The sequence below is a fragment of the Gordonia alkaliphila genome (assembly GCF_039542465.1).
In the GTDB taxonomy this organism is placed as follows: Bacteria; Actinomycetota; Actinomycetes; order Mycobacteriales; family Mycobacteriaceae; genus Gordonia; species Gordonia alkaliphila.
In genome coordinates, this window is the sequence record NZ_BAABIE010000010.1 from 1 (window position 1) to 114,068 (window position 114,068).

Sequence of the window (114,068 nt, forward strand, 5' to 3'; positions counted from 1 at the left end):
AAAAACACACACCCAACAACACCACACGACTAAATACATCGTGCGAACTTCATTGAGCAGAGTCTGTCACCCTGGCCGGCTCCCTCTCGGGCGCCCTGCTCGCTGGCAACTCCGATAAAGTTACACAGGCCGTTCGTGGAACACAAATCAGCTGGTCAGGACCACTTCGGCGGCCTGCTGGGCGATCGCCAATTCTTCGTTGGTCGGCACCACCAGGACGGCGATCGGCGAATCGTCGGTCGAGATGCGGCGGCTGACCCGAGAACGTTCGACATTGCGCTCCGAATCCAGCACGATGCCGAAGTTCTCCAGGCCGGCCAGGGCGTCGGCGCGCACCGCGGCGGCGTTCTCCCCCACCCCGGCGGTGAACACGACGGCGTCCACCCGGCCGAGGTCGATCATGTAGGCACCGAGGTAGTGGCGCAGGCGGTGCACGTAGACGTCGTACGCCAGCTTCGCGGCCGCGTCGCCAGCGTCGATGCGTTCCAAGATCGCGCGGAAGTCGTTCTCCCCGCACAGCCCTTTGAGCCCGCCGTGCTTGTTGTAGATCCGGTCGACGTCGTCCACCGACATCCCGCCCACCCGCGCGAGGTGGAAGGCGATGCCCGGGTCGATGTCGCCGACGCGGGTGCCCATCACCAGGCCCTCGAGCGGGGTGAGGCCCATGGAGGTGTCGACCGGTCGGCCGCCGCGGATCGCCGACGCCGACGCGCCGTTGCCCAGGTGGAGAACGATCTGGTTGACCTCGTCGTTGCGCCGACCCAGGAAACGCGCAGCGCAGCGCGACACGTACTGGTGGCTGGTGCCGTGGAAGCCGTACCGGCGGATGCCGTATTCGGCGGCGACCTCGGTGTCTATCGCGTAAGTGGCGGCGGCCGCGGGGAGGTCGTAGAAGAACGCGGTGTCGAAGATGCCGACGGCGGGCACGTCCGGCAGCAGTTCGCTGACCGCCTCGACTCCGCGCAGGGTGGGCGGATTGTGCAGCGGCGCCAGCGGGGAGAGTCGCTCGATGGTGGCGATCACCGCGTCGTCGATCACGATCGGCGAATGGAACTCTGTGCCGCCGTGCACCAGGCGATGGCCGACCGCGGTGAGACCGGCGTCGGCCAGATGGATCCCGTCCGCACGGAACAGCTCGACCACTTCGGCGATGGCCGTCCGGTGGTCGGGCAGCGCCACCTCGAGGATCCGCTCCCGGTTGCCGACCATGTGCGTGATGGAGGAGCCGACGGGTTCCCCGATCCGCTCGGCCAGGCCGTTCGCGTACACCTGCGCGGATGCCGGATCCACCAGCTGGTATTTCAGCGACGACGAGCCGGCGTTGATCACCAGCACCGCGCCCGGCGTGATGGTGTCGGCGATCGACTCGGTCATGTCAGCCCTTCTTCAGGTTCTGTGCCTGGATCGCGGTGATGGCGACCGTGTTGACGATGTCGGAGACGAGAGCGCCCCGCGACAAGTCGTTCATCGGCTTGTTCAGACCCTGCAGCACCGGACCGATCGCGATGGCGCCGGCACTGCGCTGCACGGCCTTGTAGGTGTTGTTACCCGTGTTGAGGTCCGGGAAGATCAGGACCGTGGCCTGACCGGCGACCGGCGAGTCGGGCATCTTGGTGACGGCGACGGACCGGTCGATGGCGGCGTCGTACTGGATCGGCCCCTCCACCAGGATCTCCGGTGCGCGCTCCCGCACCAGTTCGGTGGCCGCGCGGACCTTGTCCACGTCGGCGCCGGTCCCGGAGCCGCCCGTCGAGTAGCTGAGCATGGCCACCCGCGGATCGATGCCGAACGCCGCGGCGGTGGCCGCCGACGAGATCGCGATGTCGGCGAGCTCGGTGGACGTCGGATCCGGCACGATGGCGCAGTCACCGTAGGCGAGGACCTTGTCGGCCAGGCACATGAAGAAGACGCTCGACACGGTCGAGACCCCGGGCTGGGTCTTGATGATCTCGAAGGCCGGGCGGATGGTCTGCGCGGTGGTGTGCACCGCGCCGGAGACCATGCCGTCGACCATGCCGGTGTGCAGCATCATGGTGCCGAAGTACGACTCGTCGCGCACCACCTCTTGGGCGCGATCGAGGGTCATGCCCTTGTGCTTTCGCAGCTCGGTGTAGATCGCGGCGAACTCGTCGACCAGCTCGCTGGTGCGCGGATCCAGAATGTCGACGTCGGTCAGATCGATGCCGAGCTCCTCCGCGCGACGACGCACCGCGTCCTCCTGCCCGAGCAGGGTCAGGCGCGCCACGCCGCGACGCAGCAGCCGACCGGCCGCCCGCAGGATCCGGTCGTCGTCGCCCTCCGGAAGCACGATGTGCTGCCGGTCAGACTTCGCCTGCGACAGCAGCATGTACTCGAACATCTGCGGCGTCATCACCTCGGACGCGTGCAACTGCAGATCCGCGAACAGGCCGTCGGCCGGCATGTGCCGCTCCATCAACCCGAGCGCGGCGTCGATCTTGCGCACCGAACCCACCCCGATGCGGCCGCGCGTGGTGGAGCAGATCCGCGCGGTCTCGTAGGTGCCGTGCTCACACTGCAGGATCGGCAGCGTGGGCCGCAGGCCGCGGACCAATGCGTCGATCATCGGGTGCGGCTTGAGGCCGCCGTTCAAGATGATGCCGGCCAGGCGCGGGAAACCCTGCGCCGCATTCGCGTTCACCAACGACAGCAACACGTCCGAACGGTCGGCCGGCGCGATGACGGCCATCGACTCGCTGAGCCGCTCCAGAATGTGCTCGACGGTCATGCCGCCGACCATCACGTCGATCGCCTCGCGGTCGAGCAGTTCCTCGTCGCCGCTGAACAGTTCCGCGTCCAGCGCCGTGGCCAGCTCGGCCATGGTCGGCGCGAACAGCAGCGGCTCTTCCGGCAGCGCCCACGCACGGTATCCGCCCTCGGCGATGGCGTCGACGATCTCCGGGAGCCGGTGCCGATCGCACCGGTTGGCCACCACGCCGGCCACGGCCGCGTGGGCCTGCCGGATGTCCCCGACCAGCAGCTCCACCAGGCCGCGGACCTCGGCGGGCTCGCGATCGAGCGCCTTCACCACCAGCAGGATCGGGGCGGCCAGGTTGGCCGCGATCCGCGCGTTGTAACTGAGCTCGGACGGCGAGGCGACGTCGGTGTAGTCCGACCCCAGGATCAACACGTTGTCGCACTGCGCGGCGACCGCGTGGTAACGCGTCACGATCTCGGCGATCGCGGCGTCCGGGTCCGCGTGCACGTCGTCGTAGGTCACGCCGAGGCAGTCCTCGTACGGCACGTCGACCGACGTGTACTCGATGAGCAGATCGACGATCTCGTCGCGCTCGCCCGCCGCGGAACGCGCGATGGGCCGGAAGAGTCCGACGCGACCGCCGGTCGCCGCCAGTTGGACCAGCACGCCCAGCGCGACCGTCGATTTGCCGGTGTCCCCTTCGGCCGAGGCGACGTAGATGCCGCTCGCGGACTCGATCCCGTTACCAGTCATGGATGTCAGCGTATCGTCGCCGCGTCGGGATTCTGCACGACAGCCCGAGCCGTGAGATCGGCGATCTGATCGTCGGTCAGATGTCCGTCCGGAACCAGCATGCAGGAGTAGGCGACCCGGATCATGAGTTCCACGGCACCCCGCGGATCCGGGTAGAGAAGTGCGGCTTCGTCGTCGCGGATCTCCGGCAGCGTGGCGTCCACGATCAGGTCGATCAACGTGGGCTCGTTGGAGCCGCGGGTCGGGATCAGGGCACGGACGATCTCCTCCGGTTCCCGGGTCAGCACGTACTGGAGCGCGGCGTGCTCGCGGATGTATCGCAGCGACTCCACCGCCCGCAGGTGCACGCGTTTGGCGATATCGGGCTCGTCGGCACCCCACTCGCCCATCTTGTCGGCGATAAGACCCAACTCATGCTGCAGGATGGCCGAGACCAGCGCGTCCCGCCCACCGAACATGCGGTAGGCCGTGGCCCGCGCGACACCGGCATGCCGAGCCACCGAGGTCAGGCTCAGCGCTTTGGCGCCGAAGCTGGAGATCAGGCCGACGCCGACTTCGACGAGACGATCGCGATCCATGACCTAACGTTCGTCGTCGATCACGTGCATGGCGGCCTCTTCGGCCGACGCACCCGCCCCGTCGATACCCGCGTCGCTGGCCAGCAGCTGGGCGTCCACGTCGGCCTCGGTGCCCAGATCGGGCGCCACCAGGCGACCCGCGCGATGGCGACCGACCTCGGCGTTCGACGGGAAGTCCGGGTCGCGACCGGAATCAGCGTCGACGAAGACGTCCGGCTCCTCGTCGGAGAGGCGCTCATCCAGCGTCTCGTGCTCGGGGTGTTCGGCGGGCCGACGATCCGGCGGCGAGTAGCCGCGGTCCAGCACGTCCTCGAGTTCCTTGTTCTCCAAGGTCTCCTCGGGCTGCAGCTGGTCGCTCTGATAGTCCTCGTTCGCGTCGACCAAGTCGTCGGGATCACTCATGCCTCGAGCCTATCGCCCGATCACTCCCGGCGCGCGCTCACCGCCGCCACGATTCGTAGGCCCGCGGATCTTCGATCGGTTCCAGATGCACCGTCACCACGAGCTCGTCCAGGGCCGCACGCAAGGCCGTCTCCACTTCTTCGATCGCGTCGTGCCCGCGCTGGACCGACCACCCGCCGGGGACCAGCATGTGCAGCTGTAGGAACCGGAGGTGGCCGGATTCACGCGTGCGGATGTCGTGGAAGTCGACGGTCTCGGGACCCACCTCGGCGCGGTAGCGCTCGAGCACGTCCTCGATCACCGCGAGATCCTCGTCGTCGAGCGCGGAATCCATCAGACCGGCCGTCGACCGTTTGATCAGGAGGTAACCGACCACCAGGATGTTGATCGCGACCCCGATGGCGATGATCGGGTCCAGCGGCAGCCAGCCGGTGAGCGCCACCAGTGCCACGCCGATCACGACGCCGGCCGTGGTCCAGACGTCGGTGAGCAGGTGTCGGCCGTCGGCCTCCAGCGTGATGGATCGGTGCCGTCGGCCGGCGCGGATCAGCAGCCACGCGACCACCCCGTTGACCACCGAGGCGATCACCGAGACAGCCAGACCGATGCCGACCGATTCGAGCTCGCGAGGATTGAGCAGACGGTCGACGGCGGTGTAGATGATGACGCCCGCGGCCACCACGATCATGACGCCCTCGATGACCGCCGAGAAGTACTCGCTCTTGGAGTGTCCGAAGTTGTGGTCGTCGTCGGCCGGGCGCGCGGCCACCCGCAGGGCGATGAATGCGACGACCGCCGCGACCAGGTTCACCACCGACTCGGCGGCGTCGGACAGCAGGCCCACCGAGCCGGTGATCAGCCAGGCCGAGGACTTCAGCGCGATGGTGACGAGCGCCGCCGCGATGCTCAGCAGCGCCCAGCGGCTGAGATCTCTGTTGTGCGTGGCGTCCATGCCGCTCATCCTTCCATCCCCGCCCGCCCGGGAACCCGACCGTTCTCGGAATCCCGCATTCTTCGGACACCCCGCCCCGAAATCCCCCCAATCCCCGAAACCTTTGCCCGGGTTCGTCTCAGATTCGGCCGACCCGGCCCACCGCCGCGTCCGGCCGGGCATGGTGGAGTCATGCTCGACGAGCTGGAAGCCGAAGCCCGATCACGGTTCGAGGCCGGTGAGTACGACCACGCGCTCGCGGAGTTCTCCGTCCTCCGCGAAGTCCGCGCGCGCCGCGAAGGCCCGTACTCGGTGCCGTATCTGCGTGCGCTGCACGCGAGCGTCCGGTGCATGCGCTTCCTGCAGCTCTGGCAGGACACCGACCTGCTGTGCCAGGAACTGCACGGCAAGTACGTGCGCACGCACGGCCGAGGCGAAGCCGACACCGTGGACGTCGCCAAGCACTGGGCGTGGGCGCTGCTGCACCTCGACGCGGTGAACGCGGCCGTGGCCCTCTACGTCCGCACCGCGGATGCGCTCTGGGACTGCGACCGACCCACCGCCCGTCGTCTGCTCGGCGCCGCCGCCGTGCACGCCGGGAGCACCGTCGATCCGCTGGACGGCCTCACCCTGGTGCACACCACCGAACTCGCGGCGTCGTTCACCAACCTGCGCCGGTTGCTGCCGAACGACTCCGGCGCCGCTCCGTCGAGTGATTTCGACGGTGCGACGCCGGGTCGGTATCCGGATCGGGGCGCGGTCAGTCGATGACCTGTCCCGGCGCAGGAGCGACGGGGACCTTGCGCGGCAGGGAGACCAACGTGACGATGCTGACCACGATCAGCATCAGGCCGAGCAGCCACGCCAGCGTGGTCAGGGTGGCGCCGGGCGCCAGGAAGAGCATGGCGATACCGGCGATCACCGAGATCACGCCGCCGACGATGACCAGCCAGCGCGGTGCCACCGCGACGTCGGCGCGGGCGCCGAACATGTCCTGGAAGCCGCCGAAGATCCAGCCGATGCCGATGAATACCGCCAGCATCCACCAGGCGTCCGCCGGGCTGATGATCGCGATGACGCCGCAGAACACCATGGCCAAGCCCAGGATCAGCATCAGAATGCGCAACCCGAAGGTGAGACCCACCGAGGCGAACGAGTAGAACAGGCGGAACAGTCCGGCCACCACCAGCGAGATGCCGAACAGCAAGCCGGCGACGAAGACGGTGATGCCCGGCCACACCATCATCAGCACACCGAGGACGATGCCGACCACGGCCGAGAACAGCAGGCCCGAGCGGATGGCGTTGACAGCCTCGGGAGGCACGGCGGGCGCAGCGGGGTGGACTTCAGGAGTGACCATAGGCACAGCGTAACCTCTCGGTATGGCTGAACCCGCTTTTTTCACTCGCGACAACACGGGTCGCTTTGTTCCCACGTCTATGGCCTACAGCCTGTGGGGGCCCGATGCGCTCAACGGTCCGGCCGTCTGCGCGATCGCCGCCTACGCGGTGGAGACCGAACATCGTCGCGAGGGCTGGCGCCCGGCCCGCTTCACCATCGAACTGTTCAAGAGCGCCCGTCGCCTGCCGACCGTCGTCCGCACGTCGGTGGAGCGCTCCGGCGGCCGCATCCTGGTGGCCGGCTTCGAGGTGATCCAGCACGACGACGCCGCCGAGGCCAAGATCCTCGTCGCCAAGGGCGTGACCGTGTTCCTCGTCGAGAGCGTCGACCCGCCGGGCGGTCGCTGGACGCGCCCGGAGGCCGAGCGCACCTTCTTCCCTCCGGACGTTTCGGACGACGACGCCGATCCCCGGTTCGGCGTCGGGCCGGACGGCTGGACCACGAGCATGGCCGGCCAGCAGGAGGCGCACCGCCATCGCCTGTGGTCCAAGGCCCTGCCGCTGGTGGACGGCGTCGAACTCACCCCGTTCCAGCGCGCCGTGATCACCGCGGAATCGACCAGCCTGATGACCAACTGGGGCGAAGGCGGCATCGGTTTCATCAACTGCGACCTCACCGTGGCCCTGGCCCGACTGCCCGAGGGCGTGCGCGTCGGAGTGGAAGCCGACACCCATCTCTCGTCCGACGGCATCTCCGTCGGCACCGCGACGCTGTTCGACCGGCACGGCGCGATCGGCACCGGCACGGTGACGGCCGTGGAGAACGCCCGCGCGATGATCGACTTCGCGAAGACGCCCCGCGCGCACCTCTGGTCGTCGTAGGCCGCCCCGCACCCGAGGACCCCGCACCTGGGGGATCCCGCATCTGGGGATCCCGGCAGGCGGTTACGCCGTCGGCGCGGGGCTCACCGGTCCGGTCGGGCTGGGCGGCGCGGCGGAGTCCGGCGGCGACACCGGGTCCGTCGAGGCCCCGGCCTCCGGCAGCGAGACCAGGTCCGGCACCCGTTCCGGATGCGGCATCGGCGCGGGACCGTCGAGTACGGCCTGCTCCACCGCTTCGACGCGCTCGGCCTCTTCCCGGGCGGCCCGTCGGCGGTTGCGCGGCTGAATCCACTTGTTGTCGATCAACGCCACCGTGCCGACCACGAGTGCGGCCAGCAGCCAGCCGAGCAGGATGTCGAAGAAGTAGTGCTCGGCCGTGTACATCAGCGCGAACGCCATGACCAGCGCGTACCCCATGAACATCGTTCGACCGAGCGCCTTGGTCCGCGGCCACATGAACAGCGCCAGCATCATGGTCAGGCCGGCGTGCAGCGACGGGATCGCGGCCACCAGGTTCGACTGTCCCTGACCGCCCTTGATCAGCTTGCTCGCCGCTTCCACGCGAATCACGTGCCAACCGCGCGTGGAGATCCGCTCGACATACGGCGCGGCACCCTCGTGCACCGGTTCCACCTGCCCCAGCAGGTTGTCCGCGACCGGGCCCTCGGGCAGGTACATGCAGTCCGGATCGTGCGGGTAGTCGGCCACGTCGGCCGCGGTGCACTTGGCCGCCGCCCACGGCGGTGCCGCCGGCACCAGCGTGTAGCCGATCAGGCCGACGAAACTCGTCGCGATGAAACAGGCGGCGAAGCGACGCCACGTCGCCCGATTGCGCACCCACAGCACCGCCGCGGTCGCGTACGGGACGATGAAGTACGACATGTAGACGACGCTGACGATCACCTCCCACCAGGGCGGTTCGGCGAACTTGATGTGCGACTGCAGCCACACGGTGGGGTTGACGCCGAAGAGCCAGTTGTCGGCGTCGACCGCCAGCTTCCAATGCGTCGGCATGTCCAGCCAGACGGCGATGTTGCGCGTCCAGTCGTACAGCATCAGGATCAGCACGAAGGGCAGCCAGTCGATGATCACCGTGATGGCGCGCCGTCGTCCGACGGTGGCCGCCGCCATGCCGAAGGCCAAGTAGAGGATTAGTCGGGTGCGGTCGAAGGCGATGCCGTTGATGGCGATCTCGAAACCGAGGGCCACGGCCCACACCAGTAGCAGGGAACGACGCACCCACTTGAGGTCGCGTCCCGACTCGACGACCACCTCCACGGGCGCCTCGGCGGGCGCCTCCGGGTCAGTCTGACGGTGATCGTCAGGTTCGGTCTCACCGGTCGGCGACGCCGAACTGTTCACACTCACGTCAACTGCTCCTACGCATACGGCAACCGGGTCAGACTACAGCCCCTCCGGAAACCGGCAGCCCCGCCGACGGCGCGGCGGGCTCGCCTATCGTGGTGTTCATGCGACTCGGAGCCCACCTGCGCCAGGACGAGAACCCGATCACCACCGCCGAGGAACTCGGCATCGATGTCTTCCAGATGTTCGTCACCGATCCACAGAAGTGGAACCAGCCACAACCGCATCCGCACGCGGCCCAGATCCGGGATTCACCGATCGACGTCGTGGTGCATTCCAGCTACCAGATCAACGTCGCCAGCCTGAACAACCGCCTCCGCATGCCGTCCCGCAAGGCCGTCGAGCAGCAGGCCGCGGCGGCGGCCGAGCTGGGCGCCATCGGACTGGTGGTGCACGGCGGACATCTGCGCGACGGCGAGGACGCCGCCGAAGGCTTCGACAACTGGCGCAAGCTCTTCGAACGCCAGCAGGACAAGGGCGGCTTCGGGGTGCCGATCCTGATCGAGAACACCGCGGGCGGCGATCACGCGATGGCCCGCACGCTCGAGTCGATCGAACGACTCTGGGATGCGGTCGGCGACTTCGACCAGGCCGGTTTCTGCCTGGACACCTGCCACGCCTGGGCCGGCGGCGAAGAGCTCGTCGGCCTCGTGGAGCGGATCAAGGCGATCACCGGCCGCATCGACCTGGTGCACCTGAACAACTCCCGCGACGAGTTCGACTCCGGGCGCGACCGGCACGCGAACCTGGAGTCGGGCCACATCGCTCCGGACGTGCTGGCCGAACTGATGGCGCAAGCGAACGCCCCGACGATCCTGGAGACGCCCGCCGAGGGCATTCCGGCCGATCTAGCGTATTTGCGGGAGCTCTAAGCCCCCCACCTTCCGCTTGCAATTGTAAGCACGCCCACAGCTGTTTCCGGTTGTCCACCACTGGAACGTTGGGTAGTCTGTCAAGAGTTACCGGCAAGTAACTTGTCCGGTCAGCCCTCCTTGACGTACTTGAGATTGGAAGACCATGGGCCACTACAAGTCCAACCTTCGCGACCTGCACTTCAACCTCTTCGAGATGTACCAGCTCGACCAGGTGCTGGAGTCCGGCGAGTTCGGCGACCTCGACCACGAGACCGCCGTCGACATGCTGCGCGAGGTCCGCACCCTCGCCGAAGGCCCGATCGCCGATTCCTTCGCCGACGCGGACCGCAACCCGCCCGTGTTCGACCCGGCCGACCACTCGGTGACCATCCCGGAGAGCTTCAAGAAGTCGTACAACGCCTTCATCGAGGCCGGCTGGGACAAGGTCGGCGTCGACGAGGAGCTCGGCGGCCTGCCCGCTCCGCGTTCGCTGTACTGGGCCCTCGGCGAGATGATCCTGGGCGCCAATCCGCCCGTGTTCATGTACGCGGCCGGCGCCGGGTTCTCGAACATCTTCTACGACAACGGCACCGATGAGCAGAAGAAGTGGGCTGCCATCTGCTCCGAGCGCGGCTGGGGCGCCACCATGGTCCTCACCGAGCCGGATGCCGGCTCCGACGTGGGCGCAGGCACCACCAAGGCCATCAAACAGGAAGACGGCACCTGGCACATCGAGGGCGTGAAGCGCTTCATCACCTCGGCCGACCAGGACATGACCGAGAACATCTTCCACCTCGTGCTCGCTCGCCCCGAGGGCGCGGGCCCGGGCACCAAGGGCCTGTCGCTGTTCTTCGTTCCGAAGTTCCACTTCGACCACGAGACCGGCGAACTCGGCGACCGCAACGGCGCCTTCGTCACCAACGTCGAGCACAAGATGGGCATCAAGGCCTCCAGCACCTGCGAGGTCACCTTCGGCCAGCACGGCGTCCCGGCCAAGGGCTGGCTCGTCGGCGAGACCCACTCGGGCATTGCCCAGATGTTCGACGTCATCGAGCACGCTCGCATGATGGTCGGCACCAAGGCCATCGCCACCCTGTCGACCGGCTACCTCAACGCGCTCGACTACGCCAAGCAGCGCGTCCAGGGCGCCGACCTGACGCAGATGACCGACAAGGCCGCGCCGCGCGTCACCATCACCCACCACCCGGACGTACGTCGCGCCCTGCTGACCCAGAAGGCGTACGCCGAGGGCCTGCGCGCCGTGTACCTGTACACCGCATCGCACCAGGACGCCGTCGCCGCGAACATCGTCTCCGGCGCCGACGCCGAGATGGCGCACAAGGTCAACGACCTGCTGCTCCCGATCGTCAAGGGTGTCGGCTCCGAGCGCGCCTACGAGAAGCTCACCGAGTCGCTGCAGACCCTGGGCGGTTCCGGCTTCCTGCAGGACTACCCGATCGAGCAGTACATCCGCGACTCGAAGATCGACTCGCTGTACGAGGGCACCACCGCCATCCAGGCGCAGGACTTCTTCTTCCGCAAGATCATCCGCGACAAGGGCCAGGCACTGGGCCACGTCGCCGGTCAGGTCAACGCGACCATCGAGGCCGCGGCCGACGAGCGCCTGGCCGCCGAGTACGCGCTGCTGAAGACCGCTCTGGAAGACGTGCAGGGCATGGCCGCCGCGCTCACCGGCTTCCTGATGTCCGCGCAGGAGGACCCGAAGCAGCTGTACAAGGTCGGCACCGGTTCGGTCCGCTTCCTGATGGCTGTCGGCGACCTGGTTGTCGGCTGGCTACTGCTGCGTCAGGCCGAGGTGGCCCTGAAGGCCCTCGACGCCGGCGCCGAGGGCGACAACAAGCCGTTCTACGAGGGCAAGGTCGCCACCGCCACCTTCTTCGCCAAGAACATGCTGCCGCTGCTGACCGCCATCCGCGGCACCGTGGAAAACGTCGACAATGATCTGATGGAACTCGACGAAGCCGCCTTCTAAGAAATTCAGGCAACTGACGAGGAAGACAGCTCACCGAGGGATCTGATGGAACTCGACGAAGCCGCCTTCTAAGAAATTCAGGCAACTGACGAGGAAGACAGCTCGCCGAGGGATCTGATGGAACTCGACGAAGCCGCCTTCTAAGAAATTCAGGCAACTGACGAGGAAGACAGCTCGCCGAGGGATCTGATGGAACTCGACGAAGCCGCCTTCTGACCTGCTCCTCGTCCTTCGACGAGCTCAGGATCGGCACACGATGAACCCCGCCGGACAACCGGCGGGGTTCATCGCATCTCCCACCGCGCGTCGGCGGGGTTCGCTGGCACCGGCGGGCCCACCGTGGTCATATTGACCACGGTGACCGCCTATATGGCAGCGAACTCTCCAGTAGGCCGTCGAGCCCGGGTGAGACGGCGGTTCGAGGCCGAACGCACGGCCTGAACGAGCGCTCAGCCGGTGGTCTACCCTCGCATCCATGACAGGAAATGAGGGCACCCGGGGACCCCGCCACATTCACCCGCAGCCCTGGTCGTTCCTCCTGCTCCTGGCCCTGCTGGCGCTGGCACTGGGCACGTCCGCGCTGCCGTCGCCGCTCTACCCGGTCTACGCCGAGCAGTGGGGCTTCGGACCGCTCACCACCACGTTGATCTTCGCCGTGTACGCCGTCGGCGCACTGACCGCCGCCATGACCGTGGGGCCGATCTCCGATGCAGTCGGCCGCAAACCGGTTCTGGTGACCTCGCTGGTGACGATCCTCGTGGGCCTGATGATCTTCCTGTTCGCCACGCAGCTGTGGGAACTCCTGCTGGCCCGACTGTTGCACGGCGCCGCGATCGGCGCCGTCATCGTGGTCTCCGGTGCCGCACTGCTCGACGTCCGCCCGTACGACGGCGCCCGCAACGGCGCGGTCAGCGGCGCGGCCCTCAACGCAGGCATCGCACTGACCGTGCTCGGCGCCGCCGCGGCCGCTCAGTGGTCGTCGATCCCACTGCGCCTGCCGTACGCGATCATGCTGGTGGTGGTGCTCGGGCTGCTCGCGGCGACCATCGCGCTGGTGGAGCCGCACACGGGCCGCACCGGCGCCAAGATCCGACTCAGCGCCCCGTCGGTGCCCGCGGAGATCCGCTCCGACTTCTGGTTCTCCGGAATCGGCATCCTGACCGCATGGTCGGTCCTCGGCGTCTTCCTCAGCCTGTACCCGGCACTCGCCCAACAGACCACCGGCCAGACATCGCTGATCTTCGTCGGCAGCGTCATCGCGGTGATGGCCGCGGCCGCCGCCGCGTCGCAGTTCGTCGGCGGCCGTTTCCCGCCGCGCGCCACCGCCATCGCCGGCGACATCGGCATGATCATCGCGCTCATCGGCGCGATCTTCGCCGTGCGCAGCGGCTCGATGACCGCCATCATCGTCGACTCGCTGTTCCTCGGCGCCGTGTTCGGGCTGGCCTTCGGCGGTTCACTGCGACACCTCAGCGAGGTGACCCCGGCCGATTCACGCGGCCGCGTGATGAGCGCGTACTACCTGCTCGGCTATCTCGCGATGGGCATCCCGACGGTCGTCGCCGGCACCGTGGCCTCCCGCTACGGGACGGCTGCGATCTTCCCCTGGTTCGCAGGCGCTGTCGCCGTCGCCTGCCTGGGCGCGGCCGTCCTCGGCGTGCTCGGCACCCGCAACGCTCCGCACGTCGAGAGCGAAGTGGAGCTGTAGCTCCCGGGATCCGCGAGGTGACCGACACCACACGACAAGTTAGCAGTCAACATGCTAACTTGTTAAGTGTCAGAGCGGATCACGGTCCGCCCTTCCAACACAGAGGAGCACCACCATGGCTGCACAGACCGCCGCGACCAAGACCGCCGCCACCCAGATCACCGACGCGATCGACGCTTCGACCAAGAAGGTCGAGGACGTCCAGGACGCGCTGCTGAACACCGCCAAGCAGGGCGCCCTCGCCTCGATCGACATCTACGAGAAGTCGGTCGGCACCGTCCTGGACCTCCAGAAGAAGCTCATCGTCACCACCGGCGTCGCGGCCATCGACGACGCCGTCGCTGCCCAGACCAAGCTGGTCGAGGACATCAACGCAGCCGGCGTCTCCGCGGCCCGCTCGGTCTTCGCGTAACAGCACCGAAACGCCGACAGCGCGAACCCGATCATCGGGTTCGCGCCGTCGGCGTTTCTGCGCGCTGGGGTCAGCCTTCTTCCTTCGGCGACCGCCGACGCCGGTTCGCGACGGTGACCTCGGTGAAGCTCTCGTACATCTCCTCCAGGGCGTCGCGCTGCGCGCGGGTCAGATCCGGGTCCCGACGGATCGCCGTGACCACCTCCGACTGCCCTTCCGGGTCCGACTTCCGCGTCGACGCCGCGAGCGCGTCGGCCGACAGGTGCAACTGATCGGCGATGGCGTCGAGCACGCGATCGCTGGGTTCGCGAAGGTTCCGCTCGATCTGCGATAGATACGGGTTCGAGATCCCGACCATCTCGGCGAGTTTGCGCATCGGCATCGCGGTCATCTCGCGCTGCGTCCTGATGAGCTCACCGAGCGACAGCGGCTGGAAGTCCCCATCCTTCATGCACTGATCGTAGCCAGGCACACCCGCCGAGACTCGCCCGCACCGAAGACTCCGGGCCGACTACGCGCCGTCGATCCCGAGGTCGACCAGCAATTCATCGGCAATGCGCTCCAGATCCGCACGGATCGTCGCGACGTCGGCGTCCGGCGGCACCAGGACGTCCAACTGCGCCTCGAAGAGCATCCCGCCGGCCATCGGAGCGTCGCGCGTGCCGGTGATCATCTTCTCGATGGTGACCCCGCTCGCGCTGAGCGCGGCGGACAACTCGTGCACGATGCCCGGGCGATCGTTGCCCAGCACTCCGATGGTGAGCGACGACCAGTCGCCTGCGCGCGCCACCGAAGCGCCCGCCGAATGCACGACGACCTCGAGCAGGCCCTCGAGGTTCGTGACGGCGTCGATGAGCTCCCCGGAGCGGTCCTGCGGCACCGCCACCACGACGATGCCCGCGAATTTTCCGGCCAGCTGAGCGAGCTGACTCCGCTCCCAGTTGCCCCCGTTGGCCGACACCGCGTCGGACAACGCCGAGACCAAGCCCGGACGGTCGTCGCCAATCACCGACATCACCAGATTTCGCATGAGCGAAGGGTATCCCGACCGGCCGCAGGTTCGTACGAGTCTGCGAATCCTGGCCTCGCGCAACGCTTTTCATCGTTCGCCATTAATCATCAAGAAAGCGATTAATAACGGACGAGTGCATTTCCCCGCGACAGCGTGCAAAGCTTACTTACGAGTAGTGATAGATCTACTTGCGAGTAGGCGCACTCGTCACGGCAGCTCCCACACGAAGTCGATGAAACCCTTACGTGAGCAGCGCAGACGCCGCCACGTACCCGCTGAGTCAGATTCCTCACAGACGATAGTAATCCGCATTTGAATCACTTAAATTAAATTCACCAGATCGGATATCCGCACCGCCCACCGGATAGTCGAAGCCCTCTTCCGCCGACCTGAGAATCCACTTTATATACGACGAATAGTCGACTCATCTCGGCATTCCACAAGATAGGACGATGTGACCAACTCCCGCGACAACGACGCTCCCGCCGCTGCCCACCGACTGCATGTCACCGAGCTCCCGTCCCTCACCGGCCGGGAACTGGGTACGTCGAAGCGCATCCGCATCACCCAGGAGCAGGTCAATGCGTTCGCCGAAGCCACCGGCGACCACCAGTGGATCCACGTCGACCCCGAGCGCGCCAAGGACGGTCCGTTCGGCACCACCATCGCGCACGGCTACCTCACGCTGTCGCTAACCGTCCCGCTGTTCTGGGACCTGCTGGAAGTCGACGACGCCGCCCAGATCATCAACTACGGCCTCAACAAGGTGCGGTTCCCCGCACCCGTTCCGGTCGGGTCCGAGGTGAGCGCCTCCGCTCGAGTCCTCGCCGTGGACGACGTCGCCGGCGGATGGCAGCTCACCGTCGCACTGACGTTCAACGCAGAGGGCGTCGATCGACCGGTCTGCGTCGCCGAGATGATCATGCGCTACCTCCGCTGACGTCGCCCGACGCCGCCACGCACCCCTCCCTCGTACACAGACCAGCAGTTAGCAGGAAATGAAGAACTCACTCGTCACTCGTCTCAGCGCCGAGATCGATCCCGTCGGCTTCCTGGGTGCGACCGCCCGCGCGGTCGGCGCCTCCGCCAAGAACCCGCTCGGCGTCGCCCGCGCCACCGGTGAATTCGCTTCGCGGATGGGCAAGATCCCCGGCGCCGCCACCCGCGTGACGTTCGGCATCGGCGACGCGCCCCGGTGCCCGGAGTCGACCCGCGACCGCCGGTTCTCCGATGTCGCGTGGAGCGAGAATCCCGGCTACTACACGATCGCCGAGACCTACTTCGCCGCTCGCAGTTACGCCCTCGACCTCATCGAGGTCGGCGGCGACGACTCGACCGACACCGCCAAGGCCCGGGCCTTCGTCGAAATGATGTGGGACGCGATCTCGCCCTACAACTCGCCGTTCACGAACCCCAAGGTCCTCATCAAGGCCATCAACACCGGCGGCAAGTCGCTGGCCCGCGGCGCCCAGCACGCGCTGTCCGACGCCGCCACGCGCAACGGCAAGCCGCTGCGCGTCGACATGGACGCCTTCACCGTCGGTGAGAACATGGCCTGCACCCCCGGCCAGGTGGTGTACCGGAACGAACTGATGGAGCTCATCCAGTACGCCCCGCAGACCGAGGACGTGCACGCGGTGCCGATGCTCGCCAGCCCGCCGTGGATCAACAAGTACTACGTGATGGACCTGGCTCCGGACCGGAGCCTCATCGAGTGGGCCATCCGGCATGGACGCACGGTGTTCGCGATCTCGTACCGCAACCCCGACGCCGACATGAGCTCCGTGACCTTCGACGACTACCTCGAGCTCGGTATCCGATCGGCGCTCGAAGTGGTCCAGGAGATCACCGGCGCTCCGAAGGTCGACCTGACCGCCGTCTGCCTCGGTGGTGCGATGGCGGCGATCGCCGCGGGCACCGGAGACGACCGGATCGGCAACCTGACGTTGATCAACACGCTCCTGGACTACTCGAACACCGGTCAGCTCGGCTTGATGACCGACCCCGAGACCCTCGACAAGCTCGAGATCCTGATGTCCAAGCGCGGTTACCTGCCGGGATCGGCGATGGCCGACACCTTCGACATCCTGCGGGCCAACGACCTGATCTTCGACTACTGGGTGTCGCGCTGGATGCTCGGTGAGGAGCCGCCGGCCTTCGATCTGCTGACCTGGAACGAAGACGCCACCAACATGCCGGCCTCCATGCACATCCAGTACCTGCGCCAGCTGTACGGCGAGAACCTGCTGGCCAAGGGCGAGTTCACGATCTGCGGCGAGACCGTCGACCTGAGCAAGTTCTCCGGCGACGTCTACGTCGTCGGCGCCGTCAACGACCACGTGGTGCCGTGGACGTCGTCGTACACGGGCGCCCGACTGTTCGGCAGCGGGATCCGCTACGTGCAGTCGAACGGCGGCCACATCGCCGGAATCGTGAACCCGCCCAACAAGCGGAGCTGGACGGCGGCCGTCGGCGATCCGGAAGAACTCGAGCAGGCAGCCATGCCGGCCGACCCCGAAGCCTGGCGCGAGGCCGCGACCGTTCAGGAGAACTCCTGGTGGGAGGACTGGGTCCGCTGGAACACCCCGCGCGCCGGCGAGCGGCAGGCGCCGCCGACCATGGGCAGCAAGGCCAACCCGCCGCTGGAGGCCGCCCCCGGCTCGTACGTTCGGAGCTGAGAACCCCACCACACGAAACGGCGCGAGCCTCTCACCGGAGAGACTCGCGCCGTTTCTGGTCTGCAGCGGTTTCGATCCGCCTACTTCGGTGGCATCCGGATGCCGCCGTCGACGCGGATCACTTCAGCGTTCATGTACGAGTTGGTGATCAGCTCCTCCACCATGGAGGCCAGCTCGTCGGGCACGCCGAGACGCTTCGGGAACAGGACGCTCTCGCCCAGCTTGGCCTTGAAGGCCTCCGACTCGGGGCCCTCGCCGTAGATCGGGGTGTCGATGAGGCCCGGGGCGATGGTGTTCAGACGCACACCCACGGCCGACAGGTCGCGAGCGACCGGCAGGGTCATGCCGACGACGCCGCCCTTGGACGACGAGTAGGCGGCCTGGCCGATCTGGCCGTCGAACGCGGCGACCGAAGCGAGGTTCACGATCGCGCCGCGATCGTTGTCCGGGCCCGGCTCGTTCTTGCTCATCGCGGTGGCGGCCAGACGGGTCACGTCGAAGGTGCCGATCAGGTTGATCCCGATGACCTTCTTGTACAGGTCCAGATTGTGCGCCGACGCGAACTCGCCGTCGCGACCGATGGTGCGCTGCGCCCAGCCGACACCGGCCGAGTTGACGACGGCCTTCAGCGGGCCGAGCTCCACGGCCTTCTCGATAGCGGCGATGATCTGGTCGGTGTCGGTCACGTCGACCGTGACGAAGACGCCACCGATCTCCTTGGCCAGGGCTTCGCCCTCTTCGGCCTTGAGGTCGGCGATGACGACCTTGGCGCCCCGCGCGGCGAGACGACGAGCGGCGGCTGCACCGATGCCCGACGAACCGCCCGTGACGATTGCACTTGCTCCATTGATGTCCATGTTGCTGAGCATAACTGTGGGCTCAACCGCAGCGGACGATAGGCTCCGGATCATATTTGACGGTCCGCGTGTGGCGGGACACCTCGGCACCGGAGCGGGCATCGCGCACCACGCGCGTGTTGGACGTGGTGAAACCGGGTGAACCGCCGCTGGGCAGGCAGTTGTCGCCGGCCGGCAGCACCAGGCTCTCCGGACTGGTCGGGTTGGTGCGTTCCCCGGTGAACGACTCCACCTCGAACTGCTTGGTCCCCCACAGTCGCACGGTGATCGACGACGACGACCACGCCGTCTCGATCACGATGCCGTTCTTGGTGTTGTTCTTGAACTGCAGGTCGATCAGGCCCTCGAAGACCGTCGCCTCCCGCGCCTCGGGGTAGCGCGAGATGTAGTAGGCGTGCTCGGTGTGCGTCACGTCTTCCAGCCCCGCGAAATAGGCGGCGTTGTACAGCGTGGTGGCGAACTGCGAGATACCGCCGCCGACCGCCTTCGACGCGTGCCCGTTGTCGATGATCGTGGAGGTCACGTAGCCCTGCGCGGTACCGCGCGGGCCGGTGTGGCCGTTCAGCGAGAAGGTCTCGCCGGGCAGCACCACGGCGCCGTCCACTTCTTGCGCCACGAGACGGATGTTCTCGCCGGACGCGCCGCTGAAGCCGCCGGTGGTGAACTCGGCGACCACCTCGCGGACGCCGAGGCCCCGGGCTTTCGCAGTGGAGATCTTGGGGCGCAGCGTCTTGTAGGCCACCTCGGCGGTGCGGTCGGAGCCGACCGTGGCGGCGGCGAGCGCGGCGGCGGTGGCCGGTGCGTCGACCTTGGCGCCGTTGCGGGCGGGCACCACGCGCGGGGTGCCGCCGGAGATGCGGAACGACGCGCTGACCGGCGCGGACTCGGTCGCCTTGAGCGACGATCCGAGGGTGCCCTGGAGGCGACGTTGCGCGATCGACGGGACGAGCCCGCCCTTGCCGTCGGGAACGAAGGTCACCAGCGCACCGAGTTGGACGGGTGAGACCGTGATCGTCTCGCCCTCGCCGCGCAGCTTGATCGACGACGCCGTGACCTCGCGGGCCGGGCCGTCGAGGGTGGCCTGCACCGTCTCGGCCGACACCGTCGGATCGAACTGCTCCATGGCCAGCGAGATCCGCTCGCCGCTGAGCCACTCGCGCTTGAGCGTCTCCTGCGCCGCGTCGCGATCGATCCGCAGGCCCGCCGACGGCAGGTCCGCGACCGGCGTGGTGCCGTCGAAGTGCACCCCGCCCTCCACGGCGGCGCGTTCGAGGACCTCGCGCTGAGCGTCGAGCTCCTCGTTGAAGGCCGTCTCGTCGATGTGCACCACGGGCGCCACCTGGTGGGAGACGCCGAGCATGGCCAGGAAGCGATCCCACGGATTGCGCGGTTGCTCCAGCAGCCGTTCCAGCGTCGCGGCGGCGTCGAAACTCAGGCCCAGCGCGGCCGGATCGACGGTGGCCTGCCCGGAATCGGTGTGGACGACGATCGGCGCGGCCGCCGACACCGACAGCTTCTCGAGGACGGTACGAGCCTGATCCGGGGACAGGTCCCCCACCGCGAACTCGGCGATCTGCGCTCCGCGCGCAGTCCGGTCCCACGATCGGGCCACGTCGACGGCGAAGACGACGGCCACCAGGAGGACTGCGGCCAGCAGGCCGCGCAGCCACCAGGAGCGCGTCGAAGTATCGCGGCGCCGGTAGCGCCTATCAGGAGAAGAAGTCACAACAGCGTCGATCTTAGGCAAAAAATAAGACTCCGGCCGTACTGCCGGGTCGGGGGTCAGGCAGTACGGCCGGAGCTACCACGTATATAGCCGCGGGTCGGCGGAGCGTTACACGCGCGCGAGAAAGATTTTGAGAATCTTTATCGCCGCAGGTCAGCCCTCGATGATGGCGGTAACGCCCTGGCCGCCTGCCGCGCAGATGGACACCAGCGCACGCCCGCCGCCGTTCTCGGCGATCATCTTCGCGGCCTGCGCGACGATGCGTCCGCCGGTCGCCGCGAACGGGTGGCCGGCCGCGAGCGACGAGCCGCGCACGTTCAGCTTGCTGCGGTCGATGGCCCCCAGCGCCTTGTCCAGGCCCAGACGCTCGGTGCAGTACTCGTCGGACTCCCACGCGCTCAGGGTCGACAGGACCACCGAGGCGAAGGCCTCGTGGATCTCGTAGAAATCGAAGTCCTGCAGGGTGAGTCCGTTGCGCTCGAGCAGACGCGGGACCGCGTAGGTCGGCGCCATCAGGAGGCCGTCGGGGCCGTTGACGTAGTCGACGGCGGCGGTCTCGGTGTCGACCAGGTAGGCCTGCACCGGCAGGCTCTTGCGCTCGGCCCACTCGTCGCTGGCGAGCAGCACCGCGGAGGCGCCGTCGGTCAGCGGGGTGGAGTTGCCCGCGGTCATCGTCGCGTCGCCGAGCGAGACCCCGAAGACCGGCTTGAGCTTGGCGAGCTTCTCCACCGAGCTGTCGGCGCGGAGGTTCTCATCGCGGGTCAGGCCCAGGAACGGAGTGATGAGGTCGTCGAAGAAGCCTTCGTCGTACGCCTTGGCCATGTTCTGGTGGCTGGCGGCGGCGAGCGCATCCTGGTCGGCGCGCGCGATGCCGAACTCCTTGGCGGTGATCGCGGCGTGCTCGCCCATGGACAGGCCGGTGCGCGGCTCGCCGTTCTGCGGGATCTCGATGCCGAGCTTGGTGACCAGCGACAGCGCCGCCTTGAGACGGTCCGGGGTGGTGCGGGCCCGATTCACCTCGAGCATCTGGCGACGCATCTCCTCCGAGACGCCGATCGGAGCATCCGAGGTGGTGTCGGTACCGCCGCCGATGCCCACCTCGTAGCGGCCGCGCGCGATGCCGTCGGCTACCGCGTTGATGGCCTGCAGGCCGGTGCCGCAGGCCTGCTGGATGTCGAAGGCCGGGGTGTACGGCGAGAGCGAGGTGCCGAGCACGCACTCGCGCACCAGGTTGAAATCGCGCGAGTGCTTGAGCACGGCGCCGCCGGCCACCATGCCGAGCTGCTCGCCCTGCAGATTGAACCGGCTGATCAGGCCCTGGAGAGCAGCGGTGAACATCTCCTGGTTGCTAGCCTTGGCGTAGGCACGATCCTGCCGCGCGAACGGGATGCGGTTGCCGCCGAGGATGGCGACCGGGCGGTTCTGCTTGGTCTCCGGCTTGCGAGGGGTGTACGAGGCCACTGGCGTCTCCTGAACTCTACGATTCTGCGGTTACCTGTATTCTTACTATTGAGTAAGTTCGTTGTCGACCCCGGCACCTCACCCATATACGCAGAAGGAGCACTGTTATGGCAGGCAGCACCGATCTCTATTCGTCGTTCGTGAACTCGGGGCCGGGCGCCTTCCTGGCCAGCAAGGTGGGCCTCCCGCAGCCGCCTAAGCTGCGCCGTTACTCTCCCTCGCAGCCGCCGCTCGGCGGCCCGGTGCTGCTCGGCGGCGTCGGACGTCTGGTGGAGCCGGTGCGGGAACTGCTGAGCGCCGGCGACGACTACGACATCGTGGTGAACAACACGTCCGGCCGCAGCGCCGACAAGCTCGGTGCCGCCGTCTTCGACGCGACCGGTATCGCCGACGCCGCGTCGCTGCAGCAGCTCTTCGAGTTCTTCACCCCGGTCATGCGCTCGCTCGGCAACTCCGCGCGCGTCGTCGTGCTGGGCACCACCCCGGAGCTCGCCGCGTCGCCCGACGAGCAGGTCGCCCAGCGCGCGCTGGAGGGCTTCACCCGCTCGGTCGCCAAGGAACTGCGCGACGGCGCCACCGCCCAGCTGGTCTACGTCCACCCGAAGGCCAAGGCCGGCGCCGGCGCGCTGGAGTCCACCCTGCGCTTCCTGCTGTCGGGCAAGTCGGCCTACGTCGACGCCCAGGTGATCCGCGTCGGCGCCGGCACCGCCGCCGAGGTGGCCGACTGGGACAAGCCGCTGGCCGGCAAGGTCGCCCTGGTCACCGGTGCCGCCCGCGGCATCGGCGCCACCATCGCCGAGGTCCTGGCCCGCGACGGCGCCCACGTGATCGCCGCCGACATCCCGGCCGCCGGTGAAGCGCTCAGCGAGACCGCGAACAGGGTCGGCGGCACCGCGCTGCCCCTCGACGTGACCGCCGAGGATGCGGGCGCCAAGATCGCCGAGCACGTCCTGACCCGCCACGACGGCCTGGACATCATCGTCAACAACGCCGGCATCACCCGCGACAAGCTGCTCGCCAACATGGACGAGGGCCGCTGGAACTCGGTGATCGGCGTCAACCTCATCGCACCGCAGACCCTGGTCAACGAGCTGGTGGCCCGCAAGGCCCTGCGTTCGGGCGGCGCCGTGATCGACGTCTCGTCGATCGCCGGTATCGCGGGCAACCGCGGCCAGACCAACTACGGCGCTTCCAAGGCCGGCATCATCGGCGTGGTCAACGCCTACGCCCCGGTCCTGGCCAAGAGCGGCATCACCATCAACGCCGTCGCCCCGGGCTTCATCGAGACCGCGATGACCGCGGCCATCCCGCTGGCCACCCGCGAGGTGGGGCGTCGCATGAACGCCATGCAGCAGGGCGGTCAGACCGTCGACGTGGCCGAGACCGTCGCCTACTTCGCGAACCCGGCGAGCAACGAGGTCACCGGCAACGTCGTGCGCGTCTGCGGCCAGAGCCTGCTGGGTGCGTGATGAGTAGAACCGTCACTCTGTCTGCGATGCCGACGGCGGCGACGCAGTACCCGAAGGCGGTCGGCGCCATGCTGCCCGTCTTCGGCAAGCCCAGCCGCGTCGCCCCCGACGCCTCCGTGCCGGAGACCGTCCTGCGCGTGGAGAACCTGCGGGTGGACCGCGACCGACTGCTGGACTACTGCCACACCACCGGCACCCAGTGCGGCGCGCCCCTGCCGCTGACCTACCTGTTCGTGCTGCAGTTCCCGCTGGCCATGGAGCTGATGGTTGCGGGCGGTTTCCCCTTCGCGGCGGTTGGCTCCGTGCACGCGGAGAACCGGATCGAGCGCCTGCGCCAGATCGGCGTCGACGAGCCGTTGACCATCGAGACGCACGCGGAGAACCTGCGCGAGCATCGCAAGGGTCTGCTCATCGACGTGATCTCGAAGTTCTTCGTGGGCCGCGAACTGGTGGCGGTGCAGACCGGCACGTTCCTCAAGCAGCAGCGCACCAGCCTCTCGGACACCCCGCGGGGCCCGGCGCCCAAGGACACCACTCCGCCGCCGCCGGATCGCGTGGTCGCGGTGGATCTGTCGCTGATCCGCAAGTACGCGGCCGCCTCCGGTGACCGCAATCCGATCCACATGGCCGACCTGTCGGCCAAGCTGTTCGGGTTCCCCAAGGCCATTGCCCACGGCATGTGGAGTGCGGCCGCCGCGATCGCCAACGTCGAGGCGCAGCTCCCCGACGCGGTGGTCTACCAGGTGCGGTTCGGCAAGCCGATCCTGCTGCCGGCCAAGGTGAACCTGTACACCGCGAAGTCCGACGACGGCTACACGGTGTCGATCCTCAACCGACGCAAGGGCTACCCGCACCTCACGGGCACCCTCACCCCGTCGGCGTAGAGCACGACCACACGGACCCGACGTCCGGGCGCCCACGAGCGCCTGGATGTCGGGTCCGTTCTCGTCTGCCGCGGCACCCGCCCCGCCCGCATAGGCGACACTCGGCACCAAAGGCGGCAGCCGCCACCAGAGGAGGCAGCCGGGGCAGCCGCCTGCGGTGCGGACTGCCGCCAACGGGGGGAACTGCCGCCGTTACGCCGGAGGCTCGGTGCCGACGCCCTTCAGGCCGCGCCAGGTGATGCCCAGCAGCAGATCGGTGGCCGCGTCGATGGAGACGTCGCCCTCGGAGACCCGGTCGGCCACCGCCTCGGCCGCACCCACCAGCGCGACCGCGGTGAGCTCGAAGTCGGTGTCCGACGCCCCCTCGACGGTGGTGCCCTGGCGGATCAGCGCGGTGATCATCTCGGTGATCTCCGCGCGCGCCTTGGTGACGACGTCGGAGAAGCCGGCGCTGCCGCTGGCGACCCGGTAGATCACCCGCCACGACTGCGCGTTCTCGTGCACGTACCGCAGGAACTCGCGCACCAGGATGCGCGCCTGGTCCCGCTGGCGCAGGGTCGGATCGAATCCGGCGCTCATCACGTCGATGAAGCGTCCGGACTCGCGCGTGATGCACGCGGAGAACAGTTCGTCCTTGGAGCCGTAGTAGAGGTACAGCATGGGCTTGGAGATCTGCGCCCGCGCGGCGATCGCGTCCATCGACGTGTCGGAGTAGCCGCTCTCGGCGAACTCGGCGATCGCCGCGTCGAGCATCTGCTGCTCTCGCACAGCGCGAGGCAATCGCTTGGTTCCGGCCATGAGCCTCAAATTACCATCGAGTAAGTTCCGCGTGCAGGCGCCTCAGCACCTCAGCACTCCCTTGGCCCGCAGAATCCGCACCACCGAGTCGTCGATCCGACTCCGGTTCAGCTTTCCGTCGGCGACGGCCTGCTCCAACGTGTTGAGCACCTTCGGCACCTGGGCGGTGGTGAGCCACAGCCCGATGTCCGAGCCCGCCTGGAAGGCCCGCAGCACCGCTTGGTCGATCGAGTACTTGTCGGTGATCGCCTTCATCCCGGACAGATCGTCGGAGAAGATCACGCCGTCGAACGCCGGACCGTCGTAGCCCTTGCCGGTCCGGAGCATGCCGATCGCGCGGGGACTGATGCTGGCCGGCGTGTCCGACGCCGTGAGACCCGGCACGATCAAGTGGCCCACCATCACCCCGGCGGTCCCCGGATCGCGCAGCAGCGTGCGATACGGGGCGAGATCGGTGTTCTGCATCTGCGCGAGCGGCGGCGTCCGGACGGCGCCGACGTGCGAATCGCCCGAACCGCTGCCGTGTCCGGGGAAGTGCTTGTAGACCGGCATGATCCCGGCGTCGGCAAGCCCCTGCGCGAAGGCGCCCGCGTACTCGGTCACCACTGCCGGGTCGTTCGAGTACGACCGGTCGCCGATGACGTCGTCGTCGTCTTCGTCGGAGACGTCGAGCACGGGCGCGAAGTCGACGGTGATGCCGAGCTTCGCCATCTTCTGCCCGGCCGCCTTCGACTGGGCGCGCACCTGCGCGGGCGTCGCACCGCTCGCGCGCACCGACCGCGCCGACGGCAGATCGACGCCGACCGACTTGAGCCGCGAGACCCGGCCACCCTCCTGATCGACGGTGACCATCAGCGGAACGTCCTGCGCCTTCGACAGTTTCGCCGCCGCGCCGTCGGTCAGGATCGACATGTCGGTCCAGCTGCCGACGAAGATGCCGCCGATCTGCTCCGCGTCGACCACGGCCTTGGCGTCGGCGGCGCCGGTGACGCCCACGACGAGGCGCTGCGCCAGCTTCTGCCGGAGCGTGAGTTCGGCCAGCTCCGCACTGCCGCACCGCGCGGGTGCGGGCGCCGCCGCGGACGACGACGACACGGCCATCGACGCCGCCGAGGAGCCGGCCGACGAGGCAGCGATCTCCGCGGTGCCGTCCGTGGATCCACATCCGGCCAGCAGAGCGAGGCCGGTCACCAGGGCGATCGGACGAAAGACTTTCCGCATGACCGAATGGTAACTTGGAGCCCATGGTGCGAGACCGACTGATTTACGGAGCCGTGGCTGCCGCCGCCGGCGCGATCGTCGGTGTGGGCGCGGTCTTTCTCAGCGGCACGCTCGCGGCCGAGAACTCCCCCTCCACCGATCTGAACAGTTTCAATGCGAACGACGGCTTCCTGCAGGGCTCGGTCCAGTACGGCACGCGCGGCGGAGCCGACGACACCCAGTGAGTGCGGTCGCCGGCTGACCCGCCGGGACATCGCCCTCGTCACCGTCGCCGCACTTCTCTTCTCCTTCTGGCAGGCCCCCGGCCGCATCGCGCCGGACACCAAGCTCGATCTGACCGCCGATCCGGTCGGCTTCCTGCTGCGCGCCGCGCACCTGTGGTCGCCCGAGGCCCCGATGGGCCAGATCCAGAATCAGGCGTACGGCTACTTCTTCCCGCACGGTTTGTTCTTCGCCGTCGGCGATCTCGCGGGCCTGCCCGGCTGGGTCACCCAGCGGCTGTGGTGGGCGCTGCTGCTGACCGTCGGCTTCGTGGGTCTGGTCCGCCTGGCCGAAGCGCTGCGCATCGGCTCGTTCGGGTCGCGCCTGCTGGCGGGGGCGATCTTCGCGACGTCGCCGCGCGTGCTGACCACCCTCGGCTCCATCTCGTCGGAGACGCTGCCGCTGATGCTGGCGCCGTGGGTGCTGGTGCCGATGGTGCGGGCGCTCGACGCCGCGGCCGGCGATCCGCGACCGCTGTGGCAGGCGGCGCTGCGCTCGGCGGCCGCCGTGGCGCTGATGGGGGCGGTGAACGCGGTGGCCACCGCCGCGGCCGTCGGGGTGGCCGCGCTCTGGTGGGCGGCCAGCCTGATCCTCGCCCGCGGCGCCGACCTGCGCCGCCGACTCACCTTCGGCGCGTGGTGGGCGTTGGGCCTGGCGCTGGCCTGCCTCTGGTGGCTGGTCCCCCTGCTGCTGCTCTCCCGGCTGTCCCCGCCGTTCCTCGACTTCATCGAATCGGCGCGCGCCACCACCGAGTGGTCGTCGCTCACCGAGGTGCTGCGCGGCACCAGTTCGTGGACGCCGTTCGTCTCCGGGGAACGCGCGGCGGGCGCGGTCCTGGTCTCCGAACCGGCCGCGGTGCTGGCCACCGGTGTGCTGGCCGCCGCCGGCCTGGCCGGGCTGGCGATGGCGCGCCTGCCGCGGCGCCGCACCCTGATCGCGCTCCTGGTGGTCGGGCTGCTGATCATGTGCCTCGGCTACCCCGCCGCGCTCGGCTCGCCGCTCGCCGAGCAGTACCGCGACTTCCTCGACGGCGCCGGCGCCCCGCTCCGCAACCTGCACAAATTCGACGCCTTCCTCCGCATCCCGCTGACGCTGGGCGTCGCGCATCTGCTGGCCCGGGTGCGCGTCCCGGTCGACGCGGCGTCGTGGCGCACGGTGAACAAGTCGGTCCGCGGCGAACGCGGCCTGGCCGCGGCCCTGGTGGTGCTGGTGGCCGCGATCAGCACCGGCACGCTCACCTGGACCGGCGGCATGGCCCCGCCCGGCAGCTATCGCGCCATCCCCGACTACTGGCAGCAGACCGCCGACTGGCTCGCGGCGCAGGAGTCCACCGCGGCCCCCACCCGCGCACTGGTGGTGCCGGGCGCACCGTTCGCCGACCAGCTGTGGGGTCTCACCCGCGACGAACCGCTGCAAGCCATGGCCCGGACGCCGTGGGCGGTCCGGGACGCGATCCCGCTGACCCCGCCCGGCGCCATCCGCGCCCTCGACTCGGTCCAGCGCGAGCTCGCGGCCGGCCGCGGCGGCCCGGGTCTGGCCCCCACGCTCGCGGCGCAGGGCGTCGGCTTCGTGGTACTGCGCGCCGATCTGGAGCCGGCCACCTCGCGCTCGGCCCGCCCCCTGCTGGTGGCGCAGGCGCTGCGCGCGTCGCCCGGGTTCACGCCCGTCGCCGAGTTCGGCCCGCTCGTCGCACCGCCGGTCGCCGACGGCTTCGTCGTCGACAACGGTCTGCGCCCGGAACTGCCCGCGGTGACGATCTACCGGGTCGACGGCGCCACCGGCACCGGACCGTCGCTGACATCGCTGGCCGATCTGCCGCGGGTGGTCGGCGGCCCGGAAGCGCTGCTGGCGATCAACACCGCCCGCGCTCGCGCCGGACTGGGGCCGCTCGGACCGTCGCTGCTGGCCGCCGACGCCCGCCGCGCCGGGCTCGACGAGGGCCCCGGGCTGATCATCACCGACTCCCCCGCGCTGCGCGAGATCGACTTCGGTCGGGTCGACGATCATGCGTCCGCGCTGCGCTCCCCGGACGATCGACGGCTCACCAAGAACGCCGTCGCCGACTACCCGGTGGACGGGCAGGATCCGGTGGTCGCGCAGTGGCTGCTCGACGGCGAGCCCGGCCGGGTCCGGGTGAGCAGCAGCGGCTCGGCCGCCGACGCCACCCAGCCCGGCCAGACCGCGCCCGCCGCCGGGGCCGCGGCCGCCTTCGACGGAGACCCGACCACCGCCTGGGTCAGCCGCGGCCTGGAATCGGCCGTCGGGCAGTGGCTGCGACTCGACTTCGCCGAGCCGAAGGAGAATCTGGCCGTCACCGTCACCACCGCGCAGGCCATCGGCCCGAACGTGACGTCGATCCTGGTGAGCACCGACGGCGGCAGCGCGGTGGCACACGATGTGGAGCCCGGCGTCCCCACCCGCGTCGTGCTGCCGACCGGACCCACCGGGCACGTGCAGATCCGGGCCATCGCCACCGAGAACCGGGGCGGCAACCAGTTCGCGCTGGCCGACGTGGCCCTCGCCGATGCCGCAACCGGCGCGCCGATCAGCGTACGACGGCAGGTGCTGCTTCCCGAGGTCGACGGCCCGGTCCGCCAGTGGGTACTCGGCGCCGAGCTCGGCGGCCGCGACCAGTGCGTCACCGATGACGCCGGGCGCGTGCGCTGCGCCGGAGCGCTCGGCCTGGACCCCGAAGAGCCGGGCGTGTTCACCCGGACGCTGTCGGTGCCGCAGGCCGCCGCGGTGGAGCCGACGGTGTGGCTGCGGCCGCTGCCGGGCAGCGCCCTGAACCAGTTGCTCGCCGAGCCCGGCCGGATGACGGCGGAGGGCCCGTCGGCGGTAACCGATGTGCGGGGCAGCGCCACCGCCGCCGTCGACGGCGACCCGCAGACCACCTGGATCGCGCCGGAACCGACCGACCGCGCATCCCGGTATCCCACGCTGACCGTGCGCCTGCCCGCCCCCGCCGAGGTGACCGGCCTGCGCCTCACCGCGCCCGCCGATTACCCGGCGCGGCCCACCAGGGTGCGCGTGGACCTCGGCGACGGCGGCTCCGAACGCACGGTCGGCGCCGACGGCGTGCTCGCGCTGCCGCCCACCCGCACCGACACGGTGACGATCACCGTGCTGCGCACCGAGGACCTCCTCGACACCAACAGCCTCGGCTTCACCACGCGCGCCCCCGTCGGGATCAGCGAGGTGGAGGTCCTCGGCGCACCGCCGCAGGCGGCGGCCGACCCGCAGCGCCCGGTGCACATCGCGTGCGACAGCGACCCGTCCGGACCGTACGGCCTGGGCCTGACCGCCGCCGGCCGACTGATCCGCCTGCAGGTGTCGACCACCGCGGGTGCACTGCGCACCGGACAGCCGGTCCGCGCGACGCCGTGCCCCGGGCCGCCGCTGGACCTGGGTGCCGGGCGGGTGGAGGTGGCGGTGAACCCGGGTCGCGCCTTCACCGTCGACACCGTGCTCCTCGACGCCGCCCCGAGCCCCACCGCGGGCGACACCGCGAGCGACACCGTCGAACCCGCGGTGACCGAGTGGACCGCCACCCGTCGGACGCTCACCGTTCCGGCGGCCGATCGTGACCGGGTCCTGTCGGTGCCGGAGAGCACCAATCCGGGCTGGCACGCGCGGATCGACGGCGTCGAACTCGCGCCGGTGGTGGTCGACGGCTGGCAGCAGGGCTGGGTGGTGCCCGCCGGGCTGGGCGGCACCGCGGTGCTGACCTTCGACCTCGACGGCGCCTACCGCTGGTCACTGGGCGTGGGCTTGGCCCTGGTCGCGGTGCTGTTCGTGGCCGCCTTCTGGCCGCGCCGCCGCCCCGAATCCGACCCGTCGACACCGCGGGCCGGTCCCGCCGATCTCGGTACCGTCGGCGTCGTCGGCGGTGCCGTCGCGGGCCTCGGAGCGGCCTGGCTGCTCGGCGGCTGGTGGGGACTGGGTATCGGCGTGCTCGCCGGCGCGGTGACCACCCGCCTCTCCCGCAGTGCACGCGTATGGACCGTGTTCGGCGCGATGTCGGTGGCCGTCGTCGCCCTGGCGGCCGGGCCGTGGCACTCCGGGCTGCCGTACACCGGGCACGACGCCGCGCCGCAGGCCGCAGCGCTGGCGGCACTCGCCGTCCTCGTCGCCGGTGCCCTGATCGACTGCAGAGAACGGCCCGGCAGGGCAGAATACGACGCACCGAACCACCACGAGGGGAACACGTGATCTCGCGAGCCACCACCGCTGTCGTCGCCGGATGCGCGGCCGCAGCCGTCGCCGCCACCCTGTCCGCCGCACCGGCGAACGCCGCACCGCAGGGTCGTGTGGACCCGGGCATCGGCTTCTTCTCGGTCAATCACGGCGTCGGCTGCTCGTACAGCATGACGGTGCCGGTCAACGCGTCCGGCCTGGTGAGCTTCTACGACTGGAAGGGCCGCGGCTACCCGCCGCTGCTGATCGGCCGCGCCATGGCCTCCGGCGGCAACGCCGCGGTCACCTGGTGGCCAAAGCGGCAGGGTCTGCGCAACGTCTACGCGGTGCAGAACGGCAAGAAGTCGCCGATCACCAAGGTGCGCGTCACGCAGGGATACGGGAGCGGCGGTCTGTGCTTCGCGTTTCCGTGACGCGCAGTGCACGACGTCGTTCCCACGCGGCCAACGCACGACGACACGGATTCTCGATGAACGCGTAACTGGCCGCCGACACCCCGATGGTCAGCACCACGGTCAGCACCCAGACCCCCGCGAAGTGGCCGTCGAACGCGGTGATGCCGAACAGCCCGAACACGCAGGTCAGCACGGCCAGGTGCCAGATGAAGATGGCGTACGACCACCGGCCCAGGGCGGCCATCGGTCCCGAGTCGAGGAAGCGGAACGGCCCGGGCGAGCACACCAGCGGCGCCAGGATCGCGTACGCGGCGATCGCGCCGAACACGATCTTGCCCACGTACTGCCCGTTGGCGAGGTCGCCGAGACCCACCGGACCGGCCAGCGGCGTGCAGGCCAGGCCGTAGGCGACGACGGCCACCGCCAGCATCAGCGGCCGATTCCCCGACACCGCCAGCGCGCGGCGGGCCGATCGCGACGGACGTGGCTCGGCGTCGACGATCGCGGTCAGCTCCGCCAGGATCAGTCCGGCCAGGAACCACGGCAGGTGCCCGAACACCCAGTTCTTGCCCTCCACTCCGGGCGGCAGGGGCAGCGCGGTGACCACCCACGCCCACCCGAGACTGAGTACGCCGACCGCGAGGAGCAGCGGAATCCGCAGCCGCGCCCGCGGCCCGCGCAGCGCGATCAACGCATAACCGATCACCGGAAGCAGCAGGTAGAACGCCACTTCCACGGACAGGCTCCACATCTGAGTGAGACCCGGCGCCAGCGTCCACGGCACGAAGACCTGGGTCAGCGTGAGGTTGGCCAGCCAGCTCTCGATCGACGCGCCGCGCGCCTGCGGTAGCAGCGTGAAGACCGCGACCACGGCCACGGTGTAGGCCGGCCAGATCCGCACGAAGCGGTGCCGCAGGTAGCGCGCCGGTCCCGGCTCGCGCAGCTCCGGGTGGCGGGCCGCGGCGGCGTAGGGCCGCCACAGCAGGAACCCGGACAGCGCGAAGAACAGCGCGACCGCCAGATCGAGCCGCCCGAGGATCGGGCCGAGCACCGGCCACTCGATGGCGCGCGTCTGAAAGGCCACGTGGGTGGTGAGCACCCCCAGCGCCGCCAGCGCGCGCATTCCTTCCAGCTGGGGAAAGAAGCGCCGCTGCGGCGGGTCGGCGATGGTCGTCATGATTGCCGCCAGGGTACCGGCGGCGACGGCGCCCGGCAGTAGGCTCGGCACATGCCCGATCAGCACCCGCGACTGTCCCCGCGCGACCTGCTCGGCCCCGGCGCACTGTTCCTGGGCGCCCTCCTGATCGCGGTGGCGATCGCGATCGGACCACTCGTCGGGGCGGACCTGAAGAAGGTGCCCCTCGACCTGGACCTCACCTCGGTGTCCGACGGCTCCGCCGCCACCCGCGTCCTCGACCGCTGCTCACTGGAGGCGCCGCGCGCCGCGGTGGTCGGCGGCACGGTCAACCAGCAGCGCAGAATCGTCACCGTCCAGCCGTCCGACGCCCGGGTGGTGACCCTGCAGGCCGGGACCGCCCTGGGTCTCGTCGGCGACGCCGCCGACCACTGCGGCGAGCCGACGCTGGCCGCGGTGATCGACCGGACCACCCTGGACCGGACCACCGCCGCCCCGACCGGCAGCTCCCAGGTGCAGTACGACGACGAGCGCGCCGCCCTCGCCGTCGACGACCGCCGCGGCTACACCTACGTGCTGCCGTTCGGCTTCGATCCAGTCGGCGCCCAGTACTTCGACCCGATCACCCGGCAGACGCTGCCCATGGCGGCCGCGGGCAGCGAGACCATGGGCGGGCGCGCGGTGACCCGCTTCGTGGTCGACGTCCCGGACACCGATCTCGCGGTGGCGCAACAGGATCCGCGCGCGGTCCTGGAGAAGCCCGCCTCCTGGTTCGGCGCCTTCCCGAACACCGCCCCGAACGAACGGCTGACGGCGACCCTGCACCACCGCGCCACCCGGGACCTCTTCGTCGACACGGAGACCGGCGTGATCGTCAGCGAACGCGCCGTCATCACCGAGGAGTACCGGTTCGCACCCGACGTGCGTGCCCGCAACGCCGCGCTCGAGGAGTTCGCGTTGACCAACCTGACCACCACGCTGTCGTCGGATCACCAGACCCTCCGCGACGCCGCCGCCTACGCCTCGAGCCGCGCGTGGCCGGTGACCGTCACCACGCGGGTGGTTCCGATCGTCGCCGGCGGCCTCGGCGTCGCGGCGCTGATCACCGGTGTGTGGTGGATGCGTCGTCGCCCTGCCGCAGCACCAGCTGCAGACTGAGCACGGACGCCGTCGCGCACACCGCGGCCAGCACGGCCAGGCCGGTCACCGATCGCGCGACGGTGGCGATCAACACCACTTCCACCACCAGCACGGCCGCCACCGGCAGTCCGCCGCGCATCCGGTCGCGGGCGATCACCGCCAACAGCAGCAGCTGCAGCACGGCCAGCGCCGAGCCGGTGTACGCGAAGAGCCACAGCAGTCCGGCCACCGGCCGATAGTCGGCCGAGACCACGAGCGGCACCAGCGGACCGGCGAACGCCGCCGCGAGCGTCACCACCGCGCCGATCACCAGCAGCACCCGGGTGGCCGAGCGCAGCGCGGCCGTCGACCGCACCGGGTCGGCCAGCCGCGGATAGAACACCACACCCACCGCCTGCGGCAGCCAGAACGCCGCCTTGGTCGCCACCGCGCCGAGCGCGTACAGCCCGGCGTCGTGCGCGCTGAGCACACTGCGCGACAGCAGCAGATCCACCGATACCGCGACGATGATGATGAGCTGCACCCCCGACGCCCGCAGCACCATCGACGCCGGCACCGCGGCGTGCCCGACTGATGGATTCCCGACTGCAGGATTCCCGACTGCCGGATCCGTGAGGACGGCGACGACGGCCACCGCGACGGCCGCCACGATCGTGCCCAGCGTGCCCGCGGCCAGTGCCCAGGTGGCGCCGCCGCCCCCCACCACGGCGATGATCACCGGCACGCTGCGCAGCACTCCGACGACGGCGAGTACCCCGCCGAGCAGCCCGAAGCGGCCCGTCCCCTGCAGAAAGCCCTGCCCACCGGCGATCACGGCGAGCGGAGCGGCCCCGGCCAGTGCCGCGAAGGCCGGTCCGGCGTCGGTGTCGGCGAGCGCCATCATCGCGAAGGCGCCGCCCACCGAGGCGACGGCGACCACCGCGGCCACCACCGCGATCAGCCGCCACAGCATCGCGGTGCTGCTGCCGCGCACCACCTCCCGGGCCACCACGGTCTGCAGGGCGAGGGCGGGCACCGCGAACACCAGCATGGCCGCGAGCAGCACCGCGAACTCGCCGTAGGCGGCCGGACCCAGCAACCGACCGGCGGGAAGCTGCACCAGATAGGCGAGCAGATTGGCCACCAGCGATCCGGCGGTCACGGTCCCCAGCGAGCGGACCGCCGACTTCGGCACGCCGCCGTCGCCCCCTCGGCCTCTCGCGCGCGTCACCACGGGACCAAACTACCCCGCAGGTCGCGGGCGGCAGGCAAGCGCGCGACCGCTGCGCGTATAGACTGCTAGTGCCTCGAATGGAGGCTGAGCAGTACCCGGAACTGATAGACAAGCAGGCAGCCGACTCGATGTACGACACCGAACCCCTCCCCGAGCCCGACAATGCCGAACCCGGCTCCCGGATCGATCCGGTACTCGCGCGGAGCTGGCTCCTCGTCAACGGCGCGCAGGCGGAACGGTTCGAAGCGGCGTCCCGATCCCGCGCCGACATCGTGATCCTCGACATCGAGGACGCGGTGGCGCCCAAGGACAAGGACGCGGCCCGCGACAACGTGGTCCGGTGGATGAACGACGGCCACTCGGATTGGGTGCGGATCAACGGCTTCGGCACCCCCTGGTGGGCGGCCGACATCGACGCCCTCGCCAAGACCTCGGTCGGCGGCATCATGCTGGCGATGGTCGAGTCGGTGGACCACATCACCGAGACCGCGCGACGACTCCCGAACGTGCCGATCGTGGCGCTGGTGGAGACCGCCCGCGGCCTGGAACGCATCACCGAGATCGCCGCCACCAAGGGCACCTTCCGGCTGGCCTTCGGCATCGGCGACTTCCGCCGCGACACCGGCTTCGGCGAGCACCCGATGACCCTCGCCTACGCCCGCTCGCGGTTCACCATCGCGGCCAAGGCGTCGAACCTGCCGTCGGCGATCGACGGCCCCACCGTCGGCTCCACCGGCCTCAAGCTCAGCGAAGCCACCGCCGTGAGCAGCGAGTTCGGGATGACCGGCAAGATCTGCCTCACCCCCGACCAGTGCCCGGCCGTCAACGAGGGTCTGTCGCCGTCGCAGGATGAGATCAGTTGGGCCCGTGAGTTCTTCGCCGAGTTCGAGGCCGCCGGCGGCGAGATCCGCAACGGTTCCGATCTGCCGCGCATCTCGCGGGCCACCAAGATCCTGGACCTGGCGCGCGCCTACCAGATCGTGCCGAGCGACTTCACCGACGCCGACCACCGGCCGCCGCCCACCGATACCTTCCACTACTGAAGAGCGCACCGGTGAGTGACCGCAGTGGTTCTGCTGCACTCCCGGTCCGCCCGGCACTTCCCGCCGCTGTCACCAGCCTGATCCTCACCGGCGCGATCTGCGCGCCACTGTTCGGCGGCTACCTGCTGCACCGCGATGCGGTGGCCGTTCCGCGCACCCCGCTGACCGCGGCCGCCTTGGGGATCGACGGCGCACCGCCGCGCGCGGTACCCCAGGACGGTGTTCTCGCCGTGGCCTCACAGGTCGTCGACGGCGGCTTCCTCGTCGCCGCGGTGATCGCCCTCGCCCTGTTCGCGGCGGGCCTGGGCGCCGGTCTGCTGGCGCAGCGACTGCTGCCGTGGGCGGGCACCGCCGGTGCGGTGGCGGCGACCGGGGTCGCGATCTGGAATCCCTTTGTGGCCGAACGCCTTCTGCAGGGCCACTGGAGCCTGCTGACCGGCTACGCCGCGCTCCCCTGGATCGTCCTCGCGGTCCAGGAGCTCTTGCGCCCTGCCCGCTGGGCCGTCCTCGCCGGGCTCCTCGCGGTCGCCGGGTTCACGCCGACAGGCTCGCTCCTCGGCCTCGTCGTCGCGGCGGTCGCGCTCGCCGCCACCGCACTGGCCCGCCGCCCACTCGCCTGGCTCGGGCTACTCGGCCTCTGGCTGGTCACCGCCCTGCCGTGGCTGGTGGCCAGCACCTACAGCACCGGCGCGACCGATCCGGTCGACGGCGCCGCCGCCTTCGCCGCGCGCGCCGAACCCCTGCTCGGCACCCTCGGCTCGGTGCTCGGGCTCGGCGGCATCTGGAACGCCGACGCCGTCCCGGTCAGTCGGACGTCCGGGTGGGCCGCGGTGGCCACCGTCGCCCTGCTGGTCGTGGTGATCATCGGCGGCGTGGAGCTCTGGCGCCGGCGCCGCGCACTACCGCGCACGGTGCTCGCACTCGGGCTGCTCGCCGTCGCGGTGGCGGTGCTGACCGCCTGTGCCGCAACGGGTCCCGGCCTCGCGGTGGTCGACGTCCTGCTCGCCCACGTGCCGGGCGCGGGCCTGCTCCGCGACACCCAGAAGTTCCTCGCGCTCGCCATACCGTTCTACGCGCTGGCGGCCGCGGCGGCGGTCGGGGCCCTGCGCCGCTGGGTGCCGGCCGGTGTCGCCGTGGCCGGCGTCGCCTTGCTCGTGATCGCGCCCCTGCCCGACCTCGCGTGGGGCGTCGGCGGTGAGCTCGCCCCCGTCGAGTACCCGGACGACTACGCGCGCGTGACGGCGCTGATCGGCGACGACCACCGCGCGGTACTGCTGGTCCCGACGTCGCCGATGCGTGACTTCGCGTGGAACAACGCACCGTCGCTGACCCCGCTGCCCCGCATGCTCGACGCCCCCGTCCTCGTCGACGACACCCTGCTGGTCGACGGCATCGCGGTGGACGCCGCACCGCGCTCCGCGCCCGGCCGGCCCGAGGACCTGGTCGGCGTCGGGTGGATCGTGCGCGAGACGCCGCCGCACGCGGAGTTCGCGCCCCCGCCCGGCGCGCAGCTCGCCTTCGCCGGGGAGCACCTGACCGCGTACCGGCTGCCCGATGCCGTGCCCTTCCGTGCGCCGAGCACCACGGCGTGGGTGCTGGCCGGTCTGGCCCACACCGTCTGGTTCCTGTGCCTGGTCGCGGGACTGCTCAGTGCGCTCGGTGCTCGCGCACGGCGGCGGCCAGCACGGTCGTGACGCCGTCGGCGGTGGCGGCCCACGAGTAGCCCTCGGCGCGGTGTCGTGCCGCCGCCCCGAGCCGCGCGATCTCGGCCGGATCGTCGAGCAGGGCCCGCACCGCGGCGGTGAGCTGCGTCGAGCCGTCGTCCACCAGCACACCGGTGCGTCCGTCGAGGATCGACTCGGCCAGTCCGGCGGAGCTGCGGTAGCCGACGGTCGGGACGCCGTGCTGGGCCGCCTCGATCACGGCCAGCCCCCACCCTTCTTTGCGGGACGGCATCAGGTGCAGGTCGGCGCGCGCCAGCAACCGGTGCTTGGCGATCTCGTCCACGTGGCCGTGGAACTGGACTCGGTCGGTCAGGTTCAGGTCCGCGGTGCGGGCCAGCAGCTCCGGCGACCACCAGCCCGAACCCACCACGTCCAGGTGCACGTCGACGCCGCGCGCACGCAGCGCCGCGGCGGTGTCGAGGGCGTGCTCCACCTGCTTGTGCGGCACCAGCCGGGACACCACGATCAGCCGGGGACGAGCATCCGCCGCCACGGGATCGGCCTCCGTGGGATCGGCAGTCGCGGGATCGGCAGTCGCCGAATCGGTCGTACCGCCGTCGGGCACCGGATCGACGCCGCCGTGCACCACGGTGATCCGCTCGCGGTCCACGCCGAGTTCCACCAGTTCGTCGGCCGACGGCGTGGAGACGGTGAGGTAGCGGCTGCGCCGGTGCACGCGCGGCGACACCCGCGACTCGACGAACCAACCCACGCGCGCCAGCACCGGACCGGCCACCGGCCACTGCTCGCGGTGGCAGTGGTGCACCAGCACCACGGTGGGTGCGCCCGCCACCAGGCGGGCGAAGAAGGGCACGCCGTTCTGGGTGTCGATCACCACGTCCGGCCGGTAGCCGGCCAGCCGCCCGAGCCCCAGACGTGCACCGATAAGCAGCGCCAGCACGCGCAGGTAGACGGTCAGCCGTCCGCCGGTGCGCAGCACCCGCATGCCGTCGAGCCGTTCCTCGCGCGGCGCGCCCGGATAGGCGGCGGTGAGGTAGGTGACGTGGGCGCCGCGGTCGGCCAGCTGGGCGCCGACCCGCTGCAGGTAGCGTTCGCTGCCGCCGCCTTGCGGATGGCCGGTGTCGCGCCAGCACAGCAGCAGGACCTCGGTCGGAGCACTCATCGGATCCAGGGTATGCGAGAGTGAACGCCATGCCCGAGACCGGCTTCGCCCGCTATGCGACGTGGGCCCGCGCGCGCCGTCTGCTGCGCGAGTTCGGCTACGAGCAGACGCAGCCGGACCGGTTCTACTCGGCGCTCGCCGAAGACACCGCGCAGATGGTGGCCGCCTGCCACCCCGCACAGCTCGCCGGCGCGACGGTGCTCGACGTCGGCGGCGGTCCCGGTTTCTTCGCCGACGCGTTCACCCGCCGCGGCGCGGCCTACCTGTCGGTGGAGCCGGACGCCGGGGAGATGCACGCCGCCGGACTGGACCACCGCACCGCGATCCGGGCGCAGGGGCAGCACCTGCCGCTGCGCACCGGTTCGGTCGACGTGGCGTACTCGTCGAACGTGGCCGAACACACCGACCGACCGTGGGAGATGGCCGACGAACTGGTCCGCGTCACCCGGCCCGGCGGCACCGTGATCGTCAGCTACACGCTCTGGTGGGGTCCGTTCGGCGGCCACGAGATGGGGCTAACGCACTATCTCGGCGGGCACCGCGCGGCGCGCAGGTACACGCGCCGCCACGGCAAACTCCCGAAGAACCTCTACGGGGTCTCGCTGTTCCCGATCACCGCGCAGGCCGGACTCACCTGGGCGCGACGGCAGACCGGCGCCGACCTGGTCGCCGCCTTCCCGCGCTACCTTCCGCACTGGACCTGGCCGGTGGTCCGCGTTCCCGGACTTCGGGAGGTCGCGGCCACCAACCTCGTGCTGGTGCTGAGAAAGACCTAGCTCGGCACCTGCGCCCGGCAGGCGAGCGGCCCGCCACTGCTCGTCGACGAGGCCAACAGGTCCTCACCGTGCAGAATCGTGCAGGTCACGGTACCGCTCACCACGATCGCGGTGAGTTCGGCGGAGCCCCCGCGGACGGTGGTGCGCACCGACCAGGGTGCGCCCGCCGCCGCGACGACCTGGTTGCCGTCGGCGCTCTTGTACCCCACCGCGACCACACTGCCGGAGCCGGTGAACTGGTAGGTCACCGAGCCGGGCGCCGCCGTCGGGCGGGTGCGGTCGGGCGTCGACGTCGGGGCCTTGCTGCTGGTCGACGACTCGGACGACGACGGCGCCTCGGAGGTCGTCGTCGACGAACTGCCGGTGGCCTCCGACGACGACGTCACCCGGTCACCGGACCGGAACACCAGGAAGCCGGCCACGATCAGCAGCGCCAACGCCAGCAGCGCGATCACCACCAGCAGCACGGTGCGGCTCGACGACGTGTTCGGACTGTTCTGAGTCATCGCCGCGCTACTCGGTGATGGCTTCGAGCGGCTTGGTGCGCGACGCCGTGAAGGCCGGCCACAGCGCCGCGATCACGCCGACCACCGCCGCACCCACCAGGGTGCCGATGATCAGCGGCCACGGCACGGTGATCGCGTCCAGACCCCAATGGCGCAGCGAACGCACCAGCGGCAACCCGATCGCCAGGCCGACGATCACACCCAGCAGGGCGCCGAAGATCGCGATGTACGTCGACTCCAGGTAGATGGTGCGACGCAGCTGTGCGCGGCTCATGCCGATCGCGCGCAGCATGCCGATCTCCTGCCGTCGTTCCACCACCGACAGCGCGAGCGTGTTGATGATGCCGAGCACGGCGATCACCAGCGCCAGGCCGAGGAGGGCGTACAGGGTGGCCAGCATCTGGTCGATGATCGACGAGAAGCTGTTCTTGAACTCCTCCTTGTCCTGCACCTGCGCGGTGAGGAAGGGCTTGACCGCGGTCTCCAACTGGTCGCGCAGCGCGTTCTGGGCGACGCCCGCCTTGCCCTTGACCAGCACCACGAACGTCATCCGCTGGCTCTTGCTCGGCGACAGCATGTCGAAGGCCCGGTTGCCGATGATCCACTCGCCGAGGGCCGGATTGTCCTGATAGATGCCGGTCACCGTGACCGGGACGTCGACGCCGGTGGTCGACGTGAAGGTGACCTTTTCGCCGAGCTCCCAGCCGCGGGACTTGCGCGTCCCGTCGCTGATCAGCAGCGCATCCGGCTCCACCTGCTCCGAACCCTCCAGCATGTCGATCTGCAGCACGTCGCTCAACGGGCCGCCGACCGGCGTGGTCACCACGGTGTTGCCGTCGTCGAGCTTCACGAAGGCCATGTCGAAGGAGACGACGGTCTGCGCGTCCGGCACGGTCTCCACCGCCGAGCCCACCGCGGCCGACATCGGCCCGTTGTTGCTGCCGGCCACCACGAAGTCCGCGCGGAGCTGCTGGTCCACGCCGGCGTCGATCGCGCTCTTGAACGACGCCCCGAGGGTGCCGATGATCACCACGAGCACCAGGCCGATGGTCAACGCGAAGGCGGTCGCGGCGCTGCGACGCGGATTGCGCACCGCGTTGGTGCGCGCCAGTTTGCCGACCGTGCCGAAAGGCATCTGCAGCACCCGTCCGATGCCGCCGACCACCGGCTGCGAGAGCGCCGGAGCACCCAGCACCACGGCCACGATGATCAGCAGCGCGGCGCCGCCGATCAGCAGCAGTGCGCCCACCCCGTCGACGAAGAGCCCGCCGATGAGCAGGGCGATACCGATCACCGCGAGCACCGCGCCCGCGATGGTCCGGTTGCGCAGCGAACCGGCCCCCGGCTCGGCCGCGCTCATCCGCATGGCCTCCACCGGCGGAATCCGGGAGGCACGGCGCGCCGGAATCCACGCGCTGAGCAGGGTCACGATGATGCCGACGAAGATCGCCGACACCACCGCGGGCCAACCCACCGTCAGCCCGTCCGAGGGCAGGCCGGACGAGGAGGTGAAGCCCTGCATGGCCGCGGCGATACCCACACCGAGACCCAGACCGACCACGCCGCCGAGGAGACCAACGATCCCGGCTTCCAGCAGCACCGACCGCGAGATGTCCGTGCGGCTGGCACCGATGGCCCGCAGCAGCGCGAGCTCCCGGTTCCGCTGGGCCACGATCATCGAGAAGGTGTTGTAGATGATGAACGTGCCGACCAGCAGACCGATGGCGGCGAACGCCAGCAGGATGTACCGGAAGATGTTCAGGAAGGTGGCGACGCTGGCCTTCTGGTCCTCCCGGACCTGCTCGCCAGTACGCACGTCGAAGAGCGCGTCGTCGCCGGTCTTGCCGGCGTTGACCACCGCGTCGACCCGGTCCCGCAGCTCGGTGTCGCTGACCCCGGCCACCGCGGACATGTCGATGGAACCGACGTACTCGCCGTCGGAGAACAGCTGCTCGGCCTGCGACCGCTCGAACTGCACGTTCACCATGCCGCCGGTCGCGGCCGGCATGTCGATCAGGCCCACCACCGTCACCTCGATGGGCGGCGTGACACCGGCCCCGAGGGCGACGACGGTCTTCGATCCGACCTTCAGGTCGGCCTTCTCGGCGGCCGTCGTGTTGAGGACCACCTCGCCGGGTGCGGTCGGCGCGCGACCCTCGACCAGCTGGAAGCCGGCCGAGTCGACGGCGTCTTCCGGCGGAATGTAGGTGGAGCCGATGCTCGGCGCGCCGCCGGTCTGCAGTCCGGAGCCGTCGGCCTTGGCGATGGTCGCGGAGCCGGAGAAGTCGACCTGCAGTTTGTCGATCCCGAGCTTCTCGCGATCGGCGCGCAGCCGGTCGGCGAGCGCGAGCGGCACGCCCGGGCTGTTCTGGTCGGCGGGGGTCACCTCGGCGGCCACCCCGCGCGCGACGTTGTCGAAGATGGCGTTGAACGAGCCCTGGACGGTCGACGTGAAGATCACCGCGGCCGCCACGAAACTCGTGCCGAGCACCACGGAGAAGACCGTCAGGATCAGGCGAACCTTATGGGCGGCAAGGCTTCTCAGGGAAACCTTCCGCATGACGTTGGAAGCCATGGGTCAGTTCCCCTCGCCCTCGCCCAGGCCGCGCATCACCGCGAAGACGTCGTCGGCCGACGGCTTCAGCAGTTCGTGGACCAGCTGGCCGTCGGCCAGGAATACCACGCGGTCGGCGTACGACGCCGCGCGCGGATCGTGCGTCACGATCACCACGGTCTGGCCGAGGTCGTCGACGGCCGCGCGCAGGATCGACAGCACCTCGCCGGACGAGCGCGAGTCGAGGTTGCCGGTGGGCTCGTCGCCGAAGATGATGTCCGGTCGACCCACCAGGGCGCGGGCGCAGGCCACGCGCTGCTGCTGTCCGCCGGACAGCTCGCTGGGCCGGTGCGTGAGGCGATCGGACAGTCCCAGCCGGCCCACCACGGTGTCGAACCACTCCTGGTCGAGATCCCGGCCCGCGATGTCCAGCGGCAGGGTGATGTTCTCCTTGGCGGTCAGCGTCGGCACCAGGTTGAACGCCTGAAAGACGAAGCCGATCCGGTCGCGGCGCATCCGGGTGACGGCCTTGTCCGACAGCCCCTCCAGCGTGACGTCGCCGATACGGACCGTCCCGGAACTCACGTCGTCGAGCCCCGCGAGGCAGTGCATCAGCGTGGACTTACCGGAGCCGGACGGCCCCATGATGGCGGTGAACTGGCCCGCCGAGAAGTCGATGGACACATCCCGCAGCGCCAGGACCTCCGTCTCCCCCGAGCCGTACTTCTTGCTAGCGTGCTGTGCACTCGCCGCGACGGGTCCCTGCTGGAGCTCTGTAGCTGAAGTCATGGGCTATACGGTTCCAGACCGCGGGCCCGCGCGCCATCGGGGGACCCCCTGATCCTCGCCCGGGAGAGTCCCGGACAACGACGCGACCCCCGGAGCCGAGTGGTTCCGGGGGTCGCGAAGAAAGCGATCAGGCGTTGTCGAGCCGCTGCACGAGGGCGTCGAGTTCACCCTGCAGGGTGGCCGGCAGCTTGTCGCCGACGAACTCGTACCACTCGTTGATCGACGGGATCTCGGCCTTCCAGGCGTCGACGTCCACCGTGAGCGCCTCGGCCAGATCCGCCGGATCGATGTCCAGGCCGGTCAGGTCGATCTCGCCCGGTGCGGCGACCGTGCCGATCGGGGTCTCGACGCCGTCGACGCTGCCCTCGATGCGGTCGATCATCCACTTCAGGACGCGGCTGTTCTCGCCGAAGCCCGGCCACAGGAAACGGCCGTCGTCGCCGCGGCGGAACCAGTTGACGAAGAACACCTCGGGCAGCTGGGCGCCCTCGCGCTCACCGAGGTTCAGCCAGTGCTGGAAGTAGTCACCGACGTGGTAGCCGAGGAACGGCAGCATGGCCATCGGGTCGCGGCGCACCACGCCGACCTTGCCCTCGGCGGCGGCGGTCTGCTCGGAACCCACGGTGGAGCCCATGTAGACGCCGTGCTTCCAGTCGCGGGCCTGGGTGACCAGCGGAACGGTGGTCTTGCGACGGCCGCCGAACAGGATCGCCGAGATCGGCACACCGTTGGGGTCGTCCCACTCCGGGGCCAGCGTGGGGCACTGGCTCATCGGGGTGCAGTAGCGCGAGTTGGGGTGCGCGGCCTTGGTGCCCGACTCCGGGGTCCAGTCGTCGCCGTGCCAGTCGATCAGGTGCGACGGCACCGGACCGTCGATGTCCTCCCACCACACGTCGCCGTCGTCGGTGCGCGCGACGTTGGTGTAGATGGTGTTGCCGGCCTCGATGGTCTTCATCGCGGTCGGGTTCGACGAGTGGCTGGTGCCCGGGGCGACGCCGAAGAAGCCGAACTCCGGGTTCACCGCGTACAGGCGGCCGTCGGCGCCGAAACGCATCCAGGCGATGTCGTCGCCCACGGTCTCCGCGCGCCAGCCCGGCAGGGTCGGCTCGATCATCGCGAGGTTGGTCTTACCGCACGCCGACGGGAAGGCCGCGGCGATGTAGTAGACCTTGTCCTCCGGGCTGATCAGCTTCAGGATCAGCATGTGCTCGGCCATCCAGCCCTCGTCGTGGGCCATGGCCGACGCGATACGCAGCGCGTAGCACTTCTTGCCCAGCAGTGCGTTGCCGCCGTAGCCGGAGCCGTACGACCAGATGACACGGTCCTCGGGGAAGTGCGCGATGTACTTCTCCGGGTTGCACGGCCAGGCGACGTCCTGCTGACCGGGCTCGAGCGGAGCGCCGACCGAGTGCAGCGCCTGGACGAAGAAACCGTCGTCGCCGAGCAGCTCCAGAACCGGGGTGCCGACGCGGGTCATGATCTTCATCGACAGCACGACGTACTCGGAGTCGGTCAGTTCGACGCCCAGCTTGGGGTCTTCAGCGCCGAGCGGGCCCATGCAGAACGGGATCACGTACATGGTGCGACCGCGCATGCAACCGCGGTACAGCTCGGTCATGGTGGCGCGCATCTCGGCCGGGTCCACCCAGTTGTTGGTGGGGCCGGCATCTTCGGCGGTCTTACTGCAGATGAAGGTGCGCGACTCGACGCGGGCGACGTCGGCGGGATCGGAGAGGGCCAGGTACGAGTTGGGCTTGCGCTCCTCGTTCAGCTTTTCGATGGTGCCGGCCTCGACCAACTGCGTGGTCAGGCGGTCCCACTCTTCGTCGGTTCCGGCGACCCAGACCACGCGATCGGGCTGGGTGAGCTCGGCGACCTCCGCAACCCAGGCCAGCAATCCGGCGTGATTCGTGGGTGCGCTACCGGCTTCCAAGCCGGGAATGGTCGCAGCGGTCATTGAGCTGTCTCCTCGCTATTGCCAACTCCGCGCGGTCCGTCACGCCCGCACGGTGGCCCTCATGATACCGCCGGATCAGAACCGAAGGCACAGGCACTCGGACCAGCCGCTATTCGAGCCGTCCCAACGTCCCGGCGTGCCACTGCCCGGTCTCCGGATCGAGGTGGCTCACCGCGTAGTCGCCGGTCGGATCCAGTTCGGTGATGCGGTCGACGCGGCCGTCCGCGTCGGTGTCCGTATACACCGTGAGTTGACCGTCCTCTCCCCTGGTCAGCGAGTCGGGGACCCCGTCGGCGTCGGCGTCCAGCCGAGCCGGCCCCAGATCCCAGGCGGTCTCCCCGGAGAAGACCCACAGATGACCGTCCAGGGGCGCGTCGTCGGGCGCGGGGAGAGATTGGTCACCGACGCCGTCGACCGCGCCGAACCCGGACAACTCCCCGTCGCCCACCTCCATATTCCAGTCGACCATGTGCTCCTCCTTCTACTGCTGTCTCGAAGGTTGGACGCACGGGGTGCCCGTTCGGTTCCACAACTCGCGGGTCAACTGCGCTTCGGCGGTGCCCAGCCCGGCCGCCACCGCGTGCTCGAGCGCGCTGCGGGTCGCGGCGACGGCTTCGGCGCACGCCTGCGCTCGCGCGGCGCGGACCGCGCCGGAACGACGGACCGCCACCACCCCCGCGGCCACGGCCAGCCCGGCGAGCACCGTCAACACCGTGCCCGCGGCGCCGAGCCCGGCCCACTGCACCAGCGGCACCACGCTCACGCGGCCCAGACCCAATCCCGCCGAAGCGCCCAGCGCCAGCACCACCGCGTCCTCGGCGGCGAAGCGGCGGCCGGGCGCCGGGTCGAGCGGCGGCGCCGGCGGGGTGAGCGACCGACCCCGGTCGAGCGGCGCTCGCGCGATCCCCGGCACGCCGAGCAGTGCGGTCGCCCGGATGTGGTCCACGCCCGCGGCCAGCTCGTCGTCGATCCGGTCCCGGTACGCCAGCAGCGCCGTCTGCAGCCACGATCGGAACGTCTCGGACTCGCGCGGGCCGAGCCGACCGCTCGCCGCGCGGGCCCGCTGGGACAGGTCCTGGGCGCCGGCCCGGACGTCCCCGGCCAGCTGCGCGCGCAGCTCCGTGAAACCGACCCGCGCCCCGGCCAACCGCTCGGTGCGCGCCGTCGCCGTCGGTTCGGCCGCGGCCTTGGGCGCCGCAGCCTCGGGAACTTCAGGCTCGGGGACCGTCGCCTCCCGGGCGCGCGGCTCCGGGCTCGTGCACCACCGCGCCACCGCGTCCACCCCGGCCCCGTCGGGGCCGACGGCGAACACCGGCAGCCGTCGGTCCGGGTCGAGGATCGCGCGCGCCTGCGCCAGCCGCGCGGGCCAGGCGCGGTCCTGCCCGGCCCCGACACCGACCAGCGCGATCGGCGTCGGGGTGCCGCGCAGGCGCGCCATCAGCTGCTTCTCGACGGTCCCCACCGCACAGGTCAGGTCCACCGCCAGCACGGCGACGTCGCACCGCGGGCGCACCGGAACGACGGCCCAGCTACGCACCTGACCGATGCCGGGCTCGCCGCGCAGGACCGACGCCAGCGGCTCCGGGTCGACCCCGGCCACCAGCACCACGGTCACCGCGTCCACCGCGCCTGCTGCACGACCCACGCGCGGCGCCGCCGCTGTGTACGGTGCGCGTCGAGCGCCGGGGTCACCGCCCGCAGCGGCCCGGCCAGCGCGGCGAAGCCGCTGTCGGCCCGCAGCCGATCGGTCAGCGCTGCACGTTCGGCGGCAGGATCCCGCCGGTCGGGGACCGTCGCGCAGTGGGCCAGTGCCGTCCGCAGGCCGGCGGCGCCCAGCGCATCCAGGGCCGCGGCGCGGCGGCATCGTTCCTCCGGGTCGGGCGTCTCCACGAAGGCCGCGGGCGGCGACGGCAGCACGATCCCCCCGCGGGCCCAGCGCCGCAGGTCCGCGAGCAGGGCGTCGTCGACGGTCACCGTGGCCAGCAGCGCGGACACCGGATGCACCGGCCGCCGCAAGTCCTCGGCGGCCACGCCGGCAGCCGGTGCGGCGCGCGGCCCGCGGAGGTCGGCCTTGCCCGCCACCACGAGTACCGGGCGCACCTGCCCGTGCAGAAAGTCCCGGTCGCAGGGGCGGACCACCGCACCGAGGACGTGTACCAGCAGGTCGGCGGCCGCGTGCCGCGCGGGCGGCGCCGCGGGCCCGTAGGCCGGAAGGCCGAAGTGTCCGGACAGCGCCGCCGCCACGGTGTCCCGACCGGTTCCGCCGTGCCCGGTCACCGCGATCGAGAACGCCATCGTGCCGTCGTGATCCATACGTGCCTCCCCCAAGGCCCGGCCCGTCTCCCCCAAGACGGATGGACTTCGACGGTACCGCCGCAACGCCGATCCGGGTGTCGAATACCTCCGAGCCGGGCGAATGCGGGACCATGGTCGGGTGAACACCGATGCCACCGCCGGGCCGCAGGACGACACCGACCGCTCGCGCCTCTATCCGCGGGTCACGAGTTTCCGCTTCCGTCGCGGCTCATTGACCGCCGGTCAGACGCGCAATTGGGAGCAGTTGTGGCCGACGATGGGCCGCGATCTGCGGACCGGTCCCGACCGCGCGACCGAACCGCCGCTGGACGCGCCGACCTGGTTCGGCCGCACCGCACCGCTGATCATCGAGGTGGGCAGCGGCACCGGGATCTCCACCGCCGCGATGGCCGCCGAGGAACCCGACCACGACGTGGTGGCCGTCGAGGTCTACCAGCCCGGCCTGGCCCAGCTGCTCGGTCTCGTCGACCGCGGCGGCCTCACCAACGTCCGCATGGTGCGCGGCGACGCCACCGTGGTGCTGACCGAACTGGTCGAGTCGAACAGCCTCGCCGCGGTCCGCGTGTTCTTCCCGGATCCCTGGCCCAAGTCGCGGCACCACAAGCGCCGGTTCCTGCAGTCGGGCACCATCGCCCTGATCGCCGACCGGCTGGCGCCCGGCGGGATCCTGCACATCGCCACCGACCACGCCGACTACGCCGAGTGGATCGCCGAACTGCTGGCCACCCAGGATCCGGCACAGCCGCACGTGATCCCGTTGACCTACGATTCGCCGATCCTGCTGGAGCGCCCGACCACCAAGTTCGAGGGCCGCGCCGAGCGCGAGGGCCGCGACGTCAACGAGTTCGTCTACGTGAAGCCGCAGGTGAAGGCATGAACACCACCCCGGACACCACCAAGCGGGTCCTGCTCGTCTGGGACGCCCCCAACATGGACATGGGTCTCGGCGGGATCCTCGGCGGACGCCCCACCGCGGCCCACCGCCCCCGGTTCGATGCACTCGGCCGCTGGCTGCTGGGCCGCACCGCCGACATCGCCGAGGGCCACGACGAACTGATCGCGCCCGAAGCCACCGTCTTCACCAACATCGTCCCGGGCAGCGCCGAAGTGGTGCGCCCCTGGGTCGACGCCCTGCGCAACGTCGGTTACGCGGTCTTCGCCAAGCCCAAGCTGACCGACGACAGCGACGTCGACCAGGACATGCTCGACCACATCGCGCTGCGGGAGCACACCACCGGCCTGGCCGGCGTCTTCGTCGCCTCCGCCGACGGTCAGGCCTTCCGCGAGCCGCTGCTCGACCTGGCCCGCCAGGGTATCCCGGTCACCGTGATCGGCTTCCGCGAACACGCCGCGTGGGCGACCACCGCCACCGAACTCGAGTTCATCGATCTCGAGGACATCCCGGCCGTCTTCCGCGAGCCGCTTCCCCGCATCAGCCTGGATGCACTGCCCGACGACGGTGCGTGGCTCATCCCGTTCCGGTCGCTGTCGACCCTGCTCAAGTAGCGCTGACCGAATAGACGTTCGGGCTCCGCCCGAGCAAATGATCGGGCTGGCCCCGAGGGACCTGCTGGGTTCTCTCAGGCCGACCTGGAACAATTCCCAACGGGTTTTTGTCCGCGGAAGGAAGGAACCGGCGTGTTCGGATCCATCGGCTCATTCGTCTATCGAATGCGCTACACGGTCATCGCCGTGCTCGTCGTCCTCATGGGAGGGCTCGGCATCTACGGCCTGTCCCTGCCGAATTACCTCTCCCAGAGCGGCTGGTTCGCCCCGAACTCGGAGTCGGTGACCGGCTCGGTCATCGCCGACCAGTCCCTGGGGCGAGACCACAAATCCGACGCGCTGCTGCTGATCACGCCGCCGGAGGGCACGTCGATCGACGATCCGGCCTTCGGCGCGAAGGTCGAGAAGATCGTCGACGACATGGTGGCCGAGTTCCCCGGCATCATCAGCCGCGAGAGCCCGAAGAACGCGCAAGACCTCACGCGCGCCGGTCTCATCGACCCCTTCGCGGAAGCGACCAACTCCTCGCAGCAGATCGCGCAGGACATGAAGCGCGAGCGGATGTGGAACAAGGACGAGAACGTCGGCTTCATCTCCATCGGCATCGTCGGTAACGACGACACCACGATCCTGAAGAACTACCAGACCGTCGAGCCGTTCTTCCAGAATCTGGCCGAGCGGTACGACATGCCCGGCACCACCTTCCAGCTCGCCGGCCTGCAGCCCATCGCCGGTGCCATGAGCAAGGGCATGGAGCAGGACATCAAGCGCGCCGAGCTGATCGCGTTGCCGGTGGTGGCGCTGATGCTGCTGTTCGTCTTCGGCAGCGTGGTGGCCGCCGTCCTTCCGGTCCTGATCGGCGGTCTCACCATCGCCGGTTCGCTCGGCATCATGACGATGCTGGCGCAGGTCACCGAACTGAACGTCTTCGCGCAGTCGGTGGTCACGCTGATCGGCCTGGGCATCGCGATCGACTACGGCCTGTTCATGGTCAGTAGATTCCGCGAGGAGTTAGCCGAGGGCTATACAGTCGAAGCCGCGGTCCGAAGATCGGTGATGACCACAGGTCAGACCGTCGTATTCTCCGGCACCATCATCGTCGCCGCCCTGGCCTGTCTGTTGATGTTCCCGCAGCCCTTCCTGAAATCGGTGGCCTACGGCGCGATCTTCTCGGTGGGTCTGGCGGCGATTCTCTCGATCACCGTGCTGCCCGCGATCCTGGCGATCCTGGGCCGTCGTATCGACGCCTTCAGCGTTCCGTTCCTGAACCGCACCCAGACGCGCGACGAGATCATCAACGGCTTCTGGGGCAAGCTCTCCGGCTGGGTGATGAAGCACCCGGTCAAGACCGCCGTGCCGACGGTCCTGCTGCTCCTGGCCCTGATCATCCCGTTCAGCAACATCGCCTTCGGCGGTATGAGCGAGGCCTATCTCCCGCCGAACGACTCGGCGCGGAAGGCCCAGGAAGACTTCGACCGGTACTTCCCCGCGGAGCGGACCGAAGAACTCAAACTCGTCATCCTCAGCGACCCGGGCGACGACGAGGCCGGCAGCAAGATCGCGACCATCGCGGCCGAGGCCAACAAGATCCCCGGTTTCACCAAGAAGTTCTCGCCGACCACCGATGGCGGCGGCATGACCGGCGTCTACGGCGATCCGGACACCGGTTACCCCGTCACCCAGATGTCCGCGGGCCTGGTGGATCGCGACAACGCGGCCGAGGCCATCCGGGAACTGCGTGCCATCGACACGCAGGGGATGCGGATGTACGTGGCCGGCATGCCGGCCCTGACCCAGGACTCCATCGACTCCCTGCTCGATCTCCTTCCGCTGATGGCGGTGCTGCTGGTGCTGGTCACCGGCCTGCTGACCTTCCTCGCGTTCGGTTCGGTGATTCTGCCGATCAAGGCCGCACTGATGTCCGCGCTCGGCCTGGGATCCACGCTCGGCATTCTGACCTGGATGTTCATCGACGGCCACGGCTCCTCGTTGCTCAACTACACGCCGGGACCGCTGTTCGCGGCCGTGCTGGTGTTGATCATCGCGATCGTCTACGGCTTGTCGACCGACTACGAGGTGTTCCTGTTGTCTCGCATGGTGGAGGCGCGCGCGCAAGGCGCGAGCACCACCGAGGCGATTCGCGACGGCACGGCGCTCACCGGTCGCCTGATCACCGCTGCCGCCGCGATCCTGGTGGTCGTCACCGGCGCGTTCGCGCTGTCGAACATCGTGATGATGAAGTACATCGCGTTCGGCATGATCGCGGCGCTGATCCTCGACGCCACCGTGATCCGCATGCTGCTGGTGCCGTCGGTGATGAAGCTGCTCGGCGACGACTGCTGGTGGGCGCCGCAGTGGATGCTCAAGCTGCAGCGCAAGATCGGCCTCGGCGAGACCATCCTGGAGGACGAACCGCAGTTCAAGGAGCACGCCCTCGCCGGCGTGCCCAGCGGCAGCACCAGCGCCGGCGGGGTGGTGGCCGTCGCCCAGGCGGAGACCACGCAGCTGCGCGTCCAGCTGCCGGACGAGCCGCGCCCGACGGCCGGTCAGGCCGAACCCCGAAGCCTGCGCGCATTGGCTCGTCGTTCCCGCAAGGACGACGACGTGTCGTCGTCGAGCCACCTCGACGAACTGGCCGACGAACCGGCACCGCAGGCCGCCCCCGCCTCGGAACCGGCCGTGGACCCGGAGCCGAGCCCGGCACCGGCGCCGCGCCCGAACCCCTCCGTCGGCCCGGACACCGGGTCCTGGCGTCTCGGCGTCGGCGGCGTCCGGCAGGGCAACCGCGACCTGCGGCCCCGTCCGCAGCCGATGGCGCGCCCCGCGGTCCCGGCGCCCCCGGAGCCGCCCGCTCCGCCGGCACCCCGTCCGCAGGGTCCACCGCCGCAGGCACCCGGACCGGCAGCGCAGCGTCCGCCGCAGACCGGCCCGTATCCGGTGCCGGAATCGCACGGTGAACCGGACCTGCCACCGCAGTACGGCAAGCCCGCGCAGCGCCCGACGCGGGAACGCCGCTCGGACCGGAGCGAACAGATCAGCGTGCAGGATCTGCTGCGCCGCAGCCGCGGCGGGGAGTCCGACCAGGACTGACACATTGGTGCGGGAACGTCGCCGGACACTAGGGTGCTACCCATGACCGACGACAAGCCGGAACGCCGGGCGTGGCGCCGTTGGCTGCGCGTCGGCATCGTCGTCGCCGTGATCGCGATCCTGTCCACGGAGGCGTACCTCGTGTGGCCGCACCTCGCGCAGGCGTGGGATCACCTGGGCGAGATCAACTGGTGGTGGGTGCTGGCCTGCATCGTCGCCGCCGTGCTGTCGATGGACAGCTACGCGCAAGTCCAGCGCGTGCTGATGCACTCGGCCGGGGTGCGCGTGCGGCAGCGGGAGTCGTTGGCGGTGGTGCTGGCCTCCAACTCGATCTCGCAGACCATGCCCGGCGGCCAGGTTCTGGGTCCGGCGTTCATCTACCGGGAGAGCCGCAAGTGGGGTGCCAGCCCGGTGGTCGCGTCGTGGCAGCTGGTCATGTCCGGCCTGCTCGCCGGTGTCGGCCTGGCCGTGCTCGGTCTGGGCGGCGCACTGCTCGCCGGCGCCAAGACCAGCCCGTTCTCGGTCATGTTCAGCGTCGTGGGCTTCGTCGCCTTCCTCGCCGTGATTCAGTACTTCGCCTCGCACCCGGAGTCGCTGGAGGGGGCGGGCCGCCGCCTCCTCGGCTGGATCAACAACCTCCGCGATAAGCCGCGCGACCACGGCGTCGCGCGGCTGCAGCGAATCCTCGGTCAGCTGCAATCGGTGAAGCTGACCCGCCGGGCCGGGGCCGAGGCCTTCGCCTGGAGCTTCTTCAACTGGGTCGCCGACGTGGCCTGCCTTGCGTTCGCCTGCTACGCGATCGGCGCCGAACCCGGCTTCGCCGGCCTGATGGTGGCCTACGCCGCCGGCAAGGCGGTCGGCACCGCGGTGCCGCTGCTGCCGGGCGGCCTCGGCGTGGTCGACGCCGTCCTGGTCCCGGCGCTGGCCGCGGCCGGCATGTCCGGCGCCAACGCTCTGCTCGCCGTGCTGATCTACCGCATCATCAGCTACTTGCTGATCGCCCTGATCGGCTGGGTGGTGATCGCGCTGCGCTACCGCGGCGCGATCAGCGCGCGCGACGACCTCCGCAGTGAGATGGCACGCGAAGAGGGCGACATCAGCCCTGCCGGATAGCCTGGAGGCATGCTCGCCCTCACCGCTGTCCTGGACGCCGTCGCGATCGTGATCTTCGCCGCCGTCGGCCGCTCCAGCCACGATGAGGGGCTGAGCCCGTCCGGCGTGTGGGACACCGCCTGGCCGTTCCTCGTGGGCGCCGCCGTCGGTTGGCTGATCATCGGCCTGCTGCGGCGCACTCCGATCGCGCTGGCGCCGGGCGGGGTGATCATCTGGATCTCCACCGTGGTGGTGGGCATGCTGGTCCGCTGGGCCACCGACGCGGGCACCGCGACGGCGTTCATCATCGTCGCCACCATCTCGACGGCCATCCTGCTGCTGGGCTGGCGACTGATCGCGCTCATCGTGCTGTCCCGGTCGGATCGCTCGGGCACGTCGAGCGGTGCGGGCGAAGCGACTCAGTCCAGCCGGTAGTACTTCTGCGCCACCTGCAGCGCAGCGGTCCCGGAGGCGTCGCCCTCGCAATAGACCACGATCACCTTGCCGCCGGAGATACCGACGAACCAGCCGGGTCCGGCCGGACCGTTGGTGCCCACCAGCGCCCGGAGTCCGGGTGCGCCGGTGAGGTCGCTGGCGTCGCCGCGGCGGGCGATGGTCGCCATCTGCGCGGCCAGGCGGGCCACGGTGGCCTGATCCATTGCGCCGAGTTCGCCGTCGCTCACCTTGGTCGGCGTGTCCTTGATCAGGTGCGGCGCCACCGAATCGGTCTCGCCCTTCAACGACCGGGCCACCGAGACGCCGAGCACGCCCATGTTGAGCATGGTCGCGGTGAAGTTCTGCGGCGCGAACGTCGCCGCCGACACCGACGGACGCGATCCGCCGGGCGGGCCGGCCACACCGGGCACGGTGAAGGTCAAACCCAGCCCGAGGTGCTGCCAGCGCTGTTTCGCCTGCCCCGCGTCCTTGGCCGTGTCGTCGATCGCCCCGAAGACCGGATCGAGGGTGCTGCCGGTCGGGTAGGCGATGTCGGCCTGGATCCGCGCGTCGGCGGCGGCGTCGTTCTGGGCCATCGCGAGAATGCCGCCGGTCTGCGCGTCGAAGCTCATCATGGTGGCGGGCTGCGCCACCTCGACCACCGCGTCGCCGAGGGTGAGCTGCTCGTTCTGGTTGATGGTCGTCATGATGTCCGGCGCCGGTCGGCCCTGCTCACCGGCCAGTTTCACCGGGGCGCGCCCCGGCGCGGCCTCCTGCACCTGCCAGCCCGAGGTCGCGTTGCGTACCGCCTGCCAGTAGTTGGTCAACCCGGTCGACAACGGTGTCGACAACCGTCGGTCGCTCATCACCAACATGCCGGTCTTGACCACGGTCACGCCCGCGATGCGTTCCGGATCAGCGGCCAGCACCTTCATGTCGGGGTCGCGCAGCGTCACCGCGACCGCCTTGCCGCCCTGGGCCGCGACGATCTTCTCGTTGATCACCGCGGGGGTGATCAACGGCGCGATCGGTTTGAGGGCCGCCGCCAGGGCGTTGACCGAGCGCTGCAGGTTTCGGGTCGCCGCCGGGTCGATCACGATCTCGTTGACGGGCTGCATCTGCATGAAGGCCTTGCCCGAGGAACTGCGCACCGTCGGCGCCGGGGTGGCGTCGGTGCGCACCATCTGCAGGCGCGCGCCCACCGGCATGCCGGTCTTCAACAGCCCCTGCTCCCACTGCACCTTCCAGCCGGTCGACAGCCGCCGCAGGCTGCCATTGGTGGTGGTCTCGTAGGCGCGGTCGTCGGCCCATTTCCAGTTGGTGCGCATCGTGAACGACGCGGTGCCGTCGCTGTACTCCACCGTGTTGCGGATGTCGGCGTCGACGGTGCGGGCGTGCATGCCGGCGAAGGTGTCGCTGAGCGCGTCGGCGGCCTGCGACGGCGAGGTGGTCAGTTCCGAAGCCGCCTGCACGTCCTGGCTGGCCATCGCCGCCGCGAACGCGCGGGCCGCTTTCGCCGCTTCGGTGTCGTCGCTGCCGCAGGCGACGAGCGCCAACGCGCACACGGTACTGACGCACAACGCCATCACCGAACGCCACGACCGCAAGTTCATAGTCACAATTTTCACTTTATTCACATGCGCTTCGCCACCCGGAGCGTTCACGGTCCTGCGTCTAACTGGTCACGATCCGGTCTCCGTTGATAATGGAACCATGTCCCTGCATGTCGTACGCGCCGACGAACGCCTGCTGACCAGCACCGATTGGCTCAGCTCCCGCCACGGCTTCTCGTTCGGCGATCACTATGATCCGCACAACACCCACCACGGGGTGCTGCTGGTCCACAACGACGAGATCGTCGCCCCCGGTCAGGGTTTCGACACCCATGCGCACCGCGAGACCGAGATCGTCACGTGGGTGCTCGACGGTTCGCTGGTCCACCAGGACTCGGAGGGCCACAGCGGCCTCATCTATCCGGGTCTGGCGCAGCGGATGAGTGCGGGCACCGGGATTCTGCACTCCGAACGCAACGACGCCGACGGCGTCCGCGGCGGCGTGCACTATCTGCAGATGTGGCTGCTGCCCGACGAGACCGGCGCCGATCCCGGCTACGAGCAGCGCGACGTGTCCACCGAGCTGGCCGCGGGCGGTCTGCTCCCCCTCGCCTCCGGCGATCGTCGGCACGACTCGGCGATCCGGATCCGCAACGCGGGTGCCACGCTGTGGGTCGCCCGCCTCGCGGCCGGCGAGCACGTGACGATTCCGGCGGGGCGCTTCACCCACCTGTTCGTGGCGGCCGGGGCCGCGGAACTCGAGTCGACGCTGCTGGGCGTCGGCGACACCGTTCGCGCCGGCGACCTCGGGGGCACCGTGCTGACCGCCCCCGCGCCCGCCGAGGTGCTGATCTGGACCATGAATGCGGCGCTCGGCGAGTAGCGCGATGCGCCACCGCGGACACCGCGCCGGTCCGCAAGGCACTATGTAAGCGTGACCAACCTCTCCAGCGCTCCCGTCGAACCCACGTCCGGCCTCGATCTGCAGTGGACGGATCCCACCGTGTCCCCGGGCGACGACCTGTTCAGCCACGTCAACGGCCGCTGGCTGGCCGAGCACCAGATCCCCGCCGACCGCAGCATCGACGGCGCGTTCCACGTGCTGCGCGACAACGCCGAGGCCCACGTGCACGAGATCGTGGAGGCGTGCGCGCGCGGCGACGAGTCCGGCCCGTCGGCAGCCAAGATCGGCGACCTGTACGGCTCGTTCATGGACGTCGACCGACTCGAGGAGCTCGGCGTCGACGCGATCGCCGACGATTTGGCCGCGATCGCGGCGATCGCCGACACCACCGAGTTCGCGCGGGTGCTCGGTGATCTGCAGCGGCACGGCGCCAGCGGCCTGTTCGGCTACTACGTCGACACCGACTCCAAGAACTCCGACCGCTACCTGGTGCACCTCGTGCAGAGCGGCCTCGGCCTGCCCGACGAGGCCTACTACCGCGAGGACAAGCACGCCGCGACCCGGGAGTCGTACGTGGCGCACGCCGAGCGGATGTTCGCCCTGGCCGGCCTGCCCGACCCCGCCGCGGCCGCCGCGACGATCCTCGAGCTGGAGACTGCGCTCGCCGCGCACCACTGGGACGTGGTCCGTCGCCGCGATGCGGACGCCACCTACAACCTGCACACCCGCGACGAATTCGCTTCCGCGGCAACCGGATTCGACGTCGACACCTGGATCGCGGCGCTCGGCGCCCCGGACGCGGCGACCTTCGCCGAGGTGAACCTGGGCCAGCCGTCGTTCGTCACCGCAGCCGCCGAGCTGGTCGACGCCCGTCCGCTGGAGCAGTGGAAGACCTGGCTGCGCTGGCGGCTGCTGCGCGCCGCGGCGCCCTACCTGTCGGCGGCCTTCGTCGACGAGAACTTCGACTTCTACGGCCGGGTTCTCACCGGCACCCCCGCCAACCGGGACCGATGGAAGCGCGGCGTGGGCTTCGTCGAGGACGCCATCGGTTTCGCCGTCGGCGAGCTGTACGTCGACAAGCACTTCCCGCCGGCCGCCAAGGCCCGGATGGACGAACTCATCGACAACCTCATCGAGGCGTACCGCCGCAACATCACCGACCTCGAGTGGATGACGCCGGCCACCCGCGAGCGGGCGCTGGCCAAGCTCGACCGGTTCACCCCGAAGATCGGCTACCCGGCCACCACCCGCGACTACAGCGCGCTGACCGCCGACCGCGCCGATCTGATCGGCAACGTCCGGCGTGCGGCCGAGTTCGAGAACCACCGCGAGCTGAGCAAGATCGGTCGTCCGGTGGATCGCGACGAGTGGTTCATGACGCCGCAGACGGTGAACGCCTACTACAACCCGGGCATGAATGAGATCGTCTTCCCGGCCGCGATCCTGCAGCCGCCGTTCTTCGACGCCGACGCCGACGACGCCGCCAACTACGGCGGCATCGGGGCGGTGATCGGCCACGAGATCGGCCACGGCTTCGACGATCAGGGCGCCAAGTACGACGGCGACGGCAACCTCGTCGACTGGTGGACTGACACCGACCGCACCGAGTTCGGCAAGCGCACCACCGCGCTCGCGGCCCAGTACGCCGAGTACACCCCGGTCGGTCTCGACCCGGAGCACAGGGTCAACGGCGAGTTCACGCTCGGCGAGAACATCGGCGACCTCGGCGGCCTGTCCATCGCGTTGGTGGCCTATCGGATCGCGAACGAGAAGTCCGGGGCCACCCCGCCGGTGATCGACGGCCTGACCGGTGAGCAGCGCGTCTTCTTCAGCTGGGCCCAGATCTGGCGCACCAAGACTCGCGACGAGGAGGCGATCCGCCGCCTCTCGATCGACCCGCATTCGCCGCCCGAGTTCCGGTGCAACGGCGTGGTCCGCAACCTCGACGCCTTCTACGCGGCGTTCGATGTACCCGACGACGCCGACCTGTACCTGGCCCCCGCCGACCGCGTCCGCATCTGGTGAACGCGCGTTCCGTCGCCCGCTGGCTGCTGCCGGCCCTGGCCGTCCTCGTCTGGCTGGGCGTCGGCGGGGCCACCGGTCCCCTGGCGGGCAAGCTCAGCCAGGTGACCACCACCGAGGCCAGCGCCTTCCTGCCGGCCTCCGCGGAGTCGACGGTGGTGTCGGAGGAACTGCCGGCGTTCACCGACACCGGCTACTTCCCGGCGATCGTCGTCGCCGAGCGGGACGGCGGCCTGACTCCGGCCGACAGCCGGTACCTCGCCGACGCCACCGCGCCGCTGGCCGGCACCGCCGGTTTCGGGCCGGACTTCTCGCCGGTGCTGCCGTCGGCCGACGGCCTGGCCGCCCAGCAGTTCGTGCCGATCGCCACCGACGGCAAGCCGAAGGAACCGGTCGCCGAGCTGCGGAAGGCGCTCGACGCGCCGCCGCCCGGGTTGACCGTGGCGGTGACCGGTCCCGCCGCCCAGGCCGCCGACCTGTCCGGTGCGTTCGCCGGGATCGACGGTCTGCTGCTGCTGGTGGCCGGGACGCTGGTGCTGCTGATCCTGATCGTCGTCTACCGCTCGCCGATCCTGCCGATCGTGGTGCTGATCTCGGCGATCCTCGCTCTCGCCTTGGCGTCCGGCCTGGTCTATTGGCTCGCCGACGCCGGCGTCCTCGAACTCAACGGCCAGAGCCAGGGCATCCTGTTCATCCTCGTCTTCGGCGCGGCCACCGACTACGCGCTGCTGCTGGTGGCGCGCTACCGCGAGACGCTCGCCGATCAGCCCGACGCACGGGGCGCGCTGCTGACGGCCTGGCGGGCCACGCTGCCGCCGATCGCCGCGTCGGCCGGCACGGTGATCGCCGGCGTGCTGTGCCTGCTGCTGAGCGACCTGAACTCCAACCGCAGCCTCGGTCCGATCGCGGCGCTCGGCGTCGCGGCGTCGTTCCTGGCGTCGGTCACCTTCCTGCCCGCGGTGCTGGCCCTGTTCGGCCGGACGGCCTTCTGGCCGCGGCGGCCGCAGCCGTCCGACGACCCGGGCAGCTCCCACCGGATCTGGCAGCGGGTGGCGGACTTCGTGGCCGCCGCCCCGCGCAAGGTGTGGGCGGTAACGCTGCTGGTGCTGCTGGTCGGCGCGGCGTTCGCCCCGATGTTCCGGTCCGACGGCGTCGCCACCACCGACTTCTTCCTCAACGAGACCGAGTCGGTGCAGGGTGCGGCGATCCACGCCGAGCACTTCGACGCCGGTTCGGGCACGCCCACCTGGATCGTCGTCCCGCAGGTCTCCGGCGACGCCGCCACCGAGGTCGCCGCGGACACCCCGGGCGTGGCCGGTGCCGCCGTGCTCACCGAGAACGGTGCGCCGATGGTGCGCGACGGCCGGGTCGCGGTGCAGGTGACGCTGGACGACGACCCCGACTCGCTGGCCGCCCAGGACACGGTCGCGCTGCTGCGCGCCGAGCTGAGCAGGCTCGACGGCGCACGTGTCGGCGGCGCCACCGCGGTGGACCTGGACACGCGGCTCACCGCCGCGCGCGACCGGAACCTGATCATCCCGGTGGTGTTGATCGTGGTGCTCGCGATCCTGGTGCTGCTGCTGCGGTCGCTGGCGGCACCGTTGCTGCTGCTGGTCACCACGGTGCTGTCGTTCGGCACCACGCTCGGCATCGCCGCGCTGATGTTCAACGGCCCGTTCGGGTTCCCGGGCGCCGACCCCACCGTGCCGCTGTTCGCGTTCGTCTTCCTGGTGGCGCTCGGCGTGGACTACAACATCTTCCTGATGACCCGCGCCCGCGAGGAGTCGCAGGTGCACGGGACGCACCGGGGCATGCTGATCGCGCTGACCAGCACCGGCGGTGTGATCAGCGCCGCGGGCATCGTGCTGGCGGCGACCTTCTCCGCGCTCGCGGTGATCCCGCTGCTGTTCCTGGCGCAGATCGCGTTCCTGGTGGCCGTGGGCGTGCTGATCGACACGCTGGTGGTGCGCTCGCTGCTGGTGCCGGCGGTGACGCTCGACGTCGGACGTCGGATCTGGTGGCCCAGCGCCCTCTCGCGTTCGGAACCGGCACGTTCGGAACCGGCGGGTTCGGGGCAGTCGTGAGGCACGACCCCGACATCCAGGCCTCCATCGACCTCAACAGCGGCCGCTGGATCGCGGCGGCCATCCTGCGCCCGCTGTTCGCCGCCGCGGTGCTGCTTGTCGGCTACTTCCTGCTGCCGATCAGCCACGACAGCCGCTGGAACGTGGTCGGGCTGATCATCGGCGGCTTGATGCTGGCGGGGTTCTGCGCGTGGGAGATCTGGCAGTTCCAGCACACTCGACGCCCGGTGCTGGTCTCCCTGGAGTTGTTCACCGCGCTGGTCGGCTTCTACGTGGTCTCGTTCTCCACGGTGTACTTCCTGTTCTCCGACTACGACCACGGCAGCTTCACCGAGTCGCTGACCCGCGTGGACGCGCTGTACTTCTGCCTCACCGTGTTCACCACCACCGGCTTCGGCGACATCGCGGCGGTCAGCCAGGGTGCCCGCATCGCGGTCTCGGTGCAGATGGCGTCGTCGCTGACCCTGCTCGGCCTGGGCGTGCGCTTCCTGACGCTGCTGGTCGGCCAGCGCGTCAAGGACGTCAGCACCGACTGACCCCGGCGCACCCACCCCGTCGCCCACCCTCCCGCGTGTCGCGACCCCTTCCCCGGGTCGCCGTCCGGGCTCGGACGGCGACCCGGGATCAGGGTCGCGACACGGAACTGAGGGGTGGTCGACGACAGGGCGGAGCAGGCGTGCGTCAGCGGGCGAGGAACGCGGCGACCGAGCCCTCGAAGGCCTCCTTGGCCTCGATCATCACCCAGTGACCGCACTTCGGGAAGATGTTCAGTTCGGCATTCGGGATCAGGCGCATGGGCACCAGTGCCATGTCCGGCGGGCTCACCCGGTCGTCGCGGCCCCAGGTCAGCAGGGTGGGGCACTTGACCTTGTGCATCATCGCCCAGTACGGCGGGACGTCGGAGTCGGCCATGAACTTCTGCTGCATCTCGAACGCGGCCGAGCCGTACATCATCGCGGCGGTCTTGAGCGCCTCCGGATCGATGGCCGCCGACCAGCGCTGCTCGATGAGCTCCTCGGTGACCAGCGCGGGGTCGTAGACCATGCCGTTGAGCCAGCGGATGAGCTTCTCGCGATCGGGCGCGTCGGTGAACTCCTGCAGCAGGCGCAGGCCCTCGCTCGGGCTCGACGAGAACAGGTTGGGGCCCACGCCGCCGATGGTGACCAGGCGGGTGATGCGCTCGGGGAACTTGATGGCCAGGTTGATGCCGACCACGCCGCCCATCGAGTTGCCGATCACGTCGGCCTTCTCGATGCCGAGGGCGTCCATGAAGCGGATCACCGACTTGCCCGCGGTGAGCACCGGGTGGCCCTCGATCGGGTCGGAGACGCCGAAGCCCGGGAACTCGATGATGTAGACGTGGTGCGTCTGGGCGAAGAAGGCGAGGTTGCCGCGGTAGTTCCGCCATCCGGTGACGCCGGGGCCGCTGCCGTGCAGGAGCAGCAGCACGTCGTCGTGCTCGGCACCTGCCTCGTGGTAACGGATGACGCCCTTGTCGGTGGCGAGTTCGCGCTGGGTGTTCTCATAAGTCAGGTCCACGCCCCCCATAGTAGAACGTGTTCTAGTAGGTAGCGTGGGGACCATGCGCATCGATCCTTCTGTCCCCGCTGTCGCCGCCGGCCTGATCGGCGGTTACTCCGTCGCCCGCTTCTCCGGCATCCGCCCGCTCGGCGGGGTGGCGCTCGGCGCCGCCGGCCTCTATGCCGGCCGCAGCTGGCTGGCGCAGGGCCCGGCCGTGACCGCAGGCCTGACCGCCGTCTACCTCGGCGCCTTCGGCGCCTCCCATCCGCTGGCCAAGAAGATCGGCGCCTGGCCGTCGGTCCTGGCGATGACCGCCGTCGCAACCGGCGCAACGGCCGCGGCGACCGCTCGACGTTGATACCGTCGCAGCATGACTGTGACGGCAGACACACCTGAGGGTCGGGTCGGTTTCGCTTCGCTGAGCGCGGGCGGCTTGCACTGGGACGCGTTCCCGCTGCGCCTGTTCACCAAGGGCAACGGCAAGACCTGGGATCCGGCGGCCATCGACTTCTCGCAGGATGCCGCCGACTGGGCCGGTCTCACCGACGAGCAGCGCCGCAGCGCCACCTACCTGGTGGCCCAGTTCGTCGCCGGCGAGGAGGCCGTGACGCAGGACATCCAGCCGTTCATGGCCGCGATGGCCGCCGAGAACCGGTTCGGCGACGAGATGTACCTGTCCCAGTTCTGCCTCGAGGAAGCCAAGCACGCCCAGGGCTTCCGGCTGTGGATGGACGCCGTCGGCCTCACCGACGACCTGCACGCCTACGTCGCCGAGAACCCGTACTACCGACAGCTCTTCTACCGGGAGCTGCCGCAGTCGCTGCGCATCCTGCAGTCCGATCCGTCGCCGCTGAACCAGGTCCGGGCCAGCGTCACCTACAACCACGTGATCGAGGGCAGCCTCGCGCTCACCGGCTATTACGCGTGGAACAAGGTGTGCGCCGAGAACGGCATCCTGCCCGGCATGCAGCAGCTGATCGGACACATCGCCGACGACGAACGACGCCACATGGCGTGGGGCACCTTCACCTGCCGCCGGCACATCGCGGCCGACGACTCCCTGTGGGAGGTCGCGGGCGAGCGCATGGGCGAACTCCTACCGATGGCCCTCGGCATGATCAGCTGGGTCAACGACCAGTTCGAGGTGCCGCCGTTCGGCATCGACAACGACGAGTTCGTCGCCTACGCCGCCGACCGCGCGCAACGTCGGCTCGGTGCCATCGAGTCCGCTCGCGGGCGGCCGATGGCCGAGATCGATCTGGACTACACGCCCGCCGTGTTGGAGGACACCTTCGGCGACGAGGACGCGAAGGTGATGGCCGCACTGCGCGCCCGGTGACGCGTCAGCCGCGCTGAGCCTCGCGGATCGCGGGGGCGAACAGGGCCGCCAGATTCGCCGCCACCTCGGGGATCGGGACCTCCGGCGGCATCGCCACGTAGCTCAACGCCATCCGCGCCACCGCGCCGGCGATCCGGTCGGCCCGCTCCGGCGGCAGGGCGATCCACGACTCGGTGACGATCTGCGTCAGCCGCTCCTTGGTGGCCGCGATCAGCGGCGCCGCGTCGGTGGTGATCAGCCGGTGCAGGTCCGGATTGGCTTCACCGGACAGCAGCGAGGCGATCATCGGATCGGCGGCGGCGCCCTCGAAGAACCGGGCGAAACCCGCGGTCAGCGCGCCGTCGAGATCGTCGGGGGCCTCGATCACGGAGCGCTCGATCTCCCCGGTGTAGTCGGCCACCAGGCGCAGGGCGTAGGCCTGAGCGAGCCCGTTGCGGGAGCCGAACTCGTTGTAGACGGTCTGCCTGCTGACCCCGGCGTGGCGCGCGACGGCCGCCATCGTCACCTTGGACCAGTCGCGCCCGGTGAGCAGGTCGCGCAGGCCGTCGAGCAGCGAATTGCGCAGCAGCGCCTTGCTCGCTTGGGCATAGGTCGGACCGGGTGCGCTCACACGGTCGAGCCTAGCCCCGCGGCGAGCCGTGCTCGCAGTTCGCGGGCCGCCGCGGCCCGGCCCACCGTGACCGCACCCAGCAGGCCGTCGGGTCCGGTGACGGTGATCGTCGCCGAACCGTCGGCCAGGTCGCCGTCGATGGCCACCGCGCCGTCGGCCGTCGGTGCGCCGACCATCTGGATGTTGACGCCGTATTGCATGGTCCACGCGCGGGGCACTTCGGCGTAGACCGGCGCCGGACGGCCGTCGAGATCGGCGACGACGCTGCGCGCCACCGCCGCCCCCTGATCCATCGCACCGAACCAATGCTCGCCGCAGGCGGCGCCGCCGGTCGCGACGTCGCCGGCCGCATAGATGCCGTCCACGCTGGTCCGCAGGCACGAGTCCACCACGATGCCGCTGCGCTCGACGAGCGCGCCGGCGCTCTGCGCCGCCGCCACGTTCGGCACCATGCCGAGCGCGGCGACCACCGCGCCGGTCACCCGGGTGCCGTCGTCCAGGTCGGCCCCGGACGGGTCCGCCGTGATCACGCGTGCGCCGCAGCGCACCTGCACTCCGCGATCCCGGTGCAGGTCGGCCAGGTAGTCGGCCACCGCCGGGGGCACCACGCGACTCAGCACCTTCTCGCCGGCTTCGAGCACCGTGACGGGCAGACCCGTCGCAGCCGTCGAGGCGGCCAGCTCCAGGCCGATGAGGCCGCCACCGATCACCACCAGTCCGCCGCGGTCGGTGATCGTCGCGCGGATGCGTTCCGCGTCGGCGACGGTGCGCAGGGACGGCACGTCGTCGTGCAGCCACGCGGGGCGGATCGGACGTCCGCCGGTCGCGAGGATCAGCGCGCGGTATCCCAGGCTGCGGCCGTCGCTGAGCGTCACCGTGCGGGCGTCCGGGTCGACGTCGGTCACGGCCACGCCGCTGACGAAGGTGATGTCGCGGTCGGCCCAGAACTCCGGCTTCTGCAGTCGGATGCGTTCGACGCTCAGGTCGGCGGCGAGCAGATCCTTGCTCAGCGCGGTGCGCCGGTACGGGTGCCCGGCCTCGGCGCCGACGACGGTCACCGGCCCGGTGCAGCCCTCGGCGCGCAACGTCTGCGCCGCGGTCGCCCCGGCCACACCGGAGCCGACGATCACCACGCCGGTCACGGACGCGCGACCTCGACCATCTCGAAGTCGGCCTTGGCGGCGCCGCAGTCCGGGCAGCTCCAGTCGTCGGGGATCTCGTCCCAGCGCGTGCCGGGTTCGATGCCGTCCTCGGGCCAGCCTTCGGCTTCGTCGTACTCGAAGCCGCACTGCAGGCAGCGGAACAGTCGGTAGTCGTTCATGGTCATACTCCGATCGGAAGGAAGTCGACCTTGTCGCGGACACCGCAGTCCGGGCAGGCCCAGTCGTCGGGAACGTCGTGCCAGGCGGTGCCGGGCGCGAAGCCCTCCCGCGGCGCACCGTCGGCGATGCGGTAGACGTACTCGCAGTTGCCGCAGCGGTAGGCGTCGGCCGACAGGTTCTGCACGGTCGACGCGCTGTCGGCGGCGGGGCGCTCCAGCACGGCCACCGCGGCGGCCTCGTGGGCGGCGAGCAGTTTGGCGGCCTTGCTCGGCTGCAGATTCGCGCGACTCAGGTCGCCGTCGTAATGCGCCAGCACCCGCTTGTCCATCACCTTGCGCCACAGCGGCGGGAAGTAGGCGATGCCGATCATGCTGGCGTAGCCGCTGGGCAGGTTCGGCGACTCCTCGAAGCTCCGCAGCGTCTGATAGCGACGCGTCGGATTCGCGTGGTGATCACTGTGTCGCTGCAGGTGGTACAGGAAGATGTTGGTCGCGATGTGGTCGGAGTTCCAGCTGTGCTGCGGGGTGCAGCGCTCGTACCGGCCGCGGGCGTTCTTCTGCCGCAGCAGGCCGTAGTGCTCGAGGTAGTTGACGGTCTCCAGCAGCGAGAAGCCGTAGACGGCCTGCAGCAGCAGGAACGGCAGCACCTGCCAGCCGAAGATCAGCGCGAGCGCGCCCCACAGGACCACCGACATCGCCCAGGCGTTCAGGACGTCGTTGGTGTGGTGCAGCACCGGTCGCTCGAGGCGCTTCATCCGGTTCGCCTCCAGCTCCCACGCGGACCGCAGCGAGCCCCACACACTGCGCGGCAGGAACGTCCAGAAGCCCTCGCCGTAGCGCGAGCTGGCCGGATCCTCCGGCGTCGCGACGCGCACGTGATGGCCGCGGTTGTGCTCGATGTAGAAGTGCCCGTAGAAGGTCTGCGCCAGCGTGACCTTGGACAGCCACCGCTCCATGGTGACCTTCTTGTGGCCGAGCTCGTGCGCGGTGTTGATGCCGATACCGCCCATCGCGCCGACCGTGAAGGCCAGACCGATCTTGGACGCCAGACCCAGGCCTCCCGACTCGATGCCGAGCCAGGTCAGGTTATCGGCGGTCCAGAGGTAGCTGGCGAAGATCAGGCTCGCGAACTGGAACGGGATGTACACGTAGGTGCAGTACCGGTAGTACTTGTCGTTCTCGAGCTGTTCGATGAGCTCCTCGGGCGGGTTCTGCCCGTCCGGCCCGAAGAAGATGTCGAGCAGCGGCAGCAACAGGTACACCAGGATCGGCCCGGTCCACCACCACACCGGCGAGACGGCGTTCAGCCAGCCCCAGTCCAGTTCGCGGCCGGCCCAGTTCATGAGGGCGACGAAGCCGGTGGCCACGAAGAGCGCCGTCGGCGGGATCAGTCCCAGCAGCCAGAGGTAGCGCTTCTTGTCGCGCCACTGCGCCACCGGTTCGCCCGTGGCGTCGATCGTCGGTTGTGCCATGTCATGTCTCCTTCACGTCGTCCGTCGGCGTGTGAATTAGACAGTAAGCCCACTTCCGTCCTATGTCTATACATATTTGACAATTTGTAAATCTGAGCGGTGTTTCGAGCACGCGGTGCCACGCCGCCTACGATCAATGACGTGCAGTTCTCTCGATTCGTCGCGCTGGGCGACAGCCAGACCGAAGGCATGGGGGATCCGGATCCGCGCTACGAGTACCGCGGATGGGCCGACCGCCTCGCCGACCGCCTCGCGCTGTCCAACCCGGACTTGCAGTACGCCAATCTCGCCGTCCGCGGGAAGACCACCCGGCAGGCCAGGGAGGAACAGCTTGCGCCCGCCCTGTCCATGGATCCGGACCTGATCACCGCGCCGCTGGGCATGAACGACGTGATCGGCAGTTCCGACATGGCAGCGGTCCACGGCGACCTCGACGCCGTCTACCGCGTCCTGCACGCCACCGGCGCCACCGTGGTGATCTCCACCTATCCGGACGTGACCCGCACCATCCCGATGGGTCGACGGTTCGAGGGCAAGCTGCTGGCACTGAACGCGATGATGCGTGAGTTCGCCGACGAGTACGGCTTCGTTCTCGTCGACCTGTACTCCGCGCCGGTCCTCACCGATCTACGTGCCTGGGCACCGGACCGGCTGCACGCCTCGCCGCTCGGCCACGAGCGCTTCGCCGACGGCGCCGCGTTCGCGCTCGGCCTGGAACACAGCTCCGCCGACTGGGCCGCGCCACTCGAGGTGCTCGCCGAACCGCGACGCCTGTACCGACACGCCCGCGACACTCGCTGGGCCGTGCAGTACCTGACGCCGTGGATGATCCGCCGGGCCCGGGGCCGCTCCCTGGGCGACGGCCGCGCGCCCAAGCGTCCCCACCTGACACCCGTACGGGACGGCTGACCCACCGGGCTACGGCTGACGCGCCGGGCTAGAGTCCGGCCATGGCCTACTCCCATTTCGACGTCGCCGTCGAGGACTCCGTCGCCACCGTCACCTTCAACCGCCCGGAGAAGCGCAACAGTTTCACCATGGCGATGTGCCTGGAACTGGGCGACTTCTTCGACCGCATCGATGCCGACGACGCCGTCCGCGTCGTGATCCTCACCGGCACCGGCCCCGCCTTCTGCGCCGGCGCCGACCTGCACGAAGGTTTCATCGGCGCCACCGAACTCACCCCGGAGCAGGAGGCGATCGTGGCCCGGGTGGGCACCGTCGACGGCGTCTCCCGGGACCCGGGCGGCTGGCTCGCGCTGAAGATCGCACGGTCGCTCACGCCGGTGATCGTCGCCTTCAACGGCGCCGCCGTCGGCATCGGCGTCACCATGTCGCTGCCCGCCGACATCCGCATCGCCGCCGAGTCCGCGCGCTTCGGCTTCGTCTTCACCCGGCGCGGCATCGTGCCCGAGGCCGCGTCGACCTGGTTCCTGCCCCGGCTGGTCGGCATCGCCCAGGCGACCGAATGGGTGATCACCGGTCGCCTGTTCGACGCGCAGGAAGCGCTGCGCGGCGGGCTCGTCTCCTACGTGGTGCCCGACGATCAGCTCCTGGCCAAGGCGCGTGCGCTGGCCGCCGAGATCGTCGAGAACACGTCGTCGATCTCCGTCGCCGCCGCGCGCCGCATGCTGTGGCACGGGCTCGAACTGTCGTCGCCCTGGTACGCGCACGCCGCCGAAAGCCACGGCATGCGCGCGATGGCCGCCGCACCGGACGGCCACGAGGGCGTGCTGTCGTTCTTGGAGAAGCGGCCGGCCCGCTTCCCGATGTCGGTGGCCGACGACCTGCCCGACTTCGTCCCCGAGTGGCCGGCCCGCCCCGACGACGTCTAGTAGATCTTGTTCGCCCCGCCGTCGGCCATCAGTGTCTGGCCGGTCATGTAGACCGAGTCGTCGGACAGCAGGAACGCGACGACGGGCGCGACGTCGGTCTCCGGATCGCCGAACCGACCCATCGGCACCTTCTCCCGCGACGCCTCGTAGAGATCCGGGAAGGCCTTGCTCCAGGCGACGACGCCCTCGGTCAGCGCCATCGGCGAGACGAGGTTCACGCGGATGTTGTCGCGGGCCCACTCGTTGGCGACCACGCGGCTGAGGCCGCGGATCGCTTCCTTCGCCGACGCGTACGCGCCCTGCGTCGGCTGCCCCACAATGGCCGCACCGGAACCGAAGTTGACGATCGACCCGCCGCCGGCCGCCTTGAGGTGCGAGTATGCCGCAAGCATGAAGTTGCGGGTCGCGTTGAAGCCGGTGTTGAACGACAGGTCCCACACGTCCTGGGTGAGGTCGACGAAGGGCACCTGCCGCGAGGCGTGCGCGTTGTTCACCACACCGGTGAGCTTTCCGAAGCGTTCGACGGCCAGCGCCACCGCGGCCTCGGCGGTCTCCGGCGCTCCCACGTCACCGGCCAGGAAGACCGCGTCACCACCGCAGTCGGCTTCCAGCGCCGCGCCGGCGTCGGCGTCGATGTCCACCGCGACTACCTTGGCACCGCGTCGCACCAGCACGCGGGAGACGGCGCCGCCGATTCCCGCGGCTCCGCCCGTGACGACGACGACCTGATCCTGCAACTGCATGGTGGTTCCCCTCGTGTCGGCGCCCCGGTGTCGGCGCGCTCCGGTCGGATTTCTCATCGAAGCACTTCGGCGGCGGCCCCGACCGCCGTATGCGTCAGGACGTCAGCGGGCGGCGCGGCGCTGCGCGACCAGTTCGCGCGTCTCCGGCGCGACCTGCGAGCCGTAGAGCTCGATCTCGTCCGCGTCGTCGGAGGCCAGGATGAAGCCGCTGAGCCCGTGCTCGACGGCCAGTTCGGCCAGGTCGGGCGCCCACGAGGCGACCGGACCGGCCAGCAGCGGGCCGCTGCGGCCGGCGAAGGCGCCGCCGAGGTTGGCCAGACGTCGGACGTCCGCCGGCGATCGCCCCGCCGCCGTCGCCCCGGCGTCGATCTTGGCGTTCATGTCGTCGAGGGTCGCCGCACCCTCGCGGAGGTTGCCGAGCGAGGGCAGCCAGCCGTCGGCGCGGCGGCCCACGAGGTCGAGCATCTTGGGTCCCAGAGCACCCACCCAGATACCGATGTCGTGCGCCGGCGCCGGGCCGCGCTTGGCGCCGCTGATCTGGTATTCGCTGCCGTCGAGCCGGATGCCGCCGCGGGTGTCGGCGTCCCACACCTGGCGCATCAGGGTGATCGCCTCGTCGAGGCCGCGCATCGATCGGCCGGGCGTGAGGCTGGGTCCGCCGATCGCGGCGATCGCCTCCCGGAAGCCGCCCGCGCCGAGGCCCATCTCCACGCGCCCGCTGGTGAGCCGGTCCAGGCTCGCGGCCGCGCGCGCCAGGACCACCGGATTGCGCAACGGCAGGTTCAGCACATTGCCCGCCAGGCGGATGCGCTCGGTCTGCGCCGCCACGTACGACATCAACGTCCACGCGTCCTGCAGCGCGGGCTGATACGGGTGGTCCTGGAAGGTCGCGAGATCGAGTCCGGCGTCCTCGGCGGTGAGGGTCAGATCGACGGGTTTCCGCGGATCCGCACTGGTCGGAGTGATGAACACCCCGAAGAGCAAGTCATGTCCGTAGTCCATGCCTGCACCCTACGCAGGCCCCACGATTCCCGCCGCAACTGTAGTTAGGCTACGGTCACTTCACTTAGTGTTGCCTAACCAAACCTCACCTGTGGAGTGTGCATGCCCATCCCCGACAGTCCCGCCCTGAACCGCCGCCAGCTGCTGCGCTCGGTCGGCATCGCCGCCCTCGCCCTCGGCGCACTCGGCGCCACCAGCGCCTGCTCCAGCCGCGAGGTGGTGACCGACGGGACCGCGGGCGGCGAAGGCCCGATCACCGTCGTCGACCAGTACGACAACACGATCACCTTCGACACTCCGGTGGGCCGGATCGTCAGCGTGATCATCCCGGTGCCGTCGATGATCATCGGCGCCGATCAGTCCACCGCCCGCAATGTCGGGGCCAACAAGGTCGCGATCTCCCTCGCGTCGGCGGGCATGCTCGGCACGATGTTCCCGCAGTTCCTGCAGACACCGGTGGTCGCCGGGAACGACTTCGTCCCCAACGTCGAGCACATCCTCGCGCAGAATCCCGACGTGGTGATCCAGTGGGGCGACAAGGGCGACGACATCGTCGCACCGCTGCGCAACGCCGGCCTCAAGGTGCTGCTGCTCAAGTACGGCACCCAGGAGGACCTGGAGGCGTGGATCACGATCTTCGGCGACCTGCTGGGCAAGAAGCCCGAGGCCGACGATCTGCTCGCCACCATGGCCGCCGACCGGGCCGTCGTCGAGAAGTCCGCCCGCGCGCACGCCGCCCGCGCGCCCCGCGCGATGTACCTGTACAACGCGCCGGAGATCAAGGTCGGCGCCGACAACAGCTACATGGACTTCTGGATCCGCCTCGCCGGCGGACGCAACGTGGCCGCGGGCGCGGGCAGCGGCTCGAGCCTGGCGGTGACCCGCGAACAGGTCCTCACCTGGGATCCCGAAGTGGTGATCCTGGGCAATTTCGAACCGACCGCACCCGAGGACGTCTACCGCGACCCGACCTGGGCGGCACTGTCCGCGGTCAAGAACAAGCGGGTCTACAAGGCCCCGCTCGGCGGCTTCTCCTGGGACCCGCCGTGCAACGAATCGAACCTGATGTGGCTGTGGGTCAACTCGGTCTTCTTCCCCGACGAGCGCCACGACCTGCGCGCCCGGATCGCCGAGACCTACCGGCACCTCTACGCCTACGATGTCACCGCGGCCGACGTCGACCGCGTTCTGCACCTGCCGGCGAACTCGGTGAGCAGCGACTATGACCGTCTCTTCCGCGCCTGAGGCGGTCCGCGCCGACAGCGCGGGCCCCGCAGCCGGGAACGACGCCGCGATCTGCTCACCGACTTCGTCACCGGCGGCGGCCGGGTGGCGCTGATGGGGCACGCGATGACCGACTTCCTGCCGGGTCTCGGGCGGTGGCGCCGCCTGCAGTACTCCGGTCCGAAGGACCTGGCGATCACCGCCGGTGCACCGCATCCGGTGTGGGCCGCGGTCGACCCCGCCGACCTCTCCTTCCGGCGCGGCGTGTCCGGCTTCTACGCCCGCGGCTACAGCGAAAAACTGCCCGACGGCGCCACGGTGCTCAACCGCGTCGGCCGCCACGGCCTGCCCGTGGACTACGTCTATCGCCTCGGTGCCGGCGAGGTCCTGGTGCACGGCGGCATCGACCTCGGCGTGTACCGCAACGACCCCAACACCTCGGCCCGCATCTTCCCGCAGCTGCTGGGTTGGCTGTCCGGACAGGAGACCCTCGCATGACCACCCCCGACACCACCGCGCCCGACGTCACCGTCGCCGAACCCTTCCGCCGGACCGACCGCGCCGCCCGCTCGCGGCGACGCCTCGCCCTGGTCCACGGCGGCGCGCACTTTCACCTGCAGACCCTCGCCGATCCGGCGGTGATCACCCATCAGACCGAGTTCGTCTATCTCGGCGACCTCACGGCCGGCGGCCTCGCCGACTACGACACGGTGATCGTCGCCGACCGCCAGCACCCGGAGTTGTTGCGCCGCAACGCCGCCGAGTTCCTGGCGGTGGCCGAACGCGGCGGCACACTGGTGGTGCTCGGCGAGAACGCCGCGCACACCTGGCTGCCCGGCGTCTCGTGGACGCCCCGCCCCACCAACTTCTGGTGGTGGATCGAGGGCGAGGATCCGCTGATCCGGACCCGCACCCCCGAGCACGACGCGTGGGAGTTCCTGTCGAGCAAGGCGGTGATCTGGCACCACCACGGTCTGCTGCACACCGACGCCGACGTGGTGCCGCTGGTGGTGTCCGAGGAGCACGACGAGAACGGCGCACCGCACGACGCGGGCATGCTGCTCTACGAGGACACCGTGAGCACACCGGGTCGGATCATCGCGACCACGCTGGACCCGACCTTCCACCACGGCAACAACTTCATGCCGGGCTCCACCCGCTTCCTCTACTCCCTCCTCCGCTGGCTCGACCACACCGCGCCCGCCCGCTGACCCCGCTCGACCGTCACTGTCATATACGGCACCTCGGTGGTCACTATGACCACGGAGGCCGCGTATATGACAGTGAACCTGCGGGAGGAGACGCGCCCGTCGACGAACTCCGCGCACTCGGGCCCGCACCAGCCACACTGGGTGCCATGCCCACCCCACCGAGCCCCTATGCGGCGCGGGCCGACGAGTACATCGCCGCCGTCGGACGGATCGAGCACACCGACCCCGCCGATCGCGCCCTGCTCCAGCAGTGGGCGGCGACCGTCAACGGACCGATCCTCGACGTCGGCTGCGGTCCCGGCCAGTGGACCGAATACCTGACCGCGGCCGGCGCCGACATCGCGGGCATCGACCCCGTCCCGGAGTTCATCGATCGTGCCCGCGCCGACTACCCGCACTTTCGTTTCGATGTCGGCCGCGCCGAGCAGCTGCCGGTCGCCGACCGCACCCTCGGCGGCATCCTCGCGTGGTACTCGCTGATCCACACCCCGCCGGAGCAGATCGGCGCCGCACTCGCCGAGTTCGCCCGGTGCCTGCGTCCGGACGGCCGACTGGCCCTCGGCTTCTTCACCGGCACCCGGCAGGACAGATTCGCGCACGCGGTACAGCCCGCCTACCGATGGCCGGTCGATCTCCTGGTGTCGGTGCTCGAGACCGCCGGTTTCCGGGTGGACCACACCGAAACGCGCTCGGGCCGCCCCGACCGCGACCACGGCGCGATCCTCGCCGCCCGGCGTGCCTGAATCGCTTGTCCCACGTCACTTCCCTACTGTCGACAGGCAGAGACGGAACGAGGGGGAGTCGAATGTCGTCCACTACTGATTCATGGAAACGCGCCACACTCGCGGCGGGCGCCGGGCTGGCCGCGGCCGTGCTGGTCGGCTGCAGCAGCACCACCGGGAGCGATTCGAACACCGGCACCGGGGCCGCGGCCACCACGACGGTCACCACCGCCGCGTGCGACGCGAATCGGGATATGGCGGCGGCGGTCCGCGGAGCGATCGCCGACACCCCGGCCCCGGCCGGGATGACCTGGCAACCGAACGGCAGTCCCACGCCCGAACCCTGCCGCACCCTGGACTACTCCACCACCACGGTGTCGATGGCGACCGGGTCGTCCCCCGAGCTGATCATGCTGTTCCACAACGGCGAGTTCGTCGGTCCCGCGTCGAACTGCTTCGTGCCGCTGCGAAACCTGGAACGCGACGGCGACGACACGGTCGTGGCCACCTATCGTTTCCCACTCGAGGGCGAATCCAATGCCGGTGCCACCGGCACCGCCACCCTGCGCTACCGCTGGGACGGCGACAAGGTGGTCACCGAGGGCTCCTTCCCCACCCTGCTGAGCACCATCCCGGGGTGCGGGGACACCGCATCGACCAGCACTGACGGCGCGGTCACCGAGGTGGCGCCGGCCGACTACGCGACTCCCGGATCGGCCGGCTACTACCGCTGGAAGTTCGGCACCGGCCGGGAATGCGCGGCCTCGCCCGCCGGCATCTGGTGCAGCGTGACCTTCCCGTCCGGCACGCCCGACGTCCGCAACGACGTCTTCACCGGCACGCCGAACTCGATCCACCTCACCGACGAGGGCACGCGCGCCACCCTCACCGAGGGCGGCCCGCCCGGCGCACAGACACTACCGGTGCACAGCCGGATCACCATCGACGGTCTGTCGTGCACGGCCGTCACCGACGGCATCGAGTGCAACGGCCCCGCGGGCGGCTTCTCGTTCGTCGACGGCGAGCTGACCCGCCACGGCACCGAGCTGGCACCGACCCCCGCCTGACCGGCGCCTGTCGTCCGGCCAGCATCCGCGCGAACGCCGCGCACGCCATCGAATACCGATCCGCCCGCGCATCCACCGTCCCACGCGCCCCCGCGAGTTTCATCTCCGCAAAGGCACCCCTACCGGGCCTTTCCGGACATAAAACTCCGGTCGGCGTCAGCCCGCCAGATCATCCGGCTCGAGGGCGTGGTCGGGGCCGTCCACCAGCAGCTGCGCCCTCGGCAACTCGGTCCGGAACCGGGAGGACTGCAGGTCCTGGGCGGCTGTGTCGATCAAACGTCCAACCGCCCCGCCGTTCGGCGCATAGCGCTTGTCCACCAGGATCCCGTCGAGTCGCACGTCCACGCACCACGGAGCGAAACCGACCACCCGCGCAGCCAGGACGAACGGCGTCGCCACCAGCGCCGCGATCCCGGAGATCCCGTACCCGACGAATACCGTCACCGCCGTCAGCACCACAGCGAGGATGTCACCAGGCAGGTGACACAGATCCAGGATCCGCTCCAGCAGCACGGGCTTGTCGGCCTCCGCGGGCGGGTCAGCGGCCTCCCCCAGAGCTGACTCCGGCTCAGTCTCCGGCTCAGTCTGGTCGATCCACCGAACCTGCTCCACCCACACTTCTTCCGGATTCCACGTCGGCCGCCAGGCCAGCATCCTCCGTCGCACCGACCAGTCCTGACCGCCCGCCGTAGTCCCCGCCCGCATACCGATCGACCCTACCGGCGCGGCGATGCCTCACCCGCGCTACTCGGAGGTGTCGTGCGGAGTCGAGTGCGCTGAGATGGACCGAATCTCGGGGAAGTCCACCGTGTCCAGCGGTATAACTGCGGTACATCACTCAACCGGAAGATGGCTGCCACATGTCTCTCAAGAACATCCTCAGCGAATCCGACTACCAGCTCGTCCTCGCGACCGAAGACGACCGACTGGAAGATCTCTCCGAAGAGAAGCTGCTCAAACTGCATCGGCGGACGCGCCGCGCACGGAACAAGCACGTCGGCCAGTACCGCCGAACCGGTGCCAAGAAGGTCGCGAAGAAGGGCGCGCGCGGGCAGGGCAAGAAGGCGAATGTGAAGCGCGCCCGCCGCGCCGAGGTCTTCGAGGAAGCGCTCAGCCGGGTCAGCCGTCAGCTGGCCGTGGTGGCGCACGAGACGGCGGAGGCGTTGAAGGCCGAGCGTCTGGCGGCCGCGCAGGGCGGATCCACCGGCCCGTCGAAGGGCAAGGGCAAAGGCAAAGGCAAGGTCGGTTCGAAGGGCAAGGCGCGGGTCGACGCGACCCGCGCCAACCCGGGTCGGATGAAGTACGAAGCGAGTACCAAGTCCACCGGCAAGCGTCGCCAGGCCAAGCGCGACAACCGCTGACCGCTGCCAAGAGTTTTTGGTCCGGAAAGGTACCCCTACGGGGCCTTTCCGGACCTAAAACTCCGGTCGGCGTCAGCCACCGGCGAGCAGATGCACGACGGCCCCGGTCCGACTCTCGCGAGTCGGCCGGGGCCGTCGTGTTCCGCTAGGTGAGGTTACTTGACCAGGTTCTCGTTGGTCAGTGCCTTCACGCCAGCTTCGGCCTTCTCCACCAGCGAGGCCGGAGGCAGGAAGTTGTCTCCGTAGGCCGCGGCCAGTTCCTTGGCGCGAGCGACGAAGCCGGCGACGCCGCCCTCGTAGCCGTTGATGTACTGCACCACGCCGCCGGTCCAGGCCGGGAAGCCGATACCGAAGATCGAGCCGATGTTGGCGTCCTCGACGGAGGTGAGCACACCCTCGTCGAAGCACTTCACGGTCTCCAGCGCCTCGGCGAAGAGCATGCGCTCCTTCATGTCCTCGAGCGGGATCACCTTGCTGCCCGAGTTGAAGTGCTCACGCTGGCCCGGCCACAGCAGGCCGCGCTTGCCGGCCTCGTCGTAGTCGTAGAAGCCCTTGCCGTCCTTGCGGCCGGTGCGGCCGTTGTCGACCATCCAGTCGACCACGGCGAACGAGCCGTGCTCGGCCGGCTTCTCGCCGGCTGCCTCGGCTGCCGCCTGGGTCTCCTTGCGGATCTTCTGCGGCAGGGTCAGGGTCAGCTCGTCCATCAGCTGCAGCGGCGGGGCCGGGTAACCGGCCTGGCTGCCTGCCTGCTCGATGAACGCCGGCTCGACGCCTTCGCCGACGGCCGCGATGGCCTCGTTCACGAAGGTGCCGATCACGCGGCTGGTGAAGAAGCCGCGGCTGTCGTTGACCACGATCGGGGTCTTGCGGATCTGCAGGGTGTAGTCGATCACCTTGGCCAGCGCGGCGTCGGAGGTCTTCTCGCCCTTGATGATCTCCACCAGCGGCATCTTGTCGACGGGGCTGAAGAAGTGGATACCGATGAAGTCCTCGGAGCGCTTGACGCCCTCGGCGAGGATGGTGATCGGCAGGGTCGAGGTGTTGGAGCCGAGCACGGCATCCGGCTCGACGATGTCCTCGATCTCCTGGAAGACCTGAGCCTTCACCTCGACCGACTCGAACGCGGCCTCGATCACGAGGTCGACGCCCTTGAAGTCGGCGGCGTCGACGGTCGGGTGGATGCGAGCCAGCAGAGCGTCGCTCTTCTCCTGCGTGGTCTTGCCGCGCTTGAGAGCCTTCTCTTCCAGCTTCTCCGAGTAGCCCTTGCCGCGCTTGGCAGCCTCGATGTCGATGTCCTTGAGGACCACCTCGATGCCGGCCTTGGCCGACACGTAGGCGATAGCCGCACCCATCATGCCGGCGCCGATGACGCCGACCTTCTTGGCGGTGTACTTGTCGTAGCCCGCCGGCCGCGAGCCGCCACCGTTGATGTGCTGCAGGTCGAAGAAGAACGCCTTGATCATGTTCTGCGCGACCTGACCGGTCACCAGCGACACGAAGTAGCGGGTCTCGACGAGGTCGGCGGTGTCGACGTCGACGTACGCGCCCTCGATGGCTGCGGCCATGATGGCGCGCGGAGCCGGCATGTTGGCGCCCTTGATCTGCTTGCGCAGCATGGCCGGGAAGGCCGGGAGGTTCGCGGCCACGGCCGGGTTGCTCGGTGCGCCGCCGGGGATCTTGTAGCCCTTGACGTCGAACGGCTGCTGGGCCTCGGGATTCGCGGCGATCCAGGCCTTGGCGGCCGGAACCAGCTCGTCGATGCTGCCGACGACCTCGTTGACCAGGCCCACTTCCTTGGCCTTGGTCGGGTTCATGCGCGGGCCCTGCAGAAGCACGTTCAGCAGCGCGGCCTGCATGCCGAGCAGGCGGACGGTACGGACCACGCCGCCGCCGCCGGGGAGCAGACCGAGGGTCACCTCGGGCAGGCCGAGCTGGTTGCCCTTGACGTCGGCTGCGACGCGGTAGTGGCAGTGCAGCGCGATCTCCAGGCCGCCGCCGAGTGCCGCGCCGTTGATGGCGGCGACGACCGGCTTGCCCAGGGTCTCCAGACGACGCAGCACGGCCTTCATGCCGTTGGTGCGCTCGGTGATCGCGGTGGCGATCTCTTCCTTGGTCTGGGTCCGCTCAGCGGTCATGTCCTTGAGGTCGCCGCCGGCGAAGAAGGTCTTCTTCGCCGAGGTCAGCACCACGCCCGTGATGTCGTCCTTCTCGGCTTCCAGGCGCTCGACGGTCGCGGCCATCGACGACTGGTAGAGGTCGTTCATGGTGTTGGCGCCCTGGTTGGGGTCGTCCATCGTCAGGATGACGACGCCGTCGGCGTCCTTCTCCCACTTGATCATGTTGTCAGTCATGAGATTAAGTCGTTTCCTTCGTTCTCAGGTCGCTCAGACGCGCTCGATGATGGTCGCGACACCCATGCCGCCGCCGATGCACAGGGTCACCAGGCCGTAGCGACCGCCGGTGCGCTCCAGCTCGTCCAGGCAGGTGCCCAGGATCATCGCGCCGGTGGCACCCAGCGGGTGGCCGAGGGCGATGGCGCCGCCGTTGACGTTGACCTTCTCGTGGGGGATGTTGAGGTCCTTCTCCCACTTCATGACGACCGACGCGAACGCCTCGTTCAGCTCGAAGACGTCGATGTCGTCGACGGTCAGACCGGCCTTCTCCAGCACCTTCTCGGTGGCCGGGGTGGGACCGGTGAGCATGATCGACGGCTCAGAGCCGACCTCGGCGTAGGCCACGATGCGGCCGCGCGGGGTGAGACCGTTGCGCTTGCCGGCTTCTTCCGAGCCGATGAGCACCAGGGCGGCGCCGTCGACGATGCCGGAGCTGTTGCCACCGGTGTGGACGTGGTTGACCTTCTCCACGTTCGGGTACTTCTGCATCACGACGTCGTCGAAACCGACCATGTCGGCCAGCGCCTGGAAGGCGGGCTTGAGCTTGCCGAGGCTTTCCGCGGTGGTGCCCGGACGCATGTGCTCGTCCTTGTCCAGCAGGGTCACGCCGTTGATGTCCTTGACCGGGACGATCGACTTCTCGAAGCGGTTCTCCTGCCATGCGACATCGGCACGACGCTGCGACTCGGCGGCGAAGTTGTCGATGTCCTCACGCGAGAAGCCCTCGATGGTGGCGATCAGGTCGGCACCGATGCCCTGCGGGGCGATGTAGTTGTCGTACGCGGTGGCGGGGTCCATGAACAGGGCGCCGCCGTCGCTGCCCATCGGCACGCGTGACATCGACTCGACACCGCCGGCCAGCACCAGGTCGTCGAAGCCCGAGGCGACCTTGGCCGCAGCCAGGTTGCAGGCTTCCAGACCAGAGGCGCAGAAGCGGTTGATCTGGGTGCCGGGGACGCTCTCGCCCAGGCCCGAGTTGAGAGCAGCGGTACGCGAGATCACGGCGCCCTGCTCACCGACCGGCGAGACCACGCCGAGCACGACGTCGTCGACGGCCTTCGGATCCAGGTCGGGGTGACGCTCCAGCATCGAATCGATCAGACCGGAGATGAGGTCGATCGGCTTGACGCTGTGCAGCGCTCCGCCGCGCTGCTTGCCACGAGGCGTACGCACCGCGTCGTAGATGAATGCTTGGTCAGGCACAAGAGTTCCTTTCACACGAACCTAGATGGTTGCCCCCAGGCTAACCCTCAATAACGTTTTTGGCTATAGGCACAGGTACATCCGTGTTAATTCCAAGCGAATTGGGCTATGGTCGGTTCACCATGCCGAGCTCGAAAGCACCCCGACGCACCCGCGCGATCGACCGCCGCGAGCAGCTCTGCGCTGCCGCAACGGTGCTGTTCACCGAGCGTGGCTACCCGCATGTGTCGGTCTCGGACGTGGCCGCGCGAGCCGGTGTCAGCACCCCCACTGTGTACCGGCACTTCGCCGACAAACAGGCCCTGCTGTTCGCTGCGACCCAGGGCGGCGTCGACTCCTTCGAGGCCTACACCGAGTCCGCGCTGGCCGCCGAGGCCGCGCGCGATCACCCGGACCCCGCGCACGCGGTGGTCACCGCCGCGACCCGGCTGAGCATGGCCGATCCCGGTGCGCACACGCTGTGGCGCTGGTCCGGGCAGCACCTGTCCGACGAGCAGAATCGCGAGGTGGTTCGCCGGACCCGCCGCGTGCTGCGCCGCTGGGCCGCCGCCCTCGCGGAGAGCCGTCCGGCGCTATCCGAACGCGAGTCCATGTACCTGGCCGGCGCCGTGCTGTCGGTGGCCGGCAGCCGCATCGGCCGGGAGGCGAAGGCCAACGCCCCGCTCGTGGAATCGACTATGCGCCAACTGATCTGGCGCCTCCTCGACCTGCAGCCCGCGCTCGCGCCGCCGCTGCCGGATCCGGTCGTCGGGCTGCCCGGCGAAGGCGGCCGACGCGACGAGATCCTCGACGCCGCGGCACGACTGTTCGCCGAGCGCGGCTACCCCGGCACCGGCATGGACCACATCGGCGCCGCCGTCGGCATCACCGGACCCAGCGTCTACAAGCACTTCCCGGCCAAGGAAGCGATCCTGGTGGCCATCGGTCGACGCAGCGCCATGCGCTTGGAGGCGGGCGCCATGGCCGCGGGCTTCATCACCTCGAATCCGGCCGAGCTGCTGGACCTCCTGGTGGATTCCTACGTGCAGACCATCACCACCTCCCCGGACCTGCAGGTGGCACTGAGCAGCGGCTACGTCCTCGCCGGCACCCCGGATGCGGCCGAACTCGTGACCATGGAACGCGGCTATGTGGCGCGCTGGATCGACCTGTGGTCGGCCGCCCACCCCGACGCGGACCGCACCGTCGCCACGCTGACCATCCACGCCGCGCTGGCCATCGTGCTCGACGCCGTCCGCATGCCGCGCAGCACCCCGCGGCCCGAGTTCGCCGCGCGCATGGCCTACCTCGTGAAAGGCTTACTCGCGTGAAGTACCGCCGCGACGAGATGATCGAGAAGCTCCGACTCGACCCGTCGTTCGGCGAAAAGCTTTGGGGCGCCTTCGGTTTCACCCACTCCCCAGACGGTGAGGCGAGCTTCACCGAGGAGGATCTGGCCGCCCTCGCCGTCTTCGTCGGTTCGGACGGCGAGATGGATCCGGCCGCGCAGCTGGCCGCGGCCCGCGTGATCGGCCAATCCACCGCACGGCTCGCCGAATGGCAGGCCGATCAGATCCACGCGCTCGCCGCCAATCCCAACGTCCCGCAGACCACCGACGAGCTCGCCGCGGCCGTGGCGCACGTATTGGAGCTGGTCTGGCGCCGTCACCTGGACAACTTTCTCGCGTATCAGGACGAGGCGGCCGCCGACTCTCCCGACGCCGAGGGCGTCGAGCTGATCATCGGCTTCGCCGACATCGTCGGCTATACCGCCCTGTCCCGCCGCCTCGGGCTCCACGAACTCGCCGCGCTGCTGGACACCTTCGAATCCGGCGCGTACACGGTGATCAACCGGCACGGCGGCCAGATCATCAAAGCCATCGGCGACGCCGTGATGTTCACCGCGCCCACCCCGTCCGCGGCCGCGGCGATGGCCCTCGAACTGCACGATCTCGGCGAGGACGACGACCTGCTCAAACTCCGGGTGGGACTGGCGGCGGGCACCGCGCTGACCCGCCTCGGCGACGTCTTCGGCGAGCCGGTGAACATCGCCGCCCGGCTGGCGAGCAGCGCACACGAGGGCAAGACGCTGATCGACGAGAATCTCGCCGAGGCCCTGGCCGATGATCCGTCGCTGTACCTGCGGAATGTCAGCGCACTGTCGGTGCGCGGCTATCGACGCCTGCGGGCCACGTCGCTGGCGCGGAACCGCCGGTCCTCGTAGACCGCGGATAAAACGGCGATAAAAAGGAAGGCGCGCACCGCGATCGGACGATTACCCTCGAACAGATGACACCCGCGATCGCTGTCGAGGCCGTCGATCTCGTCAAGAAATTCGGTGATTTCACCGCCGTCGACGGCGTCAGTTTCTCGGTGCCCGCCGGTACCGTCCTCGGTGTGCTAGGCCCGAACGGCGCGGGCAAGACCACGGTGGTCCGCATGATGACCACGCTCTCGGTGCCCACCTCGGGCACCGCCCGCGTCAACGGTTTCGACGTGCACGAGCAGCCGGACATGGTGCGCCGCAGCATGGGGCTGACCGGTCAGGCCGCCACCGTCGACGAACTGCTCACCGGCCGGGAGAACCTCGCGATGATCGGCGGGCTGTACGGCATCGCGCGCCGCCCGCTGCGCGCCCGGTCCGACGAACTGCTGGCCCAGTTCTCGCTCACCGATGCCGGCGACAAGGTGGTCCGGGACTACTCCGGCGGCATGCGGCGACGCCTCGACCTGGCCGTCAGCCTGCTGACCGCACCGCCCGTACTCTTCCTCGACGAGCCCACCACCGGCCTCGACCCGCACAGCCGCAACGAGCTGTGGGACGTGCTGCGCGAGCTCGTCGCCCGCGGCACCACCCTGGTGCTGACCACGCAGTATCTGGAGGAGGCCGACCAACTCGCCGACCGGATCGTGGTGATCGACAAGGGCAAGATCATCGCCGAGGGCACACCGCTGCAGCTGAAGGACCAGGCCGGGTCGGCCAGCGTGGTGGCCACCCTGACCCACGCCCACCAGATCGGACCGGCCCGCGAGGCACTCGCGGCGATCGCCGCCGAGATCTTCGTCGACGAAGGTGCCCGCAGCCTGACCCTCCCGGCCGGCGGCCTGGCCGACCTGACCCGGGTAGCCCAGGAGCTGCACTCCGGCGGCTTCGAGGTGGACGACCTCAGCCTGTCCCGACCGAGCCTGGACGACGTCTTCCTGTCGCTGACCGGCCGTCGCACCACCCCCACCGACGGTGAGGAGACCCCGTGAGCACCTCCACTGCAATGACCTCCGCCCCGAGCACCACCTCGTCGACGTTGTGGCAACAAGTGGCGATCATGGTGCGCCGCAGCATGATCCACACCAAACGCATGCCGGAGATGCTCTCCGACGTCACCATCCAGCCGATCATGTTCGTGGTGCTGTTCGCCTTCGTCTTCGGACCGGCGATGCCGATGCCCGACGGCGGCAGCTACACGTCGTACCTGCTGCCGGGCATCATGGGGCAGACCATCGCGTTCACCGGTTTCATCGTCGCCACCGGCATCACCGCCGACGTGGAGAAGGGCATCGTCGACCGGTTCCGCTCGCTGCCGATCAACCGCATCTCGTATCTGCTCGGACGGTCGATCGCGAGCCTGCTGCACTCGTCCATCGGCATCGTGGTGATGGCGTTGACCGGTCTGGCGATCGGTTGGCGCATCCACACCGGCCCGGCCGAGGCCGTGCTCGGCTTCGTGATGGTGTTGGTCTTCGGCTTCGCGATGATCTGGTTCGGCGTACTGATCGGCTCGTGGCTGCGGTCGGTGGAGGCGGTGAACGGCTTTATGTTCAGCACCATGTTCCCGCTGACGTTCCTGTCCAACGCCTTCGTCCCGACCGCACCGATGACCCCCTGGCTGCGGACCATCGCCGAGTGGAACCCGATGTCGTCGCTGGTCCAAGCCATGCGACAGCTCTGGGGCAACGGTCCGCACGCGGGCCCGGACGCCGCGCTCCCCCTGCAGCATCCGGTGCTGGCCACCCTCATCTGGTCGGCCGGCCTCACCGCGATCTTCGCGCCCCTCGCCCTCCGCGCATTCAACCGACGCACCGCCGACTGACCGGCGCGGACGGTGCGAGACCGCCGCTCAGGCGGTGTGGGTCAGCGCTTCCAGCGGGTCGGCGTAGATCGCGTCGAGCGACGCGGCACCGGCCGCCTTCTGCTGCACCGTGATCGCCGACCGGGCGACGCGGACGTCGCGGTTGGTGACCACCGACGTGGCCCGCAGCGCCTTGGAGACCAGCGGCAACGCCTCGGGATAGTCGGTGAAGGCCTGCCCGCCGAGGATCACGTGGTCGGGATTGAAGATGTCCGACATCAGGGCGACGGTGCGCCCGAGCACCTCGGCGCGCTCGGCGAGGATGCCGTGCGCCACGTCGTCGCCGGTCCGCGCGGCATTGCGGAGGTCTTCCAGGGTCTCGACGTTCAGCCCGGCGGCTGCGGCCGCGCGCAGCACGCCCGAGTCGCTCACCGCGGCCTCGAGCTGGCCGGTCTTGTCCGGATCCAACAGGGTGGTCTCGCCGGTCGGGAAGTGTCCGATGGTGGGCGGTCCGGCGGCCGGGGTGTGCACGGTGCCGTCGACGCTGAACGCGATGCCGGCCATTTCGCGGGCGTAGAAGTACAGGAAGTTCTGGCTGGTCTCGGCCGGATTCACCACCAGCTCCGCGGCGGCCATGGCTGCCACGTGCGAGGCCACCGAGACCGGCAGACCCAGCGATTCGGCCACCAGCTCGCCGACCCGCACCCCCGACCACCCCAGACGCGGATGGTCGACGACGCCCTTCTCGTCCACCTTGCCGCCGATGGCTACGCCGCCCCAGAGCAGGCGCTTGCCCACCCAGCGGTCGGCGAATCGGCGGGCGCTGTACCCGATGGCGGTGACCACCTCGTCGGGCGTCGCGGCCTGCGGGGTGGCGATGTTCACCGCGCCCACCACGCGATGCTGGAGGTCGTGCGTGGTGATGGCGGTGGTGCGGTAGCCGATGTGGATGCCGACGGTGAGGAAGTCGCCGGTGTTGATCTCGAACGGCACGCGCGGACGTCCGACGGCGCCGGGCGGTGTCAGGTCGGCGCGCTCGCGGATCAATCCGGCCTTGAGCAGTGCGCTCACCTGGCGGTTCACCGTCGAGATGGACAGGCCGGTGGCGGCAGCGGCGTCGTCCCGGAAGACGGGACCGGAGACGCGAGCGGTACGGAGGACCAGGGCGGCGGCCTTGGTGGACAGCTGCAGGCTGGCCACTCCCGCGTACGGGGCGGTCACGCGCGCCGCGCGTCGTCGTCGTGCTTGTTGCGCATATGCCGATCCCTGGGCAGAACGAATGGAAGTGGCGACCCGGCGGTCGAGGGTGGAAGTCATGGAAGTTCGGTGTCCTTGGTGCCTGAGTGCGCAGGCCGAGAAACGGCGGATGCGCACATCGATGAATGCCCCGCGATGAGCGGGATGGAAGCTGGGTCAGCGCATTCGGCAACAACAAAGGACACGAGCAAGCGGCAGGCGGCAGCCCAAAGCGGTGGTCACATACGTGACCTCCGGGACGGCGGCGAGCTTGCTGGTCATGTCGGTCAAACTAGCAAGCCCGGACGCCTTCGGCAATACCTGAGTGACGAATGTCAAGTCATTCGAGCACGAAGACCGGAATCTGTCGGTCGGTCTTCTGCTGGTATTCGGCGTAGGGCGGGAAGGCGGCGACGGCCAGTTTCCACCAGTGCGCGCGCTCGTCGCCGGACACCTCGCGCGCGGTCATCGCGATCGGCGAATCCCCGTCTTGCACAAGCACTTCCGGGTGCGCCTTCACGTTGAAGTACCAGGACGGGTGCTCGGGAGCGCCGCCCTTGGAGGCGACCATGGCGTATTTGCCGCCTTCTTCGACACGCATCAGCGGCACGTACCGCTGCTTGCCCGACTTGGCCCCCGTCGTGGTGAACAGGACCACCTTCATGCCGTCGAAACCCACCGAGTCGGTGGTCCCGGTGTCGAGGATCTTCTGTGTCTGGTCGTGCACCCAGCCGACGGGGCTCAGTTCCGGTGTGTCGCTCATCCCACGACGGTACGCCCGCTGCCGCACCGGCAGCGGGCATACGGCGATGGGATCAGCGGAAGGTCGCCATCCCGACGTCGGTAGCCGACAGGTGAGCGTGTTCGTTCATCGAGACGACGGTGATGCCGCGGCGTCCGACGAGCAGCTTGGTGTACGACGCGTTGACCATGGCGCGGGCCAGCGTGGGCCACGACTGTGCGGGCACACCCCAGAGCCGAGCGATCAGCGCGGTGATGGTGCCTGCCGACGAGACGGCGAGCACGGTCTGCCCGGACCCCGCCAGTTCCACCGCGCGATCGGCGGCGGCGCTGGTGCGTTCGACGTACTCCGCGTACGTCTCATCGGAGTCGGCCGCGCCCGCGGTCCAGCGGAGCAGCGCGGCGTCGAGCACCTGCTGGTAGGCCGCCGGGGATCCGTACAGGTCCGGCGTCGGCCCGCCCGGCAGCGCCGGGATCACGTACTCGTCCCAGCCCGCGTCCACGGTGGGCTCGGGCAGAGTTCCGCCGTGGACGCCGCCGAACGCGGCCAGCACGGCGTCGCGGGTGGCGACCTGGCGGGCCAGCCCGCCGCTCACCGCCGCTGTGAACGCCGGCACCTGCCGGGCCAGCTCCCGTCCGGTGGCTGCGGCCTGCTCGACGCCCAGGTCGGTGAGCCCGGGCGCATCCGCCGGAACCGGATCGGTGGAATACGCGTGCATCGGCGCCTGTCCGTGGCGCACCAGGTAAATGACACCCACGGCTCAGGCCCTGTGCAGGTTGGTGCCGGGACGGCTGAGCACGGCCTGCGGCAGCACCGCGTACCGCCCGAGCTGCGTCACCGCATGTGCGACGGTCGCGACGTCGGCGCCGGTGATCATCTCCTCCGCTGGAATCGCGCCTTCGCCCTTGGTCCACTCGGACATGTCGGTGTCCACGTAGCCCGGGCAGATGGCCGTGGCCGAGACACCGCGCACCGATTCCTCGAGGTTGAAGGTCTCGCACATCGAGATCAGCGCGGCCTTGGTGGAGCCGTAGGCGGTCAGATTCGGTTCGGGGTAGACGCCGGTGATCGACGAAATGGCGATCACCTTGGCCGCACCGTCGGTGCCTGCGGTGGCCCGCAGCGTCGGCAACATGCCCTGCAGCAGCAGGAAGGGGGCGCGCAGATTCACCTGGTAGAGGCGGTCCAACCGGCGCACCGGGAAGTCCTCCACCGCACCCATCACGCCCATGCCGGCGTTGATGACCAGCGCATCGCAGCGGCCGTAGGCGGCGGTGTGAGCCGCGGTCAGGTCGGCGAGGGCGGCGTCGTCGGTCATGTCCGCCACCTCCACCTCCACTCGTCCGCCGTGCACTCGCAGCGCCTCGGCGCGCTCGTTGAGCGCATCCAGGCCGCGTGCGGAGATGGTGAGGTCCCAGCCGTGAGCGGCCAGACGTTCGGCGATGGCGGCACCGATACCGCGGGACCCTCCGGTGATGAGGGCGGCTTTACGAGTCGTCATTGCAGTGCTTTCAGTCCGGTGTCGATGAAGTGCGCGGTGGCCTCGGCGGCCCGCTCGGCGCCCGCCGCGCCCGATGAGCCGCCCTGCAGCGCGCGGTGGGTGATGCCTTCGGCGATCACACCGAGCTTGAGATTGGCCAGCCCCACGTAGAAGCCCCAGTCGCCGAGGTCGGCGCCGGCGATCTGGGCGTAGCGCTGCGCCATGGCGGCCGAGTCGGGATAGCGGTCGCTGGTCCAGGCGGCCTCGAAGCCGAGGACCTGCGAGAAGACCGGCTCCCGATAAACGCACATCAGCGCGACATCGGTGAGCGGATCGCCGAGGGCGGCCATCTCCCAGTCGACGACGGCGGCGATGCGGCCGGGATCGTTCGGGGCGACGATGGTGTTGTCGATGCGGAAGTCGCCGTGCACGATCGTCGACCGCGCCTGCTTGGGCGTACGCGCCGCCAGCAGATCGGCGAGGCGCTCCACGTCGGGCAGCTCCCGCGTCTTCACGTGGCCCCACTGCCGCGTCCACAGCTTCACCTGGCGGGCGGCGAAACCCTCCGGACGGCCGAAGTCGGCCAGGCCGACGGCGCGATAGTCCACCGCATGCAGATCGGCCAGGGTCTGCACCAGCGCGTCGAAGTTGGTCGCCACGTCGGGGTCGGACCAGGCGTCCAGATCCTCCGCGGACCGGATCACCTGCCCGTCGACGAACTCCACCACGGTGCACGGGGCGCCGATGAACTCACCGGTCCGGTCGATCACCACCGGGGTGGCCACCGGCACCGCGGTGCCGGACAGCGCCGAGGTCACCGCCCATTCGCGTTCCATGTCGTGCGCCGACGGCGTCAGACCGGCGAGCGGCGGCCGTCGGGCCACCCAGCGCCGCTCGGCGTCGCTCACCACGTAAGTCAGATTGGACCGACCACCACTGATCAACTCGATCTCGAGCTCGCCGATCACGTCGATCCCGTTGGCGGACAGCAGCTTCCGCAGGTCCGCAGCTTTCAGCCCGGCATGATCAGACATTGCGCACGCCCGCCTCGCGGGCCTTGCGCGCACGTCCGACGGCCCGCTTGGCGAGCGCCCAACGGTGCACCTCGGAGGGGCCGTCGTAGATGCGGAACGGACGCACCTCGTTGGCGAGCCGGGCCAGTGGCAGATCCTCGGACACGCCGAGGCCGCCGCACATCTGCACGCAACGGTCCAGGATCCGCGAGAACGCCTCGGCCCCATAGGTTTTGGCGATCGACGTGGAGTTCGAGGCGTGCTCGCCCTGATCGAGTTCCCAGCAGGCGTTGGTCAGCAGTGCGCGGGTCGCGGCCAGGTCGATCTCGTTGTTGGCCACCATCTGCTGGATCATGCCGAGGTCGCCGAGCTTGCCGCCGAAGCCCTCGCGGGTGCCGACGTAGTCGAGCGCGATGTCGTGAGCCCGCTCGGCCACACCCATCCAGCGCATCACGTGCGTCATGCGGGCCGGGCCGAGGCGCACCTGCGCGTAGCGGTAGCCCTCGTCGGGCTCACCGAGGACGTCCTCGTCGGGCACGAAGACGTCGGTGAAGGTCACCTCGCAGTGTCCGCCGATCATGCCGCGGTCGTAGGTGTGCACGTAGCGGCCCACCTCGATGCCGGGCGTGCCCGCGGGCGCCAGGAACATCGTCGCGCCGCCGCGATCGCCGGGCTCGCCCTTGGTGCGCGCCATGATGATCCACATGCCCGCACCGTCGGCACCGGTGATGAACCGCTTCATGCCGTTGATCTTCCAGCCGCCGGGGACGCGCACCGCATGGGTACGCAGGGCGTTCGGGTCGGCGCCGGCACCGGGCGAGGGCTCGGTCATCGCGAAGGCGCTGCGAATCTCACCCTTGGCCAGCGGCGCCAGGTAGCGATCCTTCTGGGTCGGGCTGGCGACCTCGGCGAGCATGTGCACGTTGCCCTCGTCCGGGGCGCCGAGGTGCAGGGCGACGGGGCCGAAAGTCGATCGGCCGGCCGCGGTAAAAACCGGCGAGCGGTCAGACATGTTCAGCCCCAGACCGCCGAACTCGACGGGTGCGTGCGGCGCGAAGATGCCGGCCTCCTTGGCCTGGGCATTCAGGTCGCGACGCAGATCGTCACCGCCGGCCGCCACGATGTCGCCGGCGAACTTGTTCTCCAGCGGCAGCACGACGTCGTCGATGAAGGTACGGGTCCGCGCAACGAGGTCGGTCACCTCGGGGCTGTAGGACAGGTCGATGGTCATCTCAGCTCACTCACTCCCCACCGAACGATCGCTCGGTCACCCGCGACTGTACCCCACAAGATCGCGCGCCAACACCAGGTTCCGCTCGACGAGCTGTTCGGGCGTCTGCCCGCCGCCCGGTCGGTACCAGGTGGAGACGCCGACACACATGGTCGACAGCGCGCGCGCAGCGTCGTGCGGAAACTCGGTGGTGAAGATTCCCGCGGCGACGCCGTCGTCCACCGCGTCGTCGACCATCCGCTGCTGTCGCGTCCGGTGCCCGATGTAGACCGCGCGGTACTCCGGATCCATGCTGCGCACCTCGGTGGAGCCGACGAAGGCCTGGGCGCGCCGGTACATATGGAAGCGCAGGAGCGACTCGACGAGAGCGTCGAACCGGGCCAGCGGCTCCGCGCCCGCCTCGGCCAGCGCGGCCTCGCTGCGGCCCAGCAGCTCCTCCATCGTCAGCTCCGAAAGACCTTGCAGCAGAGACTGTTTGGACGGGTAGTGGTGGTAGAGGCCGGGTACCGAGAGCCCTGCACGAGAGGCGATGTCGCGCACCGTGGTGCCGTGATATCCGCTCTCCGCGAAGGCTTCCAGCGCCGCGGAGAGCGGTGCCGGCAGATCGGGCGGGCCATAGTCGCGCCAAGTGGTCATGGCAACGAACCTAACCCCAGGAGCAGGTGCACACATACGTCGACCAGCTGAGTGCGGTCCACCTGCACCTCGCCTTCGGTCCACGCTGCGAGCAATCGACCCAGGCCACCGACCTGAAAGTAGGCGGCCGCCGTGGTGACCGGACCCGGCGCCACCCCTACGGCCTCGACGGCCGAATCGCCGGTGAGAGCGACGAAGAGTCGGGTGGACTCGGCCCGCTTGCGCGACACCACCGGGCTGCGCACGGTGTCGGCGAAGAGGAGTCGCCCGACCCGTCGATCCGATTCGATCACCCCGACCACCGCGTCGACCGCGCCGCGCACCTTGTCCGTCGAATCGTCGCCCGCCGCGAAAGCCCCCAGCGCCTGCTCGGTGATCCGCGCGATCACCCCGTCGTAGGCGGCGGCCACCAGGTCGTCAATGCCGGGGAAGCTCTCGTAGAAGTAGCGCGGCGTCAGTTCCGCGCGAGCACAGACGCCACGCACCGTAACCGTGCCGTCGTCGTCCTGCGCCAGCATGTCCAGCGCCGCCTCGATCAGGGCGGCACGACGGCGAGCCACGCGGGCGTCGCCGGCCTCCCCGCCGTAGGCGCGCAGCACGGGTTCGAATTCATTCGCCGACGACATCACCCGTCAATCTTGACACTCTTGACACTCGCCGCAGGCACGAGTTGAATAAGCGTCACACCAAAGTGGTAACAGTCGTTATCAGTTGAACGGAGACGCCATGAGCGCCGAAACCATCACCGCCGGCCAAGCCGACGACATCGCCCGCAGTGCCGAGACCATGCCGCGCTCCCGACGCGAAGCGCTCGACAACGTGGTGATCGACGACATGGACATGCTCGGCATCGCACTGCTCGCCGGGCCCGCGAACGTGATCATGCAGCTCGCCGTACCGGCCGTCGGCTACGGCGTCTACGAGTCGACGGTCCACTCCGGCAACCTGTTCAAGAATCCGACCAAGCGCACCCGCACCACGCTGACCTACCTCGCGGTGGCCGCGATGGGCTCGCCGGAAGTCCGCAAGGCGTACCGCCAGGCGGTGAACAAGTCGCACGCCTACGTGCGCTCCAGCGAGGCCAGCCCGGTCGAGTACAACGCCTTCGACCCGAAGCTGCAGCTCTGGGTGGCCGCCTGCCTGTACCGCGGCTGGGAGGACATGCAGCGGATCTACGGCGACCCGGCCAAAATCACCGAGGAGGCCTACCAGCAGGGCGCGGTCATGGGCACCACGCTGCAGATGCCGCGAGACCTCTGGCCGGCTACGCGCGCCGACTTCGAGGAGTACTGGCAGTCGACCCTCGCCGAGGTCGAGATCGACGACACCATCCGCGAACACCTGATGGCCATCATTCAGCTCGACTTCACCTACAAGCCGATCCGCCTGCTCGGCCGCTGGTACTCGGAGACCATGACCATCGGCTTCCTGCCGCCGGAGTTCCAACAGAAGATGCGGGTATCCCAGACCCCGGCGCAGCGCCGATTCTTCGCAGCGCACAACGCGATTGCCCGCCAGCTCATCAAGATCCTGCCGAAACCGCTGCGGGAGTTCCCGTTCAACCTGCTACTGGCCGACCTCGACTGGCGCCGCCGCACCGGCCGCCCCCTGGTCTAAACCCGGTCAGACCGAAGGCAGTGCCCGCCACGTCGGCGGACACTGCCTTCGAAGCCCCGCAACAGCGACGCCGACGATCTACAGATCAGGCCACAGCAGGCCGAACGGCTCCAACCACGGATCGAACGGCGTCCCGATCACACCGAGCTCATCACTCACCGGCGACGAATCGTCTTCCAACGCAAGCAACGGCGACGGGGAGACACCGAACAACTCGGCGGCCTCCTGCGCCGCGGCCGGACCGGTAATGGTGCGCGCCGCAGCCTCCGGCTCCGCCTCGCCATCGGGGTCGTACACGTACGCCCGATACACGCAGCGACTGCCGGCCGGATCCAGACGCCACACCTGGAACACCACACCGAACTCATCGCCGTCTTCACAGATCACCGCCCGCCCCGCCGGCGCACCCGCAAAGAAGTCCGCCTCACGATGATCGGTCACCATCCCCGGCACACTGATCGACACCCGCACCCCGAGATCGGACTCCTCGACGTCATAGTCCAGATCATCAACCGGGCACGACCCGGCTCCCCAACTGGCCCGCAACACCGCCGTCACCCGCTCCACCAGCGCCTCAGCCGCTGCCGGTTCCGCAACATCAGCGATCACCACCAGACCGTATGTACTCACCAGGGCACCTCCAACTCCGGGAACACCGGATCAGTGATCTGCGCATCCGACAGACCAAACCACTTCAACGTATCCACGCGCGTCTGCGCGAACAACTCCTCCACCGACTGCCGATCGCCGGTCTGAATCCGGGCATACAAATCTTCCCAATACGCCCGCAACCGCGCCTCCCCGCTATCAGCAGTCCGGTCACCCCAAATCCCGTACAGCCAATCGTCGTCATCGAGAACCCGACGAACATCAGCCACCAAATCCGGCAACGGCCGCGAACCGGACAGAACCCTCAACGCGATCAAGTGTTGCAACGTGATCCCGCGATAAATATAGTCTTCGCGCCCCGCCGCGCAATTTTCAACATACTTCCTATCGGAAGCCTCGCGAACACCACTCACGTCATACCGATCATGCAGCTTCAACTCCGACGTGCACCTCGCGAACTCGGCCACCACCTTCGGGTCGCTGACATCACGGAAGCGAATCTCCGGATGATCCGGAACCTTGAACTGATCTCCAGCCGCACCACCCATACCAGATTGGGTAGATGGCAACGGATAGGAGAGTAAGCCCTGATATGCAACCATCCTGCCGTTCGAGGTTTTTTCCTGGTAAACGAACTGCAGCCACCACTGCGGGTCGGACCGCATCAACGACGTCGAACTACCCTTACCAGCCACCTCCCAACCGCCACCCATCAGAACAGCGGCCTCCGAAACCACCTCTCGCCACTGCTTCACCGTCAAAGCCACGATAACTCCTCATCTGACACGGTGTTGGGTCGCGGCAGGCTCGGCCGCAACTCCCTGATCAATCGATTCAATGACTCTTCTGGAATATCGAAAGACTTCTGAAGGTTCCTGATCCAGGTCTTTGAGATTCCAGATTTCCCGGTTTTCAAATCTACGATGAGCACCAGCCTCTCGGCGCCATCGACGTACTGCGTAACGACGATATCAGGGCGAACCGTATTCTTTTGTCCGCGCGAATCCGCGAGGATATTGCCATCGCCATCCACCCTCGGGGGCGCGCCCTTGGGCACTGACCATTCATGGTAAACATGGAAGCCTGCTCCGAGCGACTGCGCAATCTGTTCAGCCAACTCGGATACAAGATCCTCGAGGGCCTTGTGAACTTTCGACCCCCAGGTTGTTGGTCGCAGCAGGTTCTTGATCTGCTCTTCCAGTCCGTCGGGGATGTTCGCCGGATCCGCATCCCGAGCATCCGCCAACGCCTCGAGCACGGCAATTACCACCTCGTGCGCCTGGTCGGCGAGTTCCCCGAACCGGTTCATCAACTCTTCGAGAATATCGGAATCCAGCGGTGCACTGGGGGCCGGTTCCCGGCTGGCGCCACCGTCGGGGGCTCCATCTTGGTCGAGAAAATTGAGCAGCCAGGTGACCACTTCGCCGATCCGGCTGGCAGCACCTTCGTCGATGCCGGGATCCTGCTTCCCGGGGCGCTGGTCTGTTGGTGGCTTCCACCAATCCAGGGGAATGCGCTCGAGAAGTTCTCGCGGCAGGAGGCCCTCGGCCCAGTCAGGGATCGTGGGCGGATTCGGCTCCACCGGCCCGGGCTCAGCAGGTACTTGTCCGGGGGCGTCGGGGACCGTCGGCGGTTCGGCGCCTGGCTCGGTCGCGGGCGGGTCGTTCGGCGACAGCTCCGGCGCCTCTGGATCGTCACGGGGAATGACCGGTTCCGGATCGACCGGGCTCAAATCTGGTTGACCTTGGTCCGGCTCTGGGACCGTTGGCGGCGGATCACCACCGAGGTCTGGCTGCTCCTGGTCACCCGGCCGGTCGGCATCGGGATCGTGCGGCCGCACGTGCGGTGTAGTTTTGGGTGGTTGTGTCTGGCCTCGAAGTCCGTCATCAAAAGTGCCGCGGTGGCGTTCCTGCAACTCACGGAGAAGGTCACGAATGCCGTCGTCGGCTAGATCCCCCAAACCGCCATCCGGATCCTCCAAGAACCGACGAAGACCCTCAATCTCCTCTAGTGTCCCCCTCGAAATCAGGTCACGAATCATCCGGTCGAATGACTCTGGATCTTTGAGGGCTCTTCAGATCTAAGAGTGCGTAGGTGAGGTTCGGGACGAGCGCGGGCGACCACAAGATGTAGGCGGGCCCTGGGTGTGATCATGGAAGTTCCTCAACAACCCCGACGCACACCACAGGACCCATGGCTGAGCTTACTTCCGATGTTGCCGACACGATCTGCCGAACCGTCGAGTTGGGCGTGACGATCACCGGTGCGGCCGTCGGCGCCGATGACCGGACCCACATTTTCTGCGAGGTCCTCGACCCCGATCGACGCTGCCCGGACTGCAATATTGCAGGTCAACCACGAGATCGGGTCGTCCGGGTCCTGACCGACACGCCCGCCGCCGGCCATCCGGTACTCCTGCACGTGGCGGTTCCGCGGTTCGTCTGCCACACCAGCGACTGCTCCAGGTCGGTCTTTCGGGCGAGGATCGATCACATCGCCCCGGCACGGTCGGTGGTCACCGCACGGACCGCACGCTGGATTCTGCAGCGCATCGTGGTCGACAAGATGAGCGTGGCCGCCGTGGCCGCGAACCTCGCGATCTCGTGGAACACGGTCAACCAGATCGCCACAGACGCCGCACGAGCACTGGTCTACGACGGTGACCACCTCGACGGGGTCCGCTGCCTCGGTGTGGACGAGCACAAATGGAAACATGTTCGCGGACAAGGAGATTCGAGTTTCGTCACGGTCTTGATCGATCTGACCCCGGTCATCGACGGGACCGGTCCGGCACGGCTGCTCGACATGATCGGCGGCCGATCCAAACAGGTCCTCAAGCAGTGGATGCGAGCGCGAGACCAGCAGTTCCGGGATCGGATCAAGGTCGTGGCGATGGACGGATTCACCGGCTACAAGACCGGATCGACCTCTCACACGGAATCCGCGCCAGGCTTGAGTTAAAACTCTTTAGTGCCCGATACTGATGGCCACGAGAATTGGCGCTGGCATCGTCGGCGCGGTGTGTGCGGGCGGCGAGCCCATGACCCGTTGAGATCTACCCTCTCGAGTCAGGAGATCTTCGGCCACTCACGAGGGTGACACGCTGAACGCTTAGGCGCGCCGGAGCCGTTTCAGGGCGGAGCGGTCCAGGTGGGCCACGTCGGTGTGGCCGGTCAGGCCGAGCGTGAGGTCGAGTTCGGCGATAATGTTCGCGACCGCTTCGCGCGCGCCGTCGGCACCGTTCAGCGCCAGGCCGTACATGTGCGGACGACCGATACACACCGCGTCGGCGCCCAGCGCCAGCGCCTTGAACACATCGGCGCCGGTGTAGAAGCCGGAGTCGGCGAGGATCTTGGTCTTACCCGCCACCGCGTCGGCGATGTCGACCAGCGCGTCGGTCGACGAGATGGAGCCGTCGACCTGTCGTCCGCCGTGGTTGGACACGATGATGCCGTCGACGCCGAGGTCCACGGCCTGCCGGGCGTCGTCCGGATGCAGGATGCCCTTGAGCACGATCGGCAGCGACGTCTTCTCGCGCAGCGAGGCGATGTCGTCCCAGTTCAGCGACGGCCGCGAGTAGATGTCCAGGAAGGTCTGCACGGCCGCGCGCGGCTCCGGCGCCGTCAGGTTCTTGCGCAGGTCGCCGGGGACGTTGCGGGCGATGGAGAACAGCGTCTTGATCGCGCCGAGGGAGATCTCCGGTCGCTCGTCGGCGGCATCGCGTAGGCGTTCGGCGACGATCTCCCAGAACGACGGATCCGAGGTGTACTGATTGATGCCCTCGCCCCGGGCGAACGGCAGCGAGCCGAGGTTCAGGTCCTGCGGCCGCCAACCCAGCATCGTGGTGTCCAGCGTGACCGCGAGGGCCGCCGCGCCCATCTTCTCCGCGCGGGCGATCAGGCTGTCGACCAGGCGATCGTCGGTGGACCAGTACAGCTGGAACCAGCGCGGCGCACCGGGGGTCACGGCCTCCATCGCCGCCGCCACGTCCTCCATCGGCGCGCAGCCCTGATTGGAGAAGATGTACGGCACGCCCAGCTCCGCGGCGGCCTTGCCGATGTGCACGTCGGCGTCCGGATGGGCCAGCGCGCCCGCACCCACCGGCGCGAAAAGCACTGGCGCAGCGAGGGTTTGACCGAACAGCTCGATCTCGGTGCTGCGCTGGCTCACGTCGCGGAGCACGCGCGGCACGATGGCCCACTCATCCAGCGCGGCCCGATTGGCCGCCATGGTGCGACCCTCCCCCGCGCCGCCGGCGATGTACGCCCACGCGCGCGCAGACATCTTGGCCTTGGCGCGCCGTTCCAGTTCGGCGAAGTCGGTGGGGATCACCGGCTTTCGCCCGTGGATACCCGCGGTGTAGACGTCGTTCTGGCGGGAGCGTCCGAAGTTCACGGTCACCATGACGGGTCAGCCTTTCGCCTGCGCGTCGGCATCGTCGCGCTGCAGATAGAAGTAGAAGTGGCGGTCCCGGACCAGCGAGGTCTTGCCGTTCATGATGCCCATCAGCGTGCGCTCGTCGACCCGCTTGAAGTGATCGATCACCGGCTGCCCGTCGTAGACCATCGACGCGGTCACTTCCCCGCGGAAGCCGACCGGCCAGAGGCTGGCCTCGCCCTTCCCGATCTCCTTGTTGGAGTACAGGTTTCCATTCTCGTCGCGGCAGACCATCGGCACGACGTCGTACCAACTGCGAAACCACTTGCCGTGCCAACCGACCTTCTCCAACTGCCCGTCCATCGGGTGCCCGGACGGCAGTTCGCCGCCGCGCCAGTCGCCGAGGATCTCCTCGACGGTCACCACCGGCAGTGCCGCCCAGATCGCGTCGAGGTCGGCCGGCTCGCTGATCTGCTGCGAGGCCACCCGCTCGAAGAAGGTCGACACGGCCTGGTCTGCGGAGAGTTGGCTCATACCGGGAGCATATCTATCGTGAGACCCGGGACACAGTGACGCGGTGCACATCTGCGGGCACGCGGCGGGCCGGACAGGCCGGAAGGTTCGACGAATGACAGCGCACCGATGCGACGACCTGCGCGCACAGGTCCGCGCGTTCCTCGACGCGGAGATCGCGGCGGGCACGATCGCCCCGACCGCCGACAGCTGGTTGACCGGCTGGGACACCGAGTTCACCCGGCGACTGGCCGAACGCGGCTGGGTCGGCATGACGATCCCGCGCGAATACGGCGGCCACGGACGCGGCCACCTGGAGCGGTTCGCCGTCACCGAGGAACTGCTCGCCGTCGGCGCCCCGGTCGCCGCGCACTGGATCGCCGACCGGCAGATCGCACCGTCGCTGCTCAAGTTCGGCACGGAAGCCCAGAAGCGGGCACTGCTGCCCGGGATCGCCTCCGGCACAGTCTTTTTCGGCATCGGAATGAGCGAACCCGACGCCGGCAGCGACCTCGCCGCGGTACGCACCCGCGCCACCCGGGTCGACGGCGGCTGGGAACTCACCGGCACCAAGGTGTGGACCTCCGGCGCACACCGCGCGCACTACTTCATCGCGCTGGCCCGCACCCACCCGCGCGAGGACGGCCGACGCCACAACGGGCTCTCCCAGTTCATCGTCGATCTGCGCGGACCCGGCGTCACCGTGAATCCGATCATCTCGATGAACGGCGGCCACCACTTCAACGAGGTGGTGCTGGAGAAGGCGTTGGTGCCCGACGAGCGGGTCTTCGGCGAGATCGGCGCGGGGTGGACCCAGGTGACCAGCGAGCTCGCCTTCGAACGCAGCGGCCCCGAACGCTTCCTGTCGACGTTCCCGCTACTGAGCGCCGCCGTCGAATCCGACGACTCGACGGTCGACGACGCCGCCCTCGGCGCGAGCATCGCCCGGATCGCCGGCCTGCACCACATGTCCGGCGCGGTCGCCGAAACCCTCGCGCGCCAAGAACCCGCCGACCTCGCCGCCGCCGTGGTGAAAGTGCTGGGCACCGCCACCGAAGGCGACATCGCCGACGTCCTCGACCTCGCGATCGCCGACGACACGTCGCCACTGGGCGCGGCGGTCGCCGCCGCTGCCGATCAGCGGCCCGGTTTCACCCTGCGCGGTGGCACCAACGAGATCTTGCGCGGCGTGATCGCCCGCGGACTGGGGATGCGATGAGCGGCAACGAACTGAATGACCTGATCGGGGCGGTGCTGACCGCGCACCGCGACGACCCGCCACGACTGTGGACCGAACTCGGTCGGGCAGGTCTCACCCGGTTGACCGGCTCGGTCGACGGCGGCGGCAGCGGCGCGGGCTGGGCGGAATCCGCCGCACTACTGCGCGCCGCCGCCGCGCACGGCGTCGAACTGCCCGTCGCCGAACACGATCTGCTGGCCGGCTGGCTGTGCGAGCGCGCCGGACTACCGGTCGACGATCGTCGCCGCAGCGCCGCGGTCCTCGACGCGCACGGGCGGGCGCGGCGCGTCGGCTGGGCGGCCGCTGCCGAACGCCTCACGCTGCTGCACCCGATCGGCGACGGCTGGGCGGTATCCGACGTCGACGCCGCCGACGTCGCCATCACCCCGGGCCGCAATCGCGCGGACGCACCGCGCGACGACCTCGCCGCGGATCCGGCTGCGCTGCAGGGAGTTTCGGTAGATCCCGGCACGGTCGAGCAGTTCGTCCTGCGCGGCGCGCTGGCCCGCGCCGTCGGCATCACCGGTGCGCTGGACCAGATCCTCGCCGAGGTCCTCGCGCACACGACGACGCGCACGCAGTTCGGCCGTCCGCTGGCGCAGTTCCAGGTGATCCAGCACGCCGTCGCCGATCTGGCGGCCGAGAACGCCCTGGCGCGGGCCGCCGTCGACGCGGCCGTCGGGGCGATCCCGGTCGAGGCGCCGCACGCCGACCTCGCCCCGCAGACCGCGTTCCGGATCGCGGTGGCCCGCTCGGTCACCGGGCATGCCGCGTCGATCGCGGTCCGCACCGGGCACCAGCTGCTGGGTGCCATCGGCACCACCCGCGAGCACCGGCTGCACCTGTTCACCCGCCCGATCCTGGCCTGGCGCAACGAGTTCGGCAGTGTCGCGCACTGGGACACCGTGGTGGCGCAGACCGCGCGGGCCGCCGGACCTCAGGGTTTGTGGCCGCTCATCACCGGCTGACCGCACCCCGCGGCGCGCGGGTCAGGAGAAGCGCATCTCCTCGGTGACGTCGTACCGGCGTGCGTCGACCGCATCCAGGAACGCGTTGTGCCGCACATGCCACGGTCCCTCGTGCGCGGCCTTGGGCATCCGGTGGCCGGACCGCTTCACGTAGCCGGAGTCGAGTTCGAAGAAGGCGTGCGCTTCCGGCTGCCGCCCGTTCAGCGTCGGATAGGCCCGGGTGTACCCGTTGCTGCGCATGTGGGCGACCAGGTCGGCCACCGCTTTGCTGGTCAGATCCACCCGCAGCGTCCACGACGCGTTGGTGTAGCCCACCGACCACGCGAAGTTCGGCACGTCGTTGAGCAGGTAGGCCCGGTAGCCGTACCGGTCGCCGGGGTCGACGGCCTCGCCGTCCACCGACAGCGCGATGCCGCCGAAGGCCACCAGCTCCAGACCGGTCGCGGTCACCACGATGTCGGCGTCGAGCACGCGGCCCGAGCTCACCCGCACCCCGTGCTCGGTGAAACCGGCGATGGTGTCGGTGACCACCTCGGCACTGCCGTCGCCGACGGTCTTGTAGAAGTCGGCATCCGGGATCACGCACAGCCGCTGATCCCACGGCTCGTAGGCGGGTTTGAAGTGCTTGTCCACGTCGTAGCCCTTGGGCAAGTAGTGCACCGCGAGCCTGCGGATCAGGCGGCGCGCGGTCTTCGGGAACCGTCGACAGAACAGGTACAGCGCCATGGTGATCGCGACGTTCCGGTACCGAATGAGGTCGTGCGCCAACTGTTTCGGCAGCAGCCGCTGCGCCAGGTTGGTCATCGGATCGGTCCACGGATACGGGAACAGGTAGCTGGGTGAGCGCTGCAGCATCACGACGTGCTCGGCCTCGGCGGCCAGCGCCGGAATCAACGTCACCGCCGTCGCACCGCTGCCGATCACCACCACCTTCTTGCCGGTGTGGTCGAGGTCCTCGGGCCAGAACTGCGGGTGCACCATGGTGCCCGCGTAATTCTCCTCGCCCGGGAAGTCGGGCCGATACCCGGCGTCGTAGCGGAAGTAGCCGGTGCACAGGTAGAGCATCCGGGCACGCTCGGTGCGGGGTTCGTCGTCGACCAGCAGGTCGACGGTCCACAGGTCGGTGTCGGTGTCGAAGTCCGCCGACACCACCTCGGTGGAGAACTGGATGTGCGGGTAGATACCGAAGTCGCGGGCGGTGTTCTCCAGGTAGTCGCGGATCTCGCCGCCGGTCGCCATGGTGCGGTCCCCGCGCCACGGGTTCCACGGGAAACTGAGCGTGAAGATGTCCGAGTCGCTGCGCACCCCGGGGTAGCGGAACAGGTCCCACGTCCCGCCGATCCGCTCCCGCTGCTCCACCATCAGGTACTTGAGCTCCGGATTCCGTTCTCGCAGACGGTAAGCCGCGTCGATCCCGGAGAGACCGGCCCCGACGATGAGGACGTCGAAGAACTCGGAATCGTTGTGCACCATGGGTTCTCGTATCTCTTCTCGAGTCAGGCGGACTTGGCGCTCTTGGCCGACTTGGTCGGCTTGGCAGGTTCGGCGGGCTCGGCGTCGGCCTTCTTGCTCACCGACGCGCGCAGCGCCGCGAGCAGATCGGCCACCTCGTCGCCCTCTGCCTCCGGTTCCGCCGACGGTTCCGGAAAGGCTTGCTCCCCACCGGATTTCGCCTCGATCAGTTTGGCCAGTTCCTTCTCGAAGACGTCCTCGAACTGGGTGGGATCGAAGTCGGTGGCCATGGTGTCGATCAACGACGACGCCATCTCCAGTTCCTGCGGCCGAATCTGCACGTCCTGGTCGAGGAAGGCGAACTCGGGTTTGCGCACCTCGTCCGGCCACAGCAGGGTCTGCAGGGTCATCACACCGTCGATCACCCGCAGTGCCGCCAGCCGGGTGCGTGTGCGGAGCGTGAACATGGCGATGGCCAGGCGATCGGTGGACTCCAGCGCCTGCGCCAGCAGGGTGTACGCCTTGGGCGACTTGGACGCCGGTTCCAGGTAGTAGGCCTTGTCGAAGTAGATCGGATCCACCTGGTCGGCCGGCACGAACTCGAGGATCTCGATCTCCGGGCTCCGATTAACCGGCAGCGTCGCCAAATCCTCCTTGGTGAGGATCACCGGCTGGCCGTCGTCGCTCTCGTACGCGTTCGCGATCTGGCTGAACTCCACTTCGGTGTCCGTGCCCTCCCGAACACGCCGGTAGCGGATCCGCGTGCCGTCCTTCGCGTCCACCTGATGGGAGGAGCGGTCGTGACTCTCCGTCGCGGAATAGACCTTGACCGGCACGTTGACCAGGCCAAAGCTCAGATCACCCTTCCAGATCGAGCGCATGGGTCCATTGTGCCAAAGACCACACCCGACAGCGACGAACCTTCACTTCCAATCGGAAGTTCGTCGTGCGGCCCTCCGCGGGAAGCCGTAGCCGAGGCGGCGGCTGTTCGGTGAGAATGGACGGATGAGCGGATCGGACTTGGAGGTCGACGGCCACCGCATCGCGCTCACCCACCTCGACCGCGTGCTCTATCCCGACGGCACCCGCAAGTACGACGTGATCGCGTACTACCTGGCCGTCGCCGATGCGATGCTGCCGCACCTCGCGTCCCGGCCGGTGACGCGCAAGCGGTGGCCGTCGGGCACCGAAGCGGCGCCCTTCTTCGAGAAGACGCTCCCGGCCGGCACGCCGGACTGGGTTCCGCGGTTCACCATCGCCCATTCGGAGGGCGAGAAGTCCTATCCGGTCGCCACCAGTTCCGCGGTACTCGTCTGGTTCGCTCAGGTGTCGGCGCTGGAATTGCATGTGCCGCAATGGCGCATCGACCTGTCGGCGGGCCACGAGGACGGTCGCACCGACCGGCTGGTGCTCGACCTGGACCCCGGACCCGACGTCCCGCTGACGCAATGCGGTCAGGTCGCGCTGACCATCCGGGACGTGCTGACCGACGCCGGGCTGCCGTCGTGGCCGGTGACCAGCGGCGGCAAGGGGATTCACGTCTACGCGCAGCTGCCGTCGCCGGTCAGCGCCGACTCGGCCCGCACGGTGGCCAAGCAGATCGCGGTCTCGCTGGAGAAGGCGTTCCCGCGCGATGTGACCGCGTCAATGAGCAAGGCCGCGCGTCCGGGCAAGGTGTTCCTCGATTGGAGCCAGAACAGCGCCAGCAAGACGACGCTGAGTCCGTACTCGTTGCGCGGCCTGACGCAGCCGTGGGTCGCGGCACCGCGTGAATGGTCCGAACTCGCCGAGCCTGACCTGGCGCAACTCCGGTATTCCGAAGTGCTGGAACGGTTTTCGCAGTCCGGCGACCTGCTCGGCGGCGCTACCGCCCCACCCACCGCTCCACCCGCAGAACCCGTCGCCGATCTGCCCGCGGGCGTCGTCGATCTCGGCGTGTACCGACGTCGCCGAGCGGCACCGATGCTGGCCGTCGACCAGCCGATCGACGCCCTGGACAGCGACACCTGGGCGTTCGAAGGCAAATGGGACGGCTACCGCGTCCTGGCCACCGTCCGCGACGGCCGGTTGCGGCTGCATTCGCGGTCAGGCAACGACCTGACCGGCGACTTCAGTGAACTCGCTCCGCTGGCGCAGGCCGTCCCCGGCGGGGACATGGTGCTCGACGGCGAGGTGGTGGCCCTGGACGCCGACGGGAAGACCGACTTCGGCCTGCTGTCGTCGCGGCGTCGTCGCACCGACGGCACCCGGCTCGAGTTCTTCGTCTTCGACGTCCTGGAACTCGACGGTCGCGACCTGACCGGCGCGCCGTGGGATCAGCGCCGTCGGGTCCTGGAAGAGCTCCGACCGGCGCTCGCCGCACTGCCGAACGTCCAGATCCCGGATCTGCTCCCCGGCCCCGGCGCCCGCGCGGTGACTCGGGCTCGGGACATGGGCTGGGAGGGCGTGGTCGCGAAACGTCGTTCCGCCCCGTACCGCCTCGGCACCCGCAGCCCGGACTGGCGCAAACAGAAGAACTGGAACGACGTGGAGGTGGTGATCGGCGGCTTCCGACTGGTCCGCGACGGCGCCACCCGCACCCTCGGCTCGGTGCTGGTGGGTCTGCCCGCGGAGACCGGGCTGCGCTATGTGGGCCGCGTCGGCACCGGCTGGACCCAAGCGCAGGCCGCGGACCTGCTCGCTGAACTCGAGACGCTGAAGATCAGCCGCAGCCCGTTCCTGGCGATCGACGCTCCCGTCGCCTCCAGCGCCACCTGGGTGCTGCCCAAGCTGGTGGTGGACGTCCAGTTCATGAACTGGACGTCCACCGGGCACCTGCGCCATCCGTCGTGGCGTGGCATTCGCCGAGACAAGCTGCCCGGCGACGTCGACCCCGCCGGTAGCCCATCCCGCGCACCGTGACGGCGGTGCGGCCCGCCGACCGCGGTCAGCTCAGGTGGTGCACTTCCTGCAGGCCGTAGACCGGCGTGTCCAGTCCCTCGAAACGGGCCTTGAGCTGCAGCGCGAGGTACAGCGAGTAGTGGCGCGACTGGTGCAGGTTGCCGCCGTGGAACCACAGACCCGGCTGCTGGGTGGGCTTCCACATGTTGCGCTGCTCGCCCTCCCACGGCCCCGGATCCTTGGTGGTACCCGAACCCAGGCCCCACACCTTGCCGACGCGGTCGGCCACGTCCTGGCCCATCAGGTCGGCGGCCCACCCGTTCATCGAGCCGTAGCCCGTGGCATAGACCACCACGTCCGCGGGCAGTTCGGTGCCGTCGGACAGCACCACCGAGTTCTCGGTCAGGTGGTCCACCCCGCCCTTGGCCAGCTTGATGGTGCCGTCGGCCACCAGCTCGCACGCACCGACGTCGATGTAGTAGCCCGAGCCGCGGCGCAGGTACTTCATGAACAGTCCCGAGTCGTCGTCGCCGAAGTCCAGATCGAAGCCGGCAGCCTCCAGCCGCGCGTAGAAGTCCTTGTCCCGCTCGCGGATCTGGTCGTACAGCGGAATCTGGAACTGGTGCATGATCCGGTACGGCAGCGACGCGAAGGTGAAGTCGGCCTTCTTGGTGGTCATGCCGTCGGCGACGGCCTGCTCGCTGTACAACGCCCCCAGCCCGATCTCCATCAGCGAATCGGACTTGACGATGTGCGTCGACGACCGCTGCACCATGGTGGTGTCGACGCCCGTCTCCACCAGCGCCTTGCAGATGTCGTGGGCGGAGTTGTTCGCACCGATCACCACCACCTTCTTACCGACGAAGCTGTCCGGCCCGGGATGCGCGCTGGAGTGATGCTGCTCGCCGGCGAAGACGTCCTGTCCGGGGAAGGTCGGCACGTTGGCCTTGCCGGACATGCCGGTGGCCAGCACCAACTGCGTCGGGTGCAGGGTCAGTTCTTCGCCGTCGCGGATCACGTGCACCGTCCAGCGGCCCGTCGCCTCGTCGTACGAGGCGCTGGTGCATTCGGTCTTGGACCAGTACGGCACCTCCATCACCTTGGTGTAGAACTCCAGCCAGTCGCCGATCTTGTCCTTGGGGGCGAACACCGGCCAGTTCGACGGGAACGGCAGGTACGGGAGGTGGTCGTACCAGACCGGATCGTGCAGGCAGAGTGACTTGTACCGCTTGCGCCACTGATCGCCGGGACGGTCGTGCTTGTCGACGACCAGCGCGGAGACACCGAGCTGGCGCAGTCGTGCGCCGAGCGCGATGCCGCCCTGGCCGCCGCCGATCACCAGCACGTACGGCTGCACCGCCCGACCGAGCTCGGCTTCCTCGTCCTCGCGGCGCTGCGCCCACGACCGCTGGTCGGGATCGGAGCCGTGCACGGCGCCGAGGGGCCGCGCGAAACCGTTCGACTCCTCGTGCCCCTTCAGCTCCTGCAGCGTGGTCAGCAGCGTCCAACCCTGATCCACGCCGTCGGGTCCGGGCTTGATCCGCAGGTGCCCCTCGCCGCGACCCGTCGCGGTCTCGAAGACGATGAACGCCTCGGCCACGTCGTCGGCCGCGGTGGCCAGCTCGCTGGTGGCCCACGCCGACGGCGCCGTGTCGGCGAGCCGGTCGTCGAGCATCGCGGCGATCTCGTCGTGCCCCTGCGAAGTCTTGAGATTCCAGGTGAAGGCCACCAGGTCGCGCCAGTAACTGTCGGTCGCGAAGAGCGCGGTGGCCGCGGCGACGTCGCCGGTGGTCAGCGCCGCCGAGAAGCGGGCCAGCCACGCATCGATCCGCTCTTGCGGGGATCCGAGCAACTGGTGTTCGGACGCCTGAGATTCAGGGGCCTGGGGTTCCAGAGTCTGGGTCATGGTCGACGCCTTCCATCGGGGTGAGGTAGATCACTTCGTTCGGTTGTGACGCCCAGCACACCCGGCGGCGGTGCGCCCCGACAAGGGTTGCAGCGGGTTGCAACGTCGACGGGTTGACGCGGGCCGATCGCGCGGGGACCCTCGACTGTGACCGCCCACACACCCGAAAGGCGCCCGTGCCCCACGCCGTCCCGCCCGAACCGGCCCTCGCCGCCGGCGACGATCCGCGCGCCCACGCCGCGGTGCTGCATGCGGTGTACGACGCGTCGATGACCGGCGGCCGCCCGCCCGCGCGCCCCCGTTCGGTGATCGGTGAATCGTGGGATCGGGTCCGCCAGACCGGCCTGCGACCGGATTCCACCGGCGATCCCGTGCTCGACACCGTCGACCTGGAGCAGCGTCGATCCGAATCCGGCTTGACCGAACTCCTCGCCCCGCTGATGCACCATCTCGACACGCTGATCGTGGACGGCGAGAACATCCTGGTGGTGGCCGATGCCGGCGGTCGCGTGCTCTGGCGCAACGGCGTGAATCGAGTGCTGCACCGCGCCGACCGCCTCGGCTTCACCGAGGGAGCCTCCTGGGCCGAGGATTCGGTGGGCACCAATGCCATCGGGACCGCGCTGGCCTCCGGTCGCGCAGTGCAGGTGTTCTCGGCCGAACACTTCGTCCGTACCCACCACGAATGGACCTGCGCCGGGGCGCCGATCCGCGACCCACGCTCGGGCCGAGTGCTCGGCGCGGTCGATGTCTCCGGCCCCGCCGCCACCATCCACCCCACGACGCTGGCCCTGGTCGACACCGTCGCTCGCCTCGCCGAATCCGAGTTGCGCGAGCACCACCGCGCCGGGCTCGACGCCCTGCGCGCGGTGGCCGCACCGATCCTCGCGCGCTCCGCGGGCCCCGCCTTCGCGGTCGACGCCTACGGCTGGGTGGCCGCCCTCGACGGCGTCGATCCGCGCGCACGGCTGACCATTCCCGGTACCGCGTCGGCCGGACGCCACCGCGTGCAGGGCATCGGCGACTGCGACCTGGAACCACTGCCCGGCGGATGGCTGGTGCGCGTGGCCGACATCGCGGCCGAGCCGGATCTGGTGCAGGTGGAGATCGTCGACGGCCCGCAACCGCTGGTGCGCGTGTCGGGTGCGGGCGGCACGTGGGTCCATCACCCCACGCCGCGGCATGCGCAACTGTTGCGACTGCTCGCCGACCACCCCGAAGGGCTGACCGCCGCCGAAGTGGCCGCGCGGGTCTTCGGCGACCCGTCACGACGCATCACCGCACGGTCGGAGATGTCGCGACTGCGCAAACACCTCGGGGGCTTGCTCGCCGCCAACCCCTATCGTTTCGCCGGGCACGTCGTGGTGCTGCGCACCGACGACGACCCGGGTGCCCGGCGACGTCAACCCAGCCGGTAGCCCATCCCGCGGACCGTGACGATGGCGTCGGCGCCGATCTTCTTACGCAGCGCGCGCACGTAGACGTCGACGATGTTCGAGCCGGGATCGAAGTCGTAGCCCCATACGTGCGACAGGATTTGCTCGCGCGCCAGCACCTGCCCGGGATGGCGCAGGAACAGTTCGAGCAGCACGTATTCGCGGGCGGTCAGATCCACCGTGCGGCCACCGGTCTGCGCCCGCCGGGTCCGCAGATCCAGCGAGAGACCGTCGACCGCGAGCACGCTGACCTCGGGGACCGCTTCGCCGGCGCGCACCCGCAGTCGTACCCGGGCGAGAAGCTCCTCGAAACGGAACGGTTTGGTCATGTAGTCGTCGGCGCCGCCCTCGAGCCCGGCCACGGTGTCGCCGATCCCGTCGCGGGCGGTCAGGATGATCACCGGGGTCGGTACCTTCTCGGCCCGCAGTGCGGTGAGCACCTCGAAGCCGTCCATGCCGGGGAGCCCGATGTCGAGGATCACCAGGTCGAAGCCGCCCTGCAGGGTCAGCTCCAGGGCATGAGTGCCGTCACCGACGGTCGTGGTCACGAATCCGTTGGCGCGCAAGCCCTTCTCGATGAACGACGCGATGCGCTCCTCGTCTTCGGCGATCAGAATCCGATTCACGTCGCGTTCCTTTCCGTTGTGCCCCGCTCCATCGGGTTCCGCTCGACCGGGGCGGAAGCCGGGATCTCGATACCGAAGGTGGCACCCTCACCGGAGACCGAGTGCAGTTTCACTTCACCGCCGTGCGCCTCGGCGATCGCCCGGACGATCGCCAGACCGAGGCCGGCACCGGCGCGGTAACCGGTCGCCTCCCGCGGCCGCGAGCCGCGGTGGAACCGTTCGAAGATGGCCTCCTGATCGGCCGGGCTCACACCCGGCCCGGTGTCGGCCACCCAGAACGACACCATCGGCCGGCCCCGGGCATCCGAGTGCAACGCGGAACCGAGACGGATCTCGGCGCCCGGGCCGGTATGGCCCACGGCGTTGTGCGCCAAGGCCACCATCGCCTGGGTCACGCGCTGCGGATCCACCTGGACACTGCCCTCTCCCACCGCATCGAGGAGCCAGCGCCGATCCCCCAGGGCCCGCACCTTCGAGTGGATGTCGACGGTGAGTTCGGCGACCGAGACCTCTTGCCGCCGAACGAAATCCGGTCGTTCCGACTTGGCCAGAAGCAGCAGATCCTCGACCAGACGGCTCATCCGGTCGAGCTCTTCGGTGACCAGTCGCATCACGTCAGCGCGCTCGTCCGGGTCGTCGCCCATCAACTCCAGGTGCCCGCGGATGATCGTGATCGGGGTGCGCAGTTCGTGGCTGGCGTCATCGAGGAAGTCCCGCTGCGTGGCGAAAGCGAGCGAGAGCCGGTCGAGCATCGCGTTGAACTGCTCGGCCAGCGCGGAGACGTCGTCGCGCCCCTGCACCTCGATCCGGCGGGTCAGGTCGTTCTCGTTGATCTCGGCGGCGGCGTTGCGCACCAAGCGAATCGGCGCGAGGATCCGCCCGGAGACGAGGTAGGCGCCGGCCCCCGCCAGCAGCAGACCCACGAAGCTGACCAACGTCAGCGTGCGCATGGTGGCGACGACCTCGTCGCGGTCGCGGTCGATCGCGAAGCCGACGATGAACGTCCCGGCCGCCTCTCCGCTGTTCGGGGCGGTCACCGACACCTTGCGCCAGCGCAGTTCGCCGTCGTCGGTGTGCAGCGAGCCCCGCGCCGCCGGCTCGGCGGCCACCTGCAGCACCCGCTCGGGGCGGGACGCGAACGGGTACGGCTCGCTGCGGTCCTGGCGCACGATGCCGCCGTCGGGCAGCACCCCGACCACCACCTCGTCGTCGTCCGGATACTGCCGCTGCAGATGGCTGTCCAGGATCTCGGCGACGCTGCCGTAGGGACGGTCGGTGGAGCGGTTCACGCCGACGGAGGCGACGCCGACGAACTCCTCGATCTCCTGCACCAACGCCTGATCGATGTCCTCGTCGACCTCGCGATACAGCTCTTCGCGGGTCGCGACGTTGATCACCAGGAGGACGCCGAACATCAGCAGCATCACCCAACCGATGATCAACAGCCGGGCGGGGATGCGCCTGCGCGCACCCCCGCCCGGCCGTCCGGCGTCGCCGGAATCAGTCGTCACCATCGTTCCCGTCATCGTCGTCCTGGCCATCATCCCAGTCGTCGTCACCGTCGTCGTAACGGTCGTCGTCCCAGTCGCCCCGGTCGTCATGGTCGATCACCGGCGGCGGCGCCGTCTCGACGCGGGGCTGACCGATCGGGCCGGTCGGACCCACCCGCCGGTCATCTCGATCGTCGTCGTCTCGGTCGTCGTCTCGATCATCGTCGCGGTCGTCGTCGCGGTCGTCGTCTCGGTCGTCGTCTCGATCGTCGCCGTCGTCTCGGTCGTCGGAGACCGCAGACATCTCGCCGATCTCGACGTTCGACGGCGGGCTGCCCGCCGAATCAGACGTGCCGATCACGAAGTAGGCGATGGCCACCGCGACCACGGCGATGCCGAGCAAGGCCGTTCCCACGATTCCGGTTCCACGCAGTCCAGGTTTCATGGTTCCCACGGTGCTGCCCGGTTCTGAGGCACAGATGAAGCCAACATGAAGAGAACTTCATGTTGTGCGTGCGCGGATGAAGATTTGATCATCTCGGCCTCATCGACGATTCATCACCGCCCCGAAACCTGGTGTTCATGCACCAGCAGATCACCGAACCCCGCCGCTCGGCCCGGCCGCTGCCGCCCTGGGTCGTTGCCGGACCGCCCCACCGGGTCGGCCCGCCCTCGACCGACCTGCCCAAACGCCGGGTGCGGCGGCCGTCCGTCGGATTCCTCGCGGCGGTCAGCGCGGTCGCCGCGCTGGCGGTGGTCGTGTTGGCGCTGCCGGGCGGGCCGGACGGCCCCGCCCGGATCTCCATCGTGGTGTTCCTCGTCGCGATCGCCCTCTGGCTGGGCAACCGGGTAGACGACACGTACGTCGCGCTCGGGGCGGCCCTCGTCCTGGTCGGGTTCGGGGTGGTCGGCAGCGACGTGCTGTTCGGTGCCCTCGGCTCGGAGACGATCTGGCTGCTGGTGGCCGCGTTCGTGGTCTCGGCCGGCGTCTCGGCGACCGGTCTCACCGCCCGTTTCGCTGCCGGCCTGATCACCCGCGCCGCCACCGTCCGACAGCTCGCGCATCTCGTGACCTTCGCATTGCTGGCCACCGCCTTCGCGGTGCCGTCCACCTCCGGGCGGGCCGCGCTGACCCTGCCGATCTTCACCGCGCTCGCCGGTGCCGTCGCCGACCGTCAGCGCGTGGTGAAGGCCTTCGCCATCCTGTTTCCCACCGTCATCCTGCTCACCGCCGTCGCCACGCTCATCGGAGCCGGCGCGCACCTGGTGACCAACGAGATCCTCGCGGCGACCACCGGCGAGCACATCGGCTTCGCGCACTGGCTGGTCCTCGGGCTGCCCCTGGCACTGGTCTCCGCGCACCTGGCGACGGAGCTGGTGCTGCACCTGTTCACCACCGCCGACGACCGCTCCGCTCGCCTGTCGGTCACCACCGCCGACCTCGCGGCCCACGTGTCCACCCCGCTGACCGGGCGCCTGCGTCCGTGCGAGATCCGCGCGCTGGTGATCCTGGCGGTGATCATCGCGTGCTGGATCGCCGAACCCTGGCACGGCCTGCATCCCGCGCTGATCGCGCTGGCCGGAGCGCTCGCGATCACCAGCCCTCAGCTGGGCACCACCACCATGAGTCACGGATTGCGCACCGTTCCGTGGGGGCTGCTGGTCTTCATGGCGGCCACCGCCACCCTCGGCGCCGCATTGGCCGGGTCCGGAGCCGCCGACTGGCTGGCCGGAGGCGTGTTCGGGGTCATCGTCGACGCTCCGCCCGCGGTGGTCCTGGTGGCCCTGGTGACGATCAGCGTCGCCGCGCACCTGGGCATCGCCTCGCGCACCGCCCGATCGTCGGTCCTGATCCCCCTGGTGATCCCGGTGGCGCTGAGCGCCGGGCTGAATCCGGTGGCACTGGCCTTCGCCTCCACCGCCGCCGCAGGCTTCTGCCATTCGCTCACGTCGTCGGCCAAACCGGTCGCCATGTTCGCCGAGATCGACGGCACCACCGCGTACACGTCCGCCGACCTGCTGCGCCTGAGCCGCGTGCTGGCGCCGCTGACCGTGCTGCTGGTCGTCGCCTGCGCCCTCTGGCTGTGGCCCCACCTCGGTCTCCCCCTGTCGTGATCCCCCCTGTCCTGATCCCCCCGCCCACCCGGCCCGTTCCGTCCCACCCGCTCGCTCGCCCGGAGGTCCCCATGTCCATTCGCCGTATCGTCGTCGCACCCAGCGGCTTCAAGGAAAGCCTGTCCGCCCCGCAGACCGCGTCCGCCATCTCCGCCGGCATCGAGCGGGTGCTGCCGGACACCGCGGTGCAATCGCTGCCTTTGGTCGACGGCGGCGAGGGATCGGCTGCCGCACTGGCCGAGGCCACCGGCGGTCACCTGGTGCCCGTCCGGGTGACCGGCCCGGTAGGTGAGCCGGTGAACTCCCACTACGCCCTGCTGGGCGGCCCCGGGCCGCGCACCGCGATGGTGGAGATGGCCGCGGCGGCCGGCCTGTCCTTGGTTCCGCGGGACCTCCGCGACCCCGGCGCCACCACCAGCTTCGGGGTGGGCGAGCTGATCTCCGCGGCACTCGACGCCGGTGTCGACCGCATCCTGGTCGGCTGCGGCGACTCCGGAATCTGCGACGGCGGAGCCGGTGCGCTGCAAGCACTCGGCGCCCGGATCACCGATGCGATGGGCCGCCCGGTGGGCTTCGGCGGCGCCGCCCTGGCCGACGTCGAAGCCGTCGACCTTTCCGGGCTGGATGGCCGGATCGTCGGCACCGACATCCGACTGGCCGTGAACCAGCACAACGTGCTCTGCGGTGAGCGCGGGGTGGCCCGGGTCTTCGGTCCGCAGAAGGGAGCGACACCCGCACAGGTGGAGTTGCTCTCGTCGGCGATGGAACGGTGGGCCAAGGTGATCGAGCGCGACCTGCACCGGGATCTGCGCGACGCACCCGGGTCCGGCGCCTCCGGCGGGCTCGGCGCCGGACTCGCGGCCGGGCTGGGCGCTGCACTGCTGCCGCGCTTCGAGGTGATGTTCGAGCACGTCGACATCGCCGGTGCCATCGCCGACGCCGACCTGGTGTTCACCGGCGAAGGCTCCATCGACTTCCAGACGCCGCGCGGAAAGATCCCCGCGGAGGTGGCCCGGATCGCCTCCGCGCACCGCGTTCCGGTGGTCGCCCTGGCCGGCACCATCGGAACCGACGCCCACCTCAACTATGCGACCGGCATCGACGCGATCGCCTCGATCCTGCCCTCCCCGCTGGCGCTCGACGACGCCCTCGGCCGCGCCGCCGAGTACCTCACCGACGCCGCCGAGCGCACCATGCGGCTGCTCCTCGTCGGCCGAGCACTGGCCTAGTTGTAGTGCCCGGATCGCATTGTCGGCACGTCGTGGTGCTGCTCACCAACTTCGACTCGGGTACGGCCGGATCGGCGGCGAACGCCTAGCCTGGATGGCGGTGGTCCGTGGGATACGGAACGGCAGCTCGAAAGGCTCAATCGATGGTGGTCGTCGCGCAGATCAGTGATCTGCACTTCAACGGAACCGACGATCATCGCCACCGCGTGCGCGCGGTCCTGGACTATCTGCACTCCACCGTCGACGGCGGCGCCCAGATCGCCGCGTTACTCGTGACCGGCGACCTCACCGATGAAGGACTGCCCGCCGAGTACGCCGAGGCGGCCACCGAGCTGCGCTCCCCGATCCCCATCGTGACGCTGCTCGGCAATCACGACGACCGCGCGGCCTTCACCGCCGAGCGCGACGGCGTGGCCAGTACCGCACCGGTCAATTCCGCACTGCACCTCGACGGACTCCTGATCCTGGCGCTGGACTCGTCGATCCCCGGCCGGTCGGACGGCTATCTGTCCGACGAAACGATCGACTGGGCGCGCGCCCAGATCGCGGAGGCCGGCGATGTCGACGTACTGCTGACCTGGCACCACCCGCCGGTCCATCTCGGCATGCCGTACATGGATTCGATCTGCCTCGATGCCGACGAACGCGTCACGGCCCTGGTTCAGGATCATCCGAACGTGGTCGGCGTGGTCACCGGCCACGCGCACAGCCCTGCCGCCACCGTCTTCGCCGACCGCCCGCTGATCGTCGCACCCGGGGTGGCCTCGACGCTGAACCTCCCCGTCGAGGGCCCGGACTGGGTCAACGCCAGCCAGGGCCCCGGCTTTGCACTGCACGTGATCGACGAGCACCGCCTCACCACGCACTTCCGCATGCTCAGCAGCTGGTAAGGCTCCACCGCACACCACCGCATCGGTAAAACAACGGCGTCCTGGCGCGCACCGATGGCATATACGCCTCGGCGGCCGCCAGGGCGCCGTTGTTTTACCGATGCGTCACCTCACTCCCGGCGAGGCACCGGACCGCCGGAAAAGTTCTCGAAAATTAGTTCGGCCAAAGTGTTGCATGCACACCATATTGGGCGTAACTTGGAGCGTGAAGCAGGAAACCAGTGGTCAGGCCCGGGAGGTGACCGGCATGGACGACGCATTCGATGCGCTCGCGCTGGTGGCTGACCTGTGTCCGGAGCAGCTTCTCGCCGTTCAAGACGCCGCCGAGAAGCAACTGCAGGAGGCTGCTCTGGCCCGGCAGAACGAGGACGGCCTGCTCGATCTGCTGGAAGCCCGCGAGCGCACCCTGGCCGCGCGCCAGATCTTCGACGCCGCTCTCTACGTGGAACTCAGCGACCGCGGCGCCTACCGCAAGGGCGGATTCGTCTCGCCGTTCGCGCTGTACTCGGGCGGTCTGCGCCTGGGCGAGGGCGAAGCCCATCGCCGCGCCCGGCTTGCGACCGCGCTCGGTCGGTTCACCGCCATGACCGGCGAACGTCTCGAGCCGTCGCTGACCGCTACCGAGGCAGCCGTCGCCGACGGTGAGATCGGCCGGGAGAACGTCCTCGTCATCGCCGAGGTGATGGAGAAGGTGCCGGCCGCGGCCACCACCGACGACCGCACCAAGGCCGAAGCCATGCTGGCCGAGGCCGCCAAGACCCTCGGGCCCAACGGGGTCGGCGTGGTGGGCAACCGGATTCTGGCGTGGCTCGACCCGGACGGCGAACTGTCCGACGACACCGACCGCCGACGGCAGCGCAGCTTCTCGCTGCAGGGCCAGGACCGCCAGCTGATGAGCAAGATCCGCGCCCGCCTGACCCCGGTGGCCCGCGCACGACTGGAAGTGACCCTCGCCCAGTGGGCGGCGCCGGGGATGAACAACCCCGACGATCCCGAATCCCCGCGGGGCGCGGCCGACCAGCCCGGCCTGGACCCGGCGGTCCTCGCGGCGGCCGCCGAACGCGACGACCGCTCCCTCACGCAGCGTCAGCACGATGCGCTGCAGGCGCTGATGGAGTGGGAGCGCGCCCAGACCGGCGTCGCGCCGAACGGCAGCCTGTCCTCCGAACTCGTCATCACGGTCGCCGAGACCGACCTGGCCCGGCAGGCCGGTGTCGCCCTGACCGCCACCGGTACCCGTCTGCCGGTCGGCGATCTGGTGCAGTTGGCCGGCAGCGTGGTGCCGTGGCTCGAGGTGTTCGCCGGCGCCGGTTCGCAGGTGCTGTACTTCGGTCGCGGGCGCCGACTCGCCTCCCGTGCCCAGCGCCTGGCCCTGTTCGGCCGCGACCGCGGCTGCACCACCGTCGGCTGCAGCGTCCCGTTCGCGCGCACCCAGGCCCACCACATGCCGGACTGGA

General features: G+C 69.5%; 103 protein-coding genes and 1 pseudogene (1 of these 104 running past the window's edge). 50 read left to right on the forward strand and 54 right to left on the reverse strand.

The genetic code is table 11. The features are described from left to right. Positions 1-147: 147 nt before the first annotated feature. The 5 genes from ABD989_RS11455 to ABD989_RS11475 are packed head-to-tail and all read right to left on the reverse strand — an operon-like array spanning position 148 to position 5,410. On the reverse strand, positions 148-1,374 hold the full coding sequence (locus tag ABD989_RS11455) for an acetate kinase (RefSeq protein WP_345313586.1): 1,227 nt from the start codon (positions 1,372-1,374) through the stop codon (positions 148-150). A gap of 1 nt (position 1,375) precedes the next feature. Then, positions 1,376-3,469 carry a phosphate acetyltransferase gene (gene pta / locus ABD989_RS11460; protein ID WP_345313587.1) on the reverse strand — a complete coding sequence of 698 codons (2,094 nt, stop codon included), beginning with the start codon at positions 3,467-3,469 and terminating at the stop codon, positions 1,376-1,378. 5 nt (positions 3,470-3,474) lie between these two features. Beyond that, positions 3,475-4,047, reverse strand: a complete 573-nt coding sequence (locus ABD989_RS11465; protein ID WP_246992692.1) for a TetR/AcrR family transcriptional regulator — start codon at positions 4,045-4,047, stop codon at positions 3,475-3,477. A 3-nt stretch (positions 4,048-4,050) separates the two neighbouring features. Then, positions 4,051-4,449 carry a DUF5709 domain-containing protein gene (locus tag ABD989_RS11470; RefSeq protein ID WP_246992694.1) on the reverse strand — a complete coding sequence of 133 codons (399 nt, stop codon included), beginning with the start codon at positions 4,447-4,449 and terminating at the stop codon, positions 4,051-4,053. Positions 4,450-4,486: 37 nt separating this feature from the next. Then, the gene (locus ABD989_RS11475) at positions 4,487-5,410 is read right to left on the reverse strand and encodes a cation diffusion facilitator family transporter (protein ID WP_425556528.1); all 924 of its coding nucleotides are present in this window, start codon (positions 5,408-5,410) and stop codon (positions 4,487-4,489) included. 162 nt (positions 5,411-5,572) lie between these two features. Here ABD989_RS11475 and ABD989_RS11480 point away from each other — a divergent pair, with 162 nt between their 5' ends. After that, on the forward strand, positions 5,573-6,151 hold the full coding sequence (locus ABD989_RS11480; RefSeq protein WP_345313589.1) for a hypothetical protein: 579 nt from the start codon (positions 5,573-5,575) through the stop codon (positions 6,149-6,151). On the opposite strand, the gene ABD989_RS11485 is transcribed toward ABD989_RS11480, so the two are convergent. Next, a complete protein-coding gene (locus ABD989_RS11485) occupies positions 6,141-6,740 on the reverse strand; it encodes an HdeD family acid-resistance protein (RefSeq protein ID WP_246992700.1) in 600 nt (199 codons plus the stop codon). The genes ABD989_RS11480 and ABD989_RS11485 overlap by 11 nt on opposite strands. Positions 6,741-6,762: 22 nt before the next feature. Between ABD989_RS11485 and ABD989_RS11490 the strand changes: the two genes are divergently transcribed. After that, positions 6,763-7,602 (forward strand): thioesterase family protein, encoded by an 840-nt coding sequence (locus tag ABD989_RS11490; RefSeq protein WP_246992702.1) that lies wholly within the window; start codon positions 6,763-6,765, stop codon positions 7,600-7,602. Between the two features lie 63 nt (positions 7,603-7,665). Here the strand turns inward: ABD989_RS11490 and ABD989_RS11495 are convergent, their stop codons facing one another. Then, the gene (locus tag ABD989_RS11495; protein WP_246992704.1) at positions 7,666-8,970 is read right to left on the reverse strand and encodes a phosphatase PAP2 family protein; all 1,305 of its coding nucleotides are present in this window, start codon (positions 8,968-8,970) and stop codon (positions 7,666-7,668) included. A 101-nt stretch (positions 8,971-9,071) separates the two neighbouring features. On the opposite strand from ABD989_RS11495, the gene ABD989_RS11500 reads away from it, so the two are divergent. The 4 genes from ABD989_RS11500 (at position 9,072) to ABD989_RS11515 (ending at position 13,934) form a co-directional block, all read left to right on the forward strand. Further along, the gene (locus tag ABD989_RS11500; protein WP_246992706.1) at positions 9,072-9,839 is read left to right on the forward strand and encodes a deoxyribonuclease IV; all 768 of its coding nucleotides are present in this window, start codon (positions 9,072-9,074) and stop codon (positions 9,837-9,839) included. A 145-nt stretch (positions 9,840-9,984) separates the two neighbouring features. Further along, the gene (locus ABD989_RS11505) at positions 9,985-11,814 is read left to right on the forward strand and encodes an acyl-CoA dehydrogenase (protein ID WP_345313590.1); all 1,830 of its coding nucleotides are present in this window, start codon (positions 9,985-9,987) and stop codon (positions 11,812-11,814) included. A gap of 475 nt (positions 11,815-12,289) precedes the next feature. Next, entirely contained in the window at positions 12,290-13,522 is a 1,233-nt protein-coding gene (locus ABD989_RS11510) for an MFS transporter (protein WP_345313591.1), read from the forward strand. A gap of 115 nt (positions 13,523-13,637) precedes the next feature. Continuing rightward, positions 13,638-13,934, forward strand: a complete 297-nt coding sequence (locus ABD989_RS11515; RefSeq protein WP_246992712.1) for a hypothetical protein — start codon at positions 13,638-13,640, stop codon at positions 13,932-13,934. A gap of 70 nt (positions 13,935-14,004) precedes the next feature. Here the strand turns inward: ABD989_RS11515 and ABD989_RS11520 are convergent, their stop codons facing one another. Together ABD989_RS11520 and ABD989_RS11525 are read right to left on the reverse strand one after the other, a co-directional pair. Then, positions 14,005-14,385, reverse strand: coding sequence for a helix-turn-helix domain-containing protein (locus ABD989_RS11520; protein ID WP_246992713.1), 381 nt, complete (start codon positions 14,383-14,385; stop codon positions 14,005-14,007). Between the two features lie 60 nt (positions 14,386-14,445). Beyond that, positions 14,446-14,964: a glycine cleavage system transcriptional repressor gene (locus ABD989_RS11525; RefSeq protein WP_246992715.1), complete on the reverse strand. Its 519-nt coding sequence runs from the start codon at positions 14,962-14,964 to the stop codon at positions 14,446-14,448. Between the two features lie 436 nt (positions 14,965-15,400). Between ABD989_RS11525 and ABD989_RS11530 the strand changes: the two genes are divergently transcribed. Continuing rightward, positions 15,401-15,886 carry a MaoC family dehydratase gene (locus ABD989_RS11530; protein WP_425556529.1) on the forward strand — a complete coding sequence of 162 codons (486 nt, stop codon included), beginning with the start codon at positions 15,401-15,403 and terminating at the stop codon, positions 15,884-15,886. Positions 15,887-15,944: 58 nt separating this feature from the next. Next, positions 15,945-17,624 carry a PHA/PHB synthase family protein gene (locus tag ABD989_RS11535; protein WP_246992717.1) on the forward strand — a complete coding sequence of 560 codons (1,680 nt, stop codon included), beginning with the start codon at positions 15,945-15,947 and terminating at the stop codon, positions 17,622-17,624. A gap of 80 nt (positions 17,625-17,704) precedes the next feature. Here the strand turns inward: ABD989_RS11535 and ABD989_RS11540 are convergent, their stop codons facing one another. The 3 genes from ABD989_RS11540 to ABD989_RS11550 form a co-directional block, all read right to left on the reverse strand. Continuing rightward, on the reverse strand, positions 17,705-18,481 hold the full coding sequence (locus tag ABD989_RS11540) for an SDR family NAD(P)-dependent oxidoreductase (protein ID WP_246992719.1): 777 nt from the start codon (positions 18,479-18,481) through the stop codon (positions 17,705-17,707). Between the two features lie 22 nt (positions 18,482-18,503). Further along, positions 18,504-20,207, reverse strand: a complete 1,704-nt coding sequence (locus ABD989_RS11545; RefSeq protein ID WP_345313592.1) for a VanW family protein — start codon at positions 20,205-20,207, stop codon at positions 18,504-18,506. A gap of 153 nt (positions 20,208-20,360) precedes the next feature. Beyond that, the gene (locus ABD989_RS11550) at positions 20,361-21,668 is read right to left on the reverse strand and encodes an acetyl-CoA C-acetyltransferase (RefSeq protein WP_246992723.1); all 1,308 of its coding nucleotides are present in this window, start codon (positions 21,666-21,668) and stop codon (positions 20,361-20,363) included. Positions 21,669-21,775: 107 nt separating this feature from the next. On the opposite strand from ABD989_RS11550, the gene ABD989_RS11555 reads away from it, so the two are divergent. Beyond that, the gene (locus tag ABD989_RS11555) at positions 21,776-23,137 is read left to right on the forward strand and encodes a 3-oxoacyl-ACP reductase (protein WP_345313593.1); all 1,362 of its coding nucleotides are present in this window, start codon (positions 21,776-21,778) and stop codon (positions 23,135-23,137) included. Next, entirely contained in the window at positions 23,137-24,021 is an 885-nt protein-coding gene (locus tag ABD989_RS11560) for a MaoC/PaaZ C-terminal domain-containing protein (RefSeq protein ID WP_345313594.1), read from the forward strand. The genes ABD989_RS11555 and ABD989_RS11560 overlap by 1 nt, the downstream gene beginning before the upstream one ends. Before the next feature lie 192 nt (positions 24,022-24,213). Here the strand turns inward: ABD989_RS11560 and ABD989_RS11565 are convergent, their stop codons facing one another. Continuing rightward, positions 24,214-24,819, reverse strand: a complete 606-nt coding sequence (locus tag ABD989_RS11565) for a TetR/AcrR family transcriptional regulator (protein ID WP_246992729.1) — start codon at positions 24,817-24,819, stop codon at positions 24,214-24,216. Between the two features lie 42 nt (positions 24,820-24,861). Continuing rightward, positions 24,862-26,040 carry a glycoside hydrolase family 3 N-terminal domain-containing protein gene (locus ABD989_RS11570; protein ID WP_345313595.1) on the reverse strand — a complete coding sequence of 393 codons (1,179 nt, stop codon included), beginning with the start codon at positions 26,038-26,040 and terminating at the stop codon, positions 24,862-24,864. A gap of 23 nt (positions 26,041-26,063) precedes the next feature. On the opposite strand from ABD989_RS11570, the gene ABD989_RS11575 reads away from it, so the two are divergent. The 3 genes from ABD989_RS11575 to ABD989_RS11585 are packed head-to-tail and all read left to right on the forward strand — an operon-like array spanning position 26,064 to position 30,911. Next, entirely contained in the window at positions 26,064-26,264 is a 201-nt protein-coding gene (locus ABD989_RS11575; RefSeq protein ID WP_246992733.1) for a DUF2613 family protein, read from the forward strand. Next, positions 26,194-30,513: an alpha-(1->3)-arabinofuranosyltransferase gene (locus ABD989_RS11580; protein ID WP_345313596.1), complete on the forward strand. Its 4,320-nt coding sequence runs from the start codon at positions 26,194-26,196 to the stop codon at positions 30,511-30,513. The genes ABD989_RS11575 and ABD989_RS11580 overlap by 71 nt, the downstream gene beginning before the upstream one ends. Continuing rightward, positions 30,510-30,911, forward strand: a complete 402-nt coding sequence (locus tag ABD989_RS11585) for a hypothetical protein (protein ID WP_246992737.1) — start codon at positions 30,510-30,512, stop codon at positions 30,909-30,911. The genes ABD989_RS11580 and ABD989_RS11585 overlap by 4 nt, the downstream gene beginning before the upstream one ends. On the opposite strand, the gene ABD989_RS11590 is transcribed toward ABD989_RS11585, so the two are convergent. Further along, the gene (locus ABD989_RS11590) at positions 30,865-32,070 is read right to left on the reverse strand and encodes an acyltransferase family protein (protein ID WP_246992739.1); all 1,206 of its coding nucleotides are present in this window, start codon (positions 32,068-32,070) and stop codon (positions 30,865-30,867) included. The two genes, ABD989_RS11585 and ABD989_RS11590, sit on opposite strands and share 47 nt — an antisense overlap. Before the next feature lie 51 nt (positions 32,071-32,121). Between ABD989_RS11590 and pgfA the strand changes: the two genes are divergently transcribed. Beyond that, positions 32,122-33,186, forward strand: coding sequence for a cell envelope lipid trafficking protein PgfA (pgfA, locus tag ABD989_RS11595; RefSeq protein ID WP_246992741.1), 1,065 nt, complete (start codon positions 32,122-32,124; stop codon positions 33,184-33,186). Here pgfA and ABD989_RS11600 read toward each other — a convergent pair. After that, positions 33,131-34,342 (reverse strand): lipopolysaccharide biosynthesis protein, encoded by a 1,212-nt coding sequence (locus ABD989_RS11600; RefSeq protein ID WP_345313597.1) that lies wholly within the window; start codon positions 34,340-34,342, stop codon positions 33,131-33,133. The genes pgfA and ABD989_RS11600 overlap by 56 nt on opposite strands. A 167-nt stretch (positions 34,343-34,509) precedes the next feature. On the opposite strand from ABD989_RS11600, the gene ABD989_RS11605 reads away from it, so the two are divergent. Continuing rightward, the gene (locus tag ABD989_RS11605) at positions 34,510-35,424 is read left to right on the forward strand and encodes an HpcH/HpaI aldolase/citrate lyase family protein (protein WP_246996834.1); all 915 of its coding nucleotides are present in this window, start codon (positions 34,510-34,512) and stop codon (positions 35,422-35,424) included. 11 nt (positions 35,425-35,435) lie between these two features. Then, positions 35,436-37,118, forward strand: a complete 1,683-nt coding sequence (locus ABD989_RS11610) for an MmpA family trehalose lipid delivery protein (RefSeq protein WP_246992746.1) — start codon at positions 35,436-35,438, stop codon at positions 37,116-37,118. On the opposite strand, the gene ABD989_RS11615 is transcribed toward ABD989_RS11610, so the two are convergent. Beyond that, positions 37,072-38,271 carry a glycosyltransferase family 4 protein gene (locus ABD989_RS11615; RefSeq protein ID WP_345313598.1) on the reverse strand — a complete coding sequence of 400 codons (1,200 nt, stop codon included), beginning with the start codon at positions 38,269-38,271 and terminating at the stop codon, positions 37,072-37,074. The genes ABD989_RS11610 and ABD989_RS11615 overlap by 47 nt on opposite strands. 29 nt (positions 38,272-38,300) lie before the next feature. Here ABD989_RS11615 and ABD989_RS11620 point away from each other — a divergent pair, with 29 nt between their 5' ends. After that, a complete protein-coding gene (locus ABD989_RS11620) occupies positions 38,301-39,047 on the forward strand; it encodes a class I SAM-dependent methyltransferase (protein WP_345313599.1) in 747 nt (248 codons plus the stop codon). Here ABD989_RS11620 and ABD989_RS11625 read toward each other — a convergent pair. The 7 genes from ABD989_RS11625 to ABD989_RS11655 all read right to left on the reverse strand — a co-directional run bounded on the left by ABD989_RS11625 (position 39,044) and on the right by ABD989_RS11655 (position 47,166). Then, a complete protein-coding gene (locus ABD989_RS11625; protein WP_345313600.1) occupies positions 39,044-39,553 on the reverse strand; it encodes a hypothetical protein in 510 nt (169 codons plus the stop codon). The genes ABD989_RS11620 and ABD989_RS11625 overlap by 4 nt on opposite strands. A gap of 7 nt (positions 39,554-39,560) precedes the next feature. Next, a complete protein-coding gene (locus ABD989_RS11630) occupies positions 39,561-42,128 on the reverse strand; it encodes an ABC transporter permease (RefSeq protein ID WP_345313601.1) in 2,568 nt (855 codons plus the stop codon). A 3-nt stretch (positions 42,129-42,131) separates the two neighbouring features. Continuing rightward, on the reverse strand, positions 42,132-42,896 hold the full coding sequence (locus tag ABD989_RS11635; protein WP_345313602.1) for an ABC transporter ATP-binding protein: 765 nt from the start codon (positions 42,894-42,896) through the stop codon (positions 42,132-42,134). Between the two features lie 127 nt (positions 42,897-43,023). Beyond that, on the reverse strand, positions 43,024-44,853 hold the full coding sequence (locus ABD989_RS11640; RefSeq protein ID WP_246992758.1) for a phosphoenolpyruvate carboxykinase (GTP): 1,830 nt from the start codon (positions 44,851-44,853) through the stop codon (positions 43,024-43,026). Positions 44,854-44,962: 109 nt separating this feature from the next. After that, positions 44,963-45,322 carry a DUF6802 family protein gene (locus ABD989_RS11645; RefSeq protein ID WP_246992760.1) on the reverse strand — a complete coding sequence of 120 codons (360 nt, stop codon included), beginning with the start codon at positions 45,320-45,322 and terminating at the stop codon, positions 44,963-44,965. 12 nt (positions 45,323-45,334) lie between these two features. After that, entirely contained in the window at positions 45,335-46,498 is a 1,164-nt protein-coding gene (locus ABD989_RS11650) for a hypothetical protein (protein WP_345313603.1), read from the reverse strand. Next, the gene (locus ABD989_RS11655) at positions 46,465-47,166 is read right to left on the reverse strand and encodes a hypothetical protein (RefSeq protein WP_246992764.1); all 702 of its coding nucleotides are present in this window, start codon (positions 47,164-47,166) and stop codon (positions 46,465-46,467) included. Before ABD989_RS11655 ends, ABD989_RS11650 begins: the two co-directional genes overlap by 34 nt. A 103-nt stretch (positions 47,167-47,269) precedes the next feature. Between ABD989_RS11655 and trmB the strand changes: the two genes are divergently transcribed. From trmB to ABD989_RS11680, 5 genes are all read left to right on the forward strand, one after another. Next, positions 47,270-48,046 carry a tRNA (guanosine(46)-N7)-methyltransferase TrmB gene (gene trmB, locus ABD989_RS11660; RefSeq protein WP_246992766.1) on the forward strand — a complete coding sequence of 259 codons (777 nt, stop codon included), beginning with the start codon at positions 47,270-47,272 and terminating at the stop codon, positions 48,044-48,046. After that, positions 48,043-48,675 (forward strand): NYN domain-containing protein, encoded by a 633-nt coding sequence (locus tag ABD989_RS11665; protein WP_345313604.1) that lies wholly within the window; start codon positions 48,043-48,045, stop codon positions 48,673-48,675. The genes trmB and ABD989_RS11665 overlap by 4 nt, the downstream gene beginning before the upstream one ends. 132 nt (positions 48,676-48,807) lie before the next feature. Continuing rightward, the gene (locus tag ABD989_RS11670) at positions 48,808-51,765 is read left to right on the forward strand and encodes an MMPL family transporter (RefSeq protein WP_246992770.1); all 2,958 of its coding nucleotides are present in this window, start codon (positions 48,808-48,810) and stop codon (positions 51,763-51,765) included. Positions 51,766-51,807: 42 nt separating this feature from the next. Then, positions 51,808-52,878, forward strand: a complete 1,071-nt coding sequence (locus ABD989_RS11675) for a lysylphosphatidylglycerol synthase transmembrane domain-containing protein (RefSeq protein ID WP_345313605.1) — start codon at positions 51,808-51,810, stop codon at positions 52,876-52,878. Between the two features lie 9 nt (positions 52,879-52,887). Continuing rightward, positions 52,888-53,292 (forward strand): DUF3054 domain-containing protein, encoded by a 405-nt coding sequence (locus ABD989_RS11680; protein WP_345313606.1) that lies wholly within the window; start codon positions 52,888-52,890, stop codon positions 53,290-53,292. Here the strand turns inward: ABD989_RS11680 and ABD989_RS11685 are convergent. Further along, positions 53,277-54,905, reverse strand: a complete 1,629-nt coding sequence (locus ABD989_RS11685) for an NTF2-like N-terminal transpeptidase domain-containing protein (RefSeq protein ID WP_345313673.1) — start codon at positions 54,903-54,905, stop codon at positions 53,277-53,279. The genes ABD989_RS11680 and ABD989_RS11685 overlap by 16 nt on opposite strands. A gap of 100 nt (positions 54,906-55,005) precedes the next feature. On the opposite strand from ABD989_RS11685, the gene ABD989_RS11690 reads away from it, so the two are divergent. From ABD989_RS11690 to ABD989_RS11705, 4 genes are read left to right on the forward strand one after another with little or no spacing between them, the layout of a single operon-like run. Then, positions 55,006-55,728 carry a pirin family protein gene (locus ABD989_RS11690; RefSeq protein ID WP_345313607.1) on the forward strand — a complete coding sequence of 241 codons (723 nt, stop codon included), beginning with the start codon at positions 55,006-55,008 and terminating at the stop codon, positions 55,726-55,728. A gap of 51 nt (positions 55,729-55,779) precedes the next feature. Continuing rightward, positions 55,780-57,774, forward strand: coding sequence for a M13 family metallopeptidase (locus ABD989_RS11695; RefSeq protein ID WP_345313608.1), 1,995 nt, complete (start codon positions 55,780-55,782; stop codon positions 57,772-57,774). Beyond that, positions 57,771-59,855 carry an MMPL family transporter gene (locus ABD989_RS11700; protein ID WP_345313609.1) on the forward strand — a complete coding sequence of 695 codons (2,085 nt, stop codon included), beginning with the start codon at positions 57,771-57,773 and terminating at the stop codon, positions 59,853-59,855. Before ABD989_RS11695 ends, ABD989_RS11700 begins: the two co-directional genes overlap by 4 nt. After that, positions 59,852-60,391 (forward strand): potassium channel family protein, encoded by a 540-nt coding sequence (locus tag ABD989_RS11705; RefSeq protein ID WP_345313610.1) that lies wholly within the window; start codon positions 59,852-59,854, stop codon positions 60,389-60,391. The genes ABD989_RS11700 and ABD989_RS11705 overlap by 4 nt, the downstream gene beginning before the upstream one ends. A 145-nt stretch (positions 60,392-60,536) precedes the next feature. On the opposite strand, the gene ABD989_RS11710 is transcribed toward ABD989_RS11705, so the two are convergent. After that, entirely contained in the window at positions 60,537-61,403 is an 867-nt protein-coding gene (locus tag ABD989_RS11710; RefSeq protein WP_281499789.1) for an alpha/beta fold hydrolase, read from the reverse strand. A 34-nt stretch (positions 61,404-61,437) separates the two neighbouring features. Between ABD989_RS11710 and ABD989_RS11715 the strand changes: the two genes are divergently transcribed. Further along, positions 61,438-61,734: a hypothetical protein gene (locus tag ABD989_RS11715; RefSeq protein ID WP_246992784.1), complete on the forward strand. Its 297-nt coding sequence runs from the start codon at positions 61,438-61,440 to the stop codon at positions 61,732-61,734. A 12-nt stretch (positions 61,735-61,746) separates the two neighbouring features. Beyond that, positions 61,747-62,715 carry a R2-like ligand-binding oxidase gene (locus tag ABD989_RS11720; protein WP_345313611.1) on the forward strand — a complete coding sequence of 323 codons (969 nt, stop codon included), beginning with the start codon at positions 61,747-61,749 and terminating at the stop codon, positions 62,713-62,715. Positions 62,716-62,719: 4 nt separating this feature from the next. Here the strand turns inward: ABD989_RS11720 and ABD989_RS11725 are convergent, their stop codons facing one another. Genes ABD989_RS11725 through ABD989_RS11740 form a run of 4 tightly spaced genes read right to left on the reverse strand, consistent with a single transcriptional unit; the run spans position 62,720 to position 66,118 of the window. Next, positions 62,720-63,325, reverse strand: a complete 606-nt coding sequence (locus tag ABD989_RS11725) for a TetR/AcrR family transcriptional regulator (protein ID WP_345313612.1) — start codon at positions 63,323-63,325, stop codon at positions 62,720-62,722. After that, positions 63,322-64,467 (reverse strand): NAD(P)/FAD-dependent oxidoreductase, encoded by a 1,146-nt coding sequence (locus ABD989_RS11730; RefSeq protein WP_345313613.1) that lies wholly within the window; start codon positions 64,465-64,467, stop codon positions 63,322-63,324. The genes ABD989_RS11725 and ABD989_RS11730 overlap by 4 nt, the downstream gene beginning before the upstream one ends. Further along, positions 64,464-64,646, reverse strand: coding sequence for a rubredoxin (locus tag ABD989_RS11735; RefSeq protein WP_246996840.1), 183 nt, complete (start codon positions 64,644-64,646; stop codon positions 64,464-64,466). Before ABD989_RS11735 ends, ABD989_RS11730 begins: the two co-directional genes overlap by 4 nt. 2 nt (positions 64,647-64,648) lie before the next feature. Continuing rightward, positions 64,649-66,118, reverse strand: coding sequence for a fatty acid desaturase (locus ABD989_RS11740; RefSeq protein ID WP_246992792.1), 1,470 nt, complete (start codon positions 66,116-66,118; stop codon positions 64,649-64,651). Between the two features lie 141 nt (positions 66,119-66,259). On the opposite strand from ABD989_RS11740, the gene ABD989_RS11745 reads away from it, so the two are divergent. Then, positions 66,260-67,027: an SGNH/GDSL hydrolase family protein gene (locus ABD989_RS11745; RefSeq protein WP_345313614.1), complete on the forward strand. Its 768-nt coding sequence runs from the start codon at positions 66,260-66,262 to the stop codon at positions 67,025-67,027. A gap of 41 nt (positions 67,028-67,068) precedes the next feature. Then, positions 67,069-67,953 carry an enoyl-CoA hydratase-related protein gene (locus ABD989_RS11750; RefSeq protein ID WP_345313615.1) on the forward strand — a complete coding sequence of 295 codons (885 nt, stop codon included), beginning with the start codon at positions 67,069-67,071 and terminating at the stop codon, positions 67,951-67,953. Here the strand turns inward: ABD989_RS11750 and ABD989_RS11755 are convergent. Further along, positions 67,950-68,696 (reverse strand): SDR family NAD(P)-dependent oxidoreductase, encoded by a 747-nt coding sequence (locus ABD989_RS11755; RefSeq protein WP_345313616.1) that lies wholly within the window; start codon positions 68,694-68,696, stop codon positions 67,950-67,952. The two genes, ABD989_RS11750 and ABD989_RS11755, sit on opposite strands and share 4 nt — an antisense overlap. Before the next feature lie 102 nt (positions 68,697-68,798). Continuing rightward, a complete protein-coding gene (locus ABD989_RS11760) occupies positions 68,799-69,698 on the reverse strand; it encodes an LLM class flavin-dependent oxidoreductase (protein ID WP_345313617.1) in 900 nt (299 codons plus the stop codon). A 102-nt stretch (positions 69,699-69,800) separates the two neighbouring features. On the opposite strand from ABD989_RS11760, the gene ABD989_RS11765 reads away from it, so the two are divergent. The 5 genes from ABD989_RS11765 (at position 69,801) to ABD989_RS11785 (ending at position 73,922) form a co-directional block, all read left to right on the forward strand. Beyond that, a complete protein-coding gene (locus ABD989_RS11765) occupies positions 69,801-70,943 on the forward strand; it encodes an ABC transporter substrate-binding protein (RefSeq protein WP_246992797.1) in 1,143 nt (380 codons plus the stop codon). A gap of 93 nt (positions 70,944-71,036) precedes the next feature. Then, on the forward strand, positions 71,037-71,420 hold the full coding sequence (locus ABD989_RS11770) for a hypothetical protein (protein ID WP_345313618.1): 384 nt from the start codon (positions 71,037-71,039) through the stop codon (positions 71,418-71,420). After that, entirely contained in the window at positions 71,417-72,133 is a 717-nt protein-coding gene (locus ABD989_RS11775) for a hypothetical protein (RefSeq protein ID WP_345313619.1), read from the forward strand. The genes ABD989_RS11770 and ABD989_RS11775 overlap by 4 nt, the downstream gene beginning before the upstream one ends. Positions 72,134-72,279: 146 nt before the next feature. Continuing rightward, positions 72,280-72,876: a class I SAM-dependent methyltransferase gene (locus tag ABD989_RS11780; RefSeq protein WP_345313620.1), complete on the forward strand. Its 597-nt coding sequence runs from the start codon at positions 72,280-72,282 to the stop codon at positions 72,874-72,876. Between the two features lie 62 nt (positions 72,877-72,938). Next, positions 72,939-73,922, forward strand: coding sequence for an LppP/LprE family lipoprotein (locus ABD989_RS11785; RefSeq protein WP_246992809.1), 984 nt, complete (start codon positions 72,939-72,941; stop codon positions 73,920-73,922). Positions 73,923-74,078: 156 nt separating this feature from the next. Here ABD989_RS11785 and ABD989_RS11790 read toward each other — a convergent pair whose 3' ends face one another. Next, positions 74,079-74,627, reverse strand: a complete 549-nt coding sequence (locus ABD989_RS11790; protein ID WP_246992811.1) for a hypothetical protein — start codon at positions 74,625-74,627, stop codon at positions 74,079-74,081. 155 nt (positions 74,628-74,782) lie between these two features. Here ABD989_RS11790 and ABD989_RS11795 point away from each other — a divergent pair, with 155 nt between their 5' ends. Then, complete coding sequence (locus ABD989_RS11795) at positions 74,783-75,283, forward strand: hypothetical protein (RefSeq protein WP_345313621.1); 501 nt, start codon at positions 74,783-74,785, stop codon at positions 75,281-75,283. Between the two features lie 155 nt (positions 75,284-75,438). Here ABD989_RS11795 and ABD989_RS11800 read toward each other — a convergent pair whose 3' ends face one another. Both ABD989_RS11800 and ABD989_RS11805 read right to left on the reverse strand, forming a co-directional pair. After that, complete coding sequence (locus ABD989_RS11800) at positions 75,439-77,634, reverse strand: 3-hydroxyacyl-CoA dehydrogenase NAD-binding domain-containing protein (RefSeq protein WP_345313622.1); 2,196 nt, start codon at positions 77,632-77,634, stop codon at positions 75,439-75,441. Between the two features lie 33 nt (positions 77,635-77,667). Beyond that, positions 77,668-78,879 carry an acetyl-CoA C-acetyltransferase gene (locus tag ABD989_RS11805; RefSeq protein ID WP_345313623.1) on the reverse strand — a complete coding sequence of 404 codons (1,212 nt, stop codon included), beginning with the start codon at positions 78,877-78,879 and terminating at the stop codon, positions 77,668-77,670. 122 nt (positions 78,880-79,001) lie between these two features. On the opposite strand from ABD989_RS11805, the gene ABD989_RS11810 reads away from it, so the two are divergent. The 4 genes from ABD989_RS11810 (at position 79,002) to ABD989_RS11825 (ending at position 82,946) form a co-directional block, all read left to right on the forward strand. Next, entirely contained in the window at positions 79,002-80,189 is a 1,188-nt protein-coding gene (locus ABD989_RS11810; RefSeq protein WP_246992819.1) for a TetR/AcrR family transcriptional regulator, read from the forward strand. Continuing rightward, a complete protein-coding gene (locus tag ABD989_RS11815; protein ID WP_345313624.1) occupies positions 80,186-81,082 on the forward strand; it encodes an adenylate/guanylate cyclase domain-containing protein in 897 nt (298 codons plus the stop codon). The genes ABD989_RS11810 and ABD989_RS11815 overlap by 4 nt, the downstream gene beginning before the upstream one ends. A 65-nt stretch (positions 81,083-81,147) precedes the next feature. After that, positions 81,148-82,113 (forward strand): ATP-binding cassette domain-containing protein, encoded by a 966-nt coding sequence (locus ABD989_RS11820; RefSeq protein ID WP_345313625.1) that lies wholly within the window; start codon positions 81,148-81,150, stop codon positions 82,111-82,113. Between the two features lie 14 nt (positions 82,114-82,127). Next, positions 82,128-82,946 (forward strand): ABC transporter permease, encoded by an 819-nt coding sequence (locus tag ABD989_RS11825; RefSeq protein WP_345313674.1) that lies wholly within the window; start codon positions 82,128-82,130, stop codon positions 82,944-82,946. A 27-nt stretch (positions 82,947-82,973) separates the two neighbouring features. Here ABD989_RS11825 and ABD989_RS11830 read toward each other — a convergent pair whose 3' ends face one another. The 8 genes from ABD989_RS11830 to ABD989_RS11865 form a co-directional block, all read right to left on the reverse strand. Then, complete coding sequence (locus tag ABD989_RS11830) at positions 82,974-84,242, reverse strand: ROK family transcriptional regulator (RefSeq protein ID WP_246992825.1); 1,269 nt, start codon at positions 84,240-84,242, stop codon at positions 82,974-82,976. Between the two features lie 259 nt (positions 84,243-84,501). Further along, on the reverse strand, positions 84,502-84,924 hold the full coding sequence (locus ABD989_RS11835; protein ID WP_345313626.1) for a nitroreductase family deazaflavin-dependent oxidoreductase: 423 nt from the start codon (positions 84,922-84,924) through the stop codon (positions 84,502-84,504). A gap of 52 nt (positions 84,925-84,976) precedes the next feature. After that, positions 84,977-85,660, reverse strand: a complete 684-nt coding sequence (locus tag ABD989_RS11840) for a histidine phosphatase family protein (protein ID WP_345313627.1) — start codon at positions 85,658-85,660, stop codon at positions 84,977-84,979. 3 nt (positions 85,661-85,663) lie between these two features. After that, positions 85,664-86,404, reverse strand: a complete 741-nt coding sequence (locus tag ABD989_RS11845) for an SDR family NAD(P)-dependent oxidoreductase (protein WP_345313628.1) — start codon at positions 86,402-86,404, stop codon at positions 85,664-85,666. Next, positions 86,401-87,417 (reverse strand): phosphotransferase family protein, encoded by a 1,017-nt coding sequence (locus ABD989_RS11850; protein ID WP_345313629.1) that lies wholly within the window; start codon positions 87,415-87,417, stop codon positions 86,401-86,403. The genes ABD989_RS11845 and ABD989_RS11850 overlap by 4 nt, the downstream gene beginning before the upstream one ends. Then, positions 87,410-88,627 (reverse strand): acyl-CoA dehydrogenase family protein, encoded by a 1,218-nt coding sequence (locus ABD989_RS11855; protein ID WP_345313630.1) that lies wholly within the window; start codon positions 88,625-88,627, stop codon positions 87,410-87,412. The genes ABD989_RS11850 and ABD989_RS11855 overlap by 8 nt, the downstream gene beginning before the upstream one ends. Before the next feature lie 36 nt (positions 88,628-88,663). Next, complete coding sequence (locus tag ABD989_RS11860; RefSeq protein ID WP_345313631.1) at positions 88,664-89,263, reverse strand: TetR/AcrR family transcriptional regulator; 600 nt, start codon at positions 89,261-89,263, stop codon at positions 88,664-88,666. Continuing rightward, positions 89,260-89,889 (reverse strand): TetR/AcrR family transcriptional regulator, encoded by a 630-nt coding sequence (locus tag ABD989_RS11865; RefSeq protein ID WP_345313632.1) that lies wholly within the window; start codon positions 89,887-89,889, stop codon positions 89,260-89,262. Before ABD989_RS11865 ends, ABD989_RS11860 begins: the two co-directional genes overlap by 4 nt. A 100-nt stretch (positions 89,890-89,989) precedes the next feature. On the opposite strand from ABD989_RS11865, the gene ABD989_RS11870 reads away from it, so the two are divergent. Next, positions 89,990-90,880 (forward strand): oxygenase MpaB family protein, encoded by an 891-nt coding sequence (locus tag ABD989_RS11870; RefSeq protein WP_345313633.1) that lies wholly within the window; start codon positions 89,990-89,992, stop codon positions 90,878-90,880. Between the two features lie 78 nt (positions 90,881-90,958). Here the strand turns inward: ABD989_RS11870 and ABD989_RS11875 are convergent, their stop codons facing one another. From ABD989_RS11875 to ABD989_RS11885, 3 genes are read right to left on the reverse strand one after another with little or no spacing between them, the layout of a single operon-like run. Beyond that, a complete protein-coding gene (locus tag ABD989_RS11875) occupies positions 90,959-91,492 on the reverse strand; it encodes a hypothetical protein (RefSeq protein ID WP_345313634.1) in 534 nt (177 codons plus the stop codon). A 14-nt stretch (positions 91,493-91,506) separates the two neighbouring features. Further along, positions 91,507-92,256 (reverse strand): hypothetical protein, encoded by a 750-nt coding sequence (locus ABD989_RS11880; RefSeq protein WP_345313635.1) that lies wholly within the window; start codon positions 92,254-92,256, stop codon positions 91,507-91,509. Next, complete coding sequence (locus ABD989_RS11885) at positions 92,247-93,530, reverse strand: hypothetical protein (protein WP_345313636.1); 1,284 nt, start codon at positions 93,528-93,530, stop codon at positions 92,247-92,249. The genes ABD989_RS11880 and ABD989_RS11885 overlap by 10 nt, the downstream gene beginning before the upstream one ends. A 152-nt stretch (positions 93,531-93,682) precedes the next feature. Between ABD989_RS11885 and ABD989_RS11890 the strand changes: the two are divergent. Continuing rightward, a pseudogene (locus ABD989_RS11890) lies at positions 93,683-94,435 on the forward strand (transposase); the annotation flags it as partial. Between the two features lie 165 nt (positions 94,436-94,600). On the opposite strand, the gene ABD989_RS11895 reads toward ABD989_RS11890, so the two are convergent. After that, positions 94,601-95,893, reverse strand: coding sequence for an alpha-hydroxy-acid oxidizing protein (locus tag ABD989_RS11895; RefSeq protein ID WP_246992850.1), 1,293 nt, complete (start codon positions 95,891-95,893; stop codon positions 94,601-94,603). 6 nt (positions 95,894-95,899) lie between these two features. After that, positions 95,900-96,400 carry a DUF4334 domain-containing protein gene (locus ABD989_RS11900; RefSeq protein WP_345313638.1) on the reverse strand — a complete coding sequence of 167 codons (501 nt, stop codon included), beginning with the start codon at positions 96,398-96,400 and terminating at the stop codon, positions 95,900-95,902. 94 nt (positions 96,401-96,494) lie between these two features. On the opposite strand from ABD989_RS11900, the gene ABD989_RS11905 reads away from it, so the two are divergent. Continuing rightward, positions 96,495-97,598, forward strand: a complete 1,104-nt coding sequence (locus ABD989_RS11905; RefSeq protein WP_345313639.1) for an acyl-CoA dehydrogenase family protein — start codon at positions 96,495-96,497, stop codon at positions 97,596-97,598. Next, entirely contained in the window at positions 97,595-98,587 is a 993-nt protein-coding gene (locus ABD989_RS11910) for an acyl-CoA dehydrogenase family protein (protein ID WP_345313640.1), read from the forward strand. The genes ABD989_RS11905 and ABD989_RS11910 overlap by 4 nt, the downstream gene beginning before the upstream one ends. A 21-nt stretch (positions 98,588-98,608) precedes the next feature. On the opposite strand, the gene ABD989_RS11915 is transcribed toward ABD989_RS11910, so the two are convergent. Both ABD989_RS11915 and ku read right to left on the reverse strand, forming a co-directional pair. Then, positions 98,609-100,060 carry a flavin-containing monooxygenase gene (locus ABD989_RS11915; RefSeq protein ID WP_345313641.1) on the reverse strand — a complete coding sequence of 484 codons (1,452 nt, stop codon included), beginning with the start codon at positions 100,058-100,060 and terminating at the stop codon, positions 98,609-98,611. A 23-nt stretch (positions 100,061-100,083) separates the two neighbouring features. Beyond that, positions 100,084-100,920, reverse strand: a complete 837-nt coding sequence (gene ku, locus ABD989_RS11920; RefSeq protein WP_345313642.1) for a non-homologous end joining protein Ku — start codon at positions 100,918-100,920, stop codon at positions 100,084-100,086. Between the two features lie 124 nt (positions 100,921-101,044). On the opposite strand from ku, the gene ligD reads away from it, so the two are divergent. Then, positions 101,045-102,940: a non-homologous end-joining DNA ligase gene (gene ligD / locus ABD989_RS11925; RefSeq protein WP_345313643.1), complete on the forward strand. Its 1,896-nt coding sequence runs from the start codon at positions 101,045-101,047 to the stop codon at positions 102,938-102,940. Between the two features lie 25 nt (positions 102,941-102,965). Here ligD and ABD989_RS11930 read toward each other — a convergent pair whose 3' ends face one another. Further along, positions 102,966-104,825: an NAD(P)-binding domain-containing protein gene (locus ABD989_RS11930; RefSeq protein WP_345313644.1), complete on the reverse strand. Its 1,860-nt coding sequence runs from the start codon at positions 104,823-104,825 to the stop codon at positions 102,966-102,968. Between the two features lie 176 nt (positions 104,826-105,001). On the opposite strand from ABD989_RS11930, the gene ABD989_RS11935 reads away from it, so the two are divergent. Next, positions 105,002-106,243: a GAF domain-containing protein gene (locus ABD989_RS11935; protein ID WP_345313645.1), complete on the forward strand. Its 1,242-nt coding sequence runs from the start codon at positions 105,002-105,004 to the stop codon at positions 106,241-106,243. Here the strand turns inward: ABD989_RS11935 and ABD989_RS11940 are convergent. The 3 genes from ABD989_RS11940 to ABD989_RS11950 are packed head-to-tail and all read right to left on the reverse strand — an operon-like array spanning position 106,228 to position 108,792. Beyond that, complete coding sequence (locus ABD989_RS11940) at positions 106,228-106,887, reverse strand: response regulator transcription factor (RefSeq protein WP_345313646.1); 660 nt, start codon at positions 106,885-106,887, stop codon at positions 106,228-106,230. The two genes, ABD989_RS11935 and ABD989_RS11940, sit on opposite strands and share 16 nt — an antisense overlap. Continuing rightward, positions 106,884-108,401 carry a sensor histidine kinase gene (locus ABD989_RS11945; protein ID WP_345313647.1) on the reverse strand — a complete coding sequence of 506 codons (1,518 nt, stop codon included), beginning with the start codon at positions 108,399-108,401 and terminating at the stop codon, positions 106,884-106,886. Before ABD989_RS11945 ends, ABD989_RS11940 begins: the two co-directional genes overlap by 4 nt. Next, complete coding sequence (locus ABD989_RS11950; RefSeq protein ID WP_345313648.1) at positions 108,388-108,792, reverse strand: hypothetical protein; 405 nt, start codon at positions 108,790-108,792, stop codon at positions 108,388-108,390. Before ABD989_RS11950 ends, ABD989_RS11945 begins: the two co-directional genes overlap by 14 nt. Positions 108,793-108,959: 167 nt before the next feature. Between ABD989_RS11950 and ABD989_RS11955 the strand changes: the two genes are divergently transcribed. The 4 genes from ABD989_RS11955 to ABD989_RS11970 all read left to right on the forward strand — a co-directional run. Then, on the forward strand, positions 108,960-110,492 hold the full coding sequence (locus ABD989_RS11955; RefSeq protein WP_345313649.1) for an SLC13 family permease: 1,533 nt from the start codon (positions 108,960-108,962) through the stop codon (positions 110,490-110,492). A gap of 71 nt (positions 110,493-110,563) precedes the next feature. Then, the gene (locus tag ABD989_RS11960) at positions 110,564-111,721 is read left to right on the forward strand and encodes a glycerate kinase family protein (RefSeq protein ID WP_246992874.1); all 1,158 of its coding nucleotides are present in this window, start codon (positions 110,564-110,566) and stop codon (positions 111,719-111,721) included. A gap of 143 nt (positions 111,722-111,864) precedes the next feature. After that, a complete protein-coding gene (locus ABD989_RS11965; RefSeq protein WP_345313650.1) occupies positions 111,865-112,611 on the forward strand; it encodes a metallophosphoesterase in 747 nt (248 codons plus the stop codon). A gap of 247 nt (positions 112,612-112,858) precedes the next feature. Continuing rightward, positions 112,859-114,068 carry the 5' portion of an HNH endonuclease gene (locus tag ABD989_RS11970; protein ID WP_345313651.1) on the forward strand. 347 nt of this gene lie beyond the right edge of the window, so the window shows 1,210 of its 1,557 coding nt (coding positions 1-1,210); it begins with the start codon at positions 112,859-112,861; the stop codon falls past the right edge of the window.

Coding starts and splice junctions, on each gene's coding strand:
- ABD989_RS11535 (WP_246992717.1), top strand. CDS start 15,945: ATGAAGAACTCACTCGTCACTCGTCTCAGCGCCGAGATCGATCCCGTC.
- ABD989_RS11555 (WP_345313593.1), top strand. CDS start 21,776: ATGGCAGGCAGCACCGATCTCTATTCGTCGTTCGTGAACTCGGGGCCG.
- ABD989_RS11910 (WP_345313640.1), top strand. CDS start 97,595: ATGAGCGGCAACGAACTGAATGACCTGATCGGGGCGGTGCTGACCGCG.
- ABD989_RS11525 (WP_246992715.1), bottom strand. CDS start 14,964: ATGCGAAATCTGGTGATGTCGGTGATTGGCGACGACCGTCCGGGCTTG.
- ABD989_RS11690 (WP_345313607.1), top strand. CDS start 55,006: ATGTCCCTGCATGTCGTACGCGCCGACGAACGCCTGCTGACCAGCACC.
- pgfA (WP_246992741.1), top strand. CDS start 32,122: ATGCCCGATCAGCACCCGCGACTGTCCCCGCGCGACCTGCTCGGCCCC.
- ABD989_RS11850 (WP_345313629.1), bottom strand. CDS start 87,417: ATGTCTGATCATGCCGGGCTGAAAGCTGCGGACCTGCGGAAGCTGCTG.
- ABD989_RS11470 (WP_246992694.1), bottom strand. CDS start 4,449: ATGAGTGATCCCGACGACTTGGTCGACGCGAACGAGGACTATCAGAGC.
- ABD989_RS11830 (WP_246992825.1), bottom strand. CDS start 84,242: ATGACTTCCACCCTCGACCGCCGGGTCGCCACTTCCATTCGTTCTGCC.
- ABD989_RS11965 (WP_345313650.1), top strand. CDS start 111,865: ATGGTGGTCGTCGCGCAGATCAGTGATCTGCACTTCAACGGAACCGAC.
- ABD989_RS11750 (WP_345313615.1), top strand. CDS start 67,069: ATGGCCTACTCCCATTTCGACGTCGCCGTCGAGGACTCCGTCGCCACC.
- ABD989_RS11870 (WP_345313633.1), top strand. CDS start 89,990: ATGAGCGCCGAAACCATCACCGCCGGCCAAGCCGACGACATCGCCCGC.
- ABD989_RS11590 (WP_246992739.1), bottom strand. CDS start 32,070: ATGACGACCATCGCCGACCCGCCGCAGCGGCGCTTCTTTCCCCAGCTG.
- ABD989_RS11685 (WP_345313673.1), bottom strand. CDS start 54,905: ATGAACTTGCGGTCGTGGCGTTCGGTGATGGCGTTGTGCGTCAGTACC.
- ABD989_RS11465 (WP_246992692.1), bottom strand. CDS start 4,047: ATGGATCGCGATCGTCTCGTCGAAGTCGGCGTCGGCCTGATCTCCAGC.
- ABD989_RS11630 (WP_345313601.1), bottom strand. CDS start 42,128: ATGGCTTCCAACGTCATGCGGAAGGTTTCCCTGAGAAGCCTTGCCGCC.
- ABD989_RS11510 (WP_345313591.1), top strand. CDS start 12,290: ATGACAGGAAATGAGGGCACCCGGGGACCCCGCCACATTCACCCGCAG.
- ABD989_RS11720 (WP_345313611.1), top strand. CDS start 61,747: ATGACTGTGACGGCAGACACACCTGAGGGTCGGGTCGGTTTCGCTTCG.
- ABD989_RS11455 (WP_345313586.1), bottom strand. CDS start 1,374: ATGACCGAGTCGATCGCCGACACCATCACGCCGGGCGCGGTGCTGGTG.
- trmB (WP_246992766.1), top strand. CDS start 47,270: ATGCGGGACCATGGTCGGGTGAACACCGATGCCACCGCCGGGCCGCAG.
- ABD989_RS11715 (WP_246992784.1), top strand. CDS start 61,438: ATGCGCATCGATCCTTCTGTCCCCGCTGTCGCCGCCGGCCTGATCGGC.
- ABD989_RS11905 (WP_345313639.1), top strand. CDS start 96,495: ATGACAGCGCACCGATGCGACGACCTGCGCGCACAGGTCCGCGCGTTC.
- ABD989_RS11810 (WP_246992819.1), top strand. CDS start 79,002: ATGCCGAGCTCGAAAGCACCCCGACGCACCCGCGCGATCGACCGCCGC.
- ligD (WP_345313643.1), top strand. CDS start 101,045: ATGAGCGGATCGGACTTGGAGGTCGACGGCCACCGCATCGCGCTCACC.
- ABD989_RS11900 (WP_345313638.1), bottom strand. CDS start 96,400: ATGAGCCAACTCTCCGCAGACCAGGCCGTGTCGACCTTCTTCGAGCGG.
- ABD989_RS11770 (WP_345313618.1), top strand. CDS start 71,037: ATGGGGCACGCGATGACCGACTTCCTGCCGGGTCTCGGGCGGTGGCGC.
- ABD989_RS11475 (WP_425556528.1), bottom strand. CDS start 5,410: ATGAGCGGCATGGACGCCACGCACAACAGAGATCTCAGCCGCTGGGCG.
- ABD989_RS11825 (WP_345313674.1), top strand. CDS start 82,128: ATGACCTCCGCCCCGAGCACCACCTCGTCGACGTTGTGGCAACAAGTG.
- ABD989_RS11755 (WP_345313616.1), bottom strand. CDS start 68,696: ATGCAGTTGCAGGATCAGGTCGTCGTCGTCACGGGCGGAGCCGCGGGA.
- ABD989_RS11860 (WP_345313631.1), bottom strand. CDS start 89,263: ATGACCACTTGGCGCGACTATGGCCCGCCCGATCTGCCGGCACCGCTC.
- ABD989_RS11885 (WP_345313636.1), bottom strand. CDS start 93,530: ATGATTCGTGACCTGATTTCGAGGGGGACACTAGAGGAGATTGAGGGT.
- ABD989_RS11765 (WP_246992797.1), top strand. CDS start 69,801: ATGCCCATCCCCGACAGTCCCGCCCTGAACCGCCGCCAGCTGCTGCGC.
- ABD989_RS11845 (WP_345313628.1), bottom strand. CDS start 86,404: ATGACGACTCGTAAAGCCGCCCTCATCACCGGAGGGTCCCGCGGTATC.
- ABD989_RS11575 (WP_246992733.1), top strand. CDS start 26,064: ATGGTGCGAGACCGACTGATTTACGGAGCCGTGGCTGCCGCCGCCGGC.
- ABD989_RS11570 (WP_345313595.1), bottom strand. CDS start 26,040: ATGCGGAAAGTCTTTCGTCCGATCGCCCTGGTGACCGGCCTCGCTCTG.
- ABD989_RS11760 (WP_345313617.1), bottom strand. CDS start 69,698: ATGGACTACGGACATGACTTGCTCTTCGGGGTGTTCATCACTCCGACC.
- ABD989_RS11895 (WP_246992850.1), bottom strand. CDS start 95,893: ATGGTGACCGTGAACTTCGGACGCTCCCGCCAGAACGACGTCTACACC.
- ABD989_RS11735 (WP_246996840.1), bottom strand. CDS start 64,646: ATGAACGACTACCGACTGTTCCGCTGCCTGCAGTGCGGCTTCGAGTAC.
- ABD989_RS11625 (WP_345313600.1), bottom strand. CDS start 39,553: ATGACTCAGAACAGTCCGAACACGTCGTCGAGCCGCACCGTGCTGCTG.
- ABD989_RS11775 (WP_345313619.1), top strand. CDS start 71,417: ATGACCACCCCCGACACCACCGCGCCCGACGTCACCGTCGCCGAACCC.
- ABD989_RS11490 (WP_246992702.1), top strand. CDS start 6,763: ATGGCTGAACCCGCTTTTTTCACTCGCGACAACACGGGTCGCTTTGTT.
- ABD989_RS11515 (WP_246992712.1), top strand. CDS start 13,638: ATGGCTGCACAGACCGCCGCGACCAAGACCGCCGCCACCCAGATCACC.
- ABD989_RS11785 (WP_246992809.1), top strand. CDS start 72,939: ATGTCGTCCACTACTGATTCATGGAAACGCGCCACACTCGCGGCGGGC.
- ABD989_RS11710 (WP_281499789.1), bottom strand. CDS start 61,403: ATGGGGGGCGTGGACCTGACTTATGAGAACACCCAGCGCGAACTCGCC.
- ABD989_RS11960 (WP_246992874.1), top strand. CDS start 110,564: ATGTCCATTCGCCGTATCGTCGTCGCACCCAGCGGCTTCAAGGAAAGC.
- ABD989_RS11645 (WP_246992760.1), bottom strand. CDS start 45,322: ATGGTCGACTGGAATATGGAGGTGGGCGACGGGGAGTTGTCCGGGTTC.
- ABD989_RS11680 (WP_345313606.1), top strand. CDS start 52,888: ATGCTCGCCCTCACCGCTGTCCTGGACGCCGTCGCGATCGTGATCTTC.
- ABD989_RS11565 (WP_246992729.1), bottom strand. CDS start 24,819: ATGGCCGGAACCAAGCGATTGCCTCGCGCTGTGCGAGAGCAGCAGATG.
- ABD989_RS11865 (WP_345313632.1), bottom strand. CDS start 89,889: ATGTCGTCGGCGAATGAATTCGAACCCGTGCTGCGCGCCTACGGCGGG.
- ku (WP_345313642.1), bottom strand. CDS start 100,920: ATGCGCTCGATCTGGAAGGGTGATCTGAGCTTTGGCCTGGTCAACGTG.
- ABD989_RS11540 (WP_246992719.1), bottom strand. CDS start 18,481: ATGGACATCAATGGAGCAAGTGCAATCGTCACGGGCGGTTCGTCGGGC.
- ABD989_RS11655 (WP_246992764.1), bottom strand. CDS start 47,166: ATGGATCACGACGGCACGATGGCGTTCTCGATCGCGGTGACCGGGCAC.
- ABD989_RS11635 (WP_345313602.1), bottom strand. CDS start 42,896: ATGACTTCAGCTACAGAGCTCCAGCAGGGACCCGTCGCGGCGAGTGCA.
- ABD989_RS11500 (WP_246992706.1), top strand. CDS start 9,072: ATGCGACTCGGAGCCCACCTGCGCCAGGACGAGAACCCGATCACCACC.
- ABD989_RS11915 (WP_345313641.1), bottom strand. CDS start 100,060: ATGGTGCACAACGATTCCGAGTTCTTCGACGTCCTCATCGTCGGGGCC.
- ABD989_RS11505 (WP_345313590.1), top strand. CDS start 9,985: ATGGGCCACTACAAGTCCAACCTTCGCGACCTGCACTTCAACCTCTTC.
- ABD989_RS11485 (WP_246992700.1), bottom strand. CDS start 6,740: ATGGTCACTCCTGAAGTCCACCCCGCTGCGCCCGCCGTGCCTCCCGAG.
- ABD989_RS11795 (WP_345313621.1), top strand. CDS start 74,783: ATGTCTCTCAAGAACATCCTCAGCGAATCCGACTACCAGCTCGTCCTC.
- ABD989_RS11620 (WP_345313599.1), top strand. CDS start 38,301: ATGCCCGAGACCGGCTTCGCCCGCTATGCGACGTGGGCCCGCGCGCGC.
- ABD989_RS11665 (WP_345313604.1), top strand. CDS start 48,043: ATGAACACCACCCCGGACACCACCAAGCGGGTCCTGCTCGTCTGGGAC.
- ABD989_RS11835 (WP_345313626.1), bottom strand. CDS start 84,924: ATGAGCGACACACCGGAACTGAGCCCCGTCGGCTGGGTGCACGACCAG.
- ABD989_RS11580 (WP_345313596.1), top strand. CDS start 26,194: ATGCGAACGACGGCTTCCTGCAGGGCTCGGTCCAGTACGGCACGCGCG.
- ABD989_RS11560 (WP_345313594.1), top strand. CDS start 23,137: ATGAGTAGAACCGTCACTCTGTCTGCGATGCCGACGGCGGCGACGCAG.
- ABD989_RS11675 (WP_345313605.1), top strand. CDS start 51,808: ATGACCGACGACAAGCCGGAACGCCGGGCGTGGCGCCGTTGGCTGCGC.
- ABD989_RS11480 (WP_345313589.1), top strand. CDS start 5,573: ATGCTCGACGAGCTGGAAGCCGAAGCCCGATCACGGTTCGAGGCCGGT.
- ABD989_RS11955 (WP_345313649.1), top strand. CDS start 108,960: ATGCACCAGCAGATCACCGAACCCCGCCGCTCGGCCCGGCCGCTGCCG.
- ABD989_RS11945 (WP_345313647.1), bottom strand. CDS start 108,401: ATGGTGACGACTGATTCCGGCGACGCCGGACGGCCGGGCGGGGGTGCG.
- ABD989_RS11520 (WP_246992713.1), bottom strand. CDS start 14,385: ATGAAGGATGGGGACTTCCAGCCGCTGTCGCTCGGTGAGCTCATCAGG.
- ABD989_RS11855 (WP_345313630.1), bottom strand. CDS start 88,627: ATGACCATCGACCTGTCCTACAGCCCCGAGGTGACCGACCTCGTTGCG.
- ABD989_RS11740 (WP_246992792.1), bottom strand. CDS start 66,118: ATGGCACAACCGACGATCGACGCCACGGGCGAACCGGTGGCGCAGTGG.
- ABD989_RS11780 (WP_345313620.1), top strand. CDS start 72,280: ATGCCCACCCCACCGAGCCCCTATGCGGCGCGGGCCGACGAGTACATC.
- ABD989_RS11605 (WP_246996834.1), top strand. CDS start 34,510: ATGTACGACACCGAACCCCTCCCCGAGCCCGACAATGCCGAACCCGGC.
- ABD989_RS11640 (WP_246992758.1), bottom strand. CDS start 44,853: ATGACCGCTGCGACCATTCCCGGCTTGGAAGCCGGTAGCGCACCCACG.
- ABD989_RS11930 (WP_345313644.1), bottom strand. CDS start 104,825: ATGACCCAGACTCTGGAACCCCAGGCCCCTGAATCTCAGGCGTCCGAA.
- ABD989_RS11615 (WP_345313598.1), bottom strand. CDS start 38,271: ATGAGTGCTCCGACCGAGGTCCTGCTGCTGTGCTGGCGCGACACCGGC.
- ABD989_RS11790 (WP_246992811.1), bottom strand. CDS start 74,627: ATGCGGGCGGGGACTACGGCGGGCGGTCAGGACTGGTCGGTGCGACGG.
- pta (WP_345313587.1), bottom strand. CDS start 3,469: ATGACTGGTAACGGGATCGAGTCCGCGAGCGGCATCTACGTCGCCTCG.
- ABD989_RS11800 (WP_345313622.1), bottom strand. CDS start 77,634: ATGACTGACAACATGATCAAGTGGGAGAAGGACGCCGACGGCGTCGTC.
- ABD989_RS11820 (WP_345313625.1), top strand. CDS start 81,148: ATGACACCCGCGATCGCTGTCGAGGCCGTCGATCTCGTCAAGAAATTC.